Annotated in this window: 113 protein-coding genes and 1 riboswitch (1 of these 114 cut by a window edge); of the genes, 63 read left to right on the top strand and 50 right to left on the bottom strand. The window is 73.3% G+C overall.

Annotated elements, in window-relative coordinates; genetic code table 11:
• Positions 1-922, top strand: the 3' portion of a protein-coding gene (locus ACERM0_RS12795) for an FAD-dependent monooxygenase (RefSeq protein WP_373678994.1). Its footprint begins 653 nt before the window's first position; 922 of the gene's 1,575 nt are visible here — the last part of the coding sequence; its start codon lies beyond the left edge, outside the window; its stop codon occupies positions 920-922.
• A gap of 34 nt (positions 923-956) precedes the next feature.
• Here ACERM0_RS12795 and ACERM0_RS12790 read toward each other — a convergent pair whose 3' ends face one another.
• From ACERM0_RS12790 to ACERM0_RS12775, 4 genes are all read right to left on the bottom strand, one after another.
• Positions 957-1,691, bottom strand: a complete 735-nt coding sequence (locus ACERM0_RS12790) for a GntR family transcriptional regulator (RefSeq protein WP_373678993.1) — start codon at positions 1,689-1,691, stop codon at positions 957-959.
• A 34-nt stretch (positions 1,692-1,725) separates the two neighbouring features.
• Positions 1,726-2,643, bottom strand: a complete 918-nt coding sequence (locus ACERM0_RS12785) for a sulfite exporter TauE/SafE family protein (protein WP_373678992.1) — start codon at positions 2,641-2,643, stop codon at positions 1,726-1,728.
• Positions 2,640-3,254: a rhodanese-like domain-containing protein gene (locus ACERM0_RS12780; RefSeq protein WP_373678991.1), complete on the bottom strand. Its 615-nt coding sequence runs from the start codon at positions 3,252-3,254 to the stop codon at positions 2,640-2,642. Before ACERM0_RS12780 ends, ACERM0_RS12785 begins: the two co-directional genes overlap by 4 nt.
• Before the next feature lie 64 nt (positions 3,255-3,318).
• The gene (locus tag ACERM0_RS12775; protein WP_373678990.1) at positions 3,319-4,680 is read right to left on the bottom strand and encodes a rhodanese-like domain-containing protein; all 1,362 of its coding nucleotides are present in this window, start codon (positions 4,678-4,680) and stop codon (positions 3,319-3,321) included.
• A gap of 216 nt (positions 4,681-4,896) precedes the next feature.
• Between ACERM0_RS12775 and ACERM0_RS12770 the strand changes: the two genes are divergently transcribed.
• Positions 4,897-5,280: a hypothetical protein gene (locus ACERM0_RS12770; protein ID WP_373678989.1), complete on the top strand. Its 384-nt coding sequence runs from the start codon at positions 4,897-4,899 to the stop codon at positions 5,278-5,280.
• 106 nt (positions 5,281-5,386) lie between these two features.
• Positions 5,387-5,515: riboswitch (TPP riboswitch) on the top strand.
• Positions 5,516-5,520: 5 nt separating this feature from the next.
• Here the strand turns inward: ACERM0_RS12770 and ACERM0_RS12765 are convergent.
• Positions 5,521-5,781: a hypothetical protein gene (locus ACERM0_RS12765; protein WP_373678988.1), complete on the bottom strand. Its 261-nt coding sequence runs from the start codon at positions 5,779-5,781 to the stop codon at positions 5,521-5,523.
• Positions 5,782-5,992: 211 nt separating this feature from the next.
• On the opposite strand from ACERM0_RS12765, the gene ACERM0_RS12760 reads away from it, so the two are divergent.
• The 7 genes from ACERM0_RS12760 (at position 5,993) to ACERM0_RS12730 (ending at position 11,893) form a co-directional block, all read left to right on the top strand.
• Entirely contained in the window at positions 5,993-6,502 is a 510-nt protein-coding gene (locus ACERM0_RS12760) for a hypothetical protein (RefSeq protein ID WP_373678987.1), read from the top strand.
• A 46-nt stretch (positions 6,503-6,548) separates the two neighbouring features.
• Complete coding sequence (locus tag ACERM0_RS12755; protein ID WP_373678986.1) at positions 6,549-7,205, top strand: dienelactone hydrolase family protein; 657 nt, start codon at positions 6,549-6,551, stop codon at positions 7,203-7,205.
• A 93-nt stretch (positions 7,206-7,298) separates the two neighbouring features.
• Entirely contained in the window at positions 7,299-7,571 is a 273-nt protein-coding gene (locus ACERM0_RS12750; RefSeq protein ID WP_373678985.1) for a 2TM domain-containing protein, read from the top strand.
• Positions 7,572-7,587: 16 nt separating this feature from the next.
• Positions 7,588-8,301, top strand: a complete 714-nt coding sequence (locus tag ACERM0_RS12745; protein WP_373678984.1) for a hypothetical protein — start codon at positions 7,588-7,590, stop codon at positions 8,299-8,301.
• Between the two features lie 63 nt (positions 8,302-8,364).
• Positions 8,365-9,765 (top strand): glucose-6-phosphate dehydrogenase, encoded by a 1,401-nt coding sequence (gene zwf, locus ACERM0_RS12740; RefSeq protein WP_373678983.1) that lies wholly within the window; start codon positions 8,365-8,367, stop codon positions 9,763-9,765.
• A gap of 3 nt (positions 9,766-9,768) precedes the next feature.
• A complete protein-coding gene (gene pgl / locus ACERM0_RS12735; protein WP_373678982.1) occupies positions 9,769-10,485 on the top strand; it encodes a 6-phosphogluconolactonase in 717 nt (238 codons plus the stop codon).
• Positions 10,486-10,609: 124 nt separating this feature from the next.
• Positions 10,610-11,893 carry an ANTAR domain-containing protein gene (locus ACERM0_RS12730; protein WP_373678981.1) on the top strand — a complete coding sequence of 428 codons (1,284 nt, stop codon included), beginning with the start codon at positions 10,610-10,612 and terminating at the stop codon, positions 11,891-11,893.
• A 17-nt stretch (positions 11,894-11,910) separates the two neighbouring features.
• On the opposite strand, the gene ACERM0_RS12725 is transcribed toward ACERM0_RS12730, so the two are convergent.
• Entirely contained in the window at positions 11,911-12,879 is a 969-nt protein-coding gene (locus tag ACERM0_RS12725) for a DUF4349 domain-containing protein (protein WP_373678980.1), read from the bottom strand.
• Positions 12,880-13,058: 179 nt separating this feature from the next.
• Here ACERM0_RS12725 and ACERM0_RS12720 point away from each other — a divergent pair, with 179 nt between their 5' ends.
• Genes ACERM0_RS12720 through ACERM0_RS12710 form a run of 3 tightly spaced genes read left to right on the top strand, consistent with a single transcriptional unit; the run spans position 13,059 to position 17,155 of the window.
• Positions 13,059-13,958 (top strand): ABC transporter ATP-binding protein, encoded by a 900-nt coding sequence (locus ACERM0_RS12720; RefSeq protein WP_373678979.1) that lies wholly within the window; start codon positions 13,059-13,061, stop codon positions 13,956-13,958.
• Between the two features lie 57 nt (positions 13,959-14,015).
• Positions 14,016-15,050: an ABC transporter substrate-binding protein gene (locus ACERM0_RS12715; RefSeq protein WP_373678978.1), complete on the top strand. Its 1,035-nt coding sequence runs from the start codon at positions 14,016-14,018 to the stop codon at positions 15,048-15,050.
• Entirely contained in the window at positions 15,047-17,155 is a 2,109-nt protein-coding gene (locus tag ACERM0_RS12710; protein WP_373678977.1) for an iron ABC transporter permease, read from the top strand. The genes ACERM0_RS12715 and ACERM0_RS12710 overlap by 4 nt, the downstream gene beginning before the upstream one ends.
• A gap of 15 nt (positions 17,156-17,170) precedes the next feature.
• On the opposite strand, the gene ACERM0_RS12705 is transcribed toward ACERM0_RS12710, so the two are convergent.
• The 6 genes from ACERM0_RS12705 to ACERM0_RS12680 form a co-directional block, all read right to left on the bottom strand.
• Positions 17,171-17,503: a DUF5655 domain-containing protein gene (locus tag ACERM0_RS12705; RefSeq protein ID WP_373678976.1), complete on the bottom strand. Its 333-nt coding sequence runs from the start codon at positions 17,501-17,503 to the stop codon at positions 17,171-17,173.
• Between the two features lie 56 nt (positions 17,504-17,559).
• Positions 17,560-18,474 carry a dihydrodipicolinate synthase family protein gene (locus tag ACERM0_RS12700; RefSeq protein ID WP_373678975.1) on the bottom strand — a complete coding sequence of 305 codons (915 nt, stop codon included), beginning with the start codon at positions 18,472-18,474 and terminating at the stop codon, positions 17,560-17,562.
• Positions 18,471-19,388 carry an MSMEG_6728 family protein gene (locus ACERM0_RS12695; protein WP_373678974.1) on the bottom strand — a complete coding sequence of 306 codons (918 nt, stop codon included), beginning with the start codon at positions 19,386-19,388 and terminating at the stop codon, positions 18,471-18,473. Before ACERM0_RS12695 ends, ACERM0_RS12700 begins: the two co-directional genes overlap by 4 nt.
• Positions 19,389-19,449: 61 nt before the next feature.
• A complete protein-coding gene (locus tag ACERM0_RS12690; protein WP_373678973.1) occupies positions 19,450-19,917 on the bottom strand; it encodes an NUDIX domain-containing protein in 468 nt (155 codons plus the stop codon).
• A complete protein-coding gene (locus ACERM0_RS12685) occupies positions 19,914-21,680 on the bottom strand; it encodes a proline--tRNA ligase (RefSeq protein ID WP_373678972.1) in 1,767 nt (588 codons plus the stop codon). The genes ACERM0_RS12690 and ACERM0_RS12685 overlap by 4 nt, the downstream gene beginning before the upstream one ends.
• Positions 21,681-21,741: 61 nt before the next feature.
• Entirely contained in the window at positions 21,742-22,152 is a 411-nt protein-coding gene (locus ACERM0_RS12680) for a putative signal transducing protein (protein ID WP_373678971.1), read from the bottom strand.
• A 194-nt stretch (positions 22,153-22,346) separates the two neighbouring features.
• Between ACERM0_RS12680 and ACERM0_RS12675 the strand changes: the two genes are divergently transcribed.
• Complete coding sequence (locus ACERM0_RS12675; protein ID WP_373678970.1) at positions 22,347-22,628, top strand: acylphosphatase; 282 nt, start codon at positions 22,347-22,349, stop codon at positions 22,626-22,628.
• Here ACERM0_RS12675 and ACERM0_RS12670 read toward each other — a convergent pair.
• Together ACERM0_RS12670 and ACERM0_RS12665 are read right to left on the bottom strand one after the other, a co-directional pair.
• Positions 22,601-24,193, bottom strand: a complete 1,593-nt coding sequence (locus tag ACERM0_RS12670; protein WP_373678969.1) for a nitrilase-related carbon-nitrogen hydrolase — start codon at positions 24,191-24,193, stop codon at positions 22,601-22,603. The two genes, ACERM0_RS12675 and ACERM0_RS12670, sit on opposite strands and share 28 nt — an antisense overlap.
• Before the next feature lie 73 nt (positions 24,194-24,266).
• Entirely contained in the window at positions 24,267-25,262 is a 996-nt protein-coding gene (locus ACERM0_RS12665) for a helix-turn-helix domain-containing protein (RefSeq protein ID WP_373678968.1), read from the bottom strand.
• Positions 25,263-25,409: 147 nt separating this feature from the next.
• Here ACERM0_RS12665 and ACERM0_RS12660 point away from each other — a divergent pair, with 147 nt between their 5' ends.
• The 4 genes from ACERM0_RS12660 (at position 25,410) to ACERM0_RS12645 (ending at position 30,312) form a co-directional block, all read left to right on the top strand.
• Complete coding sequence (locus ACERM0_RS12660) at positions 25,410-26,777, top strand: DJ-1/PfpI family protein (RefSeq protein ID WP_373678967.1); 1,368 nt, start codon at positions 25,410-25,412, stop codon at positions 26,775-26,777.
• Positions 26,768-27,457: a cyclase family protein gene (locus ACERM0_RS12655; protein ID WP_373678966.1), complete on the top strand. Its 690-nt coding sequence runs from the start codon at positions 26,768-26,770 to the stop codon at positions 27,455-27,457. Before ACERM0_RS12660 ends, ACERM0_RS12655 begins: the two co-directional genes overlap by 10 nt.
• Positions 27,458-27,536: 79 nt before the next feature.
• Positions 27,537-29,051: a cryptochrome/photolyase family protein gene (locus ACERM0_RS12650; RefSeq protein ID WP_373678965.1), complete on the top strand. Its 1,515-nt coding sequence runs from the start codon at positions 27,537-27,539 to the stop codon at positions 29,049-29,051.
• Positions 29,052-29,223: 172 nt separating this feature from the next.
• Positions 29,224-30,312: an aminotransferase class V-fold PLP-dependent enzyme gene (locus ACERM0_RS12645; protein ID WP_373678964.1), complete on the top strand. Its 1,089-nt coding sequence runs from the start codon at positions 29,224-29,226 to the stop codon at positions 30,310-30,312.
• 24 nt (positions 30,313-30,336) lie between these two features.
• Here ACERM0_RS12645 and ACERM0_RS12640 read toward each other — a convergent pair whose 3' ends face one another.
• Positions 30,337-31,581, bottom strand: a complete 1,245-nt coding sequence (locus ACERM0_RS12640; RefSeq protein WP_373678963.1) for an MFS transporter — start codon at positions 31,579-31,581, stop codon at positions 30,337-30,339.
• Positions 31,582-31,838: 257 nt separating this feature from the next.
• Between ACERM0_RS12640 and ACERM0_RS12635 the strand changes: the two genes are divergently transcribed.
• Complete coding sequence (locus ACERM0_RS12635) at positions 31,839-32,714, top strand: hypothetical protein (protein ID WP_373678962.1); 876 nt, start codon at positions 31,839-31,841, stop codon at positions 32,712-32,714.
• 31 nt (positions 32,715-32,745) lie between these two features.
• Here ACERM0_RS12635 and ACERM0_RS12630 read toward each other — a convergent pair whose 3' ends face one another.
• Positions 32,746-32,967: a DUF2905 domain-containing protein gene (locus ACERM0_RS12630; RefSeq protein WP_373678961.1), complete on the bottom strand. Its 222-nt coding sequence runs from the start codon at positions 32,965-32,967 to the stop codon at positions 32,746-32,748.
• 123 nt (positions 32,968-33,090) lie between these two features.
• Here ACERM0_RS12630 and ACERM0_RS12625 point away from each other — a divergent pair, with 123 nt between their 5' ends.
• Entirely contained in the window at positions 33,091-33,468 is a 378-nt protein-coding gene (locus ACERM0_RS12625; protein ID WP_373678960.1) for a hypothetical protein, read from the top strand.
• Positions 33,469-33,507: 39 nt separating this feature from the next.
• Here ACERM0_RS12625 and ACERM0_RS12620 read toward each other — a convergent pair whose 3' ends face one another.
• Positions 33,508-33,912: a winged helix-turn-helix transcriptional regulator gene (locus ACERM0_RS12620; protein WP_373678959.1), complete on the bottom strand. Its 405-nt coding sequence runs from the start codon at positions 33,910-33,912 to the stop codon at positions 33,508-33,510.
• Positions 33,913-34,087: 175 nt separating this feature from the next.
• On the opposite strand from ACERM0_RS12620, the gene ACERM0_RS12615 reads away from it, so the two are divergent.
• The 3 genes from ACERM0_RS12615 to ACERM0_RS12605 all read left to right on the top strand — a co-directional run bounded on the left by ACERM0_RS12615 (position 34,088) and on the right by ACERM0_RS12605 (position 36,814).
• The gene (locus ACERM0_RS12615) at positions 34,088-34,966 is read left to right on the top strand and encodes a S1C family serine protease (protein ID WP_373678958.1); all 879 of its coding nucleotides are present in this window, start codon (positions 34,088-34,090) and stop codon (positions 34,964-34,966) included.
• 95 nt (positions 34,967-35,061) lie between these two features.
• Positions 35,062-36,429, top strand: a complete 1,368-nt coding sequence (locus ACERM0_RS12610; RefSeq protein ID WP_373678957.1) for a class I SAM-dependent methyltransferase — start codon at positions 35,062-35,064, stop codon at positions 36,427-36,429.
• A gap of 49 nt (positions 36,430-36,478) precedes the next feature.
• Positions 36,479-36,814 carry an STAS domain-containing protein gene (locus tag ACERM0_RS12605; protein ID WP_373678956.1) on the top strand — a complete coding sequence of 112 codons (336 nt, stop codon included), beginning with the start codon at positions 36,479-36,481 and terminating at the stop codon, positions 36,812-36,814.
• Here ACERM0_RS12605 and ACERM0_RS12600 read toward each other — a convergent pair.
• Positions 36,811-37,803 (bottom strand): sigma-70 family RNA polymerase sigma factor, encoded by a 993-nt coding sequence (locus ACERM0_RS12600; RefSeq protein ID WP_373678955.1) that lies wholly within the window; start codon positions 37,801-37,803, stop codon positions 36,811-36,813. The genes ACERM0_RS12605 and ACERM0_RS12600 overlap by 4 nt on opposite strands.
• Before the next feature lie 140 nt (positions 37,804-37,943).
• Here ACERM0_RS12600 and ACERM0_RS12595 point away from each other — a divergent pair, with 140 nt between their 5' ends.
• The 4 genes from ACERM0_RS12595 to ACERM0_RS12580 all read left to right on the top strand — a co-directional run bounded on the left by ACERM0_RS12595 (position 37,944) and on the right by ACERM0_RS12580 (position 42,998).
• The gene (locus ACERM0_RS12595; protein ID WP_373678954.1) at positions 37,944-38,918 is read left to right on the top strand and encodes a Ku protein; all 975 of its coding nucleotides are present in this window, start codon (positions 37,944-37,946) and stop codon (positions 38,916-38,918) included.
• Positions 38,919-38,930: 12 nt separating this feature from the next.
• A complete protein-coding gene (locus ACERM0_RS12590; protein WP_373678953.1) occupies positions 38,931-39,959 on the top strand; it encodes a hypothetical protein in 1,029 nt (342 codons plus the stop codon).
• Positions 39,960-40,200: 241 nt separating this feature from the next.
• Complete coding sequence (speB, locus tag ACERM0_RS12585; protein ID WP_373678952.1) at positions 40,201-41,163, top strand: agmatinase; 963 nt, start codon at positions 40,201-40,203, stop codon at positions 41,161-41,163.
• Positions 41,164-41,270: 107 nt separating this feature from the next.
• Positions 41,271-42,998 (top strand): FAD-dependent oxidoreductase, encoded by a 1,728-nt coding sequence (locus ACERM0_RS12580; protein ID WP_373678951.1) that lies wholly within the window; start codon positions 41,271-41,273, stop codon positions 42,996-42,998.
• On the opposite strand, the gene ACERM0_RS12575 is transcribed toward ACERM0_RS12580, so the two are convergent.
• On the bottom strand, positions 42,929-43,744 hold the full coding sequence (locus tag ACERM0_RS12575; protein ID WP_373678950.1) for a hypothetical protein: 816 nt from the start codon (positions 43,742-43,744) through the stop codon (positions 42,929-42,931). The genes ACERM0_RS12580 and ACERM0_RS12575 overlap by 70 nt on opposite strands.
• Before the next feature lie 151 nt (positions 43,745-43,895).
• Here ACERM0_RS12575 and ACERM0_RS12570 point away from each other — a divergent pair, with 151 nt between their 5' ends.
• Positions 43,896-45,050, top strand: coding sequence for an NAD(P)/FAD-dependent oxidoreductase (locus ACERM0_RS12570; RefSeq protein ID WP_373678949.1), 1,155 nt, complete (start codon positions 43,896-43,898; stop codon positions 45,048-45,050).
• Between the two features lie 7 nt (positions 45,051-45,057).
• On the opposite strand, the gene ACERM0_RS12565 is transcribed toward ACERM0_RS12570, so the two are convergent.
• The 3 genes from ACERM0_RS12565 to ACERM0_RS12555 all read right to left on the bottom strand — a co-directional run bounded on the left by ACERM0_RS12565 (position 45,058) and on the right by ACERM0_RS12555 (position 47,337).
• On the bottom strand, positions 45,058-46,122 hold the full coding sequence (locus ACERM0_RS12565; protein ID WP_373678948.1) for an S-adenosylmethionine:tRNA ribosyltransferase-isomerase: 1,065 nt from the start codon (positions 46,120-46,122) through the stop codon (positions 45,058-45,060).
• Positions 46,119-46,823 carry an SDR family NAD(P)-dependent oxidoreductase gene (locus tag ACERM0_RS12560; RefSeq protein ID WP_373678947.1) on the bottom strand — a complete coding sequence of 235 codons (705 nt, stop codon included), beginning with the start codon at positions 46,821-46,823 and terminating at the stop codon, positions 46,119-46,121. Before ACERM0_RS12560 ends, ACERM0_RS12565 begins: the two co-directional genes overlap by 4 nt.
• A gap of 184 nt (positions 46,824-47,007) precedes the next feature.
• Positions 47,008-47,337, bottom strand: coding sequence for a hypothetical protein (locus ACERM0_RS12555; RefSeq protein ID WP_373678946.1), 330 nt, complete (start codon positions 47,335-47,337; stop codon positions 47,008-47,010).
• Between the two features lie 139 nt (positions 47,338-47,476).
• Here ACERM0_RS12555 and ACERM0_RS12550 point away from each other — a divergent pair, with 139 nt between their 5' ends.
• From ACERM0_RS12550 to ACERM0_RS12530, 5 genes are all read left to right on the top strand, one after another.
• Positions 47,477-48,049 carry an RNA polymerase sigma factor gene (locus ACERM0_RS12550; protein ID WP_373678945.1) on the top strand — a complete coding sequence of 191 codons (573 nt, stop codon included), beginning with the start codon at positions 47,477-47,479 and terminating at the stop codon, positions 48,047-48,049.
• Positions 48,042-48,473 carry an anti-sigma factor gene (locus ACERM0_RS12545; protein ID WP_373678944.1) on the top strand — a complete coding sequence of 144 codons (432 nt, stop codon included), beginning with the start codon at positions 48,042-48,044 and terminating at the stop codon, positions 48,471-48,473. The genes ACERM0_RS12550 and ACERM0_RS12545 overlap by 8 nt, the downstream gene beginning before the upstream one ends.
• A 129-nt stretch (positions 48,474-48,602) precedes the next feature.
• On the top strand, positions 48,603-48,959 hold the full coding sequence (gene gvpJ / locus ACERM0_RS12540) for a gas vesicle protein GvpJ (protein WP_373678943.1): 357 nt from the start codon (positions 48,603-48,605) through the stop codon (positions 48,957-48,959).
• Positions 48,960-49,009: 50 nt separating this feature from the next.
• Complete coding sequence (locus ACERM0_RS12535) at positions 49,010-49,255, top strand: DUF2277 domain-containing protein (protein WP_373678942.1); 246 nt, start codon at positions 49,010-49,012, stop codon at positions 49,253-49,255.
• Entirely contained in the window at positions 49,248-49,907 is a 660-nt protein-coding gene (locus tag ACERM0_RS12530) for a YigZ family protein (protein ID WP_373678941.1), read from the top strand. The genes ACERM0_RS12535 and ACERM0_RS12530 overlap by 8 nt, the downstream gene beginning before the upstream one ends.
• A 13-nt stretch (positions 49,908-49,920) precedes the next feature.
• Here ACERM0_RS12530 and ACERM0_RS12525 read toward each other — a convergent pair whose 3' ends face one another.
• Complete coding sequence (locus tag ACERM0_RS12525) at positions 49,921-50,418, bottom strand: Lrp/AsnC family transcriptional regulator (protein ID WP_373679257.1); 498 nt, start codon at positions 50,416-50,418, stop codon at positions 49,921-49,923.
• A 226-nt stretch (positions 50,419-50,644) separates the two neighbouring features.
• Positions 50,645-53,584 (bottom strand): M14 family zinc carboxypeptidase, encoded by a 2,940-nt coding sequence (locus ACERM0_RS12520; protein WP_373678940.1) that lies wholly within the window; start codon positions 53,582-53,584, stop codon positions 50,645-50,647.
• A 362-nt stretch (positions 53,585-53,946) separates the two neighbouring features.
• Between ACERM0_RS12520 and ACERM0_RS12515 the strand changes: the two genes are divergently transcribed.
• The 5 genes from ACERM0_RS12515 (at position 53,947) to ACERM0_RS12495 (ending at position 57,727) form a co-directional block, all read left to right on the top strand.
• Positions 53,947-54,789, top strand: a complete 843-nt coding sequence (locus ACERM0_RS12515) for a glucose 1-dehydrogenase (protein ID WP_373678939.1) — start codon at positions 53,947-53,949, stop codon at positions 54,787-54,789.
• A 3-nt stretch (positions 54,790-54,792) separates the two neighbouring features.
• A complete protein-coding gene (locus ACERM0_RS12510) occupies positions 54,793-55,740 on the top strand; it encodes a PfkB family carbohydrate kinase (RefSeq protein WP_373678938.1) in 948 nt (315 codons plus the stop codon).
• Positions 55,737-56,579 carry a 5'/3'-nucleotidase SurE gene (gene surE / locus ACERM0_RS12505; RefSeq protein WP_373678937.1) on the top strand — a complete coding sequence of 281 codons (843 nt, stop codon included), beginning with the start codon at positions 55,737-55,739 and terminating at the stop codon, positions 56,577-56,579. The genes ACERM0_RS12510 and surE overlap by 4 nt, the downstream gene beginning before the upstream one ends.
• 103 nt (positions 56,580-56,682) lie before the next feature.
• Positions 56,683-57,276, top strand: coding sequence for an NADPH-dependent FMN reductase (locus tag ACERM0_RS12500; RefSeq protein ID WP_373678936.1), 594 nt, complete (start codon positions 56,683-56,685; stop codon positions 57,274-57,276).
• Positions 57,277-57,337: 61 nt separating this feature from the next.
• Positions 57,338-57,727 carry a PLDc N-terminal domain-containing protein gene (locus ACERM0_RS12495; RefSeq protein WP_373678935.1) on the top strand — a complete coding sequence of 130 codons (390 nt, stop codon included), beginning with the start codon at positions 57,338-57,340 and terminating at the stop codon, positions 57,725-57,727.
• A gap of 39 nt (positions 57,728-57,766) precedes the next feature.
• Here ACERM0_RS12495 and ACERM0_RS12490 read toward each other — a convergent pair whose 3' ends face one another.
• Positions 57,767-58,456 carry an O-methyltransferase gene (locus tag ACERM0_RS12490; protein ID WP_373678934.1) on the bottom strand — a complete coding sequence of 230 codons (690 nt, stop codon included), beginning with the start codon at positions 58,454-58,456 and terminating at the stop codon, positions 57,767-57,769.
• A 199-nt stretch (positions 58,457-58,655) separates the two neighbouring features.
• On the opposite strand from ACERM0_RS12490, the gene ACERM0_RS12485 reads away from it, so the two are divergent.
• The 3 genes from ACERM0_RS12485 to ACERM0_RS12475 all read left to right on the top strand — a co-directional run bounded on the left by ACERM0_RS12485 (position 58,656) and on the right by ACERM0_RS12475 (position 62,734).
• Positions 58,656-60,302 (top strand): ATP-dependent DNA helicase RecQ, encoded by a 1,647-nt coding sequence (locus ACERM0_RS12485; RefSeq protein WP_373678933.1) that lies wholly within the window; start codon positions 58,656-58,658, stop codon positions 60,300-60,302.
• Positions 60,303-60,417: 115 nt separating this feature from the next.
• Positions 60,418-61,266, top strand: a complete 849-nt coding sequence (locus ACERM0_RS12480) for an ABC transporter ATP-binding protein (RefSeq protein WP_373678932.1) — start codon at positions 60,418-60,420, stop codon at positions 61,264-61,266.
• On the top strand, positions 61,259-62,734 hold the full coding sequence (locus ACERM0_RS12475; protein WP_373678931.1) for an ABC transporter permease: 1,476 nt from the start codon (positions 61,259-61,261) through the stop codon (positions 62,732-62,734). Before ACERM0_RS12480 ends, ACERM0_RS12475 begins: the two co-directional genes overlap by 8 nt.
• A gap of 51 nt (positions 62,735-62,785) precedes the next feature.
• On the opposite strand, the gene ACERM0_RS12470 is transcribed toward ACERM0_RS12475, so the two are convergent.
• On the bottom strand, positions 62,786-64,294 hold the full coding sequence (locus tag ACERM0_RS12470) for a hypothetical protein (RefSeq protein WP_373678930.1): 1,509 nt from the start codon (positions 64,292-64,294) through the stop codon (positions 62,786-62,788).
• A gap of 73 nt (positions 64,295-64,367) precedes the next feature.
• Here ACERM0_RS12470 and ACERM0_RS12465 point away from each other — a divergent pair, with 73 nt between their 5' ends.
• A complete protein-coding gene (locus ACERM0_RS12465; protein ID WP_373678929.1) occupies positions 64,368-65,402 on the top strand; it encodes a glutathione S-transferase family protein in 1,035 nt (344 codons plus the stop codon).
• A 7-nt stretch (positions 65,403-65,409) separates the two neighbouring features.
• On the opposite strand, the gene ACERM0_RS12460 is transcribed toward ACERM0_RS12465, so the two are convergent.
• Both ACERM0_RS12460 and ACERM0_RS12455 read right to left on the bottom strand, forming a co-directional pair.
• On the bottom strand, positions 65,410-66,213 hold the full coding sequence (locus tag ACERM0_RS12460; protein ID WP_373678928.1) for an ABC transporter permease: 804 nt from the start codon (positions 66,211-66,213) through the stop codon (positions 65,410-65,412).
• The gene (locus ACERM0_RS12455) at positions 66,210-67,259 is read right to left on the bottom strand and encodes an ATP-binding cassette domain-containing protein (RefSeq protein WP_373678927.1); all 1,050 of its coding nucleotides are present in this window, start codon (positions 67,257-67,259) and stop codon (positions 66,210-66,212) included. The genes ACERM0_RS12460 and ACERM0_RS12455 overlap by 4 nt, the downstream gene beginning before the upstream one ends.
• 400 nt (positions 67,260-67,659) lie before the next feature.
• Between ACERM0_RS12455 and ACERM0_RS12450 the strand changes: the two genes are divergently transcribed.
• The 4 genes from ACERM0_RS12450 to ACERM0_RS12435 are packed head-to-tail and all read left to right on the top strand — an operon-like array spanning position 67,660 to position 71,694.
• Positions 67,660-68,445 (top strand): ABC transporter ATP-binding protein, encoded by a 786-nt coding sequence (locus ACERM0_RS12450; RefSeq protein ID WP_373678926.1) that lies wholly within the window; start codon positions 67,660-67,662, stop codon positions 68,443-68,445.
• A 4-nt stretch (positions 68,446-68,449) separates the two neighbouring features.
• Positions 68,450-70,993, top strand: coding sequence for an ABC transporter permease (locus tag ACERM0_RS12445; RefSeq protein ID WP_373678925.1), 2,544 nt, complete (start codon positions 68,450-68,452; stop codon positions 70,991-70,993).
• A 33-nt stretch (positions 70,994-71,026) separates the two neighbouring features.
• A complete protein-coding gene (locus ACERM0_RS12440; RefSeq protein ID WP_373678924.1) occupies positions 71,027-71,335 on the top strand; it encodes a hypothetical protein in 309 nt (102 codons plus the stop codon).
• The gene (locus ACERM0_RS12435) at positions 71,332-71,694 is read left to right on the top strand and encodes a TraR/DksA family transcriptional regulator (protein ID WP_373678923.1); all 363 of its coding nucleotides are present in this window, start codon (positions 71,332-71,334) and stop codon (positions 71,692-71,694) included. Before ACERM0_RS12440 ends, ACERM0_RS12435 begins: the two co-directional genes overlap by 4 nt.
• Before the next feature lie 25 nt (positions 71,695-71,719).
• Here the strand turns inward: ACERM0_RS12435 and ACERM0_RS12430 are convergent, their stop codons facing one another.
• Both ACERM0_RS12430 and ACERM0_RS12425 read right to left on the bottom strand, forming a co-directional pair.
• Positions 71,720-72,676 carry a helix-turn-helix transcriptional regulator gene (locus ACERM0_RS12430; RefSeq protein WP_373678922.1) on the bottom strand — a complete coding sequence of 319 codons (957 nt, stop codon included), beginning with the start codon at positions 72,674-72,676 and terminating at the stop codon, positions 71,720-71,722.
• 81 nt (positions 72,677-72,757) lie between these two features.
• Positions 72,758-73,939, bottom strand: coding sequence for a zinc-dependent alcohol dehydrogenase (locus tag ACERM0_RS12425; protein WP_373678921.1), 1,182 nt, complete (start codon positions 73,937-73,939; stop codon positions 72,758-72,760).
• A 181-nt stretch (positions 73,940-74,120) separates the two neighbouring features.
• On the opposite strand from ACERM0_RS12425, the gene ACERM0_RS12420 reads away from it, so the two are divergent.
• Positions 74,121-75,818: a TrkA family potassium uptake protein gene (locus ACERM0_RS12420; RefSeq protein WP_373678920.1), complete on the top strand. Its 1,698-nt coding sequence runs from the start codon at positions 74,121-74,123 to the stop codon at positions 75,816-75,818.
• Between the two features lie 82 nt (positions 75,819-75,900).
• Positions 75,901-78,045 carry a putative bifunctional diguanylate cyclase/phosphodiesterase gene (locus ACERM0_RS12415; protein WP_373678919.1) on the top strand — a complete coding sequence of 715 codons (2,145 nt, stop codon included), beginning with the start codon at positions 75,901-75,903 and terminating at the stop codon, positions 78,043-78,045.
• Between the two features lie 63 nt (positions 78,046-78,108).
• Here the strand turns inward: ACERM0_RS12415 and ACERM0_RS12410 are convergent, their stop codons facing one another.
• The gene (locus ACERM0_RS12410; protein WP_373678918.1) at positions 78,109-78,354 is read right to left on the bottom strand and encodes a hypothetical protein; all 246 of its coding nucleotides are present in this window, start codon (positions 78,352-78,354) and stop codon (positions 78,109-78,111) included.
• 96 nt (positions 78,355-78,450) lie between these two features.
• Positions 78,451-80,106 (bottom strand): S-layer homology domain-containing protein, encoded by a 1,656-nt coding sequence (locus tag ACERM0_RS12405; protein WP_373678917.1) that lies wholly within the window; start codon positions 80,104-80,106, stop codon positions 78,451-78,453.
• A 244-nt stretch (positions 80,107-80,350) separates the two neighbouring features.
• On the opposite strand from ACERM0_RS12405, the gene ACERM0_RS12400 reads away from it, so the two are divergent.
• Together ACERM0_RS12400 and ACERM0_RS12395 are read left to right on the top strand one after the other, a co-directional pair.
• Positions 80,351-80,749, top strand: coding sequence for a hypothetical protein (locus tag ACERM0_RS12400; protein WP_373678916.1), 399 nt, complete (start codon positions 80,351-80,353; stop codon positions 80,747-80,749).
• A complete protein-coding gene (locus ACERM0_RS12395; protein ID WP_373678915.1) occupies positions 80,746-81,594 on the top strand; it encodes a sensor histidine kinase in 849 nt (282 codons plus the stop codon). Before ACERM0_RS12400 ends, ACERM0_RS12395 begins: the two co-directional genes overlap by 4 nt.
• Here the strand turns inward: ACERM0_RS12395 and ACERM0_RS12390 are convergent.
• On the bottom strand, positions 81,566-81,772 hold the full coding sequence (locus tag ACERM0_RS12390; protein ID WP_373678914.1) for a hypothetical protein: 207 nt from the start codon (positions 81,770-81,772) through the stop codon (positions 81,566-81,568). The genes ACERM0_RS12395 and ACERM0_RS12390 overlap by 29 nt on opposite strands.
• 85 nt (positions 81,773-81,857) lie before the next feature.
• Positions 81,858-82,355, bottom strand: a complete 498-nt coding sequence (locus ACERM0_RS12385) for a metallophosphoesterase family protein (protein WP_373678913.1) — start codon at positions 82,353-82,355, stop codon at positions 81,858-81,860.
• Between the two features lie 84 nt (positions 82,356-82,439).
• On the opposite strand from ACERM0_RS12385, the gene ACERM0_RS12380 reads away from it, so the two are divergent.
• Positions 82,440-83,324, top strand: coding sequence for a GNAT family N-acetyltransferase (locus tag ACERM0_RS12380; RefSeq protein WP_373678912.1), 885 nt, complete (start codon positions 82,440-82,442; stop codon positions 83,322-83,324).
• A 70-nt stretch (positions 83,325-83,394) separates the two neighbouring features.
• On the opposite strand, the gene ACERM0_RS12375 is transcribed toward ACERM0_RS12380, so the two are convergent.
• The 6 genes from ACERM0_RS12375 to ACERM0_RS12350 all read right to left on the bottom strand — a co-directional run bounded on the left by ACERM0_RS12375 (position 83,395) and on the right by ACERM0_RS12350 (position 88,923).
• Entirely contained in the window at positions 83,395-84,705 is a 1,311-nt protein-coding gene (locus tag ACERM0_RS12375) for a hypothetical protein (RefSeq protein WP_373678911.1), read from the bottom strand.
• Between the two features lie 165 nt (positions 84,706-84,870).
• Positions 84,871-86,124, bottom strand: a complete 1,254-nt coding sequence (locus tag ACERM0_RS12370; protein WP_373678910.1) for a multidrug effflux MFS transporter — start codon at positions 86,122-86,124, stop codon at positions 84,871-84,873.
• Between the two features lie 190 nt (positions 86,125-86,314).
• Positions 86,315-87,109, bottom strand: a complete 795-nt coding sequence (locus tag ACERM0_RS12365) for a BON domain-containing protein (protein WP_373678909.1) — start codon at positions 87,107-87,109, stop codon at positions 86,315-86,317.
• A gap of 166 nt (positions 87,110-87,275) precedes the next feature.
• The gene (locus tag ACERM0_RS12360; RefSeq protein WP_373678908.1) at positions 87,276-88,055 is read right to left on the bottom strand and encodes an SDR family NAD(P)-dependent oxidoreductase; all 780 of its coding nucleotides are present in this window, start codon (positions 88,053-88,055) and stop codon (positions 87,276-87,278) included.
• Between the two features lie 89 nt (positions 88,056-88,144).
• Positions 88,145-88,603 (bottom strand): hypothetical protein, encoded by a 459-nt coding sequence (locus tag ACERM0_RS12355; protein ID WP_373678907.1) that lies wholly within the window; start codon positions 88,601-88,603, stop codon positions 88,145-88,147.
• A 104-nt stretch (positions 88,604-88,707) separates the two neighbouring features.
• A complete protein-coding gene (locus ACERM0_RS12350) occupies positions 88,708-88,923 on the bottom strand; it encodes a hypothetical protein (RefSeq protein WP_373678906.1) in 216 nt (71 codons plus the stop codon).
• Positions 88,924-89,123: 200 nt separating this feature from the next.
• Between ACERM0_RS12350 and ACERM0_RS12345 the strand changes: the two genes are divergently transcribed.
• Positions 89,124-89,558 carry a CBS domain-containing protein gene (locus ACERM0_RS12345; RefSeq protein WP_373679256.1) on the top strand — a complete coding sequence of 145 codons (435 nt, stop codon included), beginning with the start codon at positions 89,124-89,126 and terminating at the stop codon, positions 89,556-89,558.
• Between the two features lie 20 nt (positions 89,559-89,578).
• A complete protein-coding gene (locus ACERM0_RS12340) occupies positions 89,579-89,845 on the top strand; it encodes a DUF3039 domain-containing protein (protein WP_373678905.1) in 267 nt (88 codons plus the stop codon).
• Positions 89,846-89,900: 55 nt separating this feature from the next.
• Here ACERM0_RS12340 and ACERM0_RS12335 read toward each other — a convergent pair whose 3' ends face one another.
• The 3 genes from ACERM0_RS12335 to ACERM0_RS12325 form a co-directional block, all read right to left on the bottom strand.
• Complete coding sequence (locus ACERM0_RS12335) at positions 89,901-90,953, bottom strand: alcohol dehydrogenase catalytic domain-containing protein (protein WP_373678904.1); 1,053 nt, start codon at positions 90,951-90,953, stop codon at positions 89,901-89,903.
• Positions 90,954-91,020: 67 nt separating this feature from the next.
• Positions 91,021-92,487: an aldehyde dehydrogenase family protein gene (locus ACERM0_RS12330; RefSeq protein WP_373678903.1), complete on the bottom strand. Its 1,467-nt coding sequence runs from the start codon at positions 92,485-92,487 to the stop codon at positions 91,021-91,023.
• A 285-nt stretch (positions 92,488-92,772) separates the two neighbouring features.
• The gene (locus ACERM0_RS12325) at positions 92,773-92,961 is read right to left on the bottom strand and encodes a hypothetical protein (protein WP_373678902.1); all 189 of its coding nucleotides are present in this window, start codon (positions 92,959-92,961) and stop codon (positions 92,773-92,775) included.
• Positions 92,962-93,268: 307 nt separating this feature from the next.
• Between ACERM0_RS12325 and lepA the strand changes: the two genes are divergently transcribed.
• The 4 genes from lepA to ACERM0_RS12305 all read left to right on the top strand — a co-directional run bounded on the left by lepA (position 93,269) and on the right by ACERM0_RS12305 (position 97,866).
• Positions 93,269-95,128 (top strand): translation elongation factor 4, encoded by a 1,860-nt coding sequence (gene lepA / locus ACERM0_RS12320; RefSeq protein WP_373679255.1) that lies wholly within the window; start codon positions 93,269-93,271, stop codon positions 95,126-95,128.
• A gap of 101 nt (positions 95,129-95,229) precedes the next feature.
• Positions 95,230-95,808, top strand: coding sequence for a pyridoxamine 5'-phosphate oxidase family protein (locus ACERM0_RS12315; protein ID WP_373678901.1), 579 nt, complete (start codon positions 95,230-95,232; stop codon positions 95,806-95,808).
• 484 nt (positions 95,809-96,292) lie between these two features.
• Entirely contained in the window at positions 96,293-96,970 is a 678-nt protein-coding gene (locus tag ACERM0_RS12310) for a hypothetical protein (RefSeq protein WP_373678900.1), read from the top strand.
• On the top strand, positions 96,964-97,866 hold the full coding sequence (locus tag ACERM0_RS12305; protein WP_373678899.1) for a hypothetical protein: 903 nt from the start codon (positions 96,964-96,966) through the stop codon (positions 97,864-97,866). The genes ACERM0_RS12310 and ACERM0_RS12305 overlap by 7 nt, the downstream gene beginning before the upstream one ends.
• Before the next feature lie 273 nt (positions 97,867-98,139).
• Here ACERM0_RS12305 and ACERM0_RS12300 read toward each other — a convergent pair whose 3' ends face one another.
• Both ACERM0_RS12300 and ACERM0_RS12295 read right to left on the bottom strand, forming a co-directional pair.
• Complete coding sequence (locus ACERM0_RS12300) at positions 98,140-98,595, bottom strand: VOC family protein (protein ID WP_373678898.1); 456 nt, start codon at positions 98,593-98,595, stop codon at positions 98,140-98,142.
• On the bottom strand, positions 98,592-99,152 hold the full coding sequence (locus ACERM0_RS12295; protein WP_373678897.1) for a DinB family protein: 561 nt from the start codon (positions 99,150-99,152) through the stop codon (positions 98,592-98,594). Before ACERM0_RS12295 ends, ACERM0_RS12300 begins: the two co-directional genes overlap by 4 nt.
• A gap of 172 nt (positions 99,153-99,324) precedes the next feature.
• Between ACERM0_RS12295 and ACERM0_RS12290 the strand changes: the two genes are divergently transcribed.
• The gene (locus ACERM0_RS12290; protein ID WP_373678896.1) at positions 99,325-99,939 is read left to right on the top strand and encodes a DUF1269 domain-containing protein; all 615 of its coding nucleotides are present in this window, start codon (positions 99,325-99,327) and stop codon (positions 99,937-99,939) included.
• A 2-nt stretch (positions 99,940-99,941) separates the two neighbouring features.
• Complete coding sequence (gene hemW, locus ACERM0_RS12285) at positions 99,942-101,186, top strand: radical SAM family heme chaperone HemW (RefSeq protein WP_373678895.1); 1,245 nt, start codon at positions 99,942-99,944, stop codon at positions 101,184-101,186.
• A gap of 52 nt (positions 101,187-101,238) precedes the next feature.
• On the opposite strand, the gene ACERM0_RS12280 is transcribed toward hemW, so the two are convergent.
• The 5 genes from ACERM0_RS12280 to ACERM0_RS12260 are packed head-to-tail and all read right to left on the bottom strand — an operon-like array spanning position 101,239 to position 105,943.
• Positions 101,239-102,096, bottom strand: coding sequence for a LytR/AlgR family response regulator transcription factor (locus ACERM0_RS12280; RefSeq protein ID WP_373678894.1), 858 nt, complete (start codon positions 102,094-102,096; stop codon positions 101,239-101,241).
• 14 nt (positions 102,097-102,110) lie between these two features.
• Positions 102,111-103,433: a histidine kinase gene (locus ACERM0_RS12275; protein ID WP_373678893.1), complete on the bottom strand. Its 1,323-nt coding sequence runs from the start codon at positions 103,431-103,433 to the stop codon at positions 102,111-102,113.
• The gene (locus ACERM0_RS12270; RefSeq protein WP_373678892.1) at positions 103,430-105,109 is read right to left on the bottom strand and encodes a cation acetate symporter; all 1,680 of its coding nucleotides are present in this window, start codon (positions 105,107-105,109) and stop codon (positions 103,430-103,432) included. The genes ACERM0_RS12275 and ACERM0_RS12270 overlap by 4 nt, the downstream gene beginning before the upstream one ends.
• Positions 105,106-105,486 (bottom strand): hypothetical protein, encoded by a 381-nt coding sequence (locus tag ACERM0_RS12265; protein WP_373678891.1) that lies wholly within the window; start codon positions 105,484-105,486, stop codon positions 105,106-105,108. Before ACERM0_RS12265 ends, ACERM0_RS12270 begins: the two co-directional genes overlap by 4 nt.
• A gap of 28 nt (positions 105,487-105,514) precedes the next feature.
• Complete coding sequence (locus tag ACERM0_RS12260; RefSeq protein ID WP_373678890.1) at positions 105,515-105,943, bottom strand: hypothetical protein; 429 nt, start codon at positions 105,941-105,943, stop codon at positions 105,515-105,517.
• A 293-nt stretch (positions 105,944-106,236) separates the two neighbouring features.
• Here ACERM0_RS12260 and ACERM0_RS12255 point away from each other — a divergent pair, with 293 nt between their 5' ends.
• From ACERM0_RS12255 to ACERM0_RS12235, 5 genes are all read left to right on the top strand, one after another.
• The gene (locus tag ACERM0_RS12255; RefSeq protein ID WP_373678889.1) at positions 106,237-106,518 is read left to right on the top strand and encodes a DUF4212 domain-containing protein; all 282 of its coding nucleotides are present in this window, start codon (positions 106,237-106,239) and stop codon (positions 106,516-106,518) included.
• Positions 106,515-108,176 (top strand): sodium:solute symporter family protein, encoded by a 1,662-nt coding sequence (locus tag ACERM0_RS12250; protein ID WP_373678888.1) that lies wholly within the window; start codon positions 106,515-106,517, stop codon positions 108,174-108,176. The genes ACERM0_RS12255 and ACERM0_RS12250 overlap by 4 nt, the downstream gene beginning before the upstream one ends.
• Complete coding sequence (acs, locus tag ACERM0_RS12245; RefSeq protein ID WP_373678887.1) at positions 108,173-110,086, top strand: acetate--CoA ligase; 1,914 nt, start codon at positions 108,173-108,175, stop codon at positions 110,084-110,086. The genes ACERM0_RS12250 and acs overlap by 4 nt, the downstream gene beginning before the upstream one ends.
• A 139-nt stretch (positions 110,087-110,225) precedes the next feature.
• Positions 110,226-111,014, top strand: a complete 789-nt coding sequence (locus tag ACERM0_RS12240; protein WP_373678886.1) for a gamma-glutamyl-gamma-aminobutyrate hydrolase family protein — start codon at positions 110,226-110,228, stop codon at positions 111,012-111,014.
• Between the two features lie 32 nt (positions 111,015-111,046).
• Positions 111,047-111,562, top strand: coding sequence for a MarR family winged helix-turn-helix transcriptional regulator (locus ACERM0_RS12235; RefSeq protein WP_373678885.1), 516 nt, complete (start codon positions 111,047-111,049; stop codon positions 111,560-111,562).
• Positions 111,563-111,865 lie beyond the last annotated feature (303 nt).

Raw genomic sequence — 111,865 nt, 5'->3', positions numbered from 1 at the left:
CGGTTGGCGGTTGTTGACGGTGGCGCCGGCCGCCGCCACGCCGGGCGACCAGGTGGACCTCGCCACGCTGCAGGCGGTGACCGACCGGTTCACCGGCGGCGGCGTGCAGCTGTCCGAGCCGTCGTGGACGGCGAAGGTGGTGCTGCGGCACGGGCAGGCCCGCCGGTACCGGCACGGTCACGGGATTCTCGCCGGCGACGCGGCGCACGTGCAGAGCCCGGCCGGCGCGCAGGGCATGAACACCGGCATCCAGGACGCCGCCAATCTGGGCTGGAAGCTGGCCTACGTCGCCACGGGGCGGGCACCGGAGTCGTTGCTGGACACTTACGAGGCCGAGCGGCGGCCCGTCGCCCGGCGCGTCCGTCACGTGACCGACCTGGCGTTCCTGGGCGAGGCGGCCGACCTGCCGCCGCTGCCGTTGCTGCGTCGGTGGACGGCGCCGGTGCTGCTGCCCCTCGTCCGGGGCCGGTCGCTGCCGGCCTTCGCCGTGCGGCTGCTCGGTGGTCTGTGGGTCAGCTACCGGCGGAGTCCGGACGTTGCGGACGCGGCCGCCGTGCCGCCCGGCGGGGTACGCGCCGGTGACCGGCTGCCGGACGTGACCGTGGACGGGCGCCGCCTGCACGAGGTGGTCTCGGATCCCGGCTACCACCTGTTGCGGTGGCCGGCCCGGCGTGCCGCGGAGCCGTCGTGGGACGACCCACCCGCGCACGTGCTCGTCGACCGCAGTCGCGTCCCGCTGGCCGTGCACCAGTTCGAGGCGCGCCACGACGTGCGTGCCACCCGCCCGGCCCGGCGACGTCTGGCCGACGCCGAGGGTGCGGTGTACCTCGTGCGCCCCGACGGGCACGTCGCCTACCGGGAGCGCGGCACGTCGCTCCAGGGTGTCCTGCGTCACCTCGGCGACCGCGGCCTGCTCCGGTGACGGGCCTGTTCCGGTACCGGGGCCCGTGCCGTCGTCAGCCCGGCGGGGGCTGGCCGGCGCGCCACGACGACGTGTAGAGGAAGCGCTGGCCCCGGATCAGCGTCACCCGACACTCGACCGGCCGCTGGCCGCTGCGACCGAGCCGGCGGACCCGTAGCAGCGCCTCGTCGTCGTCGAGGTCCAGCAGCGACCGGGCGTCGGCGTCCGGGACCAGCGGTTCGAGGGTCTCGTCGACGGCGGTGACGACGGTGCCGGTGCGCTCGCGCAGTTGGTCGTAGAGGGCCGTGCGACCGAAGTCGACGTCCAGCAGGGGACGGCCGAGGTCGGCCGGCAGCCAGACGCTGTCGAGCGCCAACGGTTCGTCGGCCGCGAAGCGCAGCCGCTGCAGGTGCACGAGGTCGGCGTCGGCCGGCAGTTGCAGGCGCGCGGCCGCGTCGGCGTCGTGGGTCGGCTCCAGCGCCAGTACCTCGGAGCGCTGCTCGAGGCCGCGTTCCTCGACGGCCCGGAACAGGCTGTAGAGCCCGCCCAGCGGCTGCTGCAGGGGCGCCTCGTTGAGGAAGCTGCCGCGGCCGCGTTGGCGCTCCACGAGTCCCCGCGCCCGCAGGCGGCGCACGGCCTCGCGGACGGTGTGGCGGCTGACGCCGTACCGCTCGGTCAGCTCGCGGTCGGTGGGGAAGCGGTCGACGATCTCGCCGGCATGGATCCGCCGCTCGAGGTCGTCGAGGACCTGCTGCCACAGCGGGCGCCCGGCCTGGCTCACGTCGGGCACGGGCGCCTCCGTCGGACGGCGGTCGGATCGTCCGTCAGGGTAGGAGGTCCGCGCCGTCCTCCCTTGCGGCGACGGGCTCCGCGTCGTCGTGCGGTCGCGTGCCACGACGCCGCCGCCGTCGGACGAGCAGCGCCACGCCGACGCCGACCAGCGCGGCCACGGTCCAGGTGACCGGCGCGGTGGCCAGCGCGCCCAGTCGCCCCGCCGGCGCTTCCTGAAGCAGCATGAACGCGGCCATGGCGGCGACGAACCAACCGAAGGTCTGCCGCAAGCGTTGCTCCGGCACGCGCCCGGCGAGGCGGCCACCCGCCAGCGACCCGACGACGGCGGCCGCGGTGACCGCGGCGGCCAGGCGCCAGTCGATGGTGGTGCTGGCGAGGTAGCCGAGCAGCCCGGCGCCCGACTTCAGTGCGATGACCAGCAGCGACGTGCCGACGGCGCTCGCCATCGGGAGGCCCCCCAACAGGGCCAGCGCCGGCACCACCAGGAACCCGCCGCCGGCGCCGACCATGCCGGTGACGGCGCCCACCACGACGCCCTCGGCGACGATCCGGACCACCGACTGCTCGTGTCCGACGGCCTCCGGACGGGGCGGCGTGCGGCGGCCCCGCAGCATGGCCGCGGCCGTGAGCCCGGCCATGACGGCGAACCCGATCAGCAGCCAGGTTCCGGGCACGAACGCCGCGAGGCGGCCGCCGCCGTACGCGCCGGCCATCCCGGCCGCGCCGAAGATCGCCCCGGTGCGCCACCGGACCCGGCCGGCGCGGGCATGGGCCAGCATGCCGGCAGCACTGGTGATCCCGACCACCAGCAGCGACATGGCGATGGCCGCTTTGGGGTCCTGGCCGGCGACGTAGACCAGGACGGGCACCAGCAGGATGGAGCCGCCGCCGCCCAGCAGGCCGAGGCTGACCCCGACCAACACCGCCAGGACGAGGGTCGCCGCGATCATCGCGCCGCCGGGCCGCCGGCGTCGGCGAGTGCCTCGACGACGCGGTCGACGTCGCAGTGCACGGCATCACGGTTGTACGGCAGGCGCTGCAGCAGTTGGCCCATGAGGCAGGTGTTGGTCACGGCGGCGACCACCAGACCGCCACCCACGGCCGTCGCGAGCCACTTCAGTCGCGGCACCGCGAGGCTGCCGAGCCCCGCCGACAGCACCAGTCCGCCGGCGACCAGGCGGACCTGCCGCTCGAGGTCCCAGCGCTGGCGGCCGCGACGGACCTCGCCGCCGGCGGCCTCCCACCCGAGCATGCCGCCGTCGAGCACGTGGACGTGGGGCAGGCCGGCCTCGGCCAGGGCCCGCTCGGCCTGCGTCGCGCGCTGCCCGGAGCGGCAGACGAGCACGACCTCCTCGTGGAGGTGGCGGACCAGCTCGTCACGGTGCTCGCGCAGCGTGTCGAGCGGGACGTTGTAGGCGCCCGGGATGTGGACGCTCTCGAACTCGGCCGGCGTCCGCACGTCGAGCACGCGCGGCGCGCCGTCGGATCGCAGCCAGTCGCGCAGGTCGGAAGCGGGCAGGTGCTGACCGGGACGGGCCGGGGCGGTGGTGGTGTCGGTCACGGGTCCTCCTGGGGAGCGCGGGGGCGGGAGCGGGAGTGGCGGAAGGCGGTCGAGGGGGGAGGGATCAGTCGGTGGTGAGGGTGAAGTGGCGGTGGGCGTTGGCGTCGAACACGTCATCGACCAGCACGACGTCACGTCCGGACCGGGCCAGCAGGGAGGCGGCGATGGAGGCCCGGTAGCCGCTGGCGCAGTGCACCCATACGGGGCCGGCGGGCACGTCACCGAGCCGTTGCTCGAGCTCGTGGAGTGGCACGTGGACGGCCATGTCGAGGTGGCCGGCCTCCCACTCCAGGCGTCGCCGGGCGTCGAGGACCACCAGCTCGGCGCCTTCGTCGAGGGCGCGGCGCAGCCCGGCGAAGTCGGTGACGTGGTAGCTGCCACGGTCGGCGGCGGGAGTGACACCGGCCAACCCGTCGGGCACCTGGCCGGCGGGGCGGTCGATGCCGATGCGCACGAGCTGGCGCTGCATCTGCTCGACCTCCTCGGGGGAGTCGGCGAGCAGCGTGACGGGCGTCCCCCACGGGATGAGCCAGCCGAGGTAGGTGGAGGCGTTGTCCTCGAGCTGGATGTTGAGCGTCCCACGGACGTGCTCGTGCGCGAACACGCGGCGGTTGCGCAGGTCGACCACCCACTCGCCGGCGTGGATGCGGCGCAGGAGCTCGGACGTGACGACCCGCTCGACGGGCGACAGGTCGACCGGCGCGGGGCCCCGACGGTTCGTGGGGCCCATGTGGGCGTAGTAGGCCGGGTAGGCGTCGAGGCCGGCGACCAGGGTGGCGACGAAGTCGTCCTCGTCCGTGATGCGCAGCGCCTGGTTGTCGCGTCGCTCCTGCCCGAGGGTGGAGGCCTCGGCGCCGGTCGTCTCGCCGGAGGAACAGAAGCTGCCGAACCCGTGGGTCGGGCGCACCTCGACCTCGTCGTCGAGTGTGGCCGCCAGGCGCTGCGCCGAGCGGTACTGCAGCCGGGTCAGCTCCTCGGTCAGCGCGGCGGTGACCAGGTCGGTCCGGCCGACCGAGCCGAACAGCAGCGAGCCGCCGGTGAACACCGCGCGGTCGCGGGCGCCGTCGTGCAGGACGTAGGACAGGTGGGTCGGCGTGTGCCCGGGCGTGTGGAGCGCCCGCAGTGACAGCTCGCCGACCTGCACGACGTCACCGTCCTTCAGCGGCGAGAACGGGAAGTGGAGCTCCTCGTCGGCGTTGAGGTGGTACTCGGCGCCGGTCCGCCGCGACAGTTCCAGCCCGCCACTCACGTAGTCGTTGTGGACGTGCGTCTCCAGGACCGCCACCAGGGTCACCCCGTGCTCGTCCAGGAGGCGCAGGACACGGTCGATGTCGCGCTGCGGGTCGATCACCGCGGCCACCTGCCCGTCGTGGACGAGGTAGCTGCGGTCACCCAGCGAGGTGGTCTCCAGGGTCACGATGTCCATGTGGGGCCCTCCCGGGCGCGTGCGTGTCTCGAGCGGCGTCGTCGACAACGCCGCAATTGTACGGACAATTCCGCCGAGTGGTTCGGACGTTCGTCAGAGAGGGGCGAGGAGTTCGCCTCTGTCGCGTCCGCGCGTCGTGCCGGACACTCGAACTGGTCGGGACGGACGTTCTCCGTGCACCCGATCGGTTCCTCACCAGGGAAGGAGGCGAGTACGGTGAGACTGGATCGTCGGGACACGATCGCCACCATCCTCGTCACCATCGCCGCGTTGACCTACCTCGGCTACGTCGTTCTCGGCGAACTGCCGCTCGTGCAGGATGCACGGGGCATGGGCGCGGTCGGCATCATCCTCGGCGCGGCTGCCTTCGCCACGCTCGGACTGGACGCGTTCGGTCCGCGGTGGCTGGCTGTCGGCGGCGGCGCACTCACCCTGGCGCTCGGGATCACCGCTGCCGTCCTGGAGACGGGCACGGCTGCCGCCTGGTTCCTGGCCGCCTTCTTCGTCGCTCTGATCGCCATGCTGATCCTCGGACTGGCACGGCACCTCGAGGTGCCGGCCGGCCGCGGCGCGGGACGCCACGCCGGCGGTCACGCCTGAGGCCGCGACACCCACGGCCGCCGCGCGATCCGCGGCGGCCGTCGGCTCGGGACGTCCGCCCCTTGCCGCGGGCCGGTCACCGCGCGAACATCGGGTGAGCGACGTCCGTGTGGTGAGCGGGAACTGGCGCCCCTCCGCCATGAAGCGGAGGCACCCAGCTGAGAGGCCGCTGCGGCGGCGACCGCCACAACCTGATCCGGCCAGTACCGGCGAAGGGACCACCGCACGGGCGTCGCGCCGTCATCCGCCGGTGCGCAGCCGGGCCAGCACCCGGTCGAGGACGTCGGCGTTGTGGTCCTGCTCGCCGGCGCCGGCGGCTTCGTCACGCCACAGCGCCCACAGTTCGTCGTCGTAGTCGCCGGTGCGGACGTGTTCCAGGTCGACGTGGCGGCGCACGAGCATCACGACCTGACCACGATCCATGGTCGGCTGGCCTGCCGCCGTGCGCGCCGGCCCGCCGAGTTCGTCGAGTCCGCCGTTCGCGGATTCGTGCTGCGCCATCGTGCGTCCTCGCCTCGACGTCGGCCCCCGTGGGGGACTCCAGTCTGGGTCGCGGCAGCCGTATCCGGACAGGGACAGGAGGCCTGCCGGCGCTTCGCGAGCCGGGGCCCGAGGGCCCTCCACACACGGGACCGTCCGGCACTGGACCGGGGCGGCGGTCGGACGTATCACGAACCTGAGGGCAACGCTCGATCCAGGCGAGGTGAGGACGATGGGCACCGTCACACGCACCACCCTCACGGTCGTCCTCGGCATCGCGGCGGTCGTGCTCCTGGTCGCACTGTTCGGCCGCGGTGGTGGCGTGGTCACCGCCACACCGGCTGCGGACGGCACGGTGCGCATGGTCATGGAGGAACGCGCGTTCGCGCCGACGGACGTCACGATCGTCGCCGGCCGTCCGGTGACCTTCGAGTTCGTCAACCGTGACGTCGGCAGCCACATGGTGAGCTTCGGACGTGCGGTGGTCGAGGAGGACCAGCGCGCCGTCGGCTTCGGCGAGGACCTGCTGGCCGGCCTCGACGTGGACGTGCGCCCGTCCGTGGACCGAATGGACGTGCAACCGCCCTACCGCGGGACGACGATCATGGTGCAGGGCGGCGAGACGGTCTCGGTGACCTTCACGGTGCCACCGGAACGGCGCGGCGACTGGCAGATCGGCTGCTTCACGTCCCGGGGGTGTGACTACCGCACCGGCATGGCGGCCGCCCTCCACGTCGAGTAGCACGCGCCGGGACCGGCCCCGCGACGCGACCCGGGGGAGATGGGTCATGGCACTCGAGGCGCACACGACGGAGGTCAGCATCCCGGTCGTGGGAGGCGCGCTGTACGGTGACTGGTCCGTGCCCGCGGCACCGGCGGGCGTCGTGGTCTTCGCGCACGGCAGCGGCTCGAGCCGGTTCAGCCGACGCAACCAGCTCGTCGCGGCCGTCCTGCAGCAGGTCGGTTTCGCCACACTGCTCATGGACCTGCTCACACCGGCGGAGGAGGACGTCGACCGGGTCACGCGGGGCTTCCGGTTCGACATCCCGCTGCTCGCCGACCGGGTCGTCGCCAGCATCGACTGGCTGCGCGACGACGAGGTCTTCCGTCCGGGCCGCGTCGGTCTCTTCGGGGCCAGCACCGGCGCGGCGGCGGCGCTGGTCGCCGCCGCGCAGCGTCCGTCCGCCGTGGGTGCCGTCGTCTCGCGCGGGGGACGACCCGACCTGGCCGGACCGGCCCTGCGCCGCGTGCGTGCGCCGACGCTGTTGATCGTCGGCGAACGCGACCGGACGGTGCTGGCGCTCAACCAGCAGGCGCGCGCGGAGATGTCGGCTCCCGTCGAACTCGACGTCGTGGCCGGCGCCACGCACCTGTTCGAGGAACCCGGCGCGCTCGAACGGGTCGCCACGCTGGCCCGGGACCACTTCACGGCCTGGCTCGTCTGATGCCACCCGTCCTCCCACGGCGGGCACGTCGGCCCTGTTCGCGCCCGGCGGCGTGCGCCACGCTGAGATCGTCGGTCGAGGGAGGTGTTCACCATGACCGTCGAGTTCGAGACCCGCGAGCAGGAGTTGCGTGCTCGCGCCATCGCACAGCTGGAGAAGAAGCGCGAGTTCTACGGCCACGCGCTGGTGTTCCTGGTCGTCAACGGCCTGTTGATCCTGACCTGGGCGCTGACCGGCGCAGGCTTCTTCTGGCCGATGTTCCCGCTCGCCGGCTGGGGCATCGGGCTGTTCTTCCACGGGTTGGACGTGTACGGCGGCGAGCCGTCCGAGGACCGCATCCGGACCGAGATGGACCGGCTGCGCTGATGCCGGCCCTCGCGCCGTGACCACCGTCCGGAGCCCGCGCACCCCCGCGGCGGAGCGCCGGGCCGACGTCTGGCGGCGCTGGGTCGCGGCCAACGCCCTGGCGGAACTGGTCGGCCTGAGCCTGGCCGCGGGTGTCGCGATCATGGTGGCGCCCTGGCTGGACGCCGGCGAACCCGCCCCCCTGTTCACCGCCACGGCACTGGTGATCGCCGGCGGTGGCCTCGAGGGGCTGGTGGTCGGGCGCCTGCAGTGGCAGGTGCTGTGCGACCCGCTGCCCGTGCTCGCAGCGGGGCGCTGGGTGGGCGCGACCGTTCTTGGTGCGGTGCTCGCCTGGACGCTCGGGATGCTGCCGTCCACGGCGATGACCCTGCTGGACGGCGGCGGTGGCCAGGCGCCGGCCGCAGCGCCGTTCGGGGCCGCCGTCCAGTACGCGCTGGCCGCGGTGCTCGGTGCGGTGGCCGGCCTGGTGCTCGGCTGGCCCCAGGCGCGGGTCCTGCGGGGCCACGTCCCGCGTGCCGGGCGTTGGCTGCTCGCCAACGCCGTCGCCTGGGCGGTGGCGATGCCGGTGATCTTCCTCGGCATCGACCTGGCATTCGCGCTGCGGACCCTCCCGGCCCGGATCCTCGTCGGCATGCTGACCTGCCTGGCGGCCGGGGCGGTGGCCGGCGCGATCCACGGCCGGTGGCTGGTGCGCATGACCATGGGACACGACGTGCCACGGCGCGCATGAGGGAGCCGAGGCGTCACGCGCCGGGCGACGTATCGTGGTGGCAGCCGAGGGTGGAGGACGTGGGTGACGGACGGCGCTCGACCGAACGACGGGCTGGTCCTGTTCGGCGCGACCGGCGACCTGGCCCGCAAGAAGCTCTTCCCGGCGCTGCTGCGCCTGGCGGAGCAGGGCCGCCTCCCGGACGTCGTGGTCGGCATCGGCCGCTCGGCGTGGGACGTCGAGCAGCTGCGGGCGCACGCACGCAAGGAGCTCGACCTGTCCACTCCGTCGGCGCAGGCCGCCTGGGAACGGCTGTCGGCGGCCCTGCGGTACGTGGCCGGTGAGTACCGGGACCCGGCGACCTACACCGCCCTGTGCGCGGCGCTGGACGGCGCCGAGCGGCCGCTGTTCTACCTCGCCGTACCGCCCAGCGTGTTCACCACGGTGATCGAGGGGCTGGCGGGCGCCGGGCTCTCTGCGCGTGCACGGGTCGTGCTGGAGAAGCCGTTCGGCCGCGACCTCGCGTCCGCCCGGCGGTTGAACGGCTGCGTGCTCGACAACTTCGACGAGTCGCAGGTGTTCCGCATCGACCACTTCCTCGGCAAGGAAGAGGTGCTGGACCTGCTCGTGCTGCGGTTCGCCAACGTGTTCCTGGAGCCGATCTGGAACCGGCAGTACGTCGATCACGTGCAGATCACGATGGCCGAGGACTTCGGCGTCGAGGGCCGTGGCGGCTTCTACGACGAGGTCGGCACGTTGCGCGACGTGGTCCAGAACCACCTGCTCGAGCTGCTGACGCTGCTCGCGATGGAGCCGCCCGCCGGCGCGGACGCGGCCGCGTTCCGTGACGAGCGCTACAAGGTGTTGCGGGCCATGCCCGCGCTCGACCCCGCAACGGTCGTGCGCGGTCAGGTCGAGGGATACCGCGACGAGGCCGGTGTCGACCCGGCGTCGACCACGGAGACGTTCGTGGCCCTGCGCGCCGAGGTCGACAACTGGCGCTGGGCGGGCGTGCCGTTCTTCGTCCGCGCCGGCAAGAACCTGCCGACGACGGTCACCGAGGTGCTCGTGGAGTTCAAGCGACCGCCGCGGCTGTTCTTCGCCCGCGGCGACGGCCCGGCACCGCACCCCAACCACCTGCGGTTCCGAGTCAAGCCCAGCGAGGAGCTGAGCTGGAGCGTGCAGACGAAGGAGCCGGGCGAGGAGCTCTACAGCCGTCCGGTCGACCTCGCCTACACCTACGACCCGCACCGCGACGGCCCACGCGACGAGGCCTACGCGCGCCTGCTCGGTGACGCCCTGGTCGGTGACCAGCGGCTGTTCGCGCGCGCCGACAGCGTCGAGGAGTCGTGGCGGATCGTCGCACCGGTCCTGGAGTCCCCGCCGTCGGTGCAGCCCTACCGGGCAGGGACGTGGGGGCCGCCGGAGGCCGCCGCGCTGCTCGGCGAGGCTCGAGCGTGGCACGACCCGGACCGGGGCGACTGACGCGTGCACGTCGAGGTACGAGACCCCGAGGTACTCCCGGGCGTGGTGGCGGCGACGATCGCGGCGATGCTCCGGGAGGCCGTCGCGGCCCGGGGCGTCGCGACCCTCGCGGTCAGCGGCGGCCGGACGCCGAGCGCGATGCTCGCGGCGCTGGCGGCCGAGGACGTACCGTGGACGAAGGTGTGGCTGCTGCAGGTCGACGAGCGGGTCGCGCCGGCGGGCGACCCGGCCCGAAACCTCGTCGGGTTGCAGGACGCGCTCGTTCGGCACGGCCCCGTGCCAGCAGGGCGCATCCTGGCCATGCCCGTCGACGGGACGTCGACGTCCGAGGAGGCCGCGCGCCGTTACGCGGCGACGCTGCGGGACGTCGCCGGGCGCCCACCCGTGCTGGACATCGTGCAACTGGGCCTGGGCGACGACGGCCACACCGCGTCACTGGTGCCGGACGACCCCGCGTCGGAGGTCACGGATGCCGACGTAGCGGCCACGGAGACCTACCGCGGCCACCGGCGGGTCACCCTGACCCGACCGACCCTCGACCGCGCCCGGCACCGCGTGTGGCTGGTCACCGGCGCCGACAAGGCGGGCGCGGTCGCCCGCCTGTGGGCCGCCGACCCGACGATCCCCGGCGGCCGTATCCGGCGCGAGCACGCGCTGCTCCTCCTCGACCCCGCTGCAGCCCGATTCCTCGCTGCCGATGCGGCAGATGGCCGCGGGTGAGCGTTCTCGCCGGCCCGGCTCGGCGTACCGACTAGAATCTCCCGCAATCCGAGCCTTCCCCGATCGCGGCACCGAAGCCCTTCCGGATGCCGAGGTTCGCGTTGTCCCGAGGAGCACGCAGACCGTGACCGAGACACGGTTCCCGCCCCGTGGCAGCCTGCCCGCCGACGCGGTCACCGCCGACGGCGGCACGTCGGGGCCGTCGGTGGAGGAGCAGCTGGTCCGCAAGCAGGCCGAGGTCGAGCAGTTGTTCTCGGCCATGCGCCACCGCGCCGTCATCGAGCAGGCCAAGGGTGTGCTGATGGGCTGGCTCGGTGTGGACGCCGAGCGCGCCTTCGGTCACCTGGTCGGCTACTCGCAGCGCAACAACCGCCGCCTGAGCGAGGCCGCCGCCGCGCTGGTCGCCTACGCCAGGGAACGGCGGCCAGCGTCCGACGAGGCCGCAGCCCTGCCCGACGACCGGCAGCTGTTCGCGGAGGCGTCCCAGCGCCGCCTGCAGGAGCTGCTGGGGGACTCGGCGATCGCCGCGGCGCCGGACCTCGAGCACCTGTTGCGGGAGGTCCGTGCCACGTTGGAGCCGCCGCCCGACGGCATGCTGCTGGGGGCGCTCGAGCCCGACGGCGCGGTCCGGGTGCTCGTCACCTTCGGCTATCCGGCCAGCACGATCTCCGGCTGGGAACGGATACCACCCCGCGCGGACGTGCCGATCGCCGACGCCGCCACCACGGGCCGGGCGCTGTTCTTCGCCGACCGTGACGAGCGGATCGCCGCCTACCCCGGCTCGCGCCACCTGCCGGCCGAGCACACGTCCATGGCCTGTGTGCCCGTCGTCCTCGCTGGCCGCAGCCTCGGCGTGCTCGGCCTCACCTGGGGGACGCCGCTGACCTTCGACGCAGAGCGCCGTCGGGTCCTCCAACAGCTGGGGGAGCGCTGCTCACGGCCGCTCGCCGACCACCTCCGCCACCTCGACGCACACGACGTGGCCCTGCCCGGGCTCACGGTCGACCCGGGTCGTGATCGGTGGTTGCAGGCCGCGTTCGACCAGATTCCCAGCCCGATCGCCGTGCTGGACCCGGTGCTCGACGACGCCGCCGACCTGATCGACGTGATGGTCGTGCACCTGAATCCCGCGTCCACCCGGCACCTCGACGACCCCACCCTGCCGATCGGGCGCAGCCTGCTGGACCTGTCGCCGTGGGTCGGCAACGACGTGCTGTGGTCGGCCCTGCGTACCGTGCTGGCAGACGGGATCCCGCAGAGGCTGCCGCGCTACGACGTCCAGGTCAACATCGAGGGGCGCCGTGACGTGGTGCTGCACGACCTGGGGATCGCCCGCATCGGCGGGATGCTGCTGCTGACGTGGTCGTCGACGGAGCTCCGCGACCGCGCCGGGCCGGCCACCGGCTGACGAGCGCGCGGCTCGGATCAGGGCGGCGACGAACGTGCCGCGGCCAGCCGCTCGTGGCGCCGCCAGGCCGCCCAGGCGACCACCAGGGGCAGGGCGACGACCGCGACCACCGGGACCACCGCCAACCCGATCCAGATGGCGACGTCCGCCACGGCGGTCAGCGCCCGGCTGGCGGCGGCGACCGCGGCGCGGACCGTCTCGCCGGGGGACCAGCCCGGGTCGCCGACGGGTACCGCCGACACCGTCGGGACGAGCCGCACCGTGATCGTCGCCAGCGACACCTGGTCGTCGAGGACGTCGAGGCGGCCTTCGATACGGTCGATCTCCGCCCGCACCTCGCGGATGCGCTCGTAGACGGTCAGCAGGTCCTCCGCGCGTGTCGTGCCCTCGCCGACCTCCTCGAGCAGGGCGCGCAGCTCGGCCTCGAACGCCTCGAGGTTTCGCAACTGCGCCCGGAGGTCGGCGCTCTCCACGGTCACGTCCTGCTCGTCGATGCGACGGACGGGCGCGTTGTCGGCCAGGGCCTCGAGCCGGTCGAGTGTGGCATCGAGGTGCTCGCTGGGCACCCGCACGGTGAGCGCGCCGCTCAGCACGCCCTCCGCGTCGCGGCGCAGGTCCGCGGTGGCGACGAAGCCGCCGGTCTGCTCGACGATCCGCGCCACGCCGTCCGCCACGGTCCCGGGGTCGGCGTCCTCCAACTCCAGCGTGGCGGTCCGGATGACCCGTCGACCGAGCGTCGCGGCGGTCGGCAGCGCCTGGTCCGCGTCGCCGGTCGCGGCCCCGCCGTCACCGGCGCCGCCGCCCGCGGTCTCGCCCTCCGCGGAGTCCTCCGCGGGGCCTTCGGCCGGCTCCTCCTCCGCCTGGGGTGCCGACGTGTCCGCCGTCTCCGTCGCCGCGTCGTCGCCGCCCGCGCTGCAGCCGCCGAGCAGCAGGACCGCCATCCCGACCGCCACCGCCCGACCCGTCACGCCGCCCGTCGTGCGCATCCGCCATCTCCCGTCGTGGACACCGGTGGGACGCCGGGCGCAAGGGGTGGGTTCCACCGGACGTCGTGGTCGCCACGTCGGGTCCTCGTGACGTCGCCATTTGCGAGGTAGGTGAGGTTGCCCTTAGTGTTGGCATTCAGGTTCACTTCACCTTCGCCGGCCGGTCGCGAGGACACGTCATGGCACTGCGCAGCACCGCCGAACCGGCGGCTCCGTCGGCCGTCGAGGCCGCTCCCCCGGTGCTCGGCCCGGAGAACGCGGCGTCGGCAACCGCCGCTCTCCGGGGCGAGGCCCTGCACCTCGGTTACGGGGATCGGCCGGTCGTCGCCGAGGCGTCGTTACGGCTCGTCGCCGGTGAGGTGCTCGCGCTCGTCGGTCCCAACGGCAGTGGCAAGTCGACGCTGTTGCGCGCCCTGGCCCGACTGCACCGCCCGACACGGGGGACGATCCGCCTCGCGGATGGCGCGACGGCGGACGACCTGAGCCCCCGGGCGTTCGCGCGGCGGGTGACCCTGCTCGCCCAGAACCGGCCGACGCCGACGGGTGTGCGGGTCCGGGACGTGGTCACCTACGGCCGACATCCGCACCGCGGCCGCTTCCGTGGCGACGACCCGCACGGTCCCGCCGCCGTCACACAGGCGATGGCCGTCACCGGCGTGGCCGACTTCGCCGACCGCGGTGTCGACGAACTGTCCGGTGGGGAGTTGCAGCGCGTCTGGCTCGCGACCTGTCTCGCCCAGGACACGGGCGTGCTGCTCCTCGACGAGCCGACCAACCACCTCGACCTGCGCTACCAGGTCGAGATGCTCGACCTCGTCCGCGCCCTCGCGGACGACCACGGGGTCGCCATCGGGGTCGTGCTCCACGACCTCAACCAGGCCGCCGACGTCGCCGACCGGATCGCCCTCCTGCATCGCGGCCGCATCCGGGCGGCGGGTGCCCCCCACGAGGTCCTCACCGGGGAGGCGCTGGCGGACACCTACGGCATCCCCGTCGACGTCACGGTCGATCCGGAGACCCGCCGGGTCACGACGCGGCCGCTGGGCCGCCGTGGCCGCGCGGCCGGCGCCGACGGCTGACGTCCCCGCGGACGGGACCGTCCCGTCCGCTCGAACCGCGCTCTGCGGAGGAATCGCATGCGAAGGATCCGACTCGTCGTGCTCGCGGCCGGTGCCGTGCTCGCCCTGACCGCCTGTGGCAGCGTGGAGGCCGCGCAGGACGCCGCCTCGGACGACGCGGGGACGGACGCCGGGGCGGGCGACGCCACGGCGGCCGAGGACGCCGGTGGCGAGGCCCCGGCCGGCCCCGTCACGCTGACCGACGCGCGCGGCGAGGAGCTCCGCCTCGACGCCCCCGCGGCGGAGGTGGTCGGGCTCGAGTGGGGGGTCGTCGAGAACCTCGTCAGCCTCGGGGTCATGCCCGTCGGGGTCGCCGACGTCACCGGCTACACCAACTGGGTGCAGGCCGCGCCGCTGGACGACGGCGTGGAGGACGTCGGGATGCGCGGCGAGCCGAGCATCGACGCGCTCGTCGCCCTGGATCCCGACCTGGTGATCTCCACGACCGACCTGGCACCCAACATCATCGAACAGATCGAGGAGTTCGTCCCCGTCCTGGTCGTGCGCGGTGCCGACGCCGAACGCCCGATCGAGCAGATGCGCGACAACCTCGAGCTGACCGCCGATGCCGTCGGTCGCGGCGAGCAGGCACAGACGTTGCTCGAGGAGCTCGACGCGGCGCTGGCCGACGGCGCCCAGCAGATCGCCGACGCAGGCGCCGAGGGAGACGCGTTCGTGCTCGCCGACGGTTGGATGGAAGGCAGCAACGTCTCCATCCGGATGTTCACGCCAGGATCGCTTGCCGGCGCCGTCGGCGAGGAGCTCGGCCTGGACAACGCCTGGGACGCCGAGGGCGACCCCGACTACGGCCTGGCGCAGACGGATGTCGAGGGGCTCGACGGACTCGGCGACGTGCACTTCCTCTACTACGCCAACGACCAGGCCGGTGGCGACCCGTTCGCGGAGGGGCTGACGGGCAACGCCATCTGGGAGTCGCTGCCCTTCGTGGAGCGCGGCGACGTCGACCGCCTGCCCGACGGCATCTGGATGTTCGGTGGGCCGCGCTCGGTCGAGCAGTTCGTCGAGGCCACGGTCACCGCCGTCACCTCGTGACGCGACCGCTCGCGCCGGGACGGGCGGGGACCGACGCCCCCGACACGACCGCATCAGTGAGCGCACCCGTGCGGCCGGTCCGGGTCGCGGCGGTGGGGGCGCTCGCGGTGGGCGCCGTGGTGGTCGTCGCGGTCGTCCACGTCACCCAGGGGACCTCGTCCGTGGGGGCGGGCGATCTGCTGCGGCTCCTCGTCGGGCAGGGCGCCGACCGCACCGCCGCGGTGTTCGTGGCGTCCCGGCTGCCGCGGCTGCTGGCCGGGGCGCTGGTCGGCGTCGCGCTCGGCTGCTCCGGTGCCGCGCTGCAGTCGCTGGCGCGCAACCCGCTCGCCTCACCCGACACCCTCGGGGTCAACGCCGGTGCCTACCTCGCGGTCGTCGCCGCTGCGGCGTTCGGCTGGTCGCTGCCCGTCCTGCCGGCCGGCGGGCTGGCGTTCGTGGGCGGGCTCCTCGCCGCCGGGCTGGTCCTGGCGCTGTCGGCCGGCGGCGTCAGCGGCCCGACCCGGCTGATCCTGGCCGGCTCCGCCGTCGCGCTCGCGCTGCACTCCCTCACCGTGCTGTTGCTGCTGCTGTTCGGCGAGGCGACGGTCGGACTGTTCGCCTGGGGCAGCGGCTCGCTGGTGCAGAGCAACCTGCGCGCCGTGAGCCAGATGGCGCCAGTCGTCGCAGTCGGCGTGGCCGGCGCGATGGCCCTGGCGCACCGCCTGGACCTGCTGGCACTCGGCGACGACACGGCGGCGGTCCTCGGTGTGCCGGTGCGCACCACCCGGCTGCTGGTCGTGCTGGTGGCCGTGCTGCTGAGCGCCGCGGCCGTGACGGTGGCCGGCCCGGTCGGTTTCGTCGGCCTGGTCGCCCCCGTGCTCGTGCGCCTGTTCGCGACGCGGCTGCCCGACCTGCACCGCCACCGGGTCCTGTTCCCGCTGGCCGGGCTGACCGGCATCCTGGTCGTGCTCGGCGCCGACGTCCTGCTGCGCGCCGTCCTCGGCGGCCAGGGTGGGATCGACGTCCCGACCGGCGTGGTCACCACCGGCTTCGGTGCGCTCGTGCTGATCTGGCTCGCCGCCCGGTTCCGTGACTCCGGACCGACGCGCCAGCCGGCCGCGGCGGGGGTCGGGGCCCGCACCCGCCGACGGTTCGTCACCGTCACCGTGCTCGCGACGGCAGTCGTGCTGGGGGCGGCGGTGCTCGGCATGCTGGCCGGTGACCTCTGGGTGCTGGGCGGTGACCTGGTGAACTGGGCCAGCGGCCGCTCCGGGCGGGTCGTGACCCTGGTCCTCGACGCCCGCTTCCCGCGCGTGGTCGCCGCGCTGGCCGCCGGCGCCGCCCTCGCGGTCGCCGGCACCGTCGTGCAGGCGGTGTGCCGCAACCCGTTGGCCGAGCCGGGACTCCTCGGCATCACCGGCGGGGCCGGCCTGGCGGCCGTCGTCGTCCTGCTGGTCGTGCCCAGCGCAGGCATCTGGGGCGTCACCGGCGCGGCCGCGACCGGCGCCGTGGCCGCGTTCGCGCTGGTGTACGGGCTGGCGGCGCGCGGCGGCCTGGTCTCCGACCGGCTCGTGCTGATCGGGATCGGCGTCTGGCAGGGCGCCGGTGCCGTCATCACGTTCGTGATCCTTGTCACCAGCCCCTGGAACGTCGCGTTGGCGCTGACGTGGCTGTCCGGCTCCACGTACGGCCGCACGCTCGCCCAGGTCGCGCCGGTCGCGCTGGCGCTGGCGGTGCTGACGCCGGTCGCCGCGTTCGTGCACCGCGAACTCGACCTCGTCCGCCTCGACGACGACACGCCTCGGGTGCTGGGCGTCGCGTTGGCGCGTGTCCGCCTGACGGCCCTGCTGACGGCCGCCCTGCTGACCGCCGCCGCCGTCAGCGCCATCGGCGTGGTCGGGTTCGTCGGTCTGGTGGCACCCCACCTCGCGCGGGCGCTCGTGGGTGCACACCACCGGCGGCTGCTGCCGGTGGCGGCCCTGCTGGGCGCCGCCCTGGTGAGCATCGCGGACACGCTGGGACGCAGCGTCATCGCCCCGGCGCAGGTCCCGGCCGGCCTGCTGACCGCCCTGATCGGCACGCCCTACTTCGTGTGGCTGCTGTGGCGTTCGCGCACGGCCGCCTGACACGGCGCGCGAGCGTCAGACGGCGGCCTCCTGGGCCTCGCGCAGCCAGTCGGCGACCTCCTCGTCGACGTCCGCGAGTCCGGTCACGGCGAGATGGTGCTGCCACCGGTTGGGCGACAGTTGCACCACCTGCCGCCATCGCGACGACGCGATCGGGCGGTCGAGCAGCACCGACAGCACCAGGTCCACGGGCGGCCGGTCCAGGTGGACACCGGGTCGCCACAGCACCGCGAAACCACGTCGGGGCGTCCGGTACGTCACCTGGGTCTTCGTGACCAGGACCTCGACGTCGCCGTTCTCGTCGAGGAGGTCGCGGACGCGGTGGTGGACGTCCAGTCCGAGTGGCATGCCCGCGAAGTACTCCTCGACGGTCCGTGGCGGTGTCACCGCGTGGCCGAGCGGGGTCAGCGCAGCAGGGCGCTGCGCACGTGGTCGAGCCGTGCCGGTGGGACGGACTGCAGCGGCGGCCGGCACCAGCGCTCGGTCAGGACCCCGTCCAGTTGCAGGGCGGCCTTCAGCACGGCCGGCAGGGCGGCATCGACGGCGGCCAGCGACTCGACGGTCCGGGTGAGGTTCGCCTGTAGCCGCTCGGCCGTCGCGTCATCACCGGCGGCCACCGCGGCGTGCAGTGCCACGACCTGCCGCTGGCGGAGGTTGGCGACGGCGGTGATCGATCCGTCGACGCCCGCCAGGAGCGCGGCCCGCAGGGTGGGACCGTGGCCGGTCAGCACCGCGAAGTCGGGCAGGTCCGCCGCGACGGCGGCGAAGCGGGCACGACGGTCGGCGTCGGGAGACGAGTCCTTCATCCCGACCACACGTGGGTGTGCGGCCAGATCCGGCAGCGACTCGGGGGTGAGCGAGGACCCGGTCAGCTGGGGGATGTGGTAGACGAGGGTTGGCACGGACGTCCGTTCCGCGACGCCGAGGTGGAGGTCGACCAGCTCGCTCGGCCGCAGCGGATAGGTGTGCGGCGCGAGCACGAGCACCGCGTCGGCACCGGCGCCGGCCAGCCGCTCGACGTCCGCGTCCAGGTCGGTGACGGTCGGGCCGGAGGCCCCGGCGATCACGGCCGGACGCCGTTCGCCGTCGGCGGCGACCAACGCGTCGACGACGCCGCGCGCGGCGCGGGTGAGTGTCTCGCGCTGGAACGGCTCGAGCAGCGTGCCCTCACCGGTCGTGCCGGCGAGCACCACGCCGGTGGCGCCGTCGTCGATAGCTCGGCGGACCAGCACCTCGACGTCGCCGGTGTGGATGTCGCCGCGCTCGTCGATCGGGGTGACGAGGGCGACGAGGCTGCCGTGCAGGCCACTGGTCGTCATGGGGAGCTCCGGGCCGGGAAGGCGGTCGTGTGAGGGGTGCCGTCCGTCCCGCACTCCGTACCGGCGTACGTGTCGGCGGCGTGTCCGGCGGCGACACGCACGGCCGGTTCGTCGTGCAGCGGGAAGACGGTCTGCGGGTCCTGCAGCGCCGCCGGGAAGTCCAAGGCAGCGCGCGGCAGGCGGCCGAGCCATCTGACCCGGCGGACGTGGTGGCCGTCGTGCAGGCGGTGGTTCCCCGTCACCCGGGCGACGCGGAGGTCGGCACCGTCGGGAACCAGGAGCACGTCACCTTCGACGATCTCCTCGACCAGCCGCGCGGCCTGCCGCAGCCGCTTCGTGAGCCGGCCGGGGCGGGCGTCGAGCGGCACCCACGGGTCCTCGCCGGGTTCTGCCACGACCGCGACCTCGCCGCCGCGTACCTCGCCGCGCACCACCCAGGCCTCGCGCCGGCCCGGCCCGGCCGCCGCTGCCGGTGGCTGCGGCCACACGTAGTCGAGGTCGTCCGGGACGTCCGGGAAGCGGGTCCGGTAGTGGTCGGGGTCCTTGCGCACCAGCGCCGAACGGTGGGAGCGGTGCAGCGGCTCCCAACCCAGCCACGGCGGCAGGCCCCCGGTGCGCGCCAGCTGACGTTGCGTCGCCGGCACGCCTGGGTGGACGAACTCGGCCATCAGGGCCCGTGTGGTGTCGGCGTGGCCGCGGTCGGTCCAGGCGTCGACCACCGCCAGGCCGTAGGCGACGAGTGCCGCGGTGTGGCCTCGCCACATCGTGACGGCCGGGTGGCTGCGCCAGCCATAGCCGTCGAGGTGGAGCGCCCGCAGGATCTGCAGGGTCTCCACCCGCTGCTTGCCCAGCCGCCGGTCGTCCAGTGCGGTCGCGCTGGCCGCGAAGTCGGGGAAGGGAAGGAAGGTCTGCATCGACGCGACGGTAGGGCGGCCGGTGCCCCGGCGGCGAGCCACCGCTGTCCCCATGGGCGGGTCAGCCGGCGACGGCTGCCCGCAGCCGCTCCAGGAATGCCCGCTGGGCCGTCACGAGCTTGTCTTCGGCCGTGGCGGGGTCGAACCACGCCACCCGGTCCACCTCGGGGAACGCCTGCTCGCGACCCGACCCCTTCGGCCACTCCATGGTGAAGGTGCCGGGCTCGATGGCGTCGGGATCGAGGTCGGCGTGCAGGGCGAACGCGCTCACCACCTTGCCGCCCGACTGGCTGACCTCGCCGAGCGCGACGACCTCGCCGTCGGGCACCGGAACGCCGAGTTCCTCGGTGAACTCGCGGCGGGCCGCCGCGAGCGGTGCCTCGTCGTCGGCGTACTCGCCCTTCGGGATGCTCCACGCGCCGGCGTCGCGGCGGGCCCAGAACGGCCCGCCCATGTGCGCCAGCAGCACCTGCAGGTCACCGTCGACGAACCGGTACAGCAGCAGTCCGGCGCTGCGGCGCGCGGTCACCGTCGCTCCTCGCCGCAGATGGCGACCAGGTGTTCCACGGCCGTGTCGAGCGCGACCTCGCTCCGCTCGCCACTGCGCCGGTCGCGGACCTCGACGACGCCGTCCTGCAGCCGTTTGCCGACCACGACGATGGTGGGCACACCGAGCAGCTCCGCGTCCTTGAACTTCACCCCGGCGCTCAGCCGCGGCCGGTCGTCGAGGAGCACGCGGACGTTCGCGGCCTGCAGGTCCGCGGCCAGCCGCTCCGCCGCTTGCTCGACGGCGTCGTCCTTGCCGGCGACGACGACGTGGACGTCCGCCGGCGCCACGGCACGCGGCCAGCACAGGCCGAGCTCGTCGACCGTGGTCTCCGCGATCGCGGCCACCGCCCGCGACACGCCGATGCCGTACGAGCCCATGGTGACCGTCACGAGCTTGCCGTGCTCGTCGAGGACGCGCAGATCGAGGGCCTCGGCGTACTTGCGGCCGAGCTGGAAGATGTGGCCGATCTCGATACCGCGGGCCAGCTCCAGCGGGCCCGAGCCGTCGGGCGCCGGGTCACCGGCGCGGACCTCGGCCGCCTCGATGGTGCCGTCGGGCCGGAAGTCACGGCCGCAGACGAGGTCGAAGACGTGCCGGCCGGCCTCGTTGGCACCCGTCAGCCACCGGGTGCCCTCGACCACGCGCGGGTCGACGAGGTAGCGGATCCCGCCGGGAGCGTCTTCGCCGAGCACCTGCGGGCCGATGTAGCCCTTGACCAGCACCGGGTGGGCGGCGAAGTCCTCGTCGGTGAACGGTTCGACGACCGCCGGGTCGACCTGCGCCTGGAGCCGCTTGGTGTCGACGTCGCGGTCACCGGGCACGCCGACGACCAGCGGTGCACGCGTGCCGTCGACCGCGCGCAGCATGACGACGACGTTCTTGAGGGTGTCGGCGGCGTGCCACGGGCGGTCGGGACGCGGCAGGTGCTCGTTGGCGAAGGCGACCAGCGTCTCGATCGTGGGCGTGTCGGGCGTGTCCTCGACGTGTGCCGGCGGCGCGTCGTCGTAGGGGAGTGGCCCGGGCACCGGCGTGGCGACCGCCTCGACGTTGGCGGCGTACCCGCCGGGGGAGCGGACGTAGGTGTCCTCGCCGACGGGCGTGGGGCAGAGGAACTCCTCGCTGGTGGAACCGCCCATGGCGCCCGACACGGCCGACACGACGACGTAGTCGAGTCCGAGCCGGTCGAAGATCCGGACGTAGGCGTCCCGGTGACGCCGGTAGGCGGCTTCCAGCCCGGCGTCGTCGACGTCGAACGAGTACGAGTCCTTCATGACGAACTCGCGGGCGCGCAGCAGCCCCGCCCGCGGCCGGGCCTCGTCGCGGTACTTGGCCTGGATCTGGTACAGGCTCAGCGGCAGGTCCTTGTAGGACGAGTACAGGTCCTTGACCAGCAGCGTGAACATCTCCTCGTGCGTGGGCGCCAGCAGGTGGTCGGCGCCGCGCCGGTCCTGCAGCCGGAACAGCGCGTCGCCGTACTCCGTCCATCGGCCACTGCGTTCGTAGGCCTCGCGCGGCAGCAGCGCCGGGAAGTGGACCTCCTGGGCGATGCGGTCCATCTCCTCGCGGATGATCCGCTCGACGTTGCGGAGCACGAGGTGCCCGAGCGGCAGCCACGTGTGCAGGCCGGCGCCGGCACGGCGGACGTAGCCGGCCCGCACCAGGGCGGTGTGGCCGGGCAGCTCCGCGTCGACCGGGTCGTCACGCAGGGTGCGTAGGAAGAGATCGGACAGGCGCAGAAGCACGGCGAAGCAGCTCCGTCGAGGTGGATGGTCGGGCAGGCGTGCCGCGGCCGGGCGGCGCGGATCAGCGCAGCAGGTCGAGCACGGTCGAGGCCGCGAGGAACAGCAGCAGGACGAGCGCGACCGCGACGACGGCGCGGACCACGCGGCCCGGTCCGCCGGCGGTCTCGTCCGCGGGCAGCGTGGCGGTGGCGGGCGCGCCGACGACGTCCTGGCCACCGGCGGCCAGCGCGGCCGCCTCCAGTTCCGCGTCGTCGAGGACGTCGTCGCGCAGTTCGCGACGCAGGAGCCGCTCGGCCTCCTGCTGGCGGTCGTCGGGGACGACCACGGCGGTGCCGCCGATGCCGAACGGGATGTCCGGGTGCACGCCGCCGGCGTCGTCGCCGGACACGTAGGCGGGGATGCCGGCGTCCTCCAGGACGGAGCGGGCCAGCTCGGCGTCGGCGCGGCTGGTGAAGCGTTCGATGCGGCCCATGATGCCTCCCCTCCGGACGCCGGTGTTCGCCGGCAGCGTCGAGTCTAGGGAGGGGGCGGGTCGTCGACACGGAGCGGGTGCGGAGCGGCTCCGGGACCGATCGGGCGACCGATCGCCCGCCCGGCAGACCGGGCCGGCAACCGGCAGGATGCGGACGTCGTCCGACACCTCGTTCCGACGCCCGGAGGCTGCCCGTGACCACGAACGTCGCTCGGCACCTCACCGTGCGCGGCCGCGTCCAGGGCGTGTTCTTCCGGGCCCGGACGCGCGAGCAGGCGCGACGTCACGGACTCACCGGCTGGGTCGCCAACCGCGCCGACGGCAGCGTCGAGGCCTGGCTCGAAGGGCCGCCCGACGCCGTCGAAGCGGTGGAGCGCTGGATCCGTGACGGCGGCCCGCCGCGCGCCGTGGTCACCGAGGTGGAAGCGGCCGAGGACACCCCTGCCGGTCACGACCGCTTCGACGTGCGCCACTGACCCCCGGTCGCGTGCGGGTTCCCGGTCGCGGCGCGTCGGCGCCCGGCGAGCGGCACCAGGACGAGGCCGGCCATCGCGACGTGGGCGACGACGTCACCGATTCGGGCGTAGGCGGTCGCACGGCCCGCGACCGGCAGGTCGACGGCGAAGCTGCGGGCGGGGCCGACCGCCTCCTGCACCGTCAGGACGCGGCCGAGCGCGTCGACGGCGATCGAGCGGGCGCCCTGCGCCGGGCGCACCATGGCGAATCCGTTCTCGATGGCACGCGGGACGGCCATGTGCGGGTGCAGCGGGTCGATGACCGGCGTGTCGTCGGCCGGGTTGACCATGACGTCCAGGCCGGCCCGCCCGGCCTGGCGGATGAGCGGCGGAAAGTCGTGGTCGAAGCAGATGGCGGCCCCGATCCGGCCCCACGGGGTGTCCATCCAGGCGATGCGTCCGTCGCCGGCCCGTGAGCCCTCGCCTGGTGCGGGGAACGACTTCAGGTAGGTGAACGCCACCTCGCCGTCGGGCGTCACGCCGACCACCTGGTTGTCGGCCGGTTCGCCGGTCCCGATCACGACCATGCCCATGAACAGCGCGATGCCGTGCTCGGCGGCGAACGCCTGCCCGCGACCGACCAGCGCGTCGGCCTCCTCACGGAAGACCAGGGCGTTGTCCTCGGCCCAGACGACGACCTGTGCCCCGGCGGCGATCTCGCGCTCGCTGAGCTCGAAGAGCCGGTCGTGCAACGCCGTGAGCTCGTCGGTCAAGGCCTCGCGGTCGTCGTGCTCCAGCGGCATGCCCTGCCGGACTGGGCTCCAGGTCCGCACCAGGATCTCGTCGTTCTCGACCACGACGCCGGCTACACGTACCGTCGCCTCCGGCGCAGCCGCGAGGGCCAGCCGGGCTCCGCCGGCGGTCAGCACGAGGACCAGCAGCATCAGTGCGCCGGCCCCGAGGCGGCGGGCCTGCCGGTCGGCGACACCGCGGTCCCACACCAGATTCGCCACCGCCGCCGTCCAGGCGACGAGGAACGCGATGCCCCACTGACCGGTCACGGCGAGCAGTTGCAGCAGCGGCAGTTGGCCGTACTGGCTGTGCACCACGGCGGCCCACGCACCGATCGGACTGCCTTCGAGGAGCGGCAGGTACACCAGCGCGTACTCGACCGAGATCCAGGCGAACGGCAGCAGCAGCGTTCGGGGTCCCGGCCGCAGTCGTGGGCCGAGCAGCCGGTCGACCACGTAGGGCAGGAAGAACACGGTGGCCAGCCCCGCCAGGAGCAGCGGCGGCACCGGCCACTGCGCGTGCCAGGCGACGGCGAACGCGAGGGCGTACGTCACCCCGGCGCTCACCAGCCCGGTCGTGCGCGGCGTGGTCCGCACGAACCGCAGCAGCAGCACCGGCGCCAGCCAGGCCAGGACGGGCACGGCGTGGTTGGACGTCGACGCCGCGACGCACAGGCCGGCGGCACCCAGGAGCACCAGGGGTGCCAGCCGTCGCGTGGGCGTCCGCCGGGCGTCGCCCGGGTCGGCTGGCCCGGACGTCGGCAGCTGACGGGCATCGGTGGTCGGCGCAGCCATGTCGGTCCTCGTCGGTCGGCTGCGGTGATGCTGCCGACGCGTGCTGCCGCCCGACCGACCGCGTGACGGCCAGCTACCGCTGGGTTCCTGCCAACGGTCGCGGACCGGCGGAGTCGTCCGAGGTGCCGCGGAACGTGAACCGGTAGGCCCGCGGCGAGGTGGCCAGCCGCTGCGCGAAGTGATGGCGCAGCGTGGCGGCGGACGCGAACCCGCAGCGGTGCGCCACCCAGTCGACCGTCCCGTCGGTGGTCTCCAGCAGCCGCCGCGCCAGGGTGAGGCGCTGCTCCAGCAGCCATTCGCCGGGGGTGGTGCCGGCGACCTGACGGAAGCGGCGGGCGAAGGTCCGCGGGCTCATCGAGGCGTGCCGGGCGAGCACCCCGACCGACAGCGGCTCGTCCAGCCGCGTCAGTGCCCACTCCAGGGTCGGCTGCAGCTCCGAGCCGCGACCCGGCGCCGCGAGGGGACGTTCGATGTACTGCGCCTGCCCGCCTTCGCGGTGCGGCGGCGTCACCACCATGCGCGCGACACCGTTGGCCACCTCGGCGCCGTGGTCGAGGCGCACCAGGTGCAGGCACAGGTCCAGGCCGGCCGCCGTGCCGGCCGACGTCAGGATCTGCCCGTCGTCGACGTAGAGCACCCGTGGGTCCAGCCTCACCCTGGGGAAGCGGGTGCGGAACCGATCGGCGTAGGCCCAGTGGGTGGTCGCCGGCCGCCCGTCGAGGAGGCCCGCAGCCGCCAGCACGAACGCACCGACGCAGATGGAGACCAGGCGCGTGCCGCGCTCGTGGGCGGCGTGGAGTGTCTCCACGAGCTCCGCGGACGGCGCCACCTCCGGGTCCGACCACCCGGGGATCAGGATCGTGTCCGCCTCCGCGAGCACGTCCAGGCGGTGCGGGGTGTCGATGGTGAAGCCGGTCGCCGTGCGGATCGGCGGGGGATCGGCCGCCACGACCCGGAAGTCGTACCAGTCCTCGGCGAGGTAGGACCGGTCCCAGCCGAACACCTCGCACGGCACGGCGAGGTCGAAGGTCAGACAACCCTGGTTGATGACGGCGGCGACCCGGTGCATGCGCCGGACTGTACGCGGCCCGGGCCGTGGGGCGGGCGGCTTCGCGCCGCGGGCTGGCAGGAAGTGCGCGCCCTCTGGCCGCCGTCGGTGCGGTCGAGCGGCCCGCCGCGGGGGAGGGTGCTCGCCACATCCCGACGAGGAACTTCGATGAGGAACACCTTGCGCCGTGGCCGGCTGGCCTCGCTCCTGCGGCACCTGTTCGGTGCGACGCTGCCCGTCCTGCTGTTCACGATGCTCACCCTGAGCCTCAACCTGTCGGCGACGGCCACCTCGCCGCGGCCTGCCCCCCTCGACCCACCGCCGCCACCAACGCCGGACCCGGACCGGCCGACCGCGGTCGTGGTCGCCGGGGCCACCGGCGCGGAGAGCCTCGACGTCCTGGCCCCCGTCGGGGTGCTGGCGACTTCCGGCCACTTCGACGTCGTCACCGCGGCACCACGGCGCGAGGTGCTGCCGCTGTTCCCCGGCTCCCCTCGGCTACGTGGTGCCGAGTTCCTGCCCCACTACGACTTCGCGGAGCTCGACCGGGCCCTCGCCGGGCCGCCGGACGTGGTGGTCCTGCCGTTCGTGCCGCGCGCCGGCGAGCCGGCGAACGCACCGCTGCTGGCGTGGCTGCGGGCCAACGTGAGCCCCGACACGGTCCTGCTCACGATCTGCGGCGGCTCGTGGGTCGCGGCCGAGGCCGGTCTACTCGACGGTCGTTCGGCGACCACCCACCGCAACCTGTTCACGATGTTGGAGGCGCGGCATCCGGCAACCGACTGGGTCCGCGGCCGTCGTTGGGTCGAGGACGGCAACGTGGTGTCCTCGGCCGGCATCACCGCCGCAGTGGACGCGTCGCTGCGGGTCGTCGAGCGGTTCGCCGGACGCGGCGAGGCGTCGGCGACCGCTCGGCGGTTGGGCTATCGGCACCTGCACCTGCTCGACGAGCCCGGTTTCACGGTGCCGGTGGCGTCGCGCGCCACCTGGCGGGCGAACTCGGCCTGGCGCATCGACCGCACGGATGTCGGCGTCGTCGTCGGCGACGGCGTCGGCGAGTTGGAACTGGCCGCGGTCGTCGACCTGTACCCGCGCACGGGGGCGAGCACGGTGCAGCTGGTCGGTGACGGCGTCGTCACGACCCGGCACGGGCTCCACCTGGTGTCGACGACCTCCTGGGACGCGGCCGCCGGCCTGGACCGGCTGGTCGTTCCGGGTCACGGATCGCCCGGTGCCGCCGCGGAGGTGCAGGCGCTGGCCGACGGTGCCGGCCCACCGGTCACCCACCTCGGCCACGACCCCACGACGTTCGCCTTCGACGCGGCGCTGGTCGACCTCGCGACGCACGACTCGCGCTCGGCGGCCGCACTCGTCGCCACCGGGGTCGAGTACCCGTTGCCGACGCCGCTACCGGGTCGCCGCTGGCCCCTCGAGGTGGTGATGATTCCGGCCCTGCTCGCCGCCATGGGCGCAGGTGCGACGATGTGGCGGCGGCGACGTGCCGCGACGACCAGGGAGGCAGCCCGGTGGGCGTGACCGTCATCGACCTCAGCCACCCGATCCACGACGGCATGCCGGGCTATCCCGGCCTGCCGGGCCCGCGGGTCGGCCTGCACCTGTCGCACGCCGAGTCGCGCTCGCGCTACGACGACCGGGCAGAGTTCGCCATCGGTCGGCTCGAGCTCGTCGGCAACACCGGCACCTACCTCGACAGCCCGTTCCACCGCGATCCCGACGGGCCGGACGTCAGCCGGTTGCCGCTCGACCGGCTGGTCGAGCTGCCGACGCTCGTGCTCGACGCCCGTGAGGCGGCGGCCGGCGGCCGCGACCTCGACCTGGCCTTACCCGACCCGGAACGCCTGGTCGGGACCGCCGTGCTGGTGCGCACCGACTGGGACCGGCGGTGGGGGCGCGAGGACTACTGGGAGCCGGGACCGTTCCTCGGCGGCGAGCTGGTGGCGCGGCTGGTGGCCGCACGCCCGGCCGTCGTGGGGGTCGACTTCTGGAACGTCGACGACACTGCCGACCCGACCCGGCCGGCGCACACGCACCTGCTGCGGGCCGGGATCGTCGTCGTCGAGCACCTCTGCCACCTCGCGGACCTCCCCGCCGGGGCGACGACGTCGTTCGTGCCGTTGGCCGTCCAGGGCGCACCCTCGCTGCCGATCCGCGCCTTCGCCGTCGCCCGCTCGCCGGCCGTCACGTCCGACGGCTGATCCACGGTCTGGAGGCACGCCGGACGGTGTCGGCGGCGGGTCCGAACCATTGCTGCGGGCGGCGCGAAGGCGGTGGTGCATGGGCCGGACGTTGTGGGTGCTCGGCGACCAGTTGCACCCGACGGGCGGGGTGCTGGCCGGGGCCCGCCCGGGCGTCGACCGGATCCTGTTCGTGCTGTCGCTCGCCAAGCTCCGTGAGCGGCCGTGGCACCGGCAGCGCGCCCACCTGTTCGTGGCCGGCATGCGTCGGCTGGCCGTCGACCTCGAACGGCGCGGGTTCGAGGTCGACTGGCGCGAGGCGGACTCCTGGCGAGCGGGGCTCGAGGCGCACGTGCGCGACCACCGGCCGGACGCGGTCGAAGCGATGGAGCCGCTCAACCGCCGCGGTCGGGCGACGCTCGAGCGGTTGGGCGTCGAACTGCGGCGCAACGACCAGTTCCTGTGCCACTACGACGAGTTCGCCGACTGGGCGGACCGGCACCAGCGCGGGGACGGCTCGGTCCTGCTGGAGGACTTCTACCGCTGGCAGCGGCGCCGTCTCGGGGTGCTGATGGACGGAGACGCGCCGGCGGGCGGACGCTGGAACCTCGACGCCGACAACCGCCAGCCGCCACCGCGCGACGGGCGTGACTGGCCGCCCGTGACCACCAGCGCCCTGGACGAACTCGACCGCGAGGTGATGGACCACCTGGAGTCGCTGCCCGGCGTCCGGCTGTTCGGCGCACCACCGGACGGCACGTGGGCGACCTCCCGTCGCCGGGCGCTGCATCGCCTGCAGCGCTTCGTCGAGGAGGTCCTGCCCGGCTTCGGCGCCCACCAGGACGCGATGCTGCAACGGTCGTGGGCGATGCGGCACTCGCTGCTCAGCCATGCCTTGAACGCCGGCATGCTGCACCCGGGCGAGGTGGTCGAGGCGGCCGAGATCGCCTACCGCGAGGGGCGTGTCCCGCTCAACAGCGCCGAAGGGTTCGTCCGCCAGGTCGTCGGCTGGCGCGAGTTCGTGTGGGGGCTGTACTGGTGGCGCGACGCGGACTGGCGCGCGGCCAACGTGCTGGGCAACGACCAGCCGCTGCCGCCGGCGTTCACGGGCGCGGCGTCGACCGACGCCCGATGTGTCGCCACCTCCGTGGGCTGGATCGAACGCCACGCCTATGCCCACCACATCCCGCGGCTGATGGTGCTGGCCAACCTGGCCACCCTCGCCGGTGTGCGCCCGCAGGAGTTGACCGCCTGGATGCACGCGTCGTTCGTCGACGGGGCCGACTGGGTGATGGTGCCCAACGTGGTCGGGATGGGCATGTACGCCGACGGCGGCAGCATGAGCACCAAGCCGTACGTCTCCGGCGGCAAGTACATCGACCGCATGAGCGACTTCTGCGGCGACTGCCGCTACGACCCGAAGCAGCGCGTGGGTGAGCGGGCGTGCCCCTTCACCACCCTGTACTGGGACTTCCTCGACCGTCATCGCGACGTGTTGGCGGACAACCGCCGACTGGCCCGGCCCTACGCGACGCTCGAGCGCCTCGCGGACGTCGAGGAGGTGCGGCGACGGGCCAAGGAGGTCCGGGCCCGACTGGCGGCCGGCACGCTCTGACCCGCGGCCGTTCACCGGACCCGCCGCTACCCCGACGCGGTTCCCCACCGGCGCCAGGCGGACCTGCTCGGTGGTGCGGTCTCGGACCGCCAGCACGGCGTCGGTCGCCACCAACAACCACCGACGGGCCGCCCGGGCAGTAGCGTCCCCGTACGCGACTGAGGAGCAGGTGGTGACGGTCCGGACGGAAGCCAGCCTCGACCCGGCAACCCGCGTGGCGGCGGCGCGCGAGGAGTTCGCGCCCGACGTCGTCTATCTCAACAGTGCCAGCCTCGGCCTGCCGCCGCGACGGACGCTCGCCGCCCTGGAGCGCACGCTCGACGAATGGCGCCGCGGCACGGTCGAGGCGCCGGGCTTCGACACCGTCGTCGAGGCCAGCCGTCGGGACTACGCGCGCCTGGTCGGCGTGGACCCGTCCTGGGTCGCCGTGGGCTCGCAGGTGTCCGCGTTCGTCGGCATGGTGGCCGCGTCGTTGCCGGCCGGGAGCGAGGTGCTGACTTCGACCGGCGACTTTACGAGCGTGGTGTTTCCCTTCCTCGCCCGCAGCGGGCAGGGCGTGCAGGTACGGGAGGTGCCGCTGGAGGGCCTCCCGGACGCCGTCACGGCGGCGACCAGCCTGGTGGCCGTCTCCGCCGTGCAGTCCGCCGACGGCCGGATCGCCGATCTCGACGCGCTCGTGGAGGCCTGCGAAACGACCGGGACCCGCACGCTCGTCGACACCACGCAGGCCGTCGGCTGGCTGCCCGTCGACCCGCGCCGGTTCAGCTACACCGTCGATGCCGGCTACAAGTGGCTGCTGGCCCCGCGGGGCACGGCGTTCTTCACGGTCGGTCCCGCTCACCGCGACGCGCTGCACCCGGTGCACGCCAACTGGTACGCGGGCGAGGACCGCTGGGCGAGCCTCTACGGCAGCCCGCTGCGGCTGGCCGAGGACGCTCGTCGGTTCGACCTGTCACCGGCCTGGCAGGCGTGGGTCGGGCAGGCCGCCTCGCTGGAGTTCCTGCTGGAGGTGGGTACCGAGGCCCTGCACTCCCACGCCACGGCCCTCGCGCACCGGTTCTGTGACGCGGTAGGGCTGCCGTGGCACGGCTCCGCCATCGTGTCCGCCGCCACGGACGACGCGGTACCGGAGCTGCTGCGGCGCGCCGCCATCGCCGCGGCGACCCGGGCCGGCCGGCTCCGCCTGTCCTTCCACGTCTGCAACGGCGAGGACGACGTCGACCGCGCGGCACAGGTGCTGCGGGGCCACGTGCACGCCTGAGCGTCGTCGCGACGCTGGGCGCCGTCAGCGTGACTCGGCGCGTTGGCGACGTTGGAGTCGCACACCGGCGAATGCGCCGAGCGACGCCACGGTGATGGCGACCAGCATCGCCCAGCGCGGTCCGAACCGGTCGGCCGCCGCGCCGTCGATGACGGCCGCGACGGGCCGGTTGCCGAGGAATGCCACGCTCCACAACGCCATGACACGGCCGCGCAGGGCGTCCGGCACCCGCCGTTGCAGGACGGTCGTGAAGCCGGTCAGCGCCAGCACGAACCCGACGCCGGTGAGCCCGAAGCCGGCGACCGCCACCCAGGGCGCCGGCGCCACGGCCGACACGACCAGCCCGGCGGCGATCGTGAGGCAGCCGCCGGTGGCCACCTCGAGACTGCCGACGCTGCGCTGCAGGCGGCCCGACACCGCCGCTGCCGGCACGGCCGCCACCCCGAAGGCGCTGACGAGCACGGCCGCGAGCGTGTCGGCCCCACCGACCGCCTGCGCGAGCGACGGGGCGAGGGTGATGGCGGGGTCGGCGGCGAAGCCGGTGGCGGCGACCGCGGCGAGGAGCAGGAGCAGCACCGGATCGGCGCGGACGTGGCGCAGGCCCGCCCGCACCGAGCGGTCCCGGTGGGCGGGCTCGGTGCGCGGGCGGGGGTGGACGACGAGCAGCGCTGCGATGAGGACCAGGAAGCTGACGGCGTTCAGCACGAACGCCGGTTCCGCACCCAGCGTGGCCAGCAGCACGCCCGAGGTCGCCGGCCCGAGCGCGCGTCCCATGTTGAAGGTCAGCGACGTCAGCGCCACCGCGGCCTCGAGGTCCGGGTCGTCGACGAGCGCGGGGACGAGTGCGTTCAGGGCCGGTGCGGCGAACGCCTGGCCGATCCCGATGCCGAGGGCGCACGCCACGATCGGCCAGGCACCCAATCCCTCGACGCCCAGGACCACCGACGCGACGGCCAGCGCCGTCGCCGCCGCCGCCGCGAACGCCTGGGCGGCAAGCAGCAGGCGACGGCGGTCGACGCGGTCGGAGAGGGCACCGCCGACGGGGGAGAGCAGCAGCAGCGGTCCGAACTGGGCCACCGAGACGAGGCCGACGAGCAGGGCCGAGCCGCTCAGCCGGAAGACCACGACGGCCGCCGTCACGTTGAACAGCCAGTTGCCGCTGTTGGACACGACGTTGCCGAGGAACCACGGTCCGAAGGCCCGGTCGCGCAGCAGTTGCGGGGTGGTCCGCGGCGTGGCGCGTGGTGCGGAGGCGGGTGGTCGGGTCACCGGCCCGACGCTACCGGAGCCCGCCCTTCGGCCGTCACCGGCCACCCGGGCCCAGGGGTGCCGCTGGCCGCCGCGAAGGCGCGACCCGGTCACCCGGGCCCCGGCCGTCAGCCGTGGCGCGCGGGTACCCTCGCGTCGTGGCCCCCGAGCCGCCGCCTGTACCGCCGCCGCAGTCGGGGAGCCCTGCTGCCGCCCGCGTCCGCTCACCCCGGTCGCACCCTCTCGCCTCGAGCTCCTCCCCTCGCCGGAGCGCCCTCATGCCCTCCACCGACGTCGCTCCCACGACGCAGCCAGCCGACGTGCCCACGGGCCGCTACAACCGGGTCGGTGGTGACGTCGAGGTCCGGGTCGACCGTGATCCCAGCGGCGCGGTCCGGGTCCGCGGCACCTGGCGCCGGCTGTGGCTGCTCGCGGCCTGGACGCTACCGCTGCTGCTGATCGAGGCGGGCCTGCTCTACGCGGTCTGGGTCGCGTTGCCCGTCGCGGGGCCGGTCGTCCTGGCGGTCGCCGCCGCGGCGCTGGCCGTCCACGGCTGGCGCGGGCTCCGTCATGTGCTGCGTGTCGTGCGGCCGTTGCTGCTGGTCGACGGCACGGGCATCCGCGGCGCCGCCCTGGACCGTGCCGTCCCCTGGGACGAGGTCGAGGAGATCCGGCGCACGGACGCCGCCCGTGGCCCGCAGGTGAGCTACCTCACCCGCGACGGCGGCAGCCCGACGCTGTCGCCGGCCGACCTGCCGACCGAACTGTTGCTCGACCTGCTCGTGCCGGCCGACGTGCCGGTCGCGCTCGGTCACCCCTCCGACGACCCCGTCGAGCTCACGGTCGAGGACGGCCGGCTCGGCGTCCGCCCGGCCCGTGGGCGCGTCCTGCAGGCCGACCTCGACGACGTGCTCGCCCTGGACGTGGCGGGGGAACCGGTCGGCAACGGCCGCGTGGCCCGCCGGCTGGAACTGCTCGCGGCCGTCGAGGCCCCGGTCCCCGGCGGCCGCGCCGAGGAACTGGTCGTCGTGCCGGAGACCGTCGCCCGCGACCGCGGTCTCGTCGACGCACTGGCGCGCTTCGAACCCGCGCTGCCGCAGCGTCTGGCGGCCGCCGGCGCGGGGCGCACGGAACTGTGGTCACGCGCCGGCTGAACCGCGCAGGCCGCTGCTGGAGGTCTGGACGTCAGCGCAGCAGCCGCAGGATGACGTTCACCACGACGGTCAGCACGACCGAGGCCAGCAGCATCGAGGTGATCGGGACGAACACGCGCGTGGTGCCGCTCTGATAGCGCACGTCCCCCGGCAGCCGGCCGAACCAGCCGAGCGCACCGGTCCAGACCAGCAGACCGAGCACCACGACGCCGAGACCGGCGACGACCAGGACGGGACCAACACCTCGGCTCATGCGACCAGGGTAGGGCCAAGACCTGGACGCGGGTCCAAGGGCCCATCCCGCGATGACCTCGGCCCCCGGCACGTGCCCGCGTCTGCGCGAAGACTGCGGGAGAGCCACGATGGAGGCACGGGGATGACCACGCACGAGGCGGTGACGGCAGCCATGGACCCGGAGGTGCGGCGCGAACTCGCCCGGTGCATGGCGAACTGGGAGATGCTGGCCAACGAGTTGGCCACGATGGGGCCGCGGACGCGGGCGGAGCAGCTCGCCGTCGTGGAGGCCGAGGTGACGTCGCTGGTGCTCCCCGCGCTGGAGCAGGAGCAACGCCACCTCGCCGCGCTCGGTGACCGCGGAGACGACCTGCTGGCCGACGTGGAGGCGATGGAGATCGCGGCACGACGCCTGCACCACGTCGCCTCCGCCGGTGAGCTGCATCCGGCTGTGACCGTCTCGACCATCAGCGGCCTGGTCGACTCGTTGCGCCATCACCTGCGGCGGACGGCATCCTGAGGGCGGCGCGACGACGCCAGCCTCGGCGGGGTGTCGGGCTCACAGGTGGACGACGGCTCCTGCCGGGTCCTCGGCCAGGCGCTCACAGGTGGGGCACCACCAGTGCGCCTGCAACGGGGTGCCGCAGGCGGGGTGGCGCGGACCGAGTTCGTCGGCCTGCCACGCTGCCAGCAGGCGCAGGACCCCACCCAAGTCGCGTCCGCGTTCGGTCAGGACGTAGGTGTGCCGGCGCGGTCGTTCCTGGTAGGGCTCGGCGACGACCAGCCCGTCGGCGCTCAGGGCACCCAGGCGCTGGGTGAGCACGTTCGGGGCCACGCCCAGTTCGGTCTGCAGCTCACCGAACCGTCGTGGGCCCGCCAGCAACGCATGGACGATGCGCAGCAGCCAGCGGTCACCGACCTGTTCGACCGCCGCCGCCAACGCGGCCGCCTCCATCGCCTGCATGTGCTCGCTCCCACCGGCTCCAGGGTCGCACAGCCTGCCGTATCACCTGCGCCGCCGGCGCGCAGATCGCTCTCCGCGGCGCCGGAGGTTGCGTATGGTATCGATTGTCACTTGCGATCGAGAAGTGACCCTTCCGACGGCAGTCGCGGAGGCGTTCCGTACCAGGAGAACGGATATGTCAGCACTCGAGGAAGTGCAGCGAGCGGCGGCCGACGCCGCCGACCGCGTGGGGCCCTCCGTCGTCGCCGTCGGCCGCGGGGCCGGTGTGGTGGTGGCGGCGGGCCGCGTCCTGACCAACGCCCACAACCTCGTGGGTCCGTCGGTGCCGGTGCGGTTCGCCGACGGCAGCACGGTCGCGGCAGAGGTCACCGCGACCGATGTCGACGGGGACCTCGCGGTCGTCTCGGTCGACACCGGCGACCTGGAGCCGATCGAGATCCGCGACGCCGAGGTGGCGCTCGGCAGCGCGGTCCTGGCGCTGGGGGCGCCTCGCCGCGGGCCAGGGCGCGTCACCGTCGGGTTCGTGTCCTCGACCGTCAGCCCGTTCCGCGGCCCGCGTGGTCGGCGGCTCACCGGCATCGAGCACACCGCCCCGCTGGGCCGTGGGTCCTCCGGCGGCCCGGTGCTCGAGCTCGGCGGCGCCGTGATCGGCATCAACACCCACCGCCGCGGCGACGGCTTCTACCTCGCCCTGCCCGCCACTGCCGACCTGCGCGAACGCATCGGGCGCCTGGCCGGCGGGGAGTCGCCTCGGCGCCGGCGCCTGGGTGTCGCGCTCGCCCCGGCCGACGTCGCCCGCCGCCTGCGCGCCGCGGTCGGCCTCCCCGAACGCGACGGGCTGCTGGTGCGGGAGGTCGACGAGGGCAGCGCGGCCGAGCGGGCCGGTGTCCGCGAGGGCGATCTGCTCGTCACCGCCGACGGAGCCGCCCTCAGCGACCCGGACGACCTCGCCGACCGGCTCGAGCGCGGGGGCGAGCGGCTGGTGCTGGCGCTGGTCCGCGGGGTCGAGGAGGTCGAGGTGACCGTGACGTTCGAGGCCGACCGCGGCGCCTGAGCCGTCCGCCGGCCGTCGTCCTGGGGACGATGTTCATCGGCCTGTCGGGACAAACACCCTTGTCCGCCAGGATGCGCCGACGCATCATCGTCGCCATGACGACGTTGCTCACCCTGGCACCGGATCATTGCGCCGAGGCCGTGCGACGACTCGGGTCTCGACTCGCGGCGCGCGGCCACGACCTGCCGTTGCGGCTCTGGAACGGGGAGGCGTTCGGCGGTTCCGCCGGCGCTGGCTACCGCCTCGTGCTGCGTCACCCCTGGTCGCTTCGGGCCCTGCTGCGTCCGCCCGTCGATCTGCATGCTGGCGAGGCGTTCCTCACCGGCGCTCTCGACGTCGAGGGTTCCATGGTCGCCGCCCTGCGCGACGTCGCGCGGCTGCGGCACCGGCTCACCGCCCGCGACAAGCTGGAGCTCGCGGCGGTGGTGCTGCGCCTGCCACCGCCGCCCGACGGGCTGGCCGCCGGGCGCAAGCGGCTCACCGGCCGACCACACTCCCGCGAGCGTGACGTCGCCGCCGTACGTCACCACTACGACGTGGGCAACGACTTCTACCGGCTCGTCCTCGACGACGACCTCGTCTACTCCTGCGGCTACTTCGCCGAGACCGACCGCGACGCGACCATCCCCGACCGTGCCGCGCTGGGGCGTGCTCAGCGCCGCAAGCTCGAGCTGATCTGTCGCAAACTGGCGCTCCGGCCGGACGAGCACTTCCTCGACGTCGGCTGTGGCTGGGGCTCGTTGGTCATCCACGCCGCCCGCCGCCACGGTGTGCGCGCGCTCGGGATCACGCTGTCCGAGCGGCAGGCCGAACTGGCCAGGCAGCGCGTGGCCGCGGCCGGAGTGTCCGACCGCGTCCGGATCGTGATCCGCGACTACCGCGACGTGGTGGAACGGTTCGACGCGATCGCGTCGGTCGGCATGGTCGAGCACGTCGGCGCCGACCTGCTGCCGACCTACGTGAAGACGCTGTACAGGCGGCTCGCGGACGACGGCCGGCTGCTCAACCACGGCATCACGACCGGACGCCGGGACGTCGTCCGTGACTTCGCCCGGTCACCGGACACCTTCGTGGGCCGCTACGTCTTCCCCGACGGCGCGCTCGTGCCGGCCCACCACATGGTGCGCGAGCTCGAACGGGGCGGGTTCGAGATCCAGGACCTCGAGCAGTTGCGGCCGCACTACGCGCTGACGCTGCAGCACTGGCTCGGCGGTCTCGAGGCGTCCTACGACCGGGCCCGCGAACTCGTCGGCGAGGCCACCGCCCGGGTCTGGCGGGCCTACCTCGCCGGTTCCGTGCTCGGTTTCGAGTCGGGTGACCTCGGCGTGGTGCAGATCCTCGCGACCCGGTCGCGAGCTCGGCTGCCGCTCGACCGACGACGCATGCTGCTGCCGATGGCGGGCGACGCCGTGAGCCCGGACGGAGAGGTCGTGCCAGCCGTGCCGCGACCGGTGTCCCGATGAGTTCCGGCGACCGACGGCGTCCATCCTGTGACCGACGTCAGGAGACGCCGTGGCCACGGCCCCGCGCGAGCCGCTCGTGGCCGAGCCGGCGCCTGACGGGGTGGTCGTCGTACGCCTGCCCGCGGCGGTTGGTCGGGCCGGCACCGGCGCCTTGTGCGCGCGTCTGCGGGAGCAGTTGCTGGCCACCGACGTCCCGGTGGCCGTGCTGGACGTCGCCGCCCTCGCCCAGCCCGACGTCGACACCGTCGACACGCTGGCGCGGGTGCTGCTGACGGCGCGCCGGATCGGGCGCACCGTGCAGCTGCGGCATGCCGCGCCGCGCCTGCTGGAACTGCTGGCCCTGTGCGGCCTGGACGACGTGCTGGCGTGCGAACCCCCCGACTAGGGGTCGAGCCGGTCCGGGAGCCCGAAGCGCGGGAACAGCCGTGCGGTGTCGAGGAAGGAGTTGAAGGCGATGATGCGGCCGTCGACGATCTCCAGGACCTGCAGGGCCCACGGTTCGTGTCCGCCGTCGGCCGCGAGCCGGTACTGACCGAACGCCGGGGCGCCGTTGGCGACCGTCGGCAGCAGACGCGAACCCCGGCACTTGTCCGGCCCGGGGCTGACCATCCAGGTGACGATCTCGTCGCGCCCCTGCAGCCACAGGTCGAAGGGCGGCATGTTCTGAATGGCGTCCTCGCGCAGCAGCGCTGCCAGCGCGTCCATGTCGTAGCGCTCGAACGCGTCGACGTAGCGGGCCAGCAACTCCCGTTGCGCCTCGTCGTCCGGGCGCAGCGGGTCGGTGTCCGCGGGCGCGCGGTTCGCGAGCGTCGCCCGCGCCCGCTGCAGCGCGGAGTTGACGGACGCGACGGTGGTGTCGAGCAGTTGCGCCACCTCGTCGGCGTGCCACTGCAGCACCTCGCGCAGGATCAGCACCGCCCGCTGCTTCGGCGGCAGGTGCTGGAGGGCGGCCACGAAGGCGAGGCGGATGGTGTCGCGGGCCACGGCCATCTCGGCCGGGTCGCCGGCCGTCGGCAGCACGGCGCCGTCGGGTGCCGGCTCGACCCAGGTCGCGGCGTCACGCTCGATCAACTCGGCCGCGGCGACCGTCGTCGACGGTCCGAGGTCCATGGGACGCGCCCGGCGCTGGCGGCCCTTGACCTGGTCGAGGCACACGTTGGTCGCGATCCGGTACAGCCAGGTCCGTAGGGACGAGCGCCCCTCGAACCGGTCGTAGGCGCGCCAGGCACGCACGAGGGTCTCCTGCACGGCGTCGTCGGCCTCGAAGCCGGAGCCGAGCATGCGGTAGCAGTAGCCGGTCAGCTCGCGCCGGTAGGGCTCGAAGGCGACGACCGCGTCGTCGGGGAGGACAGGGCTCGTGGCGAGGTCGCTCATCGGCAGGCACCTGTGCGGGTGAGGGAACGGACCCGGTGATCATGGCACGCCGGTCAGCCGCCGTCCGGACCCAGGTGTCCCGCGTCCGGCGTTCGCCCGCTGGCACGATCGTCCCCGACCCCGGCGAGGGAGGCGACGAGATGGCACGGGCGACGTGGAGCGGATCGATCAGCTTCGGCCTGGTGAGTGTCCCGGTGCAGCTGTTCACGGCCGTGCGCAGCCACACGGTGCACTTCACGCAGCTCCACCGCGAGACCGGCAACCGTGTGCGCAACAAGCGCGTGGACGAGGAGAGCGGCGAGGAAGTCTCCTACGACGACATCGTCAAGGGCTACGAGGTGGCCGACGGGCAGTACGTCGTCGTGGACCCCGACGAGCTCGACGAGCTCGACCCGGAGGCCTCCCGGCTCATCGACATCCACGACTTCGTCGAGCTGACGGAGATCGACCCCGTCTACTACGACCGCGCCTACTACCTGATGCCCTCGGGCGAGGCCGCCGCCAAGCCCTACAAGCTGCTCGCCGACGCCATGGAGCGGTCCGGGAAGGTTGCCGTCGCCCGCTTCGTCATGCGCAACAAGGAGTACCTCGCCGCGGTCCGGGCACGCGATGGCCTGCTGCTGCTGTCGACGATGCACTATGCCGACGAGGTCGCGGACCCGGCCGGCCTGGACGCCACGGAGACCCTGGAGAAGGTCGAGGTGGCGCCGCGCGAGCTGGCCATGGCCGAGCAGCTGATCGACTCGCTGGTCGCCGAGTTCGACCCGACGCGCTACCACGACGAGTACCAGGAACGGGTCACCGCCTTCCTGGAGGCCAAGGCGGAGGGCCAGGAGGTCGAGATCACCCCGCCCGAGCGCGACACCGGTGGGGTCATCGACCTCATGGCAGCGCTCGAGCAGAGCCTCGACCGGGCGAAGCGCGATCGTGGTGAGGGCGAGGGCCGAGACGACGGCGCCGGTGGCCGCGGCGGCGGACGGGACTACGGTGCGATGAGCAAGGACGAGCTGTACGAGCTGGCGCAGGAGCGTGACCTGCCGGGCCGCTCGTCGATGAGCAAGGAGGAGCTCGCCGAGGCACTGGCGGACGGGGACCGCTCGGCGAAGGCGAGCTGACGAAGGACGGCGATGGACGACGAACTGCTCGCGTCCCACGTCGACGCGATCTATGGCGTCGCCCACGGCGACTTCACCGCCGAGCGCGACCGTCGCGTGAAGCAACTGCGGGCCGACGGCCACAAGGAGGAGGCCACCGCGCTCAAGGCACGGCGCAAGCCGACCGTGCCGGCCTGGGCGGTGGACCAGCTCGCCCGGCGGGCGCCCGACGACGTGGCGGGCTTGGTCGCGGCCGCCGAGGAGCTGCGCTCGGCACAGCACCGGGCCGCGAGCGGCCGCGGCGCCGACGGGCTGCGCGAGGCCAGCCGGCGGGTCCGCGACCTGGTCGGCGACCTGCGCGAGCGTGCCGGTGGCATCCTCACCGACGCCGGCGTGCGCCCCGACGCCCACCTCGACGAGGTCGAACAGACGCTGTTCGCCGCCGCCGTCGACCCGGAGCAGCACGCGACGCTGCGTCGCGGCATCTTCGAGGCGGTGCTGCCGGGGCCGGGCTTCGGCGGCCTGGGGCTCATGGCCATGCCGTCGCCGGCGGCTGCGCCACCCACCGACCAGGCGCCACCCGCGTCACCTGCGGAGGCGGCACCGCCCGTCGCCGAGGACCGCGCGGCACCGGCGGAGGACGATGCGGCACGGGGTTCGGATCTGGAGCGCCCGGCCGAGGAGAAGCGTCAGGTCGAGGAGGAGCGCCGCGCCGAGGAGGAGCGCCGCGCCGAGGACGAGCGTCGAGCGGAGGAGGACCGCCGCGCGGAGGAGGAGCGCCGGGCGGAGGAGGAGCGCCGGGCGGAGGAGGAGCGCCGGGCCGAGGAGGCCCGACTGCGCGCGGCCCGGCGGCGCGAGCTGATGCGGCGCGTCGACGCCCTGGAGGCCGCCCGCGAAAAACAGGCCCGGCGGGTCGAGCGCGCCGAGGCCCACGCCGACGACCTGCGCGCGCGCCTGGCGAAGGCCGACGCCGAGGCCGACGAGGCGCGCACCGACCTCGCCGACTACGACGCCGATCTCGACGCCGCCCGCCGCGAGCTCGCCGACCTCGCCGACGACTGACCGCCCCGCGGGTATGCGGACGCCGGCGAGGTCCGAAGAGCGACGGTTCCCGTCGGATACGACGGAAACCGCGACGGGGCGGGGGAGCGGCGGCCTGGCACGCGAGGGTTCCCGTCGGATACGACGGAAACCGCGACGGGGCGGGGGAGCGGCGGCCTCGCAGCGACGGCTGCCGTCGGATACGACGCAGACCGTGGGCGGGTGCTTGCATGCAGCGTCTCGCCGGACGGGAGGCACGTGGATGAGTGAGGTGGAGCCGCAGGCGGCGCCGGTGGGGCCGGTCGACGCGACGGTCGTGCCGCGCTTCGCGGGACCGGCGACCTTCGCCCGGCTGCCCCGGCGCGACGAGGTCACACGCATGGACGTGGCGGTGGTCGGCGTGCCGTTCGACAGTGGTGTCAGCTATCGGCCGGGGGCCCGCTTCGGGCCGGCCCACGTGCGGGAGAGCTCCCGGCTGCTGCGCCCCTACAACCCGGCCGCCGACGTGTCGCCCTTCGCGGCGCAGCAGGTCGTCGACGCAGGCGACATCGCCTGCAACCCCTTCGACATCGACGCTGCCGTGGCGGCGGTCGAACGCGGCGCCGACGAGTTGACGGACGCCGGTGCGCGCCTGCTCACGATCGGCGGAGACCACACGATCGCGCTGCCGCTGCTGCGCACGATGGCGCGCCGGCACGGCCCGGTCGCGGTCGTGCACTTCGACGCCCACCTCGACACCTGGGACACGTACTTCGGCGCGCCGACGACCCACGGCACACCCTTCCGCCGCGCCTCGGAGGAGGGGTTGATCGACCGCGAGGCCAGCGTCCACGTCGGCATCCGCGGCCCGCTCTACGGCCGCGACGACCTCACCGACGACCGCCGCCTGGGCTTCACGGCCGTCACGTGCCCCGAAGTGGAGCTCGACGGCCTGGCCGGCGCGATCGAACGCGTCCATGCCCGCCTGGGCGATCGGCCGGTCTACGTCTCCGTTGACATCGACGTGCTCGACCCCGCCCACGCCCCGGGCACCGGGACGCCCGAGGCCGGCGGGCTGACCAGCCGCGAGTTGCTCGTGATGCTGCGCAGCTTCGCCTCGCTCGACCTCGTCGGTGCCGATGTCGTCGAGGTCGCACCTGCCTACGACCACGCACAGCTGACCGGGATCGCGGCCTCCCACGTGTCCTACGAGCTGTTGTCGGCCATGGCGCCGCGCACGACCTGACACTCCCGCAGCCCACCGCGGCGCCCTCTTGACACCCGCGAGCCTGCGGCGGACGGTCGGGCCGTGGAGTGTCGTGCGTGCTGGCACGGCCGATGGGAGGCGACGCGATGGCGGCAGACGACGCGCACGTGCCGGCCCTGGTGCTGGTCAGCGCCCATGACGCGGTCCGGGAACGGGCCGGGCAGGCGCTGCGGACCCGCTACGGCGTGGACTACGACGTGGCGGTCTTCGACGACCACGAGCAGGCGCAAACCGCGCTGGAGGGCTGGCGCGACGACGGCACGCCGGTCGCGCTGGTGCTGGCCAACACGGGTCCGGAGGACGAGGAGGCGCTGCACTTCCTGCAGTCGATCCGGCCGCTGCATCCCGCGGCCCGCCGTGCGCTGATGGTGCGGTGGGGCGACTTCGACCGGGCGCGGCTGGTCTTCGACGCGTTGTCCCGTGGCGAGATCGACCACTTCGTCGTGGCACCCGAACGGCCGCGCGACGAGGAGTTCCACAGCACGATCACCGGCTCGCTGGAGGACTGGTCGCTGGAGCAGGGCACGCCGTTCGAGGCGGTGCGCGTCATCGGCGACCGCTCCGCCCGCAGCCAGGAGTTGCGCGACGGCTTCACCCGCAACCACATCCCCATCCGGGCGGTCGAGGCGGACACGCCCGAGGGCCGCGAGATGCTGGACGCCCTCGGCCTCGTGTCGCCCGCACTGCCGGTCGTCGTGCTGCTGTTCACCAAGGAGCCGTGTGTCCTGCAGAACCCCTCCGACATCGAGATCGCCGACGCATTCGGGCTGATGCGCCCGTTACCGGCCGGCGAGGTCTACGACGTCACCGTCGTCGGGGCGGGCCCGGCCGGGCTGGCGGCGGCCGTCTACGCCGCGTCCGAGGGACTGCGCACGCTCGTGGTCGAGCAGCAGGCCGTGGGCGGGCAGGCCGGCACCAGTTCGCTGATCCGCAACTACCCCGGCTTCCCGCGCGGCGTCAGTGGCGGCAAGCTCGCTTTCAGCGCCTTCCAGCAGGCGTGGTCCTTCGGGGCGACGTTCCACTTCGGGCGCGCGGCCACGGCCCTGCACGCGGACGGCGAGCTGCGTGTGCTGGATCTGACCGACGGCAGCAGCGTGCGTTCCCGGGCGGTCATCCTGGCCGCCGGCGTGCAGTACGTGCGGCTACCCGGCGGCCTGCTCGACGAGTGGGAGGGCCGCGGCGTGTTCTACGGCGCGGCGGTCTCCGAGGCGCCCGGGCTGCGCGGGCGGCGGGTGGCGGTCGTCGGCGGTGGCAACTCCGCCGGTCAGGCCGCCGTCCACCTGGCCAAGTTCGTCGAGCACGTGACCGTGCTGGTGCGCGGCGACACCCTCGCCGACAGCATGTCCGAGTACCTGATCACCGTGATCGACGCCACCGACAACATCGCCGTCCGTTACGACTGCGAGGTCGTCGGCGGCGGTGGCCGCGACCGCTTCGACCATCTCGTCGTCCACGACCGTGCCCGGGACGTCGACGAGCGACTGCCCATGGACGCCGTGTTCGTGCTGATCGGCGCCCGCCCGTCGACGGACTGGCTCGGCGAGGCGGTGGTGCGTGACCCGTGGGGGTTCGTCGTCACCGGCGCGGACCTCGGTGAAGGGGAGTTCCCGCTCGACCGGCCACCACTGCCCAGCGAGACCAGCCTGCCTGGCGTGTTCGCGGTCGGGGACCTGCGTCGCAGCTCGGTCAAGCGCGTGGCATCGGCCGTCGGGGAGGGCGCGGTCGCCATCCCGATGGTGCACCGCTACCTGGCGGAGGCGCGCGCCACGCCGGCGTCGCCCCAGCCGCGCGTCGCCGGGTCGAGCAGCAGGTAGCGGATCGCGAGCACCGCGCTGAAGAGCAGCACGGCGAGGTAGACGACCAGGCGCAGCAGCACCGGTCCCTCGACCTCGCGCAGGTGCAGGAGCAGCGGTGGCAGCAGCACGACGTCGTAGCCGAGGAACGCCCACAGTTGGGCGCGGGACGCCGGCCAGACGCGGTGGCGCACCCCCTCCAGGAAGAACGCGGCGTCACCGAGGAAGATCCAGCCGAAGACGACCCGTGTCTCGCCCTCCACCGGCCACGGCATCACCGTGACGTCGACCAGCAGCGCCACCCCGACCACCAGCAGCACCGTGCCGAACGCCGCGAACGACCCGTGGACCAGCGCCGGCGTCCGGGCCGCGCCGGGCGCGGGCCACCGGCGACTGGTGACGAGGTACAGCAGCAGGTTGACGGCCGCGAGGATCCCGAGCACCGCGGCCGTCGCGCCGTAGCCCTCCACCCGTGTGGCCAGCCAGCCGGCGATGCCGGCGGTCGTGATCGTGAGGTTGAGGAATCCGGCCGGCAGCGAACCGGCCTCGCCGGACGCGGCGATCCAGCCCGCACCCGCGGCCAGTGCGGCGAGCATGGATGCCAGGAACAGGTGCGAGAGCCGTCCCGTCTCCCACGGCCACCAGCGCAGCACCCAGCCGGCGTTCGCCACGAGGCCAGCGGCCAGGACCGCGTTGCCCAGCGCCGCCAGTCCGATGACAGCGCGCACGGCCACGGTCAGGTCGTTGGCGGCGGTTGGCCGGGTCACGGCATCCGACGACCGGGGCGAGCGGGTGGACATCCGGCGACTCCCCTGCGGCGACCCGCCCACGCTACGCCCGGTGTGCCGGGACGACCAGGGAGAGGTGGCTCGGGCGAGGCACGGGGTTTCGTCGCGCCCGCGACTACGGTGCCGCCCCATGACGAGCACCTGGCCGGCGACGCCGGATGTGGAACCCGGGCCGGCGCCGGCCTGGGGGCAGGTCGGCCCGGCCGCCCGGGCGCTGCCGACGTGCACGCCACCGCCGGCGTCGACGACGGCGGACGTCTGCGTCGTGGGCCTGGGCGCGTCGGGCCTGTCGGCGGCGCTCCGGCTGGCCGAGCGGGGTGCCGACGTCGTGGCCGTCGACGCCCACGGGGTCGCGTCCGGGGCCGCCGGCCGCAACGGCGGGTTCCTCCTCGCCGGCCTCGCCCGCTTCCACCACGACGCCGTCGCGAGCTACGGGCACGCTCGCGCCGTGGCGCTGTACCGCTGGACGCTCGCCGAGCTCGACCGGACCGTGGAGACGCTGCCGCCCGACGTCGTCCGCCGGGTCGGGAGCCTGCGCGTCGCGGCCGACGCCGAGGAGGCGGCCGACGCCGCCCACATGCTGCGACAGCTGCAGGCCGACGGGCTGCCGGCGGAGGCGTACGAGGGTCCCGAGGGCCGCGGCGTGCTGGTGCCGACCGACGCGGTCATGGACCCGCACGCCCGCTGTGCGGTGCTGGCCGAGCGGGCGCAGGCCGCCGGCGTTCGGCTGTACGCCCCCTTCCGGGTCGACCGCCTCGGCGACGGGCTCGTGACGGCGGGGCAGGCCCGGATCCGCGCCCGCCGCACGGTGGTCGCCGTCGACGGCGGGCTCGAGGCCCTGCTGCCGGAACTGGCCGACCGCGTCACCAGCGTGCGGCTGCAGATGCTGGCGACGGAGCCCGACGACGGTGTCGCCCTGTCCCGCCCGGTGTATCGCCGCTGGGGGTACGACTACGTCCAGCAGCTGCCCACCGGCGAGATCCTGCTCGGCGGCTGCCGTGACCGTGGCAGCGCCGAGGAGGGCGCCCCGCCCGTGCCCTCCGACGACGTGCAGCGCTGCCTCGACGCGGAACTGCGGCGGCTGGGCGCGACCGCTCCGGTCGTGGCCCGCTGGGCCGCCCGGGCCGCCTTCACCGCCGACCGGCTCCCGGTCTGTGAGGAGGTCCGGCCCGGCGTGCTGGTCGTCGGCGGCTACAGCGGGCACGGCAACCTCGTCGGCACCGCCTGTGGCCGGTCGGCGGCCGACGTCGCGCTGGACGGCGGCCGCCTCGCCCTGCCGGCGTGACGCGGCCTCAGGGCAACAGCAGCAGGCTGTCGCCGAACTCGTGCCAGAGGTAGTCGCCGGCCAGCGCGGCCTCGTAGGCCCGTCGCACCAGCGGGGCGCCTGCGACGGCCTCCAGCAGGGCCAGGTGCGACGCGCCGGGCTCGTGCCAGCCGGTCACGAGGCCGTCGACGACCCGGGCGGGCCGCTCCGCCGACAGCACCAGGTCGGTCCATCCCGTCCCGGGGCGTACACGACCGTCCGGGGACGCCACCGACTCCAGGGCGCGGGTCGCGGTGGTGCCGACCGCAACCACACGCCCACCCGCACGGCGGGTGTGCTCGACCAGCCGCGCGGTGGCCGCCGGGACCACGTAGCGCTCCGGCGGCGGCGGCTCGTGCGCCTCCAGCGAGGCCACGCCCGCGTGCAGCACGACCGGGGCGATCTGCACGCCGCGGGTCACCAGGTCGACCAGCAGCCTGGCGGTGACGGGCCGTCCGGCGCTGGCCATCTCGGCGCTACCCGGCTCGCGGGCGTGGATCGGCTGGTAGGCCTCCAGCGGCCAGCGGCCGCTCAGGTAGCCGTAGGTGATGGGGCGTCCATGGGCGAGCAGGTACGGCTCGTGGGCCTGGTGCGGGGCGGGGTGTGCCCGCCACAGGCGACTGCCGACGCGCACGGCCGGATCGGGATGCGCGTCGACCAGGCGCAGGTCCACCTCGCCCGGCAGCCGGATCACCTCGCCGGCCGCGACGTCGCGCTCGGGACCGCGGCCGTCCGGTCGGCGCAGCTCCACGACCCAGGCGTCGGGGTCGCCGGGGTGCGGGCCGGAGACGTGCACCGTCACGGCCCGACCGCCGGGTCGCCGCCCGTCGACCGCCGCCGGCAGGGTCGCCGAGGTGTTGAGGATCACGAGGTCGCCCGGCTGCAGGTGGGCCGGCAGCGCGTGGAAGCGGGCGTGGCGCAACTGCGCCGGCGTCGCGACCAGCAGGCGTACCTCGTCGCGGGCGAGGCCGCGTGACTCCGGCGGCGTGGTGGCCGAGCGCTCGGCCGGCAGGTCGAAGGAGAAGGGGGTCGGGACGGTCGCCGCGGCACTCACGCAGACACCTCCTCACGAGCGAGGAGGTCGGAGGCCCGGACGCGTCCGTTGGGCGGGCGACGAGCGAGCAGGCGCAGCAACGCGGGCGCCACGGCCTCGGGCAGCTCGCGGTCGGAGATGTCCTCGCCCGGGAACGCCGCCTGGTGCATGTCGGTGCGCACGTCACCGGGATCGAAGGCGTAGACGTGCAGGTCCGGCTCCTCCACGGCGAGCACCCTGCTGACGTGCTCGAGCGCCGCCTTCGTCATCCCGTACCCGCCCCAGCCCGGATAGGCCTCGACGGCCGCGTCGGAGGTGAGGTTGACGACCACCCCCTGGCGTGCCTGCAGCAGCGGCAGGGCCCGCTGGACGAGGGCGAGGGGGGCGATCGCGTTGACCTCGAACATCGCCCGCAGGTCCTCAGGGGCCGAGCGCGCCAGTGGCGGAAGGGGTGAGGGACCGAGCGCGCCGGCGTTGTTGACGAGCAGGTCCAGTCCACCCAGTCCGGCGGCGGCGGAGACGAGGTCGCTGCGGTGGTGGGGCAGGGCCACGTCACCGGAGACCGGCACCACGCGGCCGCTCGCCGACCACGAGGCGACCGCCGCGTCCAGGGCGTGACGGTCGCGGGCGTCGACGACCAGGTCCCAGCCGGCGCGGGCGAGTTCGGCGGCGAAGGCGCGCCCGAGTCCACGGGACGCGCCGGTGACGAGAGCGATGGGCATGTCCGGGTCCTTCACATCGGGTGATGCGGCGGACCGTAAGACCTCGACCTTGCTCGAGGTCAAGACCGGACTTCGTGGCGCCGAACGCCGACGGGCGACCCCCTCGAGGGCCGCCCGTCATGTGGCGCCGGGGCGAACGGGGCGAGCGGAACGCTCGGGGCACGCCCGGTCGCGCCGATCGCCGTCAGGCCGCGCGGACGCCGGCGGACGCCTCGGTGGCGACCGGCGGTTCACCGGCGCGGTGGGCCATGGCGCCGACGACGGTGCGCACGAACTCGCCGGTCGCGATCAGCACGACGCCCGTCATCAGCGGGTGCAGCCACTCGGTGCGCAGTTCCTGGCCGAAGGCGGCGAACACGGAGTAGTCCAGCCCCCAGGCCAGGGCGGCGGCGAACAGCACCGCGACACTGCGGGTCAGCGCGGCCGGCACCCGGACGGGCACGAGTTCGTCGACGGCGGACAGGACCACCGACAGGCCGAGCGCGAGTGCGACGAGGACGACGAAGGGGTACATCGAGGTGCTCCTCTGCCCCGGTGCGGGGCCTCCCGGCGAGCCGTGGTGACTCGCTCACCTGGTTGGACCACGGCGGTGGGCGTTCGGTTACACCCGATCTGGTCGAGGTTGCGCGGTGGCGGCCGGGCGGTGGGCGAAGATGCCGTCCGTGGACGTCGACCCCGACCTGGTGCGTGCGGTGCAACGCGGCGACGCGGGCGCCATGGATGCGCTCGTGCGGGCGACCTACGCCGAGGTGTACGCGACGTGTCGGCGGCTGCTGGGCGACCCGGCGGATGCCGCGGACGCCACCCAGGAGGTGTATCTGCGGGTGACGCGGTCGGTGCTCGGGTTCCGTGCCGAGTCGGCGTTCGGGACGTGGCTGCATCGAGTCGCGCTGAACGTCTGCGCGACCATGCTGCGCCGGCGCGGGGACGGCCGTGCGCGCGGGCAGGTGGCCGGGTCCAGCGCGTTCGCCCCCGACGAGCACGTCCACGACCAGGTCGACACGGCGGACGCGGTCGCCGATCGCGACCATGCGCGCCGGGTCGCGGCCGCCATCGAACGGTTGCCGCCGGCTGCCCGCGACGTCGTCGTCCTGCGCGACGTGCACGGGCTGTCGACCAAGGAAGCCGCCGGGCTGCTGGGCCTCAGCGAGAGTGCCGTGAAGGTCCGCCTGCACCGGGCGCACGCCCGCCTGCGGGCCCTGCTCCACGAGGTCGACCGTGTCTGAACCGACGAGCCGGATCTGCCGCGAGGTGCAGACCCACCTGCCCGACTTCGTCGACGGCACGCTGCCGCGCTGGCGACGCCGGCTCGTGGGCCGCCACGTCGCCCGATGTGAGGCCTGCGCAGCTGCCCTGCGTCGACAGCAGGAGGTGGCGGTGGGACTGCAGGCGCTGGGCGAAGCCACCGCGGACGCGACGCCACCGGTGGCGCCGCCGGAGTTGTTGGACCGCCTGCTGGAGACGGTGGAGCGACCCGGGATGCGGGGCCGTGCGGCCGCCCCCGCGCGCGCTGCCGTCAGCGGCGCGCGGCCCGCGCTGTCCGCGACGCTGTTGGTGATCGCCGCGGCCGCCGGCACGGCCGTGGGGTACGCGGGGCTGCGCGGCGCGCGCGCCATCCGCCGACGGGCCGGTCACCAGGAACGCGCCTGAATCGCGCGATACCGCGAGCGCAGCGACCATCTGCGGCTCGACCCCCGCCCTTCGGTCGTCCGCGTCCGTGCTCCACCCTCCCGGCTTCAGGTGAACCTCAGCGTCTGCCCCGAAGCCAGGACCACACCGATGACGACCGTCGCCCGCCGCCCCGCCTCCGGAACTCTCGCCGAGGTCATCGACATCATCCTCGACAAGGGCCTCGTCATCGACGCCTACGTCCGCGTCTCGCTCATCGGCATCGAGCTGCTGACCGTCGACGTGCGGGTCGTGGTGGCCAGCGTCGACACCTACCTCCACTTCGCCGAGGCCACCAACCGGCTCGACCTGCGCGGTCAGGCCGAGGAATACGACGCCGACATCACCGACTTCACCACCGGCTTCGCCAAGGAGAAGGCGCGCGGCATCACCAGCGGAGCCATCGAGGGCGTGCGCGAGGGCTTCCACCGCAGCTTCCACCGCGACGAGGCGCGCGCCTCCCGCTGAGCGGTGTGCCCGCCGCGACGGTCGGACCAGCTCGGCGTATGCTCGGCGACATGTGCCGAAGCATCCAGCAACTGCGCGGCGCCGAGCCGCCCGCCACCGACGTCGAGGTTCGCGACGCCGCCCTGCAGTACGTCCGCAAGATCAGCGGGTATCGCGTCCCCTCGGCCACCAATCAGGAGGCCTTCGACGCCGCCGTCACCGAGATCGCCTCGGCGACGCGCCGGCTGCTCGACGACCTCGTCCTCGCGCCGGGTTCCAAGCCCGCACAACCCGTCCAGCGCCGGCTTCGTGCCTGAGGGCGATCCCCTCGACACCATCGCGAACGCGGTCCGCACCGAGTCGGTCGTCAAGGCGTCCCGGTTCGTCGCCGACCTCGTGCCCGTGGCCGACCTCGAAGACGCCGAGGCGGTGATCGCCGAGGTCCGCCGCGAGTTCCACGACGCCCGTCACCACTGCACGGCGCTGGTGGTCGGCGACGACGGCGGCCGTCAACGCTCCAGCGACGACGCGGAGCCGTCCGGTACCGCCGGCGCGCCGATGCTGGCCGTCCTGCGCGGGGCCCGACTCACGGACGTCGTCGCGGTCGTGAGCCGCTGGTTCGGCGGCACGCTGCTCGGCACCGGCGGCCTCACCCGCGCCTACGGCGGTGCGGTGGGCGATGCCGTCGCTGCGGCCAGCCGCGTACGGCGGCGGCGCATGGAGCGCGTCGCCCTCCGGGTCGGTCACGAAGCCGCCGGCCGCCTGGAACACCGGCTGCGCACCTGGGCCGACCTCACCGGCGGCGCGGACGTCGCCGCGGGGGTCTACGGCCCCACCGGTGCCGTCTTCGAGGTCGCCACGCTGCCCGAACACCGTGACGCGCTGCACCAGCTGCTGGCCGAGCTCGGCATCCCGTACGACCTCGAGGACCTCGGTACCGAGGTTCGCCGGCTGCCGGTCGAGCCGTGACCGCCCCGCGCGGTCAGCACACGCGCGCGGGCGACGCCACCGGCGGTGTCGACGCCGCCAGCAGGTCGGCGTCCGTCCCGGCCAGCTCGTCGAGCACCAACAGCGTCCGGGTCCGGCGCACCTCCGGCATGCGCTGCAGACGCTGCAGGACGACGTCGCGAACCGTGGCGACGTTCGGGGCTCGCACGATCAACAGGGCGTCGTGCTCGGCGGCCAGCAACGCGCAGTAGGCCACCTCGGGCATGGCGCGGAACACGCCCAACGCGCCGCTCCAGCGATGCTGGTCGAGGGTCACCACGATGTGCGCGGTCACCTGCAAGCCGAGGCGGCCGGGGTCGAGCCGTGCCGAGAACCCGGTGATGACCCCGCTGGTGCGCAAGCGCTCGATGCGTGCGTAGGCGGCCGCACGCGAGACGCCGGCCCGCTCGGCGACGCCGCGGACCGACATCCGCCCGTCCTCGCACAACAGCCCCAGGATCCGCCGGTCGGTGGCGTCCAGTTCGACCGGCACGCTCGCGGGAGGCGGCGGTCGCCCGGGCGCAGGTACCTCGACGAGGTCGTACTGCACTCCTGTGGCGCCCACCGGCGGTCCTCCCTCCCCCGCCCCGCTGAAGTCTCACTGAATCAGCGGCGGGACGGAAGTCCCTGGGCGGGACGCGCACCCGGGTGGGGCGACCGGCCGCGGAGCGGCGCCGACCTCGCGGTCGGCGCCGCCCCGGTTCTAGCCACGCCGGCGGTCACCGGATCGTGATCTTGACCTGGCGGAAGTTCTGGCCGTTGCCGTCGGGCTTGTAGTTGCCCTCGACGTTCCCGCGCACGTCCACCGAGAACCAGCGCACGGTCGTGGAGGAGTCGATGGTGATCGACGCCTCGGACTGGCGCGGGCCCTGGTACTCGAGCTTGGGCGAGTCGTAGGTCGGGCGGCTGCCGTCGAGCGTGTAGTACACGTCGGCGGGCTCGTCGACCTGGAAGGTGAACTTCGTCGGGCCGGGGAAGGTCGTGCCACCGGGCGTGAGCTGCGACTTCGGCGGCACGGTGTCACGGGCGTACATCCGGGCCACCTCGAGCATGCCGATCAGTCCGTTGGAGAACTCCATGGTCTGTTCGTAGCCCTCGGCGAACGGCGGCGTGAAGCCGTTGCCGATGGTCACCCATCCGGTGTTCGCGGCGTTGCGCCGCGACGCGCCGACCTCGAACGACCATGCGAAGATGCCGCGGTTGTAGAAGTGCTCGTCACCGGAGTTGCCGGCCGCGCTGTACAGCACGTCGCTGATCGGGCCGACCCGCGAGTCCCAGATCACGGTCCCGCGGTGCTCCTTGATGCGGTTGAGGATGTGGTCCGACGCCTCGTAGAAGAAGCGCTCGGTGCCGTAGCTCGGTCGCGGCAGGGAGACGCGGCCGCTGGAGATGTACGCACCCGGCGCCCACATGAAGTAGCCGCCGTGGCTGTGGATGTTCATCGAGAACTTGATGTTCGGGAACTGCTCGGTCAGCCACACCTCGTTCTTCGACTCGGGCTCCGACAGCTCCGAGGGACCCGCGAAGGTGTCGCTCGTGCAGCTGGTCGACGCGCCGGCGTACCCGTCGAAGAGGCTGCCGACCGTGAAGTTGCGGTTGAGGTCGACGCCCCAGGTGTTGCGGGCGAGCAGGTCGTTGTTCTGACCCTCGCCGCAGTAGCGGACCATCGTGCGCCGCTGCAGGGCGAAGTCGTGCATGGAGTAGTGGGTGCCGTCCGGGTTGATCGACGGGACGATGAAGATGTCCAGGTCGTTCACCATCCGACGCGTGTTGTCGTCGTTCTCGTAGTTGCGCAGCAGCCGCTCGGCGGTCTCCACCGCCACCAGCGGCGTCGCCCATTCACGGGCGTGCTCCTGCGAGTAGGCGAACACGCCCGTGCGGGAGCCGTCGCGGTGACGTCCGATGCGCAGCACCTTGACCGTGAACGGCTCGCGCGACACGGAGTCGGGCGCGAGGAGGTAGTCGTCGAACTGGATGCGTGGCGTCGGTGCCACCACCGCCGTGCCCGCGTTGTTGCGGTAGCGGTACGCCCGGACGAGCTGGCTCGCCTCCGGGTGCGCGTTGATGGCGTCGCGGACCTGGACGGCCGTCGACGTGCGCGCGCCGGCGGCGTTGGTCGCCAGGCTGATCTGGATGTGGTTTCCGGAGACCGACACGCTCAGCGGCGAGTTCGGCGCCCCCGGGTCGACCGCCTGGATGGTGAGGTCGTTACCGCCCTCGTGTCCGTAGGCGATCGTGTCGAGGGTGACGCGGGCGTTGTTGTTGACCGCGACCCCCGGGATGATCCGGCCGGTCGAGGCGGCCAGGTGGTCCTTGATCAGGTTGCCGTCGGCCTGCGAGATCATCACCGTGGAGATCGCCGTGCCGGGAAGTGCCGTCCCACCCGGTGCCGTCGGCGCTCCCACCACGTTGTTCACGATGACGACCGCGACCGCGCCGGCGTTCTGGGCGTTCAGGGTCTTCTCCGCGAACGTGCAGTTGCCGCGGTCGACCAGGGCGATGGCGCCGGCCGGGAAGCCGACGAAGTCGCCACAGCCTTCGGTCGGCAGCGAGTCGGGGAAGGTGGTGGACACGGGCGCGTTCGCCACGGCGAAGCCGGTCGCGGCCGCGGGCACGCCCGCTGCCGGCACCGCCGGCCCGTAGCTGGCCGCGGCATAGGTGTAGTCGCCCGCCGCGGGACCGGTGGTCACGGAGACCCGGTTGCCGGCGGGGTCGAGCAGCGCCATCGCGGGGCGGCGGTAACCGTTGCTCTTGTGGGGCAGTTCGATGATCTCGGTCAGGTGGGGGAACTCGGCGGCGAGCGCCTCGATGCGCGCCTGGCTCTCCGTGGCGTCGAGGTACTTGTCGATGAAGCTGGACTGGTAGGTGTCGCTGCTGTCGACCGGGGCGCCGGGGCCCTTGCGGTCGGTTCCGGTCATCACCTGGCGGACGGCGACCTCGCGGCTACCGATCACCTCGCCCGCGAGGCGGCTCTCCACGCGCATGCGCGTCGGCGGGTTCGCCGTGGTGATCAGCACCGGCGAGTTGGCCCGGTGGAACATGTACTGCCCGGCGTCGACGAACCGCGACAGGTTGAAGCTCTGGGTGCCCGGCGCGCCGATCTGCGTGCCCTCGCCGGCGTCGAACGTGACGTTGATCTGCACCTGCGACGACGCGCGTCCCGCCTCCGACCAGACCTCGATCTCCAGGAAGCGGCCCTGGCTCGGGTCCTCGTACCACTGCGCCCGCTGGATGCGCAGCTCGTCGCCCTCGTCCTCGGCCTCGGCGAGCGCCACCTCCTGCGCGGCGGTCATCGCTGCGTACTCGGCCTGCAGCCCCTCGGCCTCGGTCTGGGTGATCAGCGTCTCGCCGATCGTGACCCTCCTCATCGCCTGCAGTTGCTTGCGCTGCTCCTTGGTCACGATGACGTGGGCCTCGACCCCGCCCTCCACGTCGTGGACGTCCTCGCCGACGTCGAACCCGAGCGACCCCAGTTCGCTCAGGGTCTCCCGGTCGGGGACGACCACCTCGACGATCTCGGGGTACTCGACCTCGGTCTCGCCGGCGACGAACCCCTCGTCGGGGTCCTGCGCTCCCGCCATCGTCGGCACCAACAGCGTCGCCACCAGGCCGGCTCCGGCCAGGCCGACCACGGACCTTCTCCACCGCATGCGCGCCATGCGCGTCGCCTCTCTCTCCGGGCGCAGGAGGACGCGGCGGCCGGATCACGGCCGCACTCCCATGGAGCCCCGGTCGGCCCCACACGCTCCCACGCGCACGGGTTGGTAGCAGCGGGGATGGCGGGCGGCCGGGGACTCGGGCGCCACGCTGGACGCTTTGTCGGCGGCGGGCCGCCGGACCGGCCAAGCGTCCAGCCCGACCCGGACGTGTCGGCCGCCGGCGAGCCCGGGATGTCCAGTCGAGCACCACCAGGTCGGTGAGAGCGGGGTGGGGGCGGGCCGGTCCACCGCGCCGGATCCGGCCGCAGGCTCTTGCGGGACCGCACCAGCCGGCCCGCAACGACCCGACGGAAGAGATGCGCATGAGCAACCCGCCCGCCCAGTCGCAGCCCTACCCGGGCCGCGAGGACCAGCTGCGTCCGCTCGCGGACCACGGGGAGTCGTCCTATGAGGGCAGCGGCCGCTTGCAGGACAAGAAGACGATCATCACCGGCGCCGACAGCGGGATCGGGCGCGCCGTGGCGATCGCCTTCGCCCGTGAGGGCGCCGACGTGCTGATCAGCTACCTCGACGAGCACGACGACGCCAAGGAGACGGCACGCCTGGTCGAGGAGGCAGGTCAGCAGGCGGTGCTCGTCGCCGGCGACCTCGCCGACCCGCAGGTCTGCCGATCCGTCGTGCAGCGCGCGGTCGACGAGTTCGGCCGACTGGACGTGCTGGTCAACAACGCCGCGTTCCAGATGGCTCGGGACGACATCACGGAGATCCCCGACGAGGAGTGGGACCGCACCTTCCAGGTCAACATCACGGCGATGTTCCACCTGTGCAAGGCCGCCGTGCCCCACCTCGAGACGGGGGCGTCGATCATCAACACGGCCTCCATCCAGGAGGACCAGCCGTCTCCACACCTGCTGCCGTACGCGGCGACCAAGGCGGCCATCCTGAGCTTCACCGGCAACCTCGCGAAGATGCTCGGACCCCGAGGCGTCCGCGTGAACTGCGTGGCGCCGGGACCGATCTGGACCCCGTTGATCCCGGCGACCCTGCCGGAGGAGATGGTGGAGGGCTTCGGGTCCGACACACCGTTGGGCCGCGTCGGCCAGCCCGCCGAGCTGGCACCTGCGTACGTGCTGCTCGCCTCCGACGAGGCCAGCTACATCTCGGGGGCGAACCTGCCGGTCACCGGCGGCAAGCCGATCATCTGACCCATGGCCGAGACGATCGCGGTCTTCGCGCCGTCGGTGTGGGTGACGGTCACCATCGAGCAGGACGCGCTCGGCGAGGACGACGTGCACCTGCACGCCGGCGGGCAGGGCATCTGGATCGCGCGGATGCTCCGGCAGCTCGGCCAGCAGCCCGTCGTCTGCGCCCCGGTCGGTGGTGAGAGCGGCCGCGCGTTCTGCGGCCTGACCACCGACTGGGGCATCGAACTGCAGGCGGTCGACACCTCGGCGGCGTCGCCGGTCGAGGTCGCCGACCGCCGCGACCGTGACGAGCGGCAGACGCTGGCGCGCAGCCGCCCGCCGGTGCTGACCCGCCACGAGGTCGACGAGCTGTACAACCGCACGCTGGAGACGGCCCTGGCGGCGGGGACGTGCGTGGTGACCGGGCAGTTCCCGGACGCCCGGTCGCTCCCGACCGACTTCTACGGCCGGCTGGCGGCGGACCTCGCCCGCTACGAGGTGGCCGTCGTCGGGGACTTCCACGACGTGGAGCTGGCCGAGTTCCTGGATCACGGCCCGCTCCGGCTGCTGAAGGTCAGCGACGGCGACCTCGCCGGTGATGGCCTGCTGGAGCAGGGCGATCGCAGCGAGGAGGGTGCCCTGGCGGTGACGCGCGACCTGCAGCGGCGCGGGGTCGAGGCGGTCGTGCTGTCGCGCTCGGACCGGCCCGTGGTGGCCAGGTTCGGGGACGCCGTGTACCGCGTCAGCGGCCCGGAGTTGGAGAAGGTCGACTCGCAGGGCTCCGGCGACTCCATGACGGCGGTGTTCGCGGCCGGGGTCGCCTCGGGCCTCGACGTCGAGCCCATGCTCGCCCGCGCCTGGGCGGCCGGCGCCGCGAACATCACCCGCCGGGGCAGCGGCGGGGCGAGTCCCGGCCTCATCGACGAACTGCTCACCCGCGTCGACGTGCAGCGCCTGGAGGAGACGTCATGAGCGACGAACCGACCTCGCGCCACCACCGCGAGGGCAGCATCGAGGTGGACGCGACCGTCGTCGAGCGGCGTGCGGGCCGCATCCTGGTCACCAACGACGACGGGATCGACTCGCCCGGTCTGCGGCTGCTCGCCGTCGCACTGGCCGAGCGCTTCGGTGACGTGCTGGTTGCCGCGCCGTCCAGCGACCTCAGCGGGACCGGCACCGGCATCGGCCGCTACGACCCGGACGTCGGGGTCGGGCTGCGACGACGGGACGTCGACGGGGTGGAGGCCTACGCCCTCGACGGACCGCCCGGGCTGGCCGTGATGGCGGCGTCGCTGGGCGCGTTCGGGCCGGCCCCCGAACTCGTGGTCTCCGGCGTCAACGCGGGCATGAACACCGGCCACTCCGTGGTCCATTCCGGCACGGTCGGCGGCGCCCTGACCGCCGCCACGTTCGGGGGCAGCGGCCTGGCCGTCAGCCTCGACGTCGACCGCGTCGACGAGTGGCCGTGGGCGACGGCCGTCGAGGTCGCCGTGCAGGCCACCGCGTGGCTGCTGACGGCCCCGGCCCCCTCGGTGCTGAACGTCAACGTGCCGGGTCTTCCCCACGACCGGCTGCGCGGCGCGCGCTGGGCTCGCCTGGACCGGTTCGGCTACTTCAACCTCGCCTCCGCCGACGTGCAGGGCGAAGCGTTGACCATGGAGGTGACCGACCGCAGCTCCGGCCTGGACCCGGACTGCGACACCGCCCTGTGCCTCGACGGGTGGGTGACGCTGACCGCCCTGACGTCGGTCGAGCACGGGCCCGCACCCGACGTCGACGCAGCCGAGGTCGTCAAACTGTCGGCCGGCTGACCTCCAACGGCGCGGAACTTGACCTCGACCTACGTCGAGGTCCTACCGTCCCCTGCGTGCGCCGGGACCGAACCCCATGCCCCCGCCGCACCGAGGAGTCCGCATGCCGTCTTCCGTCGACCGGTCGACCGCCCCCACCCTCGTCGACGCACGCGAGGCACCGCTCGACCTCGCCGTCGTGCTCGCCAGCACGCCCCGGGGCCGCACCGGGCCACGCATCGCCGACTGGTTCCTGGGGCAGCTCGGCGCGTGGGACGGGTTCGCCGCGGAGCTGATGGACCTGGCCGACATCGGGGCCGATCCCGACCGTTTCCGCAAACTCGTCGACGGCGCCGATGCCGTCGTGCTGGTGGTGCCCGAGTACAACCACAGCTTCCCCGGGCCGCTGAAGACGGCGATCGACGCGCTGCGCCGGGAGTGGTTCGCCAAGCCGGTCGGCGTGGTCAGCTACGGCGGCGTGTCCGGCGGCCTGCGGGCGACCGAGCAGCTGCGGTTGGTGCTCGCGGAGTTGCATGCCGTCGTCGTGCGGGAGACCGTCAGTTTCCATGGCGCCGACGCGTTCGACGCCCAGGGGCGCCCTCGGGAACCCGGCGTCGCCCCCGCGGCGGACCGATTCCTGACCGTGCTGGCCTGGTGGGCCCGGAATCTGCGTCAGGTGCGCCGCCACGACCCCTACCCGCCATTGGGATGGATCTGAACTCCACACGCGACGCGCCGGGTCGTACCATCGAGACGACGACGGCGGAAGGAACGCGGGCATGTGGTTCGGCCTCGTCACCCTGGCGCTGTTCGCGTTCACGTTCTACTGCCTGCTCGACGTCGTCCTGACCGACGAGCGGGAGATCCGCAATCTGCCGAAGGTCGTGTGGGCGCTCCTGGTGGCGCTGGTCATCGGTCTCGGCGGGCTGCTGTGGCTGTACGCCGGCCGTCCGTCGCGCTCCGGCGCGTCGCCCGGCGGCGGGCCGGCCGCCTCACCAGGTCGGGATCCCGGGCCGGGCCGGGGACCCCGTGGGCCGCGGCCGTCCGGCCCCGCTCCGACTGACGGCGCCTCGGGGCCCCGGTCGGCGCCGCGGGGTCCCGACGACGACCCGGAGTTCCTGCGCCGGCTCGACGAGCGTCTCCGGCGGCGCGACGACCGCGACGGCTGACGTCCGCTCGCCCGCGCCGGTCGGAATCCCCCGGAGCGCTCAGGCCTGGCGTGTCGCCAGCGCGACGCCGCCGTCCACCGGGAGCACCGTCGCCCGGAATCGGATGTCGTCCACCAGGTCCGCCAGGAACCGCTGGGCGGGCGCCGGCCCCACCTCGTCGGCGACGAGCCCACGGGCGAGCAGGATCCCACCCGGCCGCAGCAGCCGCCGTGCGTGGCCCAGCACGGCGTGCGGGTCGTCCACGGGCACCTGCCAGAGCAGCAGGTCGTAGCCGCCGTCGGTGAGGCGTGGCAGCACCGTGGCCGGCTCACCGTTGATCGAGCGCACCCGCGAGCCCGCCCCGACGTCGCGGTAGGCGGCCATCGCCAGGCCGTGGGCGTGGCCGTCGGGCTCGATCGAGGTGAGCACCCCGCGCTCGGGCAGGGCCTCGAGCAGCGTCAGACCGGAGATGCCGCCCGCCGCGCCGACTTCGACGGCGGTGCGTGCACCGCAGGTGACAGCGGCCCACCGCAGCAGCGCGGCGACCGCGGCATCCGGGGCCTCGACCTGGCCGGCGAGGCGTTCGCGCGCCCCTCGGACGCCGTCGGATTCCGGCAGATCGGTCGTCAGGAGCGGCCGTGACGGGGGTTCCGGCGCGGTTTCCGCATTGGCGGCCGCCGGTGGTTTCAGGCCGGGGTCCGAGGTGCCGAACAGGGCATCGACACCCGGCAGACTCGCTCGACGGTTCATCTGTCGCCTCCCTGGGCCGCTCCGCACGGCGGTCGCGTGCCCGAACGGTAGCCCTGCTGGCGGGCGACAGCCCACAGCCCGCCCCGGCGCGGCCGGTCGTCCTTCGCCGGTGGCGGTGCGGCCCGGCCGGCGGGGGGCACGGCATCGTGCACGACCGGCCGCCCATCCGGGGCCGCCGGGGACACCTCTGGAGACCTCCGTGCCCGCACCGTCGGCGGACCCCACCCGCACCGGCGTGATTCGCCTCGCCGCCAAGGACCTGCTCGAGCACGACCGCCTTCGCCCGGGTCAGAAGGAGGCGGTGCAGGCCGTCGTGGGCGGCCGGGACACGCTCGTCGTGCTACCGACCGGTTCGGGCAAGTCGGCCATCTACCAGCTCGCTGGTGAGCTGATCGACGGGCCCACCGTGGTCGTCTCGCCGCTGATCGCCCTGCAGGCCGACCAGGTCCAGTCCATCGCGGAGCACGACCGGCTGGGGGAGGCGGTGGCGCTCAACTCGACGCTGCGGGCGGGGGAGCGGCAGGAGGTCTTCGACCGGCTGGCCGCCGGCGAGGTCGAGTTCGTCTTCCTCGCGCCCGAGCAGCTGGCCAACGCGGACACGGTCGACCGGCTGCGCGACACCGGGGTGCGGCTCTTCGTCGTCGACGAGGCGCACTGCGTCAGCGAATGGGGGCACGACTTCCGCCCCGACTACCTGCGGCTGGGCAGCGCCATCGCGGAGCTCGGGCACCCCACGGTGCTGGCGCTCACGGCGACGGCCGCACCGCCGGTCCGCGAGGAGATCGTCGAGCGGCTCGGGCTACGTGATCCCGAGCTGGTCGTACGCGGCTTCGACCGCCCGAACATCCACCTCGAGGTCCGGCGCGTCCACGACGAGGACGTCCAGCGCCGGGCCGTCGTCGCCGAGGTGGTGGCCTCCGAGGCGCCCGGCATCCTGTACGTCGCGACCCGGCGGGAGGCGGAGCGCTACGCCGAGGACCTGCGCGTCGCCGGCCTGCGCGCCCACCACTACCACGGCGCCATGCGGCGCGACGAGCGCGACGCGAGCCATCGCGCCTTCCTCGACGACGAGCTGGACGTCGTCGTGGCGACCCCGGCGTTCGGGATGGGCATCGACAAGCCCAACGTCCGGTACGTCCACCACGCGCAGGTCCCGGAGTCGCTGGACAGCTACTACCAGGAGGTGGGGCGGGCCGGACGCGACGGCGAGCCGGCCCGGGCGGTGCTGTTCTTCCGCGAGGCAGACCTGGGGCTGCGCCGGTTCTTCGCCGCCGGCGGCGGGATCGACGGCGAGCGGCTGGAGGACCTGGCCGTCGGTGTCGCCGCCGCCGAGGGCTACGTGGACTCGGTCGACCTGGAGGAACGGCTGCAGCTGTCGCGCACGGAGCTGACCGTCGGCCTGACGCGGCTGGAAGAGGCCGGCTTCCTCCACCTGCACCACGACGGTCGCGTGGAACAGCTCGACGACGCCCCGAGTCCCCGCGCGGCGGTCGACGCCGCCCTCGAGCGGGACCAGGCCCAGCAGCGCTACGAGGAGTCGCGGCTGGAGATGATGCGCGCGTACGTGGAGACCGACGGTTGCCGCGGGCGGTTCCTCCTCAACTACTACGGCGAGCACCTCGACGACCTGTGCGGGCACTGCGACCGCTGCAGCGCCGGTGTCCGCGACCCGCACCCGCGGGACGTGCCGTTCCCGCTCGAGTCACGTGTGCGCCACCCGAAGTGGGGGTCGGGCACGGTGACGCGCTACGAGGACGACAAGGTCGTCGTGCTGTTCGACGCCGGTGGCTACCGGACGCTCAGCGTCACCCACGTGCTCGAGCACGAGTTGCTGGTCACGGAGTGAGGGCGGTGGCCGTCCGCTGGGCGGCCTTTGGGCCAGAGAGGCGCCTTCTCAGCGCGTCCTAGGCTCCAGCCCGGTCGGACGGGGACCACCGTCCCGACCGGACGAAAGGGCCACGATGAGCACCGACGCCCTGTCACAGACCCGCGGGCTGGCTGCCGAGCGCTCGGCGGTCGTCCAGGCCGAGGACGTGTGGCGGACGTTCACGGGTGACGTGGGCGTCCAGGGGTTGTCCATGATCGTCCCCGAGGGGACCATCTTCGGGCTGATCGGGCCCAGCGGGTCGGGCAAGTCGACGACCGTGAAGCTGATGCTGGGGATGGACACCCCCGACCGCGGGGAGATCCGGGTCCTCGGCGCCGACCCGAGCGGCTTCGACTCGGACATGCGCCGCAAGGTCGGCTACCTGCCGCAGTCGGCCGCCTTCTACCCCGAGCTCTCGATGCGGCACAACCTGCACCTCATGGCCTCGCTGTACGGGCTGCCGCCGCGGTCACGGTTCCTGCCCGGCAAGCAGGCCCGCGAGGCCCGTCGCCGTATCGGCGAGACGCTGGACTTCCTCGACCTGGGGGACCGGCAGAAGGTGCGGCTGTCGAAGGCGTCCGGCGGTGAACAGCGCCGCCTGGGGCTGGCGGCCGCGCTCGTCCACCGCCCGCAACTGCTCATCCTCGACGAGCCGACCGCCGGGGTCGACCCGCTGCTGCGGCGCCGGATCTGGGACCGCCTGCAGACGCTGCGCGACGGCGGCACGACCATCTTCGTGACGACCCAGTACGTGGAGGAGGCGGCCGACTGTGACCTCGTGGCCTTCCTCGTCGACGGCCGCGTCGTGATCGTGAACACCCCGGAGGGCTTGCGGACGGCCGCCTACGGCGACCGGGTGCCCGACGAGGCGACCTTCGACGACGTGTTCGTCACGATCCTGGAGCGTTACCGCGCCGGCACGGAGGGCAACGACGATGCGTAGTCCGGTCCGCGTCGGCGCGTTCGCGCGTGGAGAGACGGTCTCCACGCTGCGCCAGCCGCGCCTGCTGCTGCTGCTGATCCTCGGGCCGTTCCTGGTCCTGTTCCTGTTCGGCATCGGTTACAGCGACGACCTGCCGCCGCTGAGCACCCTGGTGGTCGGAGCGGAGGACGAACTGACCGCCCAGGTCGACGAGTTCATTCGCACCGAGCAGCCGGCCAGCATCGACTACCAGGGCACCAGCGACGATCCCGAACAGGGACTCGCGGCGCTGCGCGACGGCGAGGTGGACCTCGTCATCGTGCTGCCGGAGAACGCCATGGCGGCGCTGGAGGCCAGCGAGCGGGCCGTCATCGAGATCCACCACCGCAGCCTCGACCCGGTCACCTACGAGCAGATCGCCGTCGCGTCCGACATCGCGGTGTCGCAGATCAACGACCAGGTCCTCGAGGAGGTGCTGGTCGTGGCGCAGCAGCGCACCGCGGACGTGGACGAGGAGATCGCGTTCGCCCGTGACCAGCTCGCCCAACTGCGCGCCAACGTCGACGACCAGGACCTGCAGGCGGCGCAGGCGACCGCTGCCCGGCTCGCCCCGCAGATGGAGCAGATGGCCGACCTGCTGGAGACGGATGGCGCACTGCTCGGGGTCGTGACCGTGCTCGGCGGCCCGCAGGACCTGCCGGCCCAGCTGCGCACCGCCGCGGACCAACTCGAAAAGCTCGCGCAGATCGACGGGGTCGGCCAGCTCGACCAGGCCGGTGCCACGCTGGACGAGATCGACCAGGTCGTCGCGCAGGTGCAGGGCATCGACGCCGAGGTGGCCGTCCGCCCGTTCGCGATGCAGATCGAGGCGCAGACACCCGTCGCGATTGCGCTGGACACCTACTTCGCGCCGGGGGTGCTGGCGCTGATGCTGCAGCACCTCGGCGTCACGTTCGCGGCCCTGGCCCTCGTGCGCGAGCGGCGGGCCGGGACGCTGGAGGTGCTGCACGTCTCGCCCGCCACCATGGGCGAGCGGCTGGCCGGCAAGACGCTGGCGTTCCTGCTGCTGGGCGCAATCGCGGCCACCGGGCTGACGGCGTTGATCGTCACCGTCTTCGGGGTGCCGCTGCCCGTGCACTGGCTGACGTTCATCGGGTTGCTGGCGATGACCCTGGTGGCGTCGATCGGCATCGGGTTCCTCGTCGCGGCGGTGTCACGGACCGACTCGCAGGCCGTGCAGTTCTCCATGCTGCTGCTGCTCGCGACGATCTTCTTCTGCGGCATGTTCATGCCGCTGGATCGCATCATGTTCCCGATGCGCTGGCTCAGCTACGCGCTCCCGGCCACGCACGGGTTCCTCGGCCTGCAGGACCTGATGCTGCTGCTGCAGCCGACCCACCCGTCGCTGTTCGTGGCCCTGGCCATCATCACCGTGGTGACCTTCGTCGCGGCGCGCCTGCTCCTGCCACGCCGGACCGAGGCGTTGTGACCCAGGGCGCCGGCCGTGCCGTCGCGCCGGCCGCGCCGCCGAGGCGGTGCCTCAGCGACGCAGACTCGCTGGCAGTCCCAGCACGGCCGCGAGCGGCAATACCGAACGGGGCGCCCAGGGCAGCCGCCACAGCCCACCGTGGGCGGCGGTGTCCGCGAACAGCGCCTGCGGGTGGGGCAGTTCGCGCTCGGGCCGCCCGGCCGCGGCCGGGTCGCGCAGGTCGCGCACCAGCAGCGCCGCCATCAACGCGTTGCTGGTCTCCGGCCGGAACACCTCGACACCGAAGTGGTGCGCGCCCGCATAGGCGGCCGCCAGCAGCCGGTTGCTGGTGACCGAGCGCGTGCTGGTGGCCGGTGCGACGTTGGCGGAGACGGCGAACCCGTCGGCGCGTGCCACCCGGAAGCGCCAGCGCGCCAACCGCTTGGCCAGCGCGTAGTTCGGTCCCTGCTGCAGCACCTGGCAGTCGGCGAGCCCGAACTGCGCGCCGCCCGGCGTCGTCATCGTCTCCTCGTACTGCGGGCGGAACCCACGGCCGCGGGTCGCCGCGCGGGCCAGCCGGTCGGCACGGCCCCCGGCCAGGCGCTCGCGAGCGGCCTCGACCGCCTCGAGCGGGGCAGCGTAGACGTCGGTCGGCGTCAACAAGCCGGCCAGTAGGGCCTGCGGCCGGCGGGCCAGCAGGCCGGTGGCGAGCACGTCCGCGGCCAGCGACACCCGTACGTTGTCGGCACCGTCGGCGTAGACGTACGTGCCGACCGCGTCGACGCCGTCGAACCCGGCCAGCCACGCGGCCACCTCGGGAAGCTCGGTGTCGAGGTCCGCACCCGCCACCACGGCCAGGGCGGCGTGGTCCTCGGGATCGACCCGGTGGCGCACCGGGACGTGCGCCCGGCCGGCCCCGTCGCGGAGCGCGCCGAGCACCCGGTCCCAGACCCGCGGGCGGGGCAGGTCGACGGGGACCACGGTCGCGTTCCAGCGCAGCAGCTGCCCGAGCGGCCCCATCTCCGAGGCGGCGCCGAGCACCACCACGGTCAGGTCGGACAGGTCCAGCCACGCGGGCTCGTCGACGACGCGGCGCACGGCCTCGGCCAGGGACGGCTCGACCACGCCCGCCGTCGTCCAGCTCTCGAGCTGCCGGCGCAGGTCGTCACCGCGCAGCAGCCGGCCGCGGTAGGGGATCTCCAGCTCGCGCGCGGGCGCCTGGCGGCCTCGCGCGGTGACCGTCTCCAGCTCGACCCGTGTCGGCAGCGCCGCCGCCTCCGCCACCGGAACCGAGGCCTCGCCGCGGTGGTAACGGAACGTCTCGTACGTGGCCTGCAGGCCAGTTCGTGGCACGGCCTCCGGCTCCGCGGTCGGGGTGGTGAGGTCGGCCGCGACCAGCTCGCGCAGCAGCTGTGCGTAGCCGGTGTGCCAGTCGCGCGCGTCGGTGATCCGTCGTCCGAGATCCGGGTCGACCGCCGCCGCGGCGGCCGAGAACACCGAACGGCCCGTCGCCGTCGTGCTACGTCGCCCGTCCACCAGGGGGAACTGCACCCCGTCGAGCGGTACGGATGGGTCGGTCATTCCTCGATTTCCCTCGTCGATCGGCCGGAGACGCTAGGCGGAACGGCCCACGGAGGCCGGTAGCGTCGGCCACATGACCGATCACACCACATCGCAGGGCACCTACGTCGAGGAGCGCTACGAGCGCGACACGCGCTACCTCGCGACACGTATCACCGCCGACGGCCGGGAGGGATGGCCGGTCGAGGCCGGCCGCTACCGGCTCGTCGTCAGCCGCGCCTGCCCGTGGGCCAACCGCGCCATCATCGTGCGGCGGCTGCTGGGCCTCGAGGACGTGCTGTCCATGGGCGTCGCGGGCCCGACGCACGACCAGCGCAGCTGGCGATTCGACCTCGACCCCGGCGGCGTCGACCCGGTGCTCGGCATCGAGCGGCTCGAGGAGGCCTACGAAGCGGCCGTGCCCGGCTACGAGCGCGGCATCACCGTGCCCGCCATCGTCGACATCCCCTCCGGCGCGGTCGTGACCAACGACTTCGCACAGATCACGCTCGACCTGTCGACCGAGTGGCGCGAATTCCACCGTCCCGGCGCGCCCGAGCTGTACCCCGACCACCTGCGCGACCAGATCGACGAGGTGAGCGAGCTGGTCTACCGCGACGTCAACAACGGCGTGTACCGGGCCGGCTTCGCCGGCACCCAGGGCTCCTACGGCCAGGCCTACGACCGGTTGTTCGCCCGCCTCGACTGGCTGGAGAACCGTCTCGCCACCCAGCGCTACCTCGTGGGCGACACGATCACGGAGGCCGACGTCCGGCTGTTCACGACGCTGGTGCGTTTCGACCCGGTCTACCACGGGCACTTCAAGTGCAACCGGTCGAAGCTGACCGAGATGCCGGTGCTGTGGGCCTACGCCCGCGACCTGTTCCAGACGCCCGGTTTCGGCGACACGATCGACTTCGTGGACATCAAGCGCCACTACTACGAGGTGCACACCGACATCAACCCGACCGGCGTGGTGCCCAGAGGCCCGGATCTGGCGAACTGGGCCAGCCCGCACTTCCGCGAGGAACTCGGCGGCCGGCCGTTCGGTGACGGCACCCCGCCAGGCCCGCCGCCGGCCGACGAGCAGGTCCCGGCCGCGCACAACCCCGCGCTGACCGGGACCTGACCGCTCGTCACTTCGTGGTGGAGCGCTTGTACTGGCGCACGCTCAATGGCACGAACACCGCCAGGATGATGACCACCCACAGCAGCGTGTAGGCGACCGGGTGCCGGAAGGACCACACGTCCGGGACCGGCATCGACGGGTCGATGTTGCCGAACAGGACCCGGGCGGCGTGCGTGACGCTGGACACCGGGTTCCATTCGGCGATCGTCTGCAGCGGTCCGGGCAGCGCATCGCTCAGCACGAACGTGTTGGCGATGAACGTGAGCGGGAAGATCACGATGAACGAGGCGTTGTTGATGACCTCCACGCTGGGGACGAGCAGTCCCACGAAGGCCATGATCCACGAGATCGCGTAGGCGAACACCAGCAGCAGCAGGTACGCGGCCAGGGCATCGAGCACCGAGCCCCGGATCCGCCACCCCACGATCAGCCCGGTCAGCGACATGATGACGATCGACAGCACGTTGTAGGCGATGTCGGAGCCGGTGCGTCCGACCAGCACGGCCGACCGGGACATCGGCAGGGACCGGAACCGGTCGATGATGCCCTTCTGCATGTCCTCGGCCAGCCCGGCGCCGGTGAACGTGGCGCCGAACACCACCGTCTGCGCGAAGATCCCGGCGATCAGGTACTCCTTGTAGTCGACCCCCGGGATCTGGATCGACTCGCCGAACACGTAGGCGAACAGCAGCACGAACATGATCGGCGAGATCAGCACGAACACGAGCACCTCGGGCACGCGCTTGATCTTGATGAGGTTGCGCTTGGCGACGACGGCGCCGTCGGCGAGGGCGTAGGTCAGGCTGCTCATCGGGCGTGCTCCTGCGAGGTGTCGTCGCTCGCGGTGACCAGTGGGCTGGCGGCGGCCGCGTCGGCCGGTGGCGCGGACGATCCGTCGCCGGTGTCGGACTCGACCTCCTCGGCGGTGTGGCCGGTGAGGGTGAGGAAGACGTCGTCGAGGGTGGGTCGCCGCAGCCCGACGTCGCTGATCTTCACCCCGCGGGCGTCGAGGCTGCGCAGCGTCCGCATCAGGTCGTCGGCGCCGCCGGTGACCGGGGCGGTCAGCAGCCGCGTGTGCGACTCGACCTGCACCACGCCGACGGCCACCTCGTCGAGGATCGCCTCGGCCGCGGCCAGATCGCCCTCGTGGGTCACCACCACCTCGACGCGCTCCCCGCCCACCTGGGCCTTGAGCTGGTCAGCGGTCCCACGCGCGATGGCCTGTCCACGATCGATCACCACGATGTCGTCCGCGAGCAGGTCCGCCTCCTCGAGGTACTGGGTCGTGAGCAGCAGCGTGGTGCCGCGCCCGACCAGTTCCCGGATGACGTCCCACATGTCGGACCGGCTGCGCGGGTCGAGCCCGGTCGTCGGCTCGTCGAGGAACAGCACGGCCGGCTCGGCGACGAGTGCGCCGGCGAGGTCCAACCGTCGGCGCATACCGCCCGAGTAGGTCTTCACCGGGCGGTTGCCGGCGTCGGCGAGCCGGAAGCGCTCGAGCAGTTCGCCGGCCCGCTGGCGTGCGCGAGGCCGTCCGAGCTTGTACAGCCGGCCGATCATGTCGAGGTTCTCGAACCCCGTCAGCTGTTCGTCGACGGCGGCGTACTGTCCCGACAGACCGATCCGCTTGCGGACGGCCTCCGGGTCGTGCAACGCGTCGATCCCGGCCACCTCGACGTGTCCCTCGTCGGGGACCAGCAGCGTCGTCAGGATGCGCACGGCCGTCGTCTTGCCGGCGCCGTTCGGGCCCAGCAGCCCGAGCACGGTGCCCTCGGGGACGACGAGGTCGAGCCCGTCGAGGGCCGTGACCTCCTTGTAGCGCTTGACCAGGCCGGTGGCCCGGATCACCTCGTTCATCGGTTCTCGTCCTCTCACGACGACACACCAGCTGTGCGGCGCCCGACGCTACGACCTCGAGGAGGCTCGAGGTCAAGGGTCGCCGGGAGCGGTACGCCGTACTGACACGGGAGATCCCCCGAACTCATCGGTCCCCGACGACTTCGTCCCCGAACTCGCCGATCCCGGGCGAGGGGGGCGAGGTCGTGGTCGCGGCGCTTCGACCGGAGCCGACGCTACGACCCGAAGCGGACGCCCGCTGTCCGGATGAGCCAGCCGCCTGCAAGGTCGCGCGACCAGGTTCCCGGCCGTGCGGACGCGATCCCCCAGGCCGTCCCCGGGTCCGGCGACGAAGCCCGGGGGCCGGCTCAGGGTGGTACCCGATGCCCGCCGGTTCCCGGGCCGCGTAGCGTGAGGCGCCATGGACACCCCTCCCTCCTCCACGACCGGGGCGCTCGCGCCCGCCGCCGCTGCCGGGGCCGCACGCCCGGCGGCCCGCGCCGTCGACGCCGTCAAGGTGTACGGCCGCGGCGACACCGCCGTCCGCGCCCTCGACGGCTTGAGCGTCGACGTTCCCGCCCGCCGCTTCACGGCCGTCATGGGGCCGTCCGGGTCCGGCAAGTCCACGCTGATGCACTGCCTGGCCGGGCTGGACACGCTCACCTCCGGCGAGGCCTGGATCGGTGACGTCTCGCTGGGCACCCTCAGCGACCCGCAGCTGACGGTGCTGCGCCGCGAACGCATCGGGTTCGTCTTCCAGGCCTACAACCTGCTGCCGACCCTGACCGCGCGGGAGAACATCACGCTGCCGCTGGCGCTCGTCGGCGCCGATCCCGACCCCGACTGGTTCGCAACCGTGATCGACGTCATCGGGCTGGGGGATCGGCTCGGCCACCGCCCCTCGGAGCTGTCCGGCGGGCAACAGCAGCGCGTGGCCGTCGCCCGGGCCCTGGTCAGCCGCCCCGCGGTCGTCTTCGCCGACGAGCCCACCGGCAACCTCGACTCACGCTCGGGCGCCGAGGTGCTGGGCTTCCTTCGACGGGCCGTCGACGACTTCGGGCAGACCGTCGTCATGGTCACCCACGACCCGACCGCGGCCGGCTACGCCGACGAGGTGCTCTTCCTCGCCGACGGCCGCCTCGTCGACCGCCTCGAGGACCCGGACGGGGAGAAGGTCCTCGACCGCATGAAGCACCTCGAGGCCTGACGCCATGTTGCGGATCACCCTCGCCACCGCCTGGCAGCATCGCCGCCGGCTGTTCGGCACCGCGCTCGCCGTGGTGCTCGGCACGGCCTTCCTCGTGGGCACGCTCGTGCTCAGCGACACCATCCGGGGCAGCTTCCGGACCGTCTTCACGGACGTGAACGCCGGCATCGACACGGTCGTGCGCGCGGAGGGCACCGGCGGCGACGACGTGACCCGTCAGCGCGGACTGGTCGACGCCGCCCTCGTCGACGAGTTGGCCGGGGTGGACGGTGTCGGCTCGGTCGCCCCGGAGATCGAGGCGCTGGCGCAGGTCGTCGGCGCCGACGGCGCCTCCATCGGTGGCGAGGGCCCCCCGACGCTGGGCGTCAACTGGATCGAAGACGCCACGCTGGCGCCCTACGACCTGGTCGAGGGCCGCGCACCCGCCGGACCGGGCGAGGTGGTCCTCGACGTCGACACCGCCGAGGTCGGCGACCTCGCCGTCGGCGACACCACGATCGTGCGGACCCCCGCGCCGATCGACGTCGAGGTCGTCGGGCTGCTCGCGCCGCGCGGCGGCTCGGCGGCCGGGGTCACCGTCACCGCCTTCACGACCGAGGAGGCTCAGCGGCTGCTGCTCGGCCGTGACGACCGCGTCACCCGGATCCTGCTCGCCGCCGGGTCCGGCGTGTCGGAGCAGGAGTTGGCCGATCGCGCGGCCGCTCTCCTGCCGGACGGCACCGAGGCCGTCACCGGCACCGTCTACACCGAGGAGGCCCTGGACGACCTCGGCCGCGACTTCCTGAACTTCTTCGAGGCCTTCCTGCTGGTCTTCGCCGCCATCGCGCTGCTGGTGGCCACGTTCAGCATCTACAACACGTTCTCCATCACCGTCGCCCAGCGTCTGCGCGAGTCGGCGCTGTTGCGGGCACTCGGGGCGTCGCGGCGGCAGGTGCTGGCCTCCGTGCTGCTCGAGGCGGTGCTGACCGGCCTGGTGGCGTCGGTCCTCGGGCTGGGGCTCGGCATCGCGCTGGCCGCCGGCCTGCTCGGCCTGCTCGCGCAGTTCGGGTTCCCCGTCGAGGGCACCGGCCTGGTGGTGGGTGGCCGCGCGCTGGTCGGCGCGTTCGCGGTCGGCGTCGGCGTGACGCTGCTGGCGAGCCTGCTGCCGGCGGTGCGGGCGTCACGGGTGGCGCCACTGGCCGCCCTGCGCGAGGTGTCGGTCGACCGCAGCGACCAGTCCCGCGTACGGCTGGGCATCGGGCTGGCCCTGGTGGTCACCGGCGGGGTGTTCGTCGCACTGGCCCTGACCGCCGACGCGGGCGCGTTGCGGCGGGCGGCGGTGGCCGCCGTCGCGGTGTCGATCGGGGTGTTCCTGCTCGGGCCGGTCACCGCCCGGCCCATGACGGCGCTGGTCGCCGGACCCGTCCAGCGCCTGCGCGGCGTCACCGGCGCGCTCGCACGACGCAACGCCGTCCGCAACCCGCGACGCACCGCCAGCACGTCCTCGGCGCTGATGGTCGGGGTCGGCATCGTGACCCTGTTCACCGTCGTGGCCGGATCGGTGAAGGCCACGATCGACGACGCGATCAGCGGCGGCTTCGGCGGTGACCTGGTGGTCCAGTCGCGCGGGTTCAGCGGCGCGGGGCTCAGCCCCGACCTGGTCGCCGAGGTGCGCGAGCTGCCCGAGGTCGACCGGGCCCTCGGGCTCGCGCTGGGGGCCGGGCTGGTCGACGGCCGCGAACGCGTCTTCTCGGTCGTCGACCCCGCCGCCCTCGACGGGATGCTGGGGCTCGACGTCGTCGAGGGTTCGCTCTACGACCTGCCCGACGACGGCATCGCCGTGTCGCGCGCGACCGCCGAGGAGGAGGGATGGGCCCTCGGCGACATCGTCGAGGTGGCGCTGGTCGACGGCACGGTCCTCTCGCAACGGATCGGCGCGGTCTTCGAGTCGCAGGCGGCCGACGCGGTCGGCACGCTGATCGTGCCGTTCGACGCCTACGCGCCGCACGCGGTCCAGCTGGCCTACGTCTCGGCGCTGGTCGACGTCGCCGACGGCGTGTCGGTCGCGCAGGGACAGGCCGCCGTGGAGGCGGTCGCCGCCCGGCACGGCAGTCCCGACGTCCTCGACCGCGAGGCGTTCACGGAACGGGCCGTCGGCGACGTGGACCAGCTGCTCGGCATCGTCTACGTGCTGCTGGCCCTGGCCATCGTCATCGCGCTGATGGGCATCACCAACACGCTGTCGCTGTCCGTGCACGAGCGCACGCGGGAGATCGGACTGCTCCGCGCGCTCGGGCAGACCCGCCGTCAGCTGCGGGCGATGGTGCGCTGGGAGTCGGTGATCGTCGCGCTGTTCGGGACCGCAACCGGTCTGGTGTTGGGCACCTTCCTCGGCTGGGTGTTCATCCGCGCGATCGCGGTGGACGAGGGCTTCGGCACGTTCGCGGCGCCGGTCGGGCAGCTCGCGTTGGTGGTGGCGCTCGGCGCCGTCGTCGGGGTGGTCGCGGCGCTGCGGCCCGCGCGCCGGGCGGCCAGGTTGGACGTCCTGGACGCGATCGCGACCGAGTGACCTACCCTGCGCGCGGCGACGGGAGGGACGGGCGTGGGGGAGCGCGAGGTGGCCGCGCCCGCGTTGCGGGAGACCGCCGACGTGTGGTTCGACCGCGGCCGGGACCCGGTCGTCACCTGGGACGCCGCCGCCCGACGCTTCGAGCTGGCCGACCCCGCCGAACCGGACGCCCGGCTGCTGCTGTGGGTCGCGCCGGTGCCGGTCACCGAGCCGCTCCGGCTCGCGACGGTTCTGGCCGAAGGGTTGGCAGCCTGCGATTTCCCGCCCACGGGCGACGGCGCGTCGCCCGACCACGTCCGGCGCACCCTGCGTGCCGCGGGGCTCGACCCGGAGGCGCCATGAGCGTCGAGGACCGTCCGCACGCCGTCGAGGCGGCGCTCGACTTCGAGGCGCAGCGCACCCGCGGTCGCATCGTCGCGTTGGAGCGCGACCTCACCGCCCTGCAGGACGCCACCGCCGACAGTCCCGACGACGAGCACGACCCCGAGGGTGCCACCATCGCGTTCGAACGTCAGCAGGTCGCGTCGCTGCTGGCCGCGGCCCGGTCGCGGCTGGCCGAGCTCGACGACGCGCGCGCCCGGCTCGAGCTGGGCGACTACGGGCGCTGCGCGGACTGCGGCCAGGCGATCCCGCTGGAACGCCTGCTGGCCCGCCCCGCCGTGCGGCGCTGCGCCGGCTGCGAGGCGCGCGCGGAACGCTGAAGGACGGCGACCGGCGCCTCACCCGTCAGGCCGGGACCGGCCCGCCGGCCCCGACCAGCCGTTCGACGTGGGCCCGGAACGCCGCGCGGACCTGGTCGGGCTCCAGCACCTCGACGCGGCAGGGCAGCCCTGCCAGGTACCCGGCCAGCCAGGCGGCGTCGTTCGCGCCCGTGCGCAGCAGCGTGGTGTCGCCGTCGGCCTCCAGCAGCCCGTAGCGCGCGGCGCAGGTGTGCTCGGCCTCGGCCAGGGGCAGGTGCAGACGCACGGTGGCCTGCACCTCGTAGGGCGACACCGTCACCGCGGCCCGCACCAGCTCGACCGGATCGGGGGCGTCGCGGTCGAGGCTGCGCACCCCGGTCGCCATCGGCGCGTTGGCGCGGTCGACGCGGAACGTTCGCCAGTCGTCGCGGTCGAGGTCGAACGCGACGAGGTACCAGCGCCAGTGGGCGTGGACCAGCCGCAGCGGTTCGAGGTGGCGCAGGCTGCGGGTGCCCTCGCGGTCGCGGTACATCAGCCGGATGCGCTCGCGGCGGCGGCAGGCCTGTGCCAGCACGACCAGGCAGTCCGGGTCGGTCGCCACGCCAGGTCCGGTGGCGACCGACACCGTGGCCGCCTGCACGTCCTTCAGACGCTCGGCGAGGTGCTCCGGCAGCACGCGCTCCAGCTTCGCCAGCGCGGACACGGCCGCCTCGGCCAAGCCGACGCCCGTCCCGGCGGTGGCGAAGCGCAGCCCCACGACGGCCGCCAGCGCTTCGCGGTCGTCCAGGATCAGTGGCGGCAGCTCCGGGCCGCGGCCGAGTTGGTAGCCACCGTGCGGGCCGGGCGAAGCCTGGACGGGATGGTCGAGTCGGCGCAGGCGCGCGATGTCGCGGCGCACGGTCCGGGTCGTGACACCCAACCGCTCGGCCAGCTCGGGGGCCGTCCAGCTGGGGCGGGTGTGCAGGAGCGCCAGCAGGCGCAGCAGGCGGGTCGCGGTCTCCATGCGCACACTCTGGCAGGAAACGCGGACCGGTGTCGTCCGCATGGCGACGACACCGCTCCGACGTGATGGAACGCGCGCGGGTCAGGGCTTGAGGAGCACCTTGAACGCGTCGTCCTCCTTCTTCTGGAAGATCTCGTAGCCGCGGGGCGCCTCCTCCAGCGGCAGGTGATGGGTGGCGAAGGTCTCCAGGCCCAGCGGGTCGTCGTCGTCGAGCGCGAGCGGCAGCAGGTCGTCCATCCACCGCTTGACGTTCGCCTGGCCCATGCGCAACTGGATCTGCTTGTCGAACATCGTCAACATCGGCAGCGGGTCGGCCTGCCCGCCGTAGACGCCGATGAGCGAGATCGTCCCGCCCCGGCGCACCATGTCGATGGCGAGGTAGAAGGCCTCGAGCCGGTCGACGCCCGCCTTCTCCATCATCGGCGCGGCCACCGCGTCGGGCAGGAACGACGCCATCGTCTGCGCCAGCTTGCTGGCGGGGGACCCGTGGGCCTCCATCCCGACGGCCTCGATGACGCTGTCCGGACCGCGGCCACCGGTCAGGTCCTTGACCGCCTCCACGACGTCGTCGTGCTCGCCGAGGCCGATGGTCTCCACGCCGAGGCGCCGCATCCGCTCGAGGCGGTCCGGGACGAGGTCGATCCCGATGACGCGGGCGCCCTGCCGCAGCGCGATGCGGCAGCACATGTCACCGATCGGACCCAAGCCCACCACGGCCACCGTGCCGCCCTCGGGGACGTCCGCGTAGGCCACGGCCTGCCAGGCGGTCGGGGCGACGTCGGAGAGGTACACGAAGCGGTCGTCCGACGGTCCTTCCGGCACCTTGATGTGGGTGTACTGGGCCTGGGGCACGCGCAGGTACTCCGCCTGTCCACCCGGGACCTGGCCGTACAGCTTGGTGTAGCCGAACAGCGCCGCGCCCATGCCCTGCTCGCGGACCTGCGTCGTCTCGCACTGCGTCTGCAGGTTCTGCTCGCACATGAAGCAGTGACCGCAGGAGATCTGGAACGGGACGACGATGCGGTCGCCGGGGCGCAGGTCGGTGACCTCACTGCCGACGGCCTCGACGATGCCCATCGGCTCGTGACCGAGGACGTCGCCCTCCTCGAGGAACGGCGCCAGCACCTCGTACAGATGCAGGTCGGAGCCGCAGATGCCCGAGGACGTGACGCGGATGATCGCGTCGGTGGGCTCCTGGATGGTCGGGTCGGGCACGTCCTCGACCCGCACGTCGCGCTTGCCCTGCCAGGTGACGGCCTTCATGGATGTCGTCCTCCGGCGCTGCGGCACGCGCCATGTCGTGGTCGGGTCGAGGGCGAGAGCTCGGACGGCCTGCTCGCCCACCGCTATCGCGACGGTAGGGTCCGGCCTCGCGGAGTCGGGCTGGACGAAGTCCCTCGTCGCACGAGCCGTGACCGACCGACCGCTCCCGGGGAGAGCAACGGTGCTGAAGTCGTTGGGGCTGCTGTTCGCGACCCTGTCCGCTCCGCTACGGCGTTGGAACGTGCGGTTCGCCGTGTTGCTGGTCGTGGGCTTCTTCGTGATGGTCGGCATCTACACGGTGATCTTCCACGAGCTCATGGAGTTGGAGGGCCGCCAGTTCACGTGGACGACGTCGCTGTACTGGACGTTCGTGACGATGTCGACCCTGGGGTTCGGCGACATCGTGTTCGAGTCCGATCTCGGGCGGCTGTTCTCCATCGTCGTGCTGCTGACCGGCTCGGTGTTCATCCTCGTCCTGTTGCCGTTCCTGTTCATCCAGTTCGTGTTCACGCCGTGGATGAACCAGCGCGAGTACGGCCGCGCACCGCGCCGCGTCGACCCGGACGTGCGCGACCACGTCGTCGTCTGCGGCCAGGATCCCATCAGCGACGCGCTCATCGACCGGGCCAGGGCCGCGAAGCTGCCGTACGTCCTGATCGTCGACGAGTTGAAGGAGGCGCTGCGCCTGTACGACCGCGGCTACAAGGTGATGGTCGGCCCGCGCGACGACCCGGCGACCTACCGCGCCGCCCGGGTCGAGCAGGCCGCGCTCGTGGCGCTCACCCTCGGCGACGAGACCAACACCAACATCGCGTTCACCGTGCGCGAGATCCACGACGACGTGCCGATCGCCGCCCTGGCGAGTCGGGCGGCGTCGGTGGACGTGCTCCAGCTCGCCGGCTGCGACGAGGTGGTCCAGCTCGGCGAACTGCTCGGCCGTGCGATGGCCCGCCGCGTGGTCGGCATCGACACCAAGACGCACGTCATCGGCGAGTTCGGCGACCTGCGCATCGCGGAGGCCGGCGTCGACCGCACACCGCTGGTCGGGACCACGGTCCGCGAGGCGGCGCTGCGGCAGCGCGTGCAGGTCAACGTCGTCGGCGTCTGGCAGGACGGGCGGTTCGAACCGGCAGGACCCGACACCGTGCTCGGCGAGCGCACCGTGCTGATCCTCGCCGGCAGCGAACGGCAGCTGGCCGCCTACGACCGGGAGTTCGGCGGCCCCGGCATCCTGGAGCGGCCGGTGCTGATCCTCGGCGGTGGCCGGGTGGGGCGCGCCGCCGCGCGCACGCTGGGCGAGACCGGCGTGGAAGCGACCATCGTCGAGCAGCTGCACGAGCGCATCCGCCCCCAGTTCCGGACGGTGCACGGCGACGCCGCGGCCCTGGAGGTGCTCGAGGAGGCCGGGCTGCCCGACGCCGCCGCGGTGCTGATCACCACGCACGAGGACGACGTCAACGTCTACCTGACCTTGTACCTGCGGCGGCTGCGGCCCGACATCCAGGTGATCTCCCGCGCCACCCGCGACCGCAACGTGAGCAGCCTGCACCGCGCCGGCGCCGACGCCGTGCTGTCGTACGCCAGCATCGGCGCCACGGCGCTGTGGAACGCGATGGGCCGCAACCGGCGCCTCGTCGTCGCCGAGGGTCTGGAGATCTTCCGGGTGCCGATGCCCGCGAAGCTCCAGGGCGAGTCGCTGTCCCAGTGCCAGATCGGCGGACGGACCGGCTGCCAGGTCGTCGCGATCGCCCGCGGTGACCATCTCGAGCCCAATCCCGATCCCGGCGAGCCGTTGCCACCACACGCCGATCTGGTCCTCATCGGGGACGAGGAAGCCGAGCAGCGCTTCGTCGCGCGCTTCGGTGCCGACCGTCGCTGACACCGCTCAAGTGGTCGGGGCGGCTGCCGACGGGTCGACGCGCATGCAACCGCCATGTCCGTCGCCGACCGCCGGACCCACGATGACGTCACCTCCGGGCCCCCTCCTCGACGCCACCCGGGCCGCGCGCGCCGTCGCCGTCGACCGCCTACGCGGTATCGACGCGCAGCTGCGTACGATCTTCCGCCTCGCCCCGGTCGGGATCGGCCTGGTCGATTTCGCGGGCCACACGATTCTCACCAACGACGCCCTGCGGGACATGCTGGGCTACACCGAGGACGAGTTCGCGGGCACGCACTTCGAGACGTTCACGCACCCCGAGGACGTGCCGCGCAATCGGGAACTGTTCGCCCGGATGGCCGCGGGCGAGCTCGACCGCTTCGACATGGACAAGCGGTTCCTCCATCGCGACGGTCGGGTCGTCTGGGGCCGCCTCACCGTCTCCCTGCTGCGCGACGCCCGGGGCCGTCCCGACCTCGCCATCGGCATGGTGGAGAACGTCACCGAACAGCTCGAGCTGCAGGCCCAGCTCGAGCACGCCGAGCAGACCTACCGCACCCTGGTCGAGCAGGTCCCGGCGGTGGTCTACGAGGCCGGGTTGCTGCCCGGCGAGCCGTGGACCTTCGTCAGCCCGCAGATCGAGACCCTGCTCGGTTACACCACCGAGGCGTGGCTCTCGCACCCGGGGTTGTGGCTGAGCCGGCTCTCGCCCGAGGACCGCACACGCGTGTTGGCGGCCGACGCCCGCCGGGCCGAAGGGCTGGACGACGACCGCGTGGTCGCCCTGCACTACCGCATGCGCCGCGCCGACGGCCGCGAGATCTGGGTCCGCGACGAGTCCAGCGTCGAACGCGACGCCGCCGGCCGGCGCGTCTTCCGGGGCGTCATGGTCGACGCCACCCGGGAGAAGCAACTGGAGGCGCGGCTGGAGCGGCTGGCGTTCCACGACCCGCTGACGCTGCTGGTCAACCGCGAGGTGTTCCGCGCTCGCGTCGACGCGCGCATGCGCGAGCGCGCGTCGGGGCACCGCCGCGGCGCCGTGCTGTTCGTCGACCTCGACGACTTCAAGACCGTCAACGACAGCCTCGGCCACGCCGCCGGCGACGACCTGCTGTGTTCCGTCGCCGGCCGCATCCAGGGCTGCGTGCGCCCCGGCGACACGGCGGGACGGCTCGGCGGCGACGAGTTCGGGGTCCTGCTCGCCGACCTCGACGACCCGGACGCCGCCGTCCAGGTCGCCGAGCGCCTGCGCACGGCGCTGGAGCGCCCCCACCAGCTGCGGGGCCGCCCGGTCGTCGCCCCGGCCAGCGTCGGTGTCGCCTACCTCGACGACGCGGACACCACGGAGACGGTGCTCCGCAACGCCGACCTGGCCATGTACCGAGCCAAGCACCGTGGCAAGGCACGCGTGGCCACGTACGAGCCTCAGCTGCACCGCGACGCGCTGCGCCGGCTGGAGCTGCGCAGCGCCCTCGGGGACGCGCTCGAACGCGGTCAGCTGGTGGTCGAGTACCAGCCGGTGGTCGACCTCACCACGGCCGAGCCGATCGGTGCCGAGGCCCTGTTGCGCTGGCGACACCCGCAGGTGGGGCTCGTTCCCCCGGCCGACTTCGTGCCGCTGGCCGAGGAGACCGGCGCCATCGGCCGCATCGGGCTGTGGGTGCTGCGCGAGGCGTGCGCGTGGCTGGCCGAGCACCGCCAGCACGACGGCCGCCCGCTGTCGGTGTCGGTCAACGTCTCACCCGTGCAGCTCGAGCACCGGCTGGTCGGGGAGGTCGAGGCCGCGCTCGTGACGACCGGCGTCGCCCCGGACCGGCTGGTGCTCGAGGTCACCGAGCAGGCCATGATGGGGCTGCGCAGCTGGGAGGTCGTGCGCGACCTCAAGCGGTTGGGCGTGCGGATCGCGATCGACGACTTCGGGACCGGCTACTCGTCGTTGGCCTATCTCGGCGAACTGTCCATCGACCTGCTCAAGATCGACCGGTCCTTCGTCCGGCGCCTCAGCGGCGAGGAGCGCGACCAGGCCGTGCCGCGCGCCGTCATCCAGCTGGCGCGCTCCCTGGGCCTGACCGTGGTCGCGGAAGGCATCGAGTCCGACGAGCAGTGGCGCCAGCTGCGGCGCCTGGGCTGCCGGGTCGGGCAGGGCTACCGGTTCGCACGGCCACTGGGCGCCGCGGCGCTGGACGCGCTGCTCGGCGCCCCGCTGGCGGCGCCGCCGCCGCGCTGAGAAGGCCGTGGTGGGCCACGGTCGCGGCCCACCACCAGCCCGTGTCGGCGAGGCGATCGGGCTTCAGAGAGCCGTCGAGCCCGTGGAGGCCTCGGCGTCGTCGGTCATGTCGAGTTCGTCCTCGAACGCCTCGGTCTCCACGCCGTCGTCGAACCGGACGCGGTACAGCGTCGCGACGTCGTCGTCACCGGCGTCGGGGTCGTGCTCGGCCGGGACCTCCTCGACGATGGTGACGAGTTGGCCGGAGCGCTCGCGGTAGCCGGGCGGGCCGTCGACGGCGGCCGATGGGCGGAAGGTCGCCTGGGTCACGGGTTCTCCCTCGTGTTCGGAGTTCGGCGTGTGCGGGTTGACCGCGAGCGTTGCCCGGCCGGCGCCGCGAAACCTGCCCGTGGCCCGCCCGTTCGGTCAGCCAGTTCGCTCCCGGTGCGCGAGGGCCCGCGACAGGAAGGTCGCCATCGCGGCGCGCGTGACGTCCTCGCCCGGGCGGTAGGTGTCGCCGTAGCCCTTGGCGATCCCGGCGCGGGCGACCGCGCCGATCGCGGCTTCGTGCGGATTGCGGCGCGTGTCGGTGAACGGCGAGCGGGCGTCGGGCAGCGCCAGCGCGCGCTGCAGGAACGTGGCCATCTGCGCCCGGGTCACGGGCGCGTCCGGGCAGAAGCGGCCCCGGGCGCAGCCGCGGGCGATGCCCGCCTCGGCGACCGCGGCGATGGCGCGCTCGTGGGGATGGCCGGCGACGTCGCGGAACGGGCGTCCGGCGGCGTCGGGCAGGTCGAACGCCCGGTACAGGAAAGTCGCCATCTGGCCCCGGGTGAGCGTCCGCGACGGGCAGTAGTCGCGGGCGGTGCAGCCGGTGGTGATCCGACGCCTGGCGATCTCCTCGATCGTCCGGAAGTGGGCGTGCGACGCGGGAACGTCGGCGAACCGGGTGGCCGGCTTGGTGGGTGCGGGCGCGGGGCTGCTCGAGGTGGCGGCGAGGGCCGCCACGCGGTTGCGCAGGTTGCCCATCCTGGCGAAGAAGTAGCGGCCGGGGCAGGCGGTCGAGCCGACGTCGCGATGCGCGGCCAGCACGTTGATGGTCCGGCCGTTGTGGGTGACGGTGCGGCCCGCGCGGGCGTCGATCCCGTGGATCCGGTACTTCCAGGCGACGACCTTGGCGACGGCCTCGAACGCCGCGGTCGGAAGGTCGGCGGTCTCGAAGTTGCCCATCACCGACACGCCGAACGAGCCGGTGTTGAAGTTCGCGGCGTGCGCGCCCACGACCCCGCGCTCCAGGCCGCCGGCGCGCCCCTCGAAGATCTGGCCGTAGCGGTCGACCAGGACGTTGTAGCCGATGTCGCCCCACTTCAGCGTCTGCGCGTGGTAGCTGTAGATGCCGCGGACCACCGAGGCCGACTGCGCCTTGGTGTAGGTGTTCGAGCCGGCGGTGTGGTGGATCACCGCGAACCGTGGCGTGGCGTAGCTCGCCGAGCGGGTCCGCAGCGCCTCGTTGGCGCCCCAGCCGGCGCGGCTGATGATGGCCGGCCGCGAGGCGGCCTCGGCGACCACGGGGACGGCCTGGGGTCGCAGGTGGCGCACGACCTTCGTGACGACGCCTTCCGAGAGGCCCTCGGTGTCGATGAGGCTGGCGCCGAGGTCGGCGACCTCACCGTCGAGACGGGCCTCGAACGCGTCGGCGTCGCCGACCCACAGCGGCTCGGTGGCGTCGGTGGCGGCGGTGCGGGCCTCGGCCGTGCCGGGATCGGGCCCGTCGAGGCCGACGACCTCGCGCCCCAGCGTCTCCCAGTCGCTCCACGTCCCGTCCAGGCCACGGGTCCGGACGCGCACCTCGTCGACGCCGTCCGGCAGCGTGAAGCCGATCATGGAGAAGGGCACGTCCGCCTCCACGACGCCGGTTCCATCCTCCGCGCCGGGCAGCGCGGCCTCGGGGAGGTCCTCCATGTGGGCGGTGACCGTCGCCGGCGGCGCCACCTCCGTGGCGAAGGAGGGGGCGACCGGGACCACGGTGGTGGCGACGACGGCCGTGAGCACGACCAGGGTGTGACGACGGTGGATGCGCAGCATGCTGTCCCGATGTTCGACGCGAGGTTCGGCCGGGAGTTCGCCCGGCTTGTCCGTTTGCATGGGTCGGCTGCGTCGGCGGGCGGCGAAGTGCCCGACCGCCGACCGCGCGTCGGGTGCGCTCCGGTTGCGAGGTGGTCCACGTCGCGTCATGCCGGGGGACGTTCGCGCACGGTTGGGCAGGGGTACGCTCGTCGCCGCGGCGGCTGACCGACCTGGGGGCGCCACGACCGGAGACGAGGGGCTCTTGGCGATCGAAGTGGCCGGTGCCGGTCCTGCCGAGCTCGAGTGGGACGCGGCCGAGCGGTTCGCGACCCTGCGATTCGTCGAGGCTGGCGAGGGTGGCCGCTACGAGGCCGAGACGCTCAGTGCCCGGCTCGTGGAGTGGGTCGGGGAGCCGCCCGCGCCCTACGACTTCCTCGTCGACTGCTCGGAGCTGGTGGATGTCGACGCGTCGTGGCGTGCGATCTGGGGCGAGCACTTCCGCAAGCATCGCGACGCCGCGACCATGTCTTGGTTCAACGCCAACCCCCGGATCCAGCTGCTCATCGTCATGTTCCTGAAGGGCACCGGCGTCACCGGCAAGCCCTTCGAGCACGAGGCCGACGCCCGCGCGTGGCTGGCCGCACAGCGTGTGACTCGGTGAGGGTCCCGGACCTCGAACAGCTCCTCGACGTGATCTCCCTGGCGTGCCTGGGCGACACGCGCGTGCGCGTCGACGTCGACGAGCGGGCGCTGGACGACCCCATGGGCATGATCGGCAACGCCGTCAACGTGCTGCTCGACGATCTCGAGTACCGCCAGCGCGAACGCGAGGAGGCGCTGCGACGGGTCGCCGGCATGGAGGCCAAGCAGGAGTTCCTGGCCTACCTCAGCCATGACATGCAGACGCCGATGGCGGTCCTGCTCGGGGCCGTGACGGTCCTGCGCAACTCGCACTCGCAGGCCGACGTGGCCGCGACCCTGCCGCTGATGGAGCAGGCGATCGAGCGACTGCAACGGTTCGTGCGCCAGTTCCTCGATCTTGCGCGACTCGAGGCCGACCGTGGGTTGGTGCTCGAGGTGACCGCGATGGACGTCGGCACCGTCGTCAAGCGCGTCGTCGACCTGTTCGCAGACGACGGGGCGATCGAGGTCCGCGCGCCGGCCGAGCTGCCCCCCGCCGCGGCCGATCCCATGCGGGTCGAGCAGATCCTCACCAACCTCGTCGCCAACGCCTTCAAGTACGCGAAGTCGGCTCCCACGATCGAGCTGCGCGAGACCGACCAGGACACCGTCGAGGTACGGGTCGTCGACCGTGGGCCCGGGTTGACCCCGGACGAGCTGGAACGGGTGTTCGACAAGTTCGAACGTGGCCCGACCGCCAACGGCGCCGGGCTCGGGCTCTACATCAGCCGGGCACTGGCCGAGGCGCACGGCGGGGCGCTCACGGCAGACAGCGTGCCGGGCGAGGGCGCCACGTTCATCCTCTGTCTGCCGGCGGCCCGCTGACGGGTCCGTCCGGTCGCCGGGCGCGTCGCAGCCGGGCGAGTTCGGCCTGGAGCCCTCGCAGGCGTTCCTCCAGCGCCGCGCGCGTGCCGCTGCCGTGGTGCGGCGGCGCCTCGTGCAGGTGGCGACGGACCGTCTCCAACTCGGCCTGGACGGTGGGGATGCTGCGCTCGTCGGTCATGCCCGCAGTCTGACCGGCGAACCGGCCGGCGTCGAACGCGGCGTCGGACGCGGCGCCGGACGGTGCGTGGCGACGTGATTGGGGTTCAGGGATCCACCACCTCGATCCGCCGGTCGACGATGCGACCGGCGTCGAGGTCGAGCACCCCGATCGTGCGGTGGGGCATGCGGCGGCGCTCGGTCGGCGAACCGGGGTTGAACAGGCGCTGGCCCGCCTCGCCGGCCTCGTCCACGGGGATGTGGCTGTGTCCGAACACCACCACGTCCGCGTCGGGGAAACGCTCCCGCAGGCGGCGCGCCCGGCCGCGGGTGGCGCCGCTGTCGTGGATCATCGCGACGCGCACGCCGGCGAGCGTGAGCTCCAGGGTCTCCGGCAGCGCACCGACCAGTTCCCGGTCGTTGTTGCCGAGCACGGCGTGGACGGGCGCGAACCGGGCGAGTTGCTCGAGGTGCTCGGCCTGGGTGATGTCGCCGGCGTGCAGGATCACGTCGGCCCGCGCCAGCCAGTCCTCGGCCGGACGTGGCAGCCGCCGGTTGGGCCAGTCCCGGCGAAGGTGCGTGTCCGCCGTGACCACCACGCGCACGTCGGACTCCTTCGTCGGCGGCGCCGAGGGTAGGCGGGCCGCCCAGGGCTAGCCTGCCGCCGTTCGTGCGAAGGGACGGCCGTGGTGGACCTCGAGGTGGCGCCGGAGGACCTGACGGCCGTGGCCGCCTTCGTGGCGGCGCGGCAGACCGATCCCGCCCACCACATCGGCTACCTCTCGGTCGAGCCAGAGGCGATCGCCGTCCAGCTGCGGGGCCTCGAGCCGCTGGGCACGGGCGGGCTCGTCGTCGCCCGGGTCCGCGGCCGCGTCGTCGGCGCGCTCGCCGCGGAATGGGACGAGGACCCGCCGCGCTGCTGGTGGCACGGGCCGTTCGTCGCACCGGACGCGGACTGGCGCGAGGTGGGCGACGCGCTGCTCGACGGGGCCCGACGGCTGCTGCCCGCCACCGTCACGCAGGAGGAGACCTGCGGCGACGAGCGGCATGCCTGGCTGGCCGACTTCGCCACGCGGCACGGCTTCGTGGCCGAGGAGCCGTCCGCGGTCCTGGTGCGCGACCTGGACGACGGCCTGCCACCGGTGACGGTCCCGGTCGCGGCGCGCGACGACCTCACCGACGCCCAGCGCGCCGAGGTGGCCGCGTTGCACGACCGGTTGTTCCCCGGCACCCACACCCCGGGTCGTCGCCTCGTGGACGGCGTGGACGACAACCGCCTGCTGGTGGTCCTGGACGACGGCCGTGCCATCGCCTACGCGGCGGTCGAGCGCCACGAGGACGACGGCAGCGGCTACCTCGACTTCCTCGGCGTCGACGCGTCGGCGCGTGGGCGCGGGCTCGGTGCGGCGCTGGTGGCGGCGGCCTGCCACGAGATGCGCCACGGGCTGGGCTGCCTGGCGTCGAGCCTGACCGTCCGTGCCGGCAACGCCGCCGCCCGCCGCGTCTACCAACGCAACGGCTTCGTCGAGGAGCGCGTCATCGTGCCGTTCCGGCGCGGGTTCGCCCTGACATGACCGGCGTGACCGGCATGACCGGCGCGTCGGCGCAACCGGCGGGGCCGTGCGCCGGCGGGTCCGCGGCAGTTCAGTTCTTGCGCAGGTCGACGTCGCCGAGGCGCCGGTTGGCGAACTCCCGCTGCACGTCCGCGTCGAGGCGATCCCACTTCTCTACGACGTCGTCGCGGAACGCGCCGTTGACTGCGCCGTACCAGTGGATACCCACCGACACCACGGCCGTGAGCGTCAGCACGGTCGCGAAGGTCCGGCTGCGCCGGATCGCTTCGTGGGCTGCCACCGCCAGCGCCGGCAGCCAGAACAGCAGCGGTTCGAGCGACACGCGGTAGGCGAAGAAGTCGTTGCCGCCGCGGTGGCCGACCGCCCGGACCTGGACGAACAGGTACAGCAGACCGGCGACGACGCCGGCGAGCGTCCAGCCGGGCACGCGCCGCCGGAACACCACCACGGCGACCAGGGCCGGCACGATCACCGGCGACAGGGTGAGCAGCCCGCGGGTGGGCGCCCCGAAGGCCAGGCCGAGTTGGCTGGCGGTCTGCCAGGTCGAGTTGACGACCAGCCCGTCGAGGTGCGACCCGGCGTTGTACCCGGCGATCGGCAGCGGTGTGCCGAAGGCCCAGTACGAGTACGCGGCGACGAGGCCGAGCCCGACGCCCGCGCCGAGCGCCATCGCGACACCGTCGCGGCGCCGCTCGCGCCAGAAGGCGTAGAGCGCGACGATCCCGACGGCGACGACGAGGTGCGGGCGCACCAGCATCGCCACGGCGGCGCAGACGGCCGCCAGCACCGGCCGTTCGCGTCGCCAGCTCAGCAGCATCCCCGCCAATGCCAGCACCCCAGGACCGTGCGGCCACAGCGCATCGGCGGCCACGGACCACATCGAGGTGCCGACGGCGAACACGACGGTGCTGCCCAGGGCGGCCGGCCAGGGCGCCACCGTCCGCAGCAGCAGGAACACCACGGCGACGGCGAGCGCGGCGGTCACCGCCGCGGTCAGCGCCGCCGGGGCGAGGTCGACGAGGTAGGGATGGGCCGGCGGCGGGTCGCCGTCGACCAGGTCGGCCAGCGCGTAGGCCGGCGCCGCCCAGTAGGCGACCCCCGGGAAGCGGTTGACGAAGACCGCGCCGTCGCGGCCCTCGACGCCCCAGTAGGTCGTGTTCGGCGGCCAGGTCGAGGGCAGCGCGGCCGAACCCTGGGTGCCGAGGGACCAGGAGGCGATGCTGGCCGCGCGGGTGTCGTTGACCTGTGCCGGGCCCTGGTTGACGGTCGCGCCGTACACCCCGCAGAGCACCACGAACAGGACCAGGAACGTGACGAGGTCCCGTCTGGTCGTGCGTGTGGTCTCCACCGTGGTCGTGGCGACCGTGGGCGTCTCGACCATGGGGCCTCCTTGGCTGACGTCGAATCATGCGCCCTGGGCCGCGCGACGTGCCTCCCGCCGGGCGGCCAGTGCCCTCACCCGCCGGCGGACTTGCGCGAGGGCGCCGTCGCGCTCTGCTGGGACGTCGGCACGGACGGGCGGGTTCCGCGACCCGCGGGCGGGCCGTCACGCCTCGCGGGCGGGTCCGGGACGGCGACGACTGACCGGGTCCATCATCGGGCGGAACAGCACCCCACGTTCGACGACCAGCACGACGACGAGGGCCAGCACGCCGTAGCCGAGGAAGCCCCAGGACAGCGGCAGGATCGTGCCGTCGAAGCGGCGGTCGAGCAGCGCGCCGAGGCCGGCCCCCACCGCCAGTTGCACGGCACCGATGACCGAGGCGGCCGTGCCGGCGTGGGCGGCCATCGGCGCCATCGCGATGGTGTTGAAGTTGGGAATGAGCAGGGCGTGCCCGACCAGGATGGCGGCCAGCACGGGCAGGAACAGCGCGAGGGGCGGGCGGCCCTCGGTCAGGACGGCCAACAGCACCAGCACGGCGGCGACCCCGACGTAGGCGAGCAGCACCAGGTGCGAGGTGCGGCGGGTGCCCAGCCGGCTGACCAGGCGGGTGTTGCCGAGCATCGCCAGCCCCATGGTCGCCGCCACCCCACCGAAGATGATCGGGAACGCGTCGGGACGGCCGAAGGTGCTGCCGAAGATGATCTCCGAACTGGCCAGGTAGGACGTGAAGACCCCGTACAGCGACGTCAGCGCGATCGTGTACCCGGCGGTCTGACGGTTGGTGACGACCAGCCTCGCCGTCGCGACGATCCGGCCGAGACTCAGCTCGAGGCGGTGCTGCGGCGGCAGCGTCTCCGGCAGTCGCCGCGCCCAGACGGTCATGACGACCGCCGCCAGGAGGCACAGCACGAACAGCACCCGCCACGAGGCCACCTGGATGACGGCCGCCCCGAGCGTCGGCGCGATCACCGGCACGATGATGAACACGGCCATGATGAACGACATGGCGCGGGCCATCTGCTCGCCCTCGAACCGGTCACGGACGACCGCCAGGGTGACGACCCGCGGTCCCGCCGCGCCCAGCCCCCAGACGAAGCGGCCGGCCAGCAACAGCGACAGGCCGGGGGAGAGCGTCGACAGCAGGGCCCCCAGCGCGTAGATGCCGAAGCCGACGAACAGCGTCGGTCGACGGCCGAACCGGTCGGCCAGCGGGCCGTACAGCAGCTGTCCGGCGGCGAGGCCGAGGAGGTAGGCCGTCACGACCCCGGCCAGCGCGGTGGAGTCGGCCGGAAGACCGAGGTCGGCGCGCATCGCGGTGAAAGCGGGCAGCATCAGGTCGAGGCCGAGCGCCGCCAGGGCCATGGACATGGCGAGCAGGGCGGTGAACTCGACCCGGCCGAGGTCGGGGCGGGTCATGGGAGATCTCGGGAGCGAGCGGGAAGGTGACCCACCCTACGGCACCTGTCGAATTCTTGAAGCCGCAACGGTCGACCCGGCTGCCGACGGGGTGGACGGGAAACACGTCGCCGGGCCGGCCTGGTGGCCGACCCGGCGAAGGTGTCGGTTCAGCGACGAACGCGTCGGCTTCCGCCGCCGACGCGTCGGTTCAGATGCTGCGGACGGTCAGCTCGGAGCGCACGTCCATGACCCCGTCGACCTGCGCGACGGCCGCGAGCAGCTCACGCTCGTTCTGCGGCGTGGGCACGGTGCCCTTGAGGGCGACCTGGCCGGGCGCGTCGACCTTCACGACCACGTCCTGGACGTCGTCGCGGTAGCCGAACACCTGGCTGCGGATCCGGTCTTCGAGGAGCTTCGGGTCGGACGTCGGGCGGTCGGGCATGACGTCCCTCGTGCCCTCGATCACGGCGCCCTGGGCCCGCTCCATGGTCTGCTCGGCCTGGCCGCGCAGCTCGTCGGCCCGCTGCGCCGCGGTGTCGATCGCCTGCGAAGCCTGCTCGCTGAACTGGTCGCGCATCTCCGTGGCGCGATCGGCCGCGGTGTCACGGAACTGCTCGGTCTGGGCGGTGACCTGACCGCGCAGCTCGTCGGCGCGCGACTGCAGTTGCTGGGTCAGCTGCTGCCGGCGGGCGGCGCCACGATCGGGGTCGGCCAGGTAGGCGATGCCGTAGCCGGCGGCGACGCCGAAGGCGATCCAGAACAGGCGCCGGGGCCAGGTCGTGCGCTTGCCGGTGCCGAGCAGGTCGACGAGGACGTCGGTCTGCTCCTCGCCGTGCTCGTCGATCTTGTTGCTGAGGTGCTTCTCGGTGCTGTGGATCTGCTTGCTCAAGCGGCCGAGCTCGCGGAACAACGAACCGCCGTCACCTCCCACGGCCTCCGCGGTCCGGTCACGGAGCTCGTCGATGCCGGTGGTGAGCTTCTCCGAGAGGTCGTGCAGCTGCATGCGGGCCTCCTTGGCTGTGTTCCCGGCCGCCATCGTCCTCTGCGCGCGCACGCTTCGCAGCCCACGCAGGCGGGCGGACGGCCAGGGTGCGGCCCGGCCACCTGGTCGCTCGCGGCCGGTCGCGTGTCCCCCGGGCGCGGTCGGTCGGGATGTCCCGCCAGCGCGGTCAGTCGCGGGTCCCGCCGGCGCGGTCCAGGCGCTTGGCCGCCGCGAAGTACAGCGGCGGCGCGAGGTGACGCAGGGCGACGAACGCGCGGTAGAAGGTCGGCACGGTGCGTTCGGTGCGGCCGTTGGCCAGCACGTCGACGACGGCGTCGGCGACCGCCTCGGGTCGGCCGACGAGCCGCGCCATCGGGGTGCGCTTGACCTGGGTCTGCGGGAACCCTTCCGTCTCGATGAAGCCGGGGTTCAGCTGGCACACGGTGATGCCCCGGCTCGCCCAGGACAGCGACAGTGCCTCGCTGAAGCCGACCACCGCGAACTTGCTGGCCGCGTACGCCGCCGGTCCGATGCCGAGCTTGCCGGCGACGGAGGCCATGTTGACCACGCGGGAGGGGGCGCCGGCCTCGAGCAGGTCGGCGAAGGCCGCCGTGCACCGCACCACGCCGCCGACGTTGATGTCCAGCGTCCGCAGCGCGTCGTCGAGGTCGTCGCGGCCGCCGAACGCCCCGCCGCCGACCCCGGCGTTGTTGATCAGCGCATGGCAGGCGCCGTGCTCCTCACGGACGCGGGCCGCCAGCGCGTCCACGGCATCCTGGTCGGTCACGTCGGCGGTGTGCGGCACGACCGTGGGGTGGGCGCCGGCCAGTTCCTCCAGCCGGTCGGTGCGGCGGGCGACCGCGTAGACGGTCATGCCGGCCGCCGCCAGTCGCCGCGTCGTCGCCTCACCGATGCCGCTGGAGGCCCCGGTCACCACGGCGACCTTGCCTCGGGGGTCCCACGTCACTGCCACTCCTCGTCGTCGGGGGAGCGGATGGTGACACGCCGACGGTGGCCGTCGCACACCGGCGACGGCCACCGCCAGGGGAAGCGGCGTCAGTCGCCGAACGTCTCGGTCTCGCCGTCGGGCAGCTCCAGCGTGACGCGCGTGACCCGGTGGACGCCGTCCTCGTCCTCGTCGAGCTCGACCGTCTTGCGGCCCGGCATGAGGTCCATCGTCATGCCGTACTCCTCGTCGCCCTTGCGGCCGACGCGGACGTCGCCCCAGATCTCGAGGTCCTGCTCGGTGGCCCCGAGCAGGGACTCGGCGTCACGGCGTGCCATCTCGAGGTCGAAGTCGCCCTCGGGAAGGGGCTGCTCGAGGTCGCCGCCATCGAGGTCGGCGTCGACGCAGTCCTCGGTGCCCTCCAGGCAGGCGCCTGCGGCGGCGCCACCAGCATCGGTGTCCGGGGCTCCGGCGGGCACGTCGGAGGCTGTGTCGGTCGGTGCGCCGCAGGCCGTCGGGGCCAGCAACAGCCCGGCGAGCGGCACGAGACGGCGGAGTCGGCTTCCCACAACAGTTCCTTGGTCGGGGGGTGGGTCGCCGGTCTGACGTCGGTGGGCCCGGGTCGGTTCCCGCGGTGCGGTGGCGGTCGGTTTCCCGCGGCCAGGGGAGAGGCTCAGGCGCCCTCGTTGCCGGGCTGTGCGCCCTGCTCGTCCGTGAGCACGCCGTCCGCCTCCCCGGCGTCGCCGGCGTCGGCAGCGGCCAGGCGGAAGCGGTCGGCCTCGGCGCCCGCACGCGACTCGTGCGTCGACAGGATCTCGTCGCCGCGTCGGATGGCCCACCCGTCCTCGTGCTCGACGATCTCCAGGTCGGGTGCGTCGGATTCGCTCACGGCTGTCCTCCTCGCCGGGGATGGTGCCGCGGGCAGCACGGCACCGACGAGCATCACGACCGGGGAGCGGCGGTGTCCGGCGCCGGCCCCGTCGATCGGCCGCAGACCACCCGCGACGCGCCCCCTTCCGAACGGCCCGGCGACGTGTCAGACTCACCGTGGGAGCCGCAGGCCGCAGGGAGGGAGCACCCCACATGAGTGTGTCGATCGCCACGATCCTCGAGCGCAAGGGCAACGACGTCCAGACCGCCAGGCCGGACGACACCGTCGCCGACGTCACGGCCGCGCTGCGCGAGTACGGCATCGGCGCGCTGGTGGTCGTCGGCGCCGATGGCGAGGTGGTCGGCATCGTCTCCGAGCGTGACGTCGTGCGTCACCTCGCGGCCGTCGGCGGACAGGTCCTGACCCTGCGGGTGTCCGACGTGATGACCTCGCCCGTGCACACCTGCACGCCCGCCTCGACCACCGACGAACTGATGGAGCAGATGACCGAGCGCCGCATCCGCCACCTGCCGGTGTGCGACGGCGGCCGGCTGGTCGGCATCGTGTCCATCGGCGATGTCGTCAAGTGGCGCTTCGAGGAGTTGCGGGACCAGACCCGGCAGCTCGAGGACTACGTCGCCGGAAGCTACTGACACTCGGTACCGTGGCCGTCATGTCCCCCACACATCTGCCGACCCGTCAGGCCCCGGTGATCGAACCGGACGTCCGCGAACGTCCGCAGACCGGCGAGCCCGGCGACCACGACCGGTTCACCCATTACGTGCGGCAGCGCGAACTGGAACGCTCGCGGCGCACCGGCAAGCCGGTGACGGCCCTGTGCGGCAAGAAGTGGGTCCCGGACGGCGACCCGTCGCGCTACCCGATGTGCCCCACCTGCAGCGAGATCGTCGCGGAGTCGATGTCGCGCGGGCTGGAGTGAGCCCGGTCGGGAGCGTCCGCGCGTTGGCCGGGCGTCCGCCCGGCCGGGTGGCGGCTCAGGGGCGGAACACGGCCTTGACCAACCCGGCCTCGCGCGCCGCGAAGGTGGCGTAGGTGGCCGCGCCGTCGGCCAGCGGCACGTCCGGATGCGTGATCACCACGTCGGTGGGCAGGGCGACGCCGTCCAGGTGCGCGAGCAGACGGTCCAGCGCGGAGCGCACCGGGGCGCGGCCGCTGACCACGGTGAGGTTGCGGTCGTAGAGGGTGATCGGGGAGAACCCGAACGCCTCCTCGGTCTGGACGGAGATCAGCGACACCACGCCGCCCGGTCGCACGAGCCGCACCGCGGCGGCCTGGGCGGCGGTGACGCCCGCCGCCTCGACGACGCCCGCGACGCCCTCGCCGGTCGCCTCCGTCACGAGCTCCGGGCCCGCCTCGGGCGCGGCGGTGACGGCGCCCAGCCGCTCCGCCCGCTGCCGGCGTGCCGCGACCGGGTCGATGCCGACGACCCGGTCGGCGCCGAGGCGGAGCGCCGACCACACCGCGCACAGCCCGACCGAACCGAGGCCCTGGACGGCGACGGTCGCGCCGCGGACGTCGCCGAGCCGCTCGACGGCCGTCCACCCGGTGGGGAGGTTGTCCGCGAGCAGGACCGCGTCGAGGTCGTCGCGGCCGTCGGGGACCGCCACGAGTGTCCCGTCGGCGTGCGGGACGCGCAGGTGCTGCGCCTGCCCGCCGTGCAGCGCCGGCACCGTGAGGTCGTCCGGGTCGCCCCAACCGAACAGTGCGCCGTGGACGCAGCGGGCCGACAGCCCGCGCCGGCACGGCCCGCATGTTCCGCACGAGGTCGTGAACGGCACCAGGACACGGTCCCCGGGACCGAACCCGCGGACGGCGTCGCCCACCTCGACGACCACGCCGACGGCCTCGTGGCCGGGCACGACGTCGGGGCGGAACGGCTCGCGGCCTTCGTAGGGGTGCAGGTCGGAGCCGCACAGGCCGCTGGCGGCCACGGCGACGACCGCGTCGCCCGGCGCCTCGACGCGCGGGTCGGGCAAGTCCGTGGCGTGACGGACGTCGTGCGGGGCGTGGAGGAGCAGACCGTGCACCGGTGCGGCCTTCGGTCGGGAGCGGCGCAGCCTGCCACGTCGAGACCCGACCGTCGGAGCCCGCGGCTCAGAACGGGTAGGCGATCGGCGCGTCGCGCTCCGTGACCCACTGCCACTCGGTGAACTCCTCGAGGTCGGCGAAGCCGCCGAAGCGGCCCCCGTTCCCCGAGGCGCGGTTGCCGCCGAAGGGCGCGACCGCCTCGTCGTTCACGGGCTGGTCGTTGAGGTGGACCATGCCGACGTCGAGCCGGTCGCCGACGGCACGGGCATGGGCGAGCGTCCCGGCATGGACACCGGCCACGAACCCGTACTCCGTGTCGTTGGCCAGCGCGACGGCCTCGTCGTCGTCCGCGAAGGTCGTGATCACCGCGACCGGGCCGAAGTGCTCCTCCCGGAACAGGCGGTGCTCCGGTCGCACCTGGTCGACGACCGTGGGCAGGTAGAACGGGTCCTCGCGCTTGCCGCCGGTGCGCAGGCGTGCACCTGCGTCCAGGGAGTCACGCACGATCTCGTCGATCGTGTCGAGCTGCGAGGCGTTGGTGATCGGTCCCAGCGTCACGTCGTGGTCCTCGAAGGCGTTGCCGACCTTCAGGGCCTCCGCCTTCTGCACCAGCAGGTCCGTGTAGCGCTCGGCCAGCGACTCGTGCACGAGGTGGCGGCCGATCGCCATGCAGATGTGGCCCTGGTGGAAGAAGCTGCCGAAGGCGCCGGCGGACGCGGCCGTCTCCACGTCGGCGCCCTCGAGCACGACGAACGCGTTGTCGCCGCCGAGTTCGAGGGCGACCGGCGTCAGCGCCGCGCCGGCCTTCTCGCCGATCTTGCGACCGACGTCGGTGGAGCCGGTGAAGGACACCATGTCGACCGCCGGGTGCTCGACAATCGCGTTTCCGATCTCCGAGCCGCTGCCGGGCAGGACGTGCAGGAGGCCTTCGGGCAGGCCGGCCGCGGTCAGCAGGTCGACCCACAGCATCGCGCCGGTGACCGGCGTGTCGGTGGCGGGCTTCAGCACGACGGCGTTGCCCAGCGCCAGCGCCGGCGCGACGGAACGCATCGTCAGCACCCCCGGGAAGTTCCACGGCGAGATGACGCCGATGATCCCGCGTGGCACGCGCCGTACCTGGCTGCGCCGGTCGGGCTGTGTGGTCGGCAGCAGGTGGCCGGTCGGCTGGTGGAGCAGGGCGGTGGCATTGGTCAGCTCACCCGTGACGAGCTCCACCTCGAAGTCGGCCTTCATCCAGGTGCCGCCGCACTCGCGTACGAACCAGGGCCGGAACTCGTCCGCGTGCTGCTGCAGCAACGCGGCCGCCGTGGCGAACACCTCGGCCCGCTCGTGGAACGGGCGGGCGGCCCACTCGGCCTGGGCGTCCTTCGCGCGTGCGACCGCCTCGTCGAGGTGCTCGGCGGTGGCCAGTGGCAATTCCAGCAACGTGTCACCGGTGGCCGGTTCGGTGACGGCGGTGCGTTCGTCCTCGGTGGCCTCCCAGCGGCCGAGGAAGCGGTGGCCGGTCCAGCGGTCGGGGTCCAGGAACGTCATGTCGGTCCTCACGGCGGCTCGCGGGTGTCTCACGGGTACGAGGACCGGGGTAGGGGCAGGACGGCGCGTCCGCGCGGGTCGAGGGGCGGCGCTCGTACAGGCATCCACGACCGGGTCGGGACCGGCGACGGGCGGCTCCGACCGGTCGGACGGTCCCCCGCGTCGGACCGGCGAATCGGCCGCGGGCTGGTGGCGTCGCTGGCGGGGCGGAGGTGTGTGCCGCTCGGAGGTGGGTGTGGGGCGTGGCGCGGGTGCGCGGCGTCGGCGAGCCGCGCACCCCGGAGGTCAGCGGCGGCCGCGCAGGAACTGCTGCGCCAGGCGGGCCAGGTCACCGCCGGTGCCGCGGCTGGCGCCGCGCGCGTGCGTCGTCCGGCCCACCGGCCGGCCGGTGCTCGCCGTCCCACGCCGGCGGTTGTACTCGTTGTACGCCGTCTGGCCGACCTTCAGCCACAGTGCCTTCTTCATCAGTCCCACGTCGAGCGCTCCTCGGGGTTCAGGGGTTCTTCATGATGGGGGGTCCTCGGCGTCGCTGCGCACCGGCGTTCGCCGGGCTGGCCGTTTCCCGGGCCGCCGGAGGATCACCGTCGGACGGCCCGGCGGCGTTCGCCGTCTCCGCCAGGAATGGGGTCTGCGGAGCCTCCGCGGCCGTGTTCGGGCGTCGTGCCGGCAGACGGCGACGGCGGGCGGCCGGCGGCCGTGCCGCCGGTACGCTCCGGGTCCACCGCGCTCCTGTCGCGCGGTGGCGCACCGCTGCCACTTCCACCTCGAGGCACCTGCCGCCGTGACCTATCCGATCGAGCGCATCCGCAACTTCTGCATCGTGGCGCACGTCGACCACGGCAAGTCGACGCTGGCCGACCGGATGCTGCAGCTGACCGAGTTGGTCGATCCCCGCAAGATGCGGGCGCAGTACCTCGACAAGATGGACATCGAGCGCGAGCGCGGCATCACGATCAAGGCCCAGGCGGCCCGGCTGCCGTACAAGCCGCTGGGCGACGTCGGCGACGAGTACCTGCTCAACCTGATCGACACGCCCGGGCACGTCGACTTCTCCTACGAGGTGTCGCGGGCCCTCAACGCCTGCGAGGGCGCGGTGCTCCTGGTCGACGCGGCGCAGGGGATGGAGGCGCAGACGATCGCGAACCTCTACCTCGGGCTCGAGGCGGACCTGGAGATCATCCCGGTCATGAACAAGATCGACCTGCCGGCCGCCCGGCCGGACGAGATCGCTCGGGAGATCGCCGCGATCATCGGTGGCGAGCCGGAGGACGTGCTGCGCATCTCGGCCAAGACCGGCGAGGGCGTGCGCGAGGTCATGGACGCGATCGTGGACCGCGTGCCGCCGCCGACCGGCGACGTCGACGGGCCGCCGCGGGCGCTGATCTTCGACTCGTTCTACGACGCCTATCGCGGCACGCTCGTCTACTTCCGGGTGGTCGACGGGCAGCTGAAGCCGCGCGACAGGATCCGGCTGCTTGCGACCGGGTTCGAGGGCGAGATCGACGACCTCGCCGTCAACTCACCCGAGGAGACGCCGATCGACGCGCTCGGCGTCGGCGAGGTCGGCGTGCTGTCGGCCGCGATCAAGAACGTGGCCGAGGCGAAGGTCGGCGACACGATCACACTGGCCGGCAAGAAGTTTCGCGACGTGCAGCCGCTACCCGGCTACCGCGAGCCGCTGCCGATGGTGTTCTCCGGGCTGTACCCGATCGACTCCGACGACTTCCCGCTGCTGCGCGACGCGCTCGACAAGCTCCGCCTCAACGACGCCTCGTTCTCGTACGAGCCGGAGACCTCGGCGGCGCTGGGGTTCGGTTTCCGCTGCGGCTTCCTCGGCCTGCTGCACCTGGAGATCATCACCGAGCGCCTGGACCGCGAGTTCGACATCCCGCTGGTCACCACCTCGCCGTCGGTGCGCTACCGGGTGACGCTGGAGAAGACGGACCCGGAGACCGGCGCGCCGATCGTGCAGGAGGTCTCCAACCCGCAGGAGCTGCCCGAGCCCAACCAGATCGCCACGATCGCCGAGCCGACGGTCCGGGTCATGATCCTGACCCCGTCCAGCTACGTCGGGCCGGTCATGCAGCTGTGCGAGGGCCGTCGCGGCAACATGGAGGCGATGGACTACCTCACCGAGGAACGGGTCGAGTTGCGCTACCAGCTGCCGCTCGCGTCCATCATCACGGACTTCTTCGACCAGCTGAAGTCGATCACGCGCGGGTACGCGTCGCTGGACTACGAGCCGTCGGGCTACCAGGAATCGAACCTGGTCCGCGTCGACGTGCTGCTCAACGGCGAGCCGGTCGACGCGTTCAGCTCGATCGTCCATCGCGACGAGGCGTACACGTTCGGCAAGGCGATGGTGGAGAAGCTCAAGGAGCTGATCCCGAGGCAGATGTTCGACGTGCCCGTGCAGGCCGCGATCGGCTCGAAGATCATCGCCCGTGAGACGATCAAGGCCAAGCGCAAGGACGTGCTCGCGAAGTGCTACGGCGGTGACGTGTCACGGAAGCGCAAGCTCCTCGAGAAGCAGAAAGAGGGCAAGAAGCGCATGAAGAACGTCGGCTCCGTGGAGATCCCGCAGGAGGCGTTCGTGTCGGCGCTGCGCACCGGTGGGGGCGGGAGCAGCAAGAGCGACTGACGTCCGCCGGCGGCCGCCGACGCCATCGGGCTGCCCGCGGTGATCGGGAGGCCCGCGGATCGTCGGCCGTGGCGGTCGGCAGGTCCTGCGAGGAGTGACGGATGAGCAAGATCCTTCCCGAGGGGCTCGACGGCGAGCTTGCGGCCTGGATCGAGGCGCAGCCGGTGTTCTTCGTCGGCACGGCGCCGTCGTCGGGCGGCCACGTCAACGTGTCGCCCAAGGGCTACGACACGCTGCGTGTGCTCGGACCGCATCGGCTGGCCTACCGCGACCTGACCGGCTCGACTGCCGAGTCGATCGCCCACCTGCGCGACGACGGGCGCATCGTGCTGCTGTGGTGCGGGTTCGACCGGGCGGCAAAGCTCGTCCGCGTGCACGGCACGGGCCGGGTCCTGCTCGAGGGCGATGAGGGACACGCCGAGCTCGATGCCGTCCTGCCGCCGATGCGGGGTAGCCGCTCGATCATCGAGGTGACGGCCGACCGGGTGTCGACGTCGTGCGGCTACTCGATCCCGCGGATGGGGCTCGTCGAGGAGCGGCCCACCCTGAAGAAGTGGGTCGACAACAAGACCGACGAACAACTGGAGACCTACCGCCGGCGCAAGAACGCCGTCTCGATCGACGGTCTGCCGGCCCTGGCCGACGCCTCCGACGACGCCCCGTCCCGCGCGACCCGCTGACACCGGGCGTGTCCTGCGCGACCCGCTGACAGCGGGGGCGCTCCGGGCGCTCGCCCGGTCGGACGCTGGCGCGGCCCGCCGGCGCCGGCCGCCCGGCGACCGGTCTCGTGCGCCGCGCCGATGGGGCCGCTGAACGGGACCGGGCCCGGATACGTGCCTCCTGACGCGCAAGACGTGCCCCACGAGATGCACGCGTCGCATGCCAGCGGGTCGACAACCGTTGGCGGGCCCCGAGACCGGCGCCTCGCGGCGGTTGCCCCGGCCTGGGAAGACGCGCCGCCTTCGGCCAGTTCCGCACTCCTGTCGCGCGGACGGCGGCACCCGCGCGAGCGCTTCCGCCCTGTGGACAACGGCTAGCACCACCCAGTCGGAGTGGGTAGGGTCGGGCGCCGCGTAGCGAGAACGCGCGAAAACACATGAGAACGTAGTACGAACGGGGGGTTCGCCGGTGAGGTGGCGCGCAGGCTCCAGAAGCCGGACGGGGGTGGCGGGCATCGCTACCTGCGGGCTGCTGCTCGCCTGTAGCGGGGCAGCGGACGAGGACGGCCTCGACGCCCCGCTCGCCGAGGCCGAGGAGCCACTCGAGACCTCACCGGCGAACGAAGCCGAGCCCGAGCCGGAAGCCACCGAGGAGCCGGTTGACGAGCCGGCCGACGACGCGCCGGCCATCGGCGAGGACGAACCGCTATACGCCCCCCTCCCCGAACTCACCCCCGACCCCGACAACGACATCCCCGACGAACTCGAACAACTCATCCTCGACGCTTATGCCAATGCTTATGACGTCGAGTACACCGCGTACGCGACCGGAGAATCGACTGATCGTGAGCTTCAGGACAGCCACTTCGGGACTGCGCTCGACTCGGTGCGAGAGACCATCGATTCGCTTGCATCCCGCGCTGTCGTAGAGCGCTCCCCGGATACGTCGGTAGACCGTGTGTGGATCACCCAGTTCGAGGGCGGCGCTGCGGTCGTGCGTGAATGCTTCACCACGGGTCCGCGCACGGGTCAATATGCGGCAGATTCACTCGAGATGACTTACCGGGCCCCCGAAGGAACTTTCGCCCAGGACCGGCTCATCGAGTTCGTGCAACTGGACGACGAGGATGAGCCGCGCCTCCGAGTAACGCAGATGTCACCAGCTGGTACTGACGAATGTTGAAGCAAGTCAGCCAACTGGCATTGGCAGCGGCGGCGCTTGTCCTGTTGACCGCCAGCGCGGCCTTTGCATCGGCAGGTGATCCTTGCTCTGACATGAGCCAGGGGCGAAGTTGTGTTGTCGAAGTCGAAGACGGCAAGGGCATTGATATCGGCGCCGTCGACAGCGCACCAGCTCAGCAGCAACCGGCTCGCGGCCGGGAGGTCAGCACCGTTGCGAATCCGTGCCGGTATGCGGCGGTGGAAGAGTCGTGGGATCCGTATGTGGATCAGGTCGTCACCGACTACTTCGACTCGGGGGCGCGCTGGTATCTGGTCGACTGCGACGGTGGTGGATTCGTCTACCGGTGGTATGTGCCGGGGGAGGACGAGGGCGTCGGGCCGCAGGCTCTGCTGCGTGAGGTGATCCAAACGGCCGTCGGGTCCGTCGATGCGGTGGCGGGGGAGTTGCGGCTGGCGCCGCTTGCGCCGAGCCCACACATCACCGGCCTGGCGTCGTGGCTGGCCATCGACCCTGAGGCATGGGAGCCGCGCTCCGCGACCGCTTCCGCGGGAGCGATCTCGGTGACCGCGACGCTCGAACCGCGCCGTGTCGTGTGGTCGATGGGAGACGGCGGCGAGCAGGTCTGCGACGGTCCCGGTGCGGTGTACGACACCTCGAGGTCGTTCGAGGAGCAGTCGACGGACTGCTCCTACACGTACGCGGTCGCCTCGACCCTCGACGACCCGGACGGGACCTACACGATCTCGGCCTCGATCGTGTACGGCGCCTCGTTCGTGGTGGACTCGCCCCTGGAGGAGCTCAACGGCGAGTTCGACCTCGGCGAGATCGAAGGGCCGTCCAGCACGGAGCAGCTCGAGGTTCGCCAGATCCAAGCCGTCCGCACCGCCCGCAGCTGACGCGACGCGGCCACCGGCGCGGGCCCGGCTCGACGGCGCCGGGTTTCCGTGGTGAGCGACGGAAACCGCGCGTCGATGGGGCAGCCCGCTCGGGTGTACGGCGAGGTTTCCATCGTCAGCGACGGAAACCTCGCGTCGATGGGGCAGCCCGGTCAGGTGTACGGCGAGGTCTCCGACGTGGGCGGCGGGATCCGCTCCTCCGGGGGGGGGGTCGAAGCAGCGGGTTCGGCAGGTTCCCTTGCGGCGGAGGGAGTCGCTCCGGGCTGGCCGCCGCTACTGGACGCAGAACTCGTTGCCTTCGGGGTCGGCCATCGTGGTGTGGAAGGCCCCGGGCTCGTCGATCGAGTACAGCGCCTTCGCGCCGAGCTGCGTCAGCCGCTGCACCTCGGCGTCGATGTGGTCGTGGCCGACGTTGAGGTCAAGATGCACACGGTTCTTCACGGACTTCGCTTCCGGCACGGCCATGAACAACAGTCGTCGCGGCGCCGGATCGTCGTAGGGACCGACGTCACGGTCGGCGGGATGGCGGATCGCCGCGCCCGTGCGCCAGAACAGATGCCCGTCGATCTCGACCACGTCGTCCTGCGTCGCGACGCCCCGCTCGAGCATGGAGCGGATGAAGTCGTCGCCCAGTTCGAGCTCGTAGCCGAGCGCCTCCGCCCAGAACCGCGCCTGCGTGTGCGGGTCCAACGCGTCGAAGGTGATCTGGAAGCCGATCGGGGTGCTCATGGCTTGCGCTCCTCGTCGGTACGGCCGAGCTGGCCGTACAGGTCGCGGACGTAGGCGATCTCCGCAGCATGGTGGATGAGCTCGCGGTTCACCCACCAGACGATGTCCAGGAGCGGCAGCTGCGGGTCCAGCCCCCACGGCATCTGGCTGCGGCCGACCATGTCGAGGTCCCCGTCACTCATTCGGGACAGCGTGGCACGCCAGCGGCCCAGGCCCTCGAACAGGAACGCGACCCCCTCGGCGGCGGTGCCGGGCCACTGCGTGCACAGTCCGTAGGGCGTCAGCTCGTAGTCCCCGTCGGTGTAGTCGGCGCGCAGCAGCCCCATCTCCGCGAGGTGCCCGGCCAGCCAGGCGATGGTGCGCACCGTGCCGGCCGGATCCCGCTCGTCCTCCCGGTCGCGTCGCCAGCCGCCGTCCAACGGTCGCACCGTCCACGCGTTCGGTCCCGGCTCCCAGCGCCACTCGCGGTCGTCGACGCCGGCCAGCCGTTCGCGCAGGGCCTCGACCGAGGTGTCGAACTGCGCCAGCAGCGGCGCCAGCCGCGGGGGCGTCTCCATGCCGAGCTCCTCTCCCGGATGGGTGTGGTACCGGCGGGTACCGTGCGGGTGGACGCTACGACGCGATACGGACGCCTCCCGTCCGCAACAGGCACGCCGGGCACCGAGCATCGGGGCGTCCCCGACCGCACCCCCCGCCCGCCGACGCCCACCGCAATTCGAGGACGCCGCGATGAGCCAGATCCCGCCACCGCCGCCCCCGGCCGAGCAGGACCCGCGCGACACGCTCACCGGTGAGGAGGTCCGGGCCCTCGACGCGCTCGCGCAGGCCGCCCGCGCCGACAGCAAGTCCGACCTGTGGGCGTTCGTCTTCGACGGGCCGCTGCGGGCGCAGGAGGCGCTGCTCGCCACCATGCGCCTGGTCGGTCGCCAGCACCTCGACCTCGAGGACGCCGCGATCGTCACCCGCGTCGGTACCCGGGTGCGCATCACCCAGACCCGGGACGTGACGCCGCGCACCGGGGCGATGGGCGGCGCCTGGCTCGGCATCCTCGCCGGGCTGTTCCTCGGCCCGGGTGGGCCGCTGATCGGTGGCGCGCTCGGCGCCGCCGCCGGCGGCCTGTTCGGCAAGCTGCGCGACTACGGCATCGACGACGACCAGATGAAGCAGATGGGCGAGGAGCTCGCCGACGGCGAGTCGGCGCTGTTCCTGCTCGTGCGCGACTGCCACCGCGCCCGGGCCCTGCACGAGGTGACCCGCTTCCCGGCTCGCCTGCTGGCCACCACCGCCGACCCGGAACTGGCGGCCGCGGTACGCGAGCGGCTGCCCGTGGACCCCTGGGACTGACCGTGCACCAGCCTCTGACCGTCGCGTCGACGCCAACGCGCTGGCTCGACGACCCCGTGGAGTCCGGCGCGGCCGCCGGCTTCGGGGTCTACCTGCACGTGCCCTTCTGCCACCACCGCTGCGGCTACTGCGACTTCGCGACCGAGGCCGTCGGCGGCCGCGACGACACCGACGCGCTGTTCCAGCGGTACACGCAGGCCGTGCGTCGTGACCTCGCCCGCCAGGTCGCGGCCGGACGCCGTGCCCACGGCCCCGCCAGCCGGCGCGCCCCTCTCGACGACGCCTGGCCGACGGTCACCTCGATCTTCGTCGGTGGTGGCACCCCGACGCTGCTGCCACCCGAGCTGCTCGCCGGGCTCGTACGAGCCGTCCACGAGGAACTCGACGTCGCACCGACGGCGGAGGTCACCGTCGAGTGCAACCCGGAGACGGCCAGCGAGGCCCTGTTCGGTGCCTTGGTCACGGCGGGCGTGACCCGCGTCTCCATGGGGGCGCAGTCGTTCACCCCGTCGGTGCTGACGACCCTCGAGCGAGGCCACACCGCGCAGCGCCCCGTCGAGGCCGTCCACCAGGCCCGCACCGCCGGCGTCGCGGAGATCAACCTCGACCTCATCTTCGGGACGCCCGGCGAGACCGACGACGACTGGCGTGACACGTTGCGGACCGTGCTGGCCGCCGGCACCGACCATGTCTCCGCGTACGCGCTGACGATCCACGACAGCACCCCGTTCGGGCGCGCGATCGCCAAGGGTGTGCTGCCGGCTCCTGACGACGACGTGCAAGCCGACCGGTTCGCGATCGCCCGTGAGGTCCTCGGCGCCGGCGGATTCGAGCACTACGAGGTGTCGAACTGGGCGTTGGGCTCGGGGCGGCGCAGCCGCCACAACCTGCTGTACTGGCGGCACGGCGACTACCTCGCGGTCGGCGTAGGTGCCCACGGGCATCTCGCTGGTCGCCGCTGGTGGACGACCCGCTCGACGGCGCGGTATCTCGCGGCCGTCGAAGCAGGGGAGTCACCGATCTCCGGCAGCGAGGACCTCGACCTCGACGAGCAGGCCGAGGAACGCCTCCTGCTCGGCCTCCGGGTCCGCGAGGGCCTGCATCCCGCCGACGTCCCGCCGCTGGACCCGCTCGCGCTCGAGGACGCGATGGCCGCCGGCCTGATCACGACGGCCTGCGGCCGGTTGCAATGCACCGAGGACGGCTGGTTCCTGCTCGACGAGGCCGTGTCACGCCTGCTGGTCTGAGACGGGCCACCGTCCGGGACCGACCCCGCGACCGGGGCGTCGCCGACGAGTGTCACATGCCGAGGCGGCGGCGGACGTCGGTGGCCTGCCGGCGTGAGACCGGCACCCGCGAGCGGTCGGCCATCACCAGCTCGAGCGCACCCCCGACCATCGGCAACACCTCGCGGACGTGGCGCAGGTTGACGAGGTAGGAGCGGTGCGTGCGGCAGAAGTCCGACGACAACCGCCGCTCGAGGTCCTGGAGCGTGAACGACGCCAGCAAGGTCGCATCACCGGTCCGGAGCTCGGCGTAGCCGCGCCGCGCGTGCGCGTACAGGACCTGGCGTTCGTCGACGAGGATGACGCGGTCGCCCTTGTGCACCGGGATGCGCGCGGCTACCTCGTGGCGCCCGTGCCCCGGCGGGTCTCCGGCCACCCCCGGCGGCGCCGACCCCGGCGCCGCACCCGACGACGGCACGGCACCCGACGCGGACGCCGCTCCGCGGGCAGGCGACGGTCGCGACGGGTTCGCCGCGGTCCCCGACCGGTGCTCCAGGGCACGTTCCAGGGCGCGGTGGAGCCGCTCGTCGTCGAAGGGCTTCACCAGGTAGTCGACCGCCTCGAGGTCGAAGGCCGTCACGGCGTGCTCGGGATAGGCGGTCGTGAAGATCACGGCGGGGGAGCGCTCCCGCTCCCGCAGTGCCCTGGCCAGCTCCAGCCCACCCATCCCGGGCATGCGCACGTCGAGGAACAGCACGTCGTACTCGATCGAGTCCAGCAGCGCCTGCGCCTCCTCGGCGGTGGCGGCCTCGCCAACGACGACCACGCCATCCACCTCGGACAGCAGGAACCGCAACTCGTCGCGGGCGGGAGACTCGTCGTCGACGAGCAGGCACCGCGCCGGTCGCGCCGCCTCGTCGTGCTCGCCCACGGTCCGCTCCTCGTTCACCGCAGGGGTATGCGTAGTCGCACGTCGGTGCCGTCGCCCGGACGTGAGCGCACCGTGAGGTCGTAGCGGTCACCGAACAGCAATCCCAGGCGCTGGTCGATGTTGGCGAGCCCGACCCCACCGCCGCGATGCGGCGGGCTCGTGGCGTGCCCGTCGGAATCCGGCACCCCGGGCGCAACACCATCGCCGCTGCGGATGCGCTGCAGCGTCTCGGGCTCCATCCCGACCCCGTCGTCGCGCACCAGGACGTTGAGCGAACTGGCCAGCGGGTCGACGCGTGCCCGCAGGATCACGGTGCCGCGGCCGACCTTGCGGCTGAGGCCATGCTTGATGGCGTTCTCCACCAGCGGCTGGATGAGCAGCACCGGCACCCGCACGCCCAGCACCTGCGGGTCGACGTCGTATTCGACGCGCAGGTCGTCGCCGAACCGGGCCTGCTCCAGCGTCACGTACGTCCGCACGAAGAAGTACTCCTGCGCGAACTCGGCGAACTGCCCCTGCTGGTCGATGGCGTAGCGGAAGAAGTCCGCCAGGCGCAGCAGCAGCTGGCGGGTCTCGGACGGGTCGGTCCGCGCCTTCGACGCGATCGTGTTGAGGACGTTGAACAGGAAGTGCGGATTGATCTGCGCGCGCAGCACCTCCAGCTGCGTGTCGGCCGACAGGCGCGCCCGCGCCTCCAGCTCGGCCAGCTCCAGGTGCAAGCTCAGCACCCCGGCGACGCCTTCGACCAGCTCGACGTGCGGCGGCTCCTCGGTCTGCCGGTAGACCGTCACCGTCCCGACGACCTCGTCACCGACCTTCAAGGGCGCGAACACCGCCGAGCGCAGCGGACAGCCAGGCTGCGGACAGCCGAGGTCCGTCCCGACCGCGGAGCGTCCGGAGCGCACGACCCGTTCCCGCTCGGGCGCCCACAGCTCGGAGCCGGGGGTGTGGTGGTCGGCGCCCGGCCCGGCGAAGGCCAGCATGCGGTCCAGATCGGTGATCGCCACCGCGTCCCCACCGAGCAGCGGACGCAGCAGGTCAACGGTGCGCTCCGCCGCCTCCAGCGTCAGACCCTGCCGCAGCGCACCGCGGCCGGCGCCCAGCCGCACCACGGAGGCGACGCCGACCTCGTCGTCACCGGACCGCCGTCGCCACCGCTGCCGAGGCCCGCGCAGCACCGACGGGTAGCCCAGGATGGCGAGGTTGGTCGCCACGACGCCGACCAGGACGGTCGTGCCCGTCGGCAGGGGCGGGTCCACGACCAGCTGGCTGGTGGCCCACACGAGCAACCACGCCAGGCTGGTGACGGCCATCAGCGGCCCGACCCCGCGGCTCACGGCTGGCGCCCCTGCCTCGAGGCCAGCCGCGCGAACCGCTCCACCTGCCGGTCCGCGGCCGTGCCGTGCATGCGCAGCCACACGGCGGTCACGCCCGCGGGCTGCCCGTCGACGCGCGAGAGCACCACGGTCGCCAGCGTCGCGACGGGTGCCGCGACCAACGTCGGCGCCAGCAGCAGCGAGCCGAGGTCGTCCGCGCCGCCACCCCGCGACAGCCCGGCCGCCAGCAGCACGACCGCCGTGCACGCGCCGGCCACCATGCCTGCCACCGCACCCCGCGTCGAGGTCCCACGCCACCAGATCGCCAGCAGCAGCACCGGGGTCAGCGCCGAGCCTGCCAGCGCGAACGCCCAGGTCACCAGCAGCGCCACCACCGAAGGGAAGTCGGCCGACAGCCGGGCGGGCTCGAGCGCCAGCGCCACGCCGGCCGCCACCGCGGAGGCGACCGCGACCGCGACGCGCCCGGCCCGGATCGCCTGCCGCTGACTGGCCCGCGGGTTGACATAGCGCTCGTAGACGTCGTGGCCCCACGAGGCCGCCGCGGCCAGGAGCAGGCCGCCGATCGTGGAGATCATGGCGGCGAAGGCGGCCGTCGCCACCAGCCCCAGCCCGGGCACACCGGCGTGGATGCGCCCCAGCGCGAGCAGCGCGTGCTCCGGCACCCGCAGCACGCCGTCGACGGTGAGCTCGTCCAGCCAGGGCGCGGTTCCGGCGTGCTCGGCGATCGTGACCCTGGCCGCCGTGCCGAGCAGCACCGCCAGCGCGTAGAAGGCGCCCGCCAGCCCGAGCACCCACACGGTCGTGAACCGGGTCGACCGCCCGGTCGGTGACGTGAAGTAGCGGTTCATGACGTGCGGCAGACCCGCCGTGCCCAGCACGAGCGTGGTCAGCAGCGCGAACTGCCCCAGCCCGCCGTAGCGCGCTCCGGGGGAGCCGAAGACCGCGTCGCGCTCGGGCCGCAGCCGGTCGGGGGTCGTGGTCAGCCCTTCGCCGTCGGGGGCCGGGACCTCCAGCGCGGTGGCCGAGGCCTCGTCGACCGCCCCGGGATAGGAGAAGCCGGCCGACAGCGCCAGCGTCGTGAGCCACAGCAGCACCGTCAGCAGCAGGAGGAACTGCAGCGCCTGGTTCCAGGTCGTGCCGCGCATCCCGCCGATGACCACCAGCGCGGCGATCAGGACGGCCGACACGATCACCCCGGTGGCGTACGGGGACAGACCGGCGACCCCCCGGCCGACCAGCAACTCCCAGGTGATGCCCGACCCGACCGCCTGCGGGACGAGGTAGGCGAGCACGACCAGCTGCACGATCACGACGGCGACCAGTCGCACCCGCTCGGACGCGAACCGCTCGCCCAGGAAGTCGGGCAGCGAGATCCGTCCGAAGCGGCGCAGCGGGGCGGCGACGAACAGCAGCACGGGCACGAACCCGGCCGCGAACCCGGCGGCGTACCAGACGCCGTCGAGTCCGCTGGCGTACACCGCGGCCGCGACGCCGAGGAACGACGCGGCCGAGAAGTAGTCGCCGCAGATCGCGCACGCGTTCGTCACGGTGCCCACGCGCCGGCCGGCGAGGTAGAAGTCGAGGGTCGTCGCCCGGCCTCGGGCCCGCGCCGTGACGCTCACCAGCATGCCGATGGCCGCCAGCACCAGCAGCAACGCGAACGTCTGCGCGCTCACGCCCCGTCCTCGTCACGGTCGCCGTCGCCGGTGCGCCCGAGCATGCGGTCCTCGCTGCTGTCGGCCAGCGTCGCGGCCGCGAGCCCGAGCACGACGAAGAAGACGTACAGGCCGACACCCGCCATCAGGAAGCTGGGGCTCATGCCGCCGACGACCCGCGCCTGGGTCCACCACGGCGAGGCCACCGTCAGCACCGGGATGGCGAACGTCACGAGGAGGAACACCAGGCAGTAGGCCCCGGCGATACGTCGCTGGGTGGCGAACGCGGCGTCGACCTCGGCGGGTGCGTCGTACTCCTGCAGGTCGGCGACGCCCTCGACCGGGAAGGACAGGGCGTCGTCGGGGTCCGGCTCGGCGTCCGGACGGGGGGCTCCCATCGCCCGCCGACTCTAGGTCATCCCCGCCTCATCCCGGCGCGCGGCCCAGCAGCCAACTCGCCCGGCCCGCAAGGACGCCGCAGCCGGCCACCAGGACGAGCCCGACCGACGGCAGGCAGGTCCGCCAGTCGCAGACGTTGGCGAGGTGCAGGGTCTGCCACAGTGGCAACCCGACCGCGACCAGCGCCAGCACGGCGCCGTGGATCCGTGCGAGTCCCCGCCGCGGCACGAGCCCGCCGGCGAGCCCGAGGACACCGGCGTAGAACGTCCACACGCCGGCACCGTGCATCCCGGTGAACCGGCCCGCGACGGTGTCCACCCAGGGCAGGAACGAGCCCAGGACCACCCCCAGGGCCGCGAGCAGCAGCAGCCCCTGCCCGCGGCCGGCGGGCGGCCAGCGGCGCCCGGCGGGTGCGCCGGTCCCGACCTCCTCGTGCGCCTGCGTGGACGCCGGCACGTCGCTCCCTTCGACCGGTGACGGGCCAGGTGTAGGACGAACTCCTCGCCGGGGCGAGTCCGCACCGCCCCAGCGGTGACGCCGGCCCGACGAACGGTCGCTTCCGGCCGCCGAGCGGTGGCGGACGACCGCGATCACCGCTCGGGCCGCGCTGGACGCCGCTCGCGGGACCGTCCCCACCGGTGGGCGCATCCGTCCTTGTCTGCTTCCCGCGTGCCGACGTTGGCTGCCCGCGTTCGACCGCCCGGGAGCGCGGTCGTCGACGCTGCACGGCGATCGGGAGAGGAACCGACGTGTCAGAAGCCGACAAGCGGGCCTACTGGCGCCGCAACCTGCGATTGATGGTCACGCTCTTGAGCGTGTGGTTCGTGGTCTCGTACGTGTTCGGCATCCTCCTGGTGGAGACGCTGAACCGGGTCGTGATCAACGACTTCCCGCTGGGTTTCTGGTTCGCCCAGCAGGGCTCCATCGTGGTGTTCGTGGTGCTCATCGGGATCTACGCGTGGCGGATGGACCGGCTCGACGAGGAGTTCGGTGTCGCCGAGGACCGTGAGCAGCTCGGGGGTGCCCGATGAGCGTGACCCTCTGGACCTGGATCTTCGTCGTCCTGACCTTCGGGACCTACATCACGATCGCGTGGCGGTCCCGGGTGCGCGACACCAAGGGCTTCTACGTCGCCGGGCAGGGCGTGCCGACGGTCGCCAACGGCGCGGCGGTCGCGGCGGACTGGATGTCGGCCGCGTCCTTCCTGTCGATGGCCGGCATCATCGCGTTCGCCGGCTACGACGGGTCGGTCTACCTGATGGGCTGGACGGGCGGCTACGTGCTGCTCGCCCTGCTGCTGGCGCCCTACCTGCGCAAGTTCGGCAAGTACACCGTCCCGGACTTCGTCGGTGACCGGTACTCGGACACGGCGCGGCTCGTGGCGGTCGTGGCAGCCATCTTCGTCTCGTTCACGTACGTCGTCGGGCAGATGCGCGGTGTGGGCGTGGTCTTCAGCCGCTTCCTGGAGACCACCACCACCATCGGCATCCTGGTCGGCATGGCGATCGTGCTGTTCTACGCAGTGCTCGGGGGCATGAAGGGCATCACCTGGACGCAGGTGGCGCAGTACTCCGTGCTGATCGTCGCCTACCTCATCCCGGCCTTCGCGATCGCCCAGCAGCTGACGGGCATGCCGATCCCGCACGTCAGCTTCGGCCGGGTGATGACCGAGCTCGACGCCATGCAGCGCGAGCTCGGTTTCGACGAGTACTCCTCACCGTTCACCAACAACAGCCAGCTCAACGTCTTCCTGATCACGGCCTCGTTGATGATCGGCACGGCCGGGCTGCCCCATGTGATCGTGCGGTTCTACACCACCCGCTCGGTGCGAGCCGCCCGCTGGTCGGCGTTCTGGGCGCTGTTCTTCATCGCCCTGCTCTACACGACCGCGCCGGCCGTGGGCGTGTTCGCCAAGTACAACCTGCTCGAGACCGTCGCCGAGCAGCCACGTGCGGAGATGCCGGCCTGGTTCGACGGCTGGGAGGAGACCGGGCTGCTCGCCCACGACGACCTCAACGACGACGGGATCATCCAGTACACGCCGGACGAGGCCACCAACGAGCTCACCATCGACAACGACATCATGGTGCTCGCGACCCCGGAGGTGGCCGGGCTGCCCGCGCCGGTGATCGGGCTGGTGGTGGCCGGCGGACTCGCGGCCGCGCTGTCGACCGCGTCCGGGCTGCTGCTCGTGATCTCGTCCTCCGTGGCGCACGACTTCTACTACCGGCGCCTGCGCCCCGAGGCGACCGAGAAGCAACGCCTGCTGGTCGGACGCATCGCCATGGCCGGTGCGGTCGTCATCGCCGGCTACTTCGGCGCCAACCCACCCGGCTTCGTCGCCGAGGTGGTGGCGCTGGCCTTCGGCCTCGCTGCGGCGAGCTTCTTCCCGACCATCGTGCTCGGCATCTTCTGGAAACGCGCCAACGCCCAAGGCGCGGTGGCCGGCATGGCCGCCGGTCTGACGCTGACGGCCGCCTACATGGTCGGGGTGCTCTACCTCGACATGCCCGAGCTGTTCGGCATCAGCCCGCAGGGCATCGGCGCGATCGGGGCGGTCATCAACTTCGTGGTCACCGTGGCGGTCACGAAGGCCACGCCACCTCCGCCTGCACACCTGCAGCAGCTCGTCGACTCGGTGCGCTACCCGTCCGGCGTCGAGGTGGACACCGAGGAGGCCCGGCGATGAGCGACGTCCACCCACCGCCGGCGGACTTCGCCGCGCGGGCCCAGATCCGCGACACGTCGCTGCACGAGGAAGCGCTCGCCGACCGCGAGGCGTTCTGGGCGCGCCAGGCGAGGTCCCTGGACTGGGCCACGCCGTTCGAGCGCACCGTCGAGGGCGATCTCACCGACGCGCGCTGGTTCGTGGGCGGTGAGCTGAACGCCGCGTACAACTGCCTCGACCGGCACGTCGAGGCCGGCCTCGGCGACCGGGTCGCCTACCACTGGGAGGGCGAGAACGACGACCGCCGCAGCATCACCTACGCGCAGCTCCTCGACGAGGTGCAACGGGTCGCGGCGACGCTGCGCGACCTCGGCGTCCGACGCGGCGACCGGGTGGCGATCTACCTGCCGATGGTCCCCGAGCTGCCGGTCAGCATGCTGGCCTGCGCCCGGCTCGGGGCGGCCCACTCGGTCGTCTTCGGCGGCTTCTCCGCCACGTCGCTGCGCGACCGCATCGAGGACGCCGGCTGCCGCGTGCTGATCACCGCCGACGGCGGGTTCCGGCGCGGTGGCGTGGTCCCGTTGAAGGACAACGCCGACGAGGCGCTGGCCGGTGACACCCCCGTCGAGCACGTGCTGGTGGTCCGACGCACCGGCGCCGAGGTGAGGATGCAGGACGGTCGCGACCGCTGGTACCACGAGGCGGTCCCGGCCGAGCCGGTCGCCATCCCGGCCGTGCCGGTCGACAGCGAGCAGTTGCTGTTCCTGCTCTACACCTCGGGCACGACCGCGAAGCCGAAGGGGGTGATGCACACGACCGGCGGCTACCTCACGCACGTCGCGGCCACGACGCGGTGGACCTTCGACCTGCGGCCGGACACCGACGTGTTCTGGTGTGCGGCCGACATCGGCTGGGTCACCGGCCACAGCTACATCGTCTACGGCCCGCTCGCCAACGCCGCCACCTCGGTGCTGTTCGAGGGCACGCCGGACCATCCCGGCCGTGACCGCTTCTGGGAGGTGGTCGAGCGCTACGGCGTCACCATCCTCTACACCGCCCCGACCGCGATCCGGTCCTTCATGAAGTGGGGACGTGAACACGTCGACGCCCACGACGTCTCGTCGCTGCGCCTGCTGGGCACGGTCGGTGAGCCGATCAACCCCGCGGCCTGGGTCTGGTACCGCGACGTCGTGGGCGGCGGCCGCTGCCCCGTCGTGGACACGTGGTGGCAGACGGAGACCGGCGGGCAGATGCTGACGCCGCTGCCGGGGGTGCACGCCGCCAAACCCGGCTGTGCCATGCAACCGCTTCCCGGGTTCGGCGTCGAGGTGGTCGACGAGCACGGGCAGCCGCTGCCCGGCCCCGGCGACGGCTACCTCACCATCCGGCAGCCCTGGCCGGGCATGCTGCGCGGCGTGTGGGGGGACCCACAACGCTTCCGTGACACCTACTTCTCGCGCTTCCCGGGCCGGTACTTCGCCGGGGACGGTGCCCGCATCGACGAGGACGGCGACATCTGGATCCTCGGTCGCGTCGACGACGTCATGAACGTGGCCGGCCACCGCATCTCCACCGCCGAGGTCGAGTCGGCCCTGGTCTCGCACGAGGCGGTGGCGGAGGCCGCGGTCGTCGGGCGCAGCGACGAGACCAGCGGCCAGGCCATCGCCGCCTTCGTGACCCTGCGCGGTGAACACGACGACGGTGCCGATCTCGAGCAGACGCTGCGCACCCACGTCGGCAAGGTGCTCGGTCCGATCGCCAAGCCCAAGACGATCCTGTTCACGCCCGACCTGCCGAAGACCCGGTCGGGCAAGATCATGCGTCGTCTGCTGCGCGACATCGCGGAGGGCCGCGATCTGGGCGACACCACGACGCTCGCGAACGCGGAGATGATGACCGAGCTCAGCGAACGTGCCGCCGCTGCGCGGTGACGGTCCTCGCCGGCGGGCCATTCGAGGCAGCGGCCGCCGCACATGGGGGGCGGCCGCGCCGCCCCCGGACGCGTTCGGCCGGCTGCCGTTCGGGGCCGAATGGTTAGACTCCGGGGACAGCCGCTGAGAGGGCCACGACGTGCGACCCCGGATCGCCCTGACCGTCTGGCGCCGCGAACTGCCCACGTTCGTCGGTGAGCGCACGCTGCTGAACACGCTGGCCGACGAGTACGTGACCAGCGTGCGGGACGCCGGCGGCATCCCACTGCTCGTGCCGCACCTCGCCGACGACGAGGAAGCCGACGCGGTGCTCGATGCCGTCGACGGCCTGCTCGTCGCCGGCGGCGGGGACGTGGACCCCGCCAGCTACGGCGCTGCGGATCTCGGCAGCAAGGACGTGGACGCCGCCGCGGACCGCAGTGAGCTCGCGCTGCTGCGCCGGGCGCGGGCGCGCCGTCTGCCCACGCTGGCGATCTGCCGGGGGATGCAGCTCGCCGTGGTCGCACAGGGCGGCACCCTGCGGCAGGAGATCTGCGAGCCCGGCACCGTCCACCCGCCGATCTCGGACGACCCGGCTGCGGTGCTGGCGGCCCGCCACCCGGTCGACATCCGGGCGGGGACCCGTCTGGCCGCGGTCTTCGGGCCGGGGGAGCGGATCGTCAACACCATCCACCACCAGGCGGTCGCGGACCTGCCCGCGACGCTGCGGGTCAGCGCCGTGGCACCCGACGGGATCATCGAGGCGGTCGAGCCTGCCGACGGCGACTGGCCCCTGCTCGCGGTGCAGTGGCACCCGGAGAAGATGGGCGGCGCCGACCGGCCGCTGTTCGAGGCGTTCGTCGCGGACGTGCAAGCGCATAGGGCCCGGACGGCGACCGCCGCCCCGCCGGCGACCGCGGCCCGGCCGGCGACCGCGGTCTCCGCCTGATGGCGGCCCTCGAGCAACCCGCCGACCGCCGCGTGACGGATCCGACCACGCCGCGCCTGGACGACCTGATCGAGGCCGAGCGCGACATCGTCGACCGGCTGGCCGCCAGCGACGTCGAGGTGGATTTCGCCGCGCTGTCGGTCGTGTCCAACATCTACCGCGCCGCCTCCGCGGTGCGACGGCACATGGAGCAGTCGGTGCTCGCGCCGGCGCAGCTCTCGTGGACGGCGTTCGTCACGCTGTGGGTGCTGTGGATCTGGGGTGAGATGGAGGCCCGTCACCTCGCGGCCGAGGCCAACGTCACCAAGGGCACGCTGACCGGGGTGTTGGACACGCTCGAGCGGCGCGGCCTCGTGGCTCGGCGTCGTCACGACGAGGACCGGCGCCTCGTGAGCGTGTCGCTGACGGGCGAGGGCGAGAAGCTGATCGCGGAGGTCTATCCCGCGTTCAACGCCCAAGAGAGTCGTATCGCTGCCCTGTTGCCGCCGGAGGACCGCGAGCGGATCGCCCACGGTCTGCGCGAGATCGTGCGGGGCGTTCCGGACTGAGGTGAGCGCCGCCGATTTGCGCCCCCGGGGGACCCGGCTACCATGCCGCCTCCGCCGGGTGGTGCGGCCGACCTGCCGCACGGATCCTCACCAGGATTCACCAGCACCCGGTTTGGTTGGACCGGGGACGGTTGCTAGCTTCCGCCCCCGCCCGAGCGGCACTGACAACAGCACGAAGTTGCACGGCGAGACGCAGCGGCCTACACTCCGTGGTCTGCTCGCAACGCCGAGCAACGCTGCCAACCGCTCGGTTGGCCGATCGCAGCCCGACGCGGTAACCTCTCCGGTCCGCGTGACTGCGGT

The sequence above is a fragment of the Egicoccus sp. AB-alg2 genome (assembly GCF_041821065.1).
Classification (GTDB): domain Bacteria; phylum Actinomycetota; class Nitriliruptoria; order Nitriliruptorales; family Nitriliruptoraceae; genus Egicoccus.
Note: the sequence above shows the minus strand (reverse complement) of the source record. Positions and strands in the feature narration are given on the sequence as shown.

Bases quoted from the DNA above. Each gene is read 5' to 3' on its own strand.
- ACERM0_RS12785 (WP_373678992.1), bottom strand. From the start codon at position 2,643: ATGATCGCGGCGACCCTCGTCCTGGCGGTGTTGGTCGGGGTCAGCCTC.
- ACERM0_RS12775 (WP_373678990.1), bottom strand. From the start codon at position 4,680: ATGGACATCGTGACCCTGGAGACCACCTCGCTGGGTGACCGCAGCTAC.
- ACERM0_RS12765 (WP_373678988.1), bottom strand. From the start codon at position 5,781: ATGGCGCAGCACGAATCCGCGAACGGCGGACTCGACGAACTCGGCGGG.
- ACERM0_RS12760 (WP_373678987.1), top strand. From the start codon at position 5,993: ATGGGCACCGTCACACGCACCACCCTCACGGTCGTCCTCGGCATCGCG.
- ACERM0_RS12755 (WP_373678986.1), top strand. From the start codon at position 6,549: ATGGCACTCGAGGCGCACACGACGGAGGTCAGCATCCCGGTCGTGGGA.
- ACERM0_RS12750 (WP_373678985.1), top strand. From the start codon at position 7,299: ATGACCGTCGAGTTCGAGACCCGCGAGCAGGAGTTGCGTGCTCGCGCC.
- ACERM0_RS12725 (WP_373678980.1), bottom strand. From the start codon at position 12,879: ATGCGCACGACGGGCGGCGTGACGGGTCGGGCGGTGGCGGTCGGGATG.
- ACERM0_RS12720 (WP_373678979.1), top strand. From the start codon at position 13,059: ATGGCACTGCGCAGCACCGCCGAACCGGCGGCTCCGTCGGCCGTCGAG.
- ACERM0_RS12715 (WP_373678978.1), top strand. From the start codon at position 14,016: ATGCGAAGGATCCGACTCGTCGTGCTCGCGGCCGGTGCCGTGCTCGCC.
- ACERM0_RS12705 (WP_373678976.1), bottom strand. From the start codon at position 17,503: ATGCCACTCGGACTGGACGTCCACCACCGCGTCCGCGACCTCCTCGAC.
- ACERM0_RS12700 (WP_373678975.1), bottom strand. From the start codon at position 18,474: ATGACGACCAGTGGCCTGCACGGCAGCCTCGTCGCCCTCGTCACCCCG.
- ACERM0_RS12695 (WP_373678974.1), bottom strand. From the start codon at position 19,388: ATGCAGACCTTCCTTCCCTTCCCCGACTTCGCGGCCAGCGCGACCGCA.
- ACERM0_RS12680 (WP_373678971.1), bottom strand. From the start codon at position 22,152: ATGGGCCGCATCGAACGCTTCACCAGCCGCGCCGACGCCGAGCTGGCC.
- ACERM0_RS12670 (WP_373678969.1), bottom strand. From the start codon at position 24,193: ATGGCTGCGCCGACCACCGATGCCCGTCAGCTGCCGACGTCCGGGCCA.
- ACERM0_RS12665 (WP_373678968.1), bottom strand. From the start codon at position 25,262: ATGCACCGGGTCGCCGCCGTCATCAACCAGGGTTGTCTGACCTTCGAC.
- ACERM0_RS12660 (WP_373678967.1), top strand. From the start codon at position 25,410: ATGAGGAACACCTTGCGCCGTGGCCGGCTGGCCTCGCTCCTGCGGCAC.
- ACERM0_RS12650 (WP_373678965.1), top strand. From the start codon at position 27,537: ATGGGCCGGACGTTGTGGGTGCTCGGCGACCAGTTGCACCCGACGGGC.
- ACERM0_RS12635 (WP_373678962.1), top strand. From the start codon at position 31,839: ATGCCCTCCACCGACGTCGCTCCCACGACGCAGCCAGCCGACGTGCCC.
- ACERM0_RS12630 (WP_373678961.1), bottom strand. From the start codon at position 32,967: ATGAGCCGAGGTGTTGGTCCCGTCCTGGTCGTCGCCGGTCTCGGCGTC.
- ACERM0_RS12625 (WP_373678960.1), top strand. From the start codon at position 33,091: ATGACCACGCACGAGGCGGTGACGGCAGCCATGGACCCGGAGGTGCGG.
- ACERM0_RS12620 (WP_373678959.1), bottom strand. From the start codon at position 33,912: ATGCAGGCGATGGAGGCGGCCGCGTTGGCGGCGGCGGTCGAACAGGTC.
- ACERM0_RS12615 (WP_373678958.1), top strand. From the start codon at position 34,088: ATGTCAGCACTCGAGGAAGTGCAGCGAGCGGCGGCCGACGCCGCCGAC.
- ACERM0_RS12610 (WP_373678957.1), top strand. From the start codon at position 35,062: ATGACGACGTTGCTCACCCTGGCACCGGATCATTGCGCCGAGGCCGTG.
- ACERM0_RS12600 (WP_373678955.1), bottom strand. From the start codon at position 37,803: ATGAGCGACCTCGCCACGAGCCCTGTCCTCCCCGACGACGCGGTCGTC.
- ACERM0_RS12595 (WP_373678954.1), top strand. From the start codon at position 37,944: ATGGCACGGGCGACGTGGAGCGGATCGATCAGCTTCGGCCTGGTGAGT.
- ACERM0_RS12590 (WP_373678953.1), top strand. From the start codon at position 38,931: ATGGACGACGAACTGCTCGCGTCCCACGTCGACGCGATCTATGGCGTC.
- speB (WP_373678952.1), top strand. From the start codon at position 40,201: ATGAGTGAGGTGGAGCCGCAGGCGGCGCCGGTGGGGCCGGTCGACGCG.
- ACERM0_RS12580 (WP_373678951.1), top strand. From the start codon at position 41,271: ATGGCGGCAGACGACGCGCACGTGCCGGCCCTGGTGCTGGTCAGCGCC.
- ACERM0_RS12570 (WP_373678949.1), top strand. From the start codon at position 43,896: ATGACGAGCACCTGGCCGGCGACGCCGGATGTGGAACCCGGGCCGGCG.
- ACERM0_RS12560 (WP_373678947.1), bottom strand. From the start codon at position 46,823: ATGCCCATCGCTCTCGTCACCGGCGCGTCCCGTGGACTCGGGCGCGCC.
- ACERM0_RS12555 (WP_373678946.1), bottom strand. From the start codon at position 47,337: ATGTACCCCTTCGTCGTCCTCGTCGCACTCGCGCTCGGCCTGTCGGTG.
- ACERM0_RS12550 (WP_373678945.1), top strand. From the start codon at position 47,477: ATGCCGTCCGTGGACGTCGACCCCGACCTGGTGCGTGCGGTGCAACGC.
- gvpJ (WP_373678943.1), top strand. From the start codon at position 48,603: ATGACGACCGTCGCCCGCCGCCCCGCCTCCGGAACTCTCGCCGAGGTC.
- ACERM0_RS12535 (WP_373678942.1), top strand. From the start codon at position 49,010: ATGTGCCGAAGCATCCAGCAACTGCGCGGCGCCGAGCCGCCCGCCACC.
- ACERM0_RS12520 (WP_373678940.1), bottom strand. From the start codon at position 53,584: ATGGCGCGCATGCGGTGGAGAAGGTCCGTGGTCGGCCTGGCCGGAGCC.
- ACERM0_RS12515 (WP_373678939.1), top strand. From the start codon at position 53,947: ATGAGCAACCCGCCCGCCCAGTCGCAGCCCTACCCGGGCCGCGAGGAC.
- ACERM0_RS12510 (WP_373678938.1), top strand. From the start codon at position 54,793: ATGGCCGAGACGATCGCGGTCTTCGCGCCGTCGGTGTGGGTGACGGTC.
- surE (WP_373678937.1), top strand. From the start codon at position 55,737: ATGAGCGACGAACCGACCTCGCGCCACCACCGCGAGGGCAGCATCGAG.
- ACERM0_RS12500 (WP_373678936.1), top strand. From the start codon at position 56,683: ATGCCGTCTTCCGTCGACCGGTCGACCGCCCCCACCCTCGTCGACGCA.
- ACERM0_RS12495 (WP_373678935.1), top strand. From the start codon at position 57,338: ATGTGGTTCGGCCTCGTCACCCTGGCGCTGTTCGCGTTCACGTTCTAC.
- ACERM0_RS12490 (WP_373678934.1), bottom strand. From the start codon at position 58,456: ATGAACCGTCGAGCGAGTCTGCCGGGTGTCGATGCCCTGTTCGGCACC.
- ACERM0_RS12480 (WP_373678932.1), top strand. From the start codon at position 60,418: ATGAGCACCGACGCCCTGTCACAGACCCGCGGGCTGGCTGCCGAGCGC.
- ACERM0_RS12475 (WP_373678931.1), top strand. From the start codon at position 61,259: ATGCGTAGTCCGGTCCGCGTCGGCGCGTTCGCGCGTGGAGAGACGGTC.
- ACERM0_RS12470 (WP_373678930.1), bottom strand. From the start codon at position 64,294: ATGACCGACCCATCCGTACCGCTCGACGGGGTGCAGTTCCCCCTGGTG.
- ACERM0_RS12465 (WP_373678929.1), top strand. From the start codon at position 64,368: ATGACCGATCACACCACATCGCAGGGCACCTACGTCGAGGAGCGCTAC.
- ACERM0_RS12460 (WP_373678928.1), bottom strand. From the start codon at position 66,213: ATGAGCAGCCTGACCTACGCCCTCGCCGACGGCGCCGTCGTCGCCAAG.
- ACERM0_RS12455 (WP_373678927.1), bottom strand. From the start codon at position 67,259: ATGAACGAGGTGATCCGGGCCACCGGCCTGGTCAAGCGCTACAAGGAG.
- ACERM0_RS12450 (WP_373678926.1), top strand. From the start codon at position 67,660: ATGGACACCCCTCCCTCCTCCACGACCGGGGCGCTCGCGCCCGCCGCC.
- ACERM0_RS12445 (WP_373678925.1), top strand. From the start codon at position 68,450: ATGTTGCGGATCACCCTCGCCACCGCCTGGCAGCATCGCCGCCGGCTG.
- ACERM0_RS12435 (WP_373678923.1), top strand. From the start codon at position 71,332: ATGAGCGTCGAGGACCGTCCGCACGCCGTCGAGGCGGCGCTCGACTTC.
- ACERM0_RS12430 (WP_373678922.1), bottom strand. From the start codon at position 72,676: ATGGAGACCGCGACCCGCCTGCTGCGCCTGCTGGCGCTCCTGCACACC.
- ACERM0_RS12425 (WP_373678921.1), bottom strand. From the start codon at position 73,939: ATGAAGGCCGTCACCTGGCAGGGCAAGCGCGACGTGCGGGTCGAGGAC.
- ACERM0_RS12415 (WP_373678919.1), top strand. From the start codon at position 75,901: ATGACGTCACCTCCGGGCCCCCTCCTCGACGCCACCCGGGCCGCGCGC.
- ACERM0_RS12405 (WP_373678917.1), bottom strand. From the start codon at position 80,106: ATGCTGCGCATCCACCGTCGTCACACCCTGGTCGTGCTCACGGCCGTC.
- ACERM0_RS12390 (WP_373678914.1), bottom strand. From the start codon at position 81,772: ATGACCGACGAGCGCAGCATCCCCACCGTCCAGGCCGAGTTGGAGACG.
- ACERM0_RS12375 (WP_373678911.1), bottom strand. From the start codon at position 84,705: ATGGTCGAGACGCCCACGGTCGCCACGACCACGGTGGAGACCACACGC.
- ACERM0_RS12370 (WP_373678910.1), bottom strand. From the start codon at position 86,124: ATGACCCGCCCCGACCTCGGCCGGGTCGAGTTCACCGCCCTGCTCGCC.
- ACERM0_RS12365 (WP_373678909.1), bottom strand. From the start codon at position 87,109: ATGCAGCTGCACGACCTCTCGGAGAAGCTCACCACCGGCATCGACGAG.
- ACERM0_RS12340 (WP_373678905.1), top strand. From the start codon at position 89,579: ATGTCCCCCACACATCTGCCGACCCGTCAGGCCCCGGTGATCGAACCG.
- ACERM0_RS12330 (WP_373678903.1), bottom strand. From the start codon at position 92,487: ATGACGTTCCTGGACCCCGACCGCTGGACCGGCCACCGCTTCCTCGGC.
- ACERM0_RS12315 (WP_373678901.1), top strand. From the start codon at position 95,230: ATGAGCAAGATCCTTCCCGAGGGGCTCGACGGCGAGCTTGCGGCCTGG.
- ACERM0_RS12305 (WP_373678899.1), top strand. From the start codon at position 96,964: ATGTTGAAGCAAGTCAGCCAACTGGCATTGGCAGCGGCGGCGCTTGTC.
- ACERM0_RS12300 (WP_373678898.1), bottom strand. From the start codon at position 98,595: ATGAGCACCCCGATCGGCTTCCAGATCACCTTCGACGCGTTGGACCCG.
- ACERM0_RS12295 (WP_373678897.1), bottom strand. From the start codon at position 99,152: ATGGAGACGCCCCCGCGGCTGGCGCCGCTGCTGGCGCAGTTCGACACC.
- ACERM0_RS12290 (WP_373678896.1), top strand. From the start codon at position 99,325: ATGAGCCAGATCCCGCCACCGCCGCCCCCGGCCGAGCAGGACCCGCGC.
- ACERM0_RS12265 (WP_373678891.1), bottom strand. From the start codon at position 105,486: ATGGGAGCCCCCCGTCCGGACGCCGAGCCGGACCCCGACGACGCCCTG.
- ACERM0_RS12250 (WP_373678888.1), top strand. From the start codon at position 106,515: ATGAGCGTGACCCTCTGGACCTGGATCTTCGTCGTCCTGACCTTCGGG.
- acs (WP_373678887.1), top strand. From the start codon at position 108,173: ATGAGCGACGTCCACCCACCGCCGGCGGACTTCGCCGCGCGGGCCCAG.